80 protein-coding genes are annotated in these 81778 nt (G+C 69.3%); 34 read left to right on the top strand and 46 right to left on the bottom strand.

Annotation, left to right across the window (positions count from 1 at the left end):
• The first annotated feature begins 2 nt into the window (after nucleotides 1-2).
• Complete coding sequence (locus ABN401_RS14525) at nucleotides 3-1340, top strand: ATP-binding protein (RefSeq protein ID WP_349685586.1); 1338 nt, start codon at nucleotides 3-5, stop codon at nucleotides 1338-1340.
• 57 nt (nucleotides 1341-1397) lie between these two features.
• Complete coding sequence (locus ABN401_RS14520) at nucleotides 1398-1889, top strand: hypothetical protein (RefSeq protein ID WP_349685585.1); 492 nt, start codon at nucleotides 1398-1400, stop codon at nucleotides 1887-1889.
• On the opposite strand, the gene ABN401_RS14515 is transcribed toward ABN401_RS14520, so the two are convergent.
• The 3 genes from ABN401_RS14515 to ABN401_RS14505 form a co-directional block, all read right to left on the bottom strand.
• A complete protein-coding gene (locus ABN401_RS14515) occupies nucleotides 1866-2603 on the bottom strand; it encodes a pyrroline-5-carboxylate reductase family protein (protein ID WP_349685584.1) in 738 nt (245 codons plus the stop codon). The genes ABN401_RS14520 and ABN401_RS14515 overlap by 24 nt on opposite strands.
• Before the next feature lie 7 nt (nucleotides 2604-2610).
• On the bottom strand, nucleotides 2611-3111 hold the full coding sequence (locus ABN401_RS14510; RefSeq protein ID WP_349685583.1) for a type III secretion system chaperone family protein: 501 nt from the start codon (nucleotides 3109-3111) through the stop codon (nucleotides 2611-2613).
• Between the two features lie 79 nt (nucleotides 3112-3190).
• Complete coding sequence (locus ABN401_RS14505; protein WP_349685582.1) at nucleotides 3191-3481, bottom strand: accessory factor UbiK family protein; 291 nt, start codon at nucleotides 3479-3481, stop codon at nucleotides 3191-3193.
• Nucleotides 3482-3658: 177 nt separating this feature from the next.
• On the opposite strand from ABN401_RS14505, the gene lgt reads away from it, so the two are divergent.
• Genes lgt through pgeF form a run of 3 tightly spaced genes read left to right on the top strand, consistent with a single transcriptional unit; the run spans nucleotide 3659 to nucleotide 6425 of the window.
• On the top strand, nucleotides 3659-4534 hold the full coding sequence (gene lgt, locus ABN401_RS14500; protein ID WP_349685581.1) for a prolipoprotein diacylglyceryl transferase: 876 nt from the start codon (nucleotides 3659-3661) through the stop codon (nucleotides 4532-4534).
• 32 nt (nucleotides 4535-4566) lie between these two features.
• Nucleotides 4567-5649 carry a class I SAM-dependent methyltransferase gene (locus ABN401_RS14495; protein ID WP_349685580.1) on the top strand — a complete coding sequence of 361 codons (1083 nt, stop codon included), beginning with the start codon at nucleotides 4567-4569 and terminating at the stop codon, nucleotides 5647-5649.
• 5 nt (nucleotides 5650-5654) lie between these two features.
• On the top strand, nucleotides 5655-6425 hold the full coding sequence (gene pgeF, locus ABN401_RS14490; RefSeq protein ID WP_432763566.1) for a peptidoglycan editing factor PgeF: 771 nt from the start codon (nucleotides 5655-5657) through the stop codon (nucleotides 6423-6425).
• Nucleotides 6426-6441: 16 nt separating this feature from the next.
• Here pgeF and lpxC read toward each other — a convergent pair whose 3' ends face one another.
• Nucleotides 6442-7341, bottom strand: coding sequence for a UDP-3-O-acyl-N-acetylglucosamine deacetylase (gene lpxC / locus ABN401_RS14485; protein WP_349685578.1), 900 nt, complete (start codon nucleotides 7339-7341; stop codon nucleotides 6442-6444).
• A 289-nt stretch (nucleotides 7342-7630) separates the two neighbouring features.
• Nucleotides 7631-9157 carry a cell division protein FtsZ gene (gene ftsZ / locus ABN401_RS14480; RefSeq protein WP_349685577.1) on the bottom strand — a complete coding sequence of 509 codons (1527 nt, stop codon included), beginning with the start codon at nucleotides 9155-9157 and terminating at the stop codon, nucleotides 7631-7633.
• Nucleotides 9158-9536: 379 nt separating this feature from the next.
• Here ftsZ and ABN401_RS14475 point away from each other — a divergent pair, with 379 nt between their 5' ends.
• Nucleotides 9537-13256 (top strand): TonB-dependent receptor domain-containing protein, encoded by a 3720-nt coding sequence (locus ABN401_RS14475; RefSeq protein ID WP_349685576.1) that lies wholly within the window; start codon nucleotides 9537-9539, stop codon nucleotides 13254-13256.
• Between the two features lie 413 nt (nucleotides 13257-13669).
• Here ABN401_RS14475 and ftsA read toward each other — a convergent pair whose 3' ends face one another.
• The 9 genes from ftsA to ABN401_RS16375 all read right to left on the bottom strand — a co-directional run bounded on the left by ftsA (nucleotide 13670) and on the right by ABN401_RS16375 (nucleotide 20549).
• The gene (gene ftsA, locus ABN401_RS14470; protein WP_349685575.1) at nucleotides 13670-15010 is read right to left on the bottom strand and encodes a cell division protein FtsA; all 1341 of its coding nucleotides are present in this window, start codon (nucleotides 15008-15010) and stop codon (nucleotides 13670-13672) included.
• Between the two features lie 27 nt (nucleotides 15011-15037).
• Complete coding sequence (locus ABN401_RS14465; RefSeq protein ID WP_349685574.1) at nucleotides 15038-15925, bottom strand: cell division protein FtsQ/DivIB; 888 nt, start codon at nucleotides 15923-15925, stop codon at nucleotides 15038-15040.
• Nucleotides 15913-16851 (bottom strand): D-alanine--D-alanine ligase, encoded by a 939-nt coding sequence (locus ABN401_RS14460; RefSeq protein ID WP_349685573.1) that lies wholly within the window; start codon nucleotides 16849-16851, stop codon nucleotides 15913-15915. The genes ABN401_RS14465 and ABN401_RS14460 overlap by 13 nt, the downstream gene beginning before the upstream one ends.
• Before the next feature lie 21 nt (nucleotides 16852-16872).
• The gene (murB, locus tag ABN401_RS14455; RefSeq protein WP_349685572.1) at nucleotides 16873-17808 is read right to left on the bottom strand and encodes a UDP-N-acetylmuramate dehydrogenase; all 936 of its coding nucleotides are present in this window, start codon (nucleotides 17806-17808) and stop codon (nucleotides 16873-16875) included.
• On the bottom strand, nucleotides 17805-18200 hold the full coding sequence (locus ABN401_RS14450) for a type II toxin-antitoxin system VapC family toxin (protein ID WP_349685571.1): 396 nt from the start codon (nucleotides 18198-18200) through the stop codon (nucleotides 17805-17807). The genes murB and ABN401_RS14450 overlap by 4 nt, the downstream gene beginning before the upstream one ends.
• A gap of 6 nt (nucleotides 18201-18206) precedes the next feature.
• The gene (locus tag ABN401_RS14445; protein ID WP_349685570.1) at nucleotides 18207-18443 is read right to left on the bottom strand and encodes a type II toxin-antitoxin system VapB family antitoxin; all 237 of its coding nucleotides are present in this window, start codon (nucleotides 18441-18443) and stop codon (nucleotides 18207-18209) included.
• An 85-nt stretch (nucleotides 18444-18528) separates the two neighbouring features.
• Nucleotides 18529-19959, bottom strand: coding sequence for a UDP-N-acetylmuramate--L-alanine ligase (murC, locus tag ABN401_RS14440; protein WP_349685569.1), 1431 nt, complete (start codon nucleotides 19957-19959; stop codon nucleotides 18529-18531).
• Between the two features lie 55 nt (nucleotides 19960-20014).
• Nucleotides 20015-20290, bottom strand: coding sequence for a BrnA antitoxin family protein (locus ABN401_RS14435; protein ID WP_349685568.1), 276 nt, complete (start codon nucleotides 20288-20290; stop codon nucleotides 20015-20017).
• The gene (locus tag ABN401_RS16375; protein ID WP_432763564.1) at nucleotides 20280-20549 is read right to left on the bottom strand and encodes a BrnT family toxin; all 270 of its coding nucleotides are present in this window, start codon (nucleotides 20547-20549) and stop codon (nucleotides 20280-20282) included. Before ABN401_RS16375 ends, ABN401_RS14435 begins: the two co-directional genes overlap by 11 nt.
• A gap of 101 nt (nucleotides 20550-20650) precedes the next feature.
• On the opposite strand from ABN401_RS16375, the gene ABN401_RS14425 reads away from it, so the two are divergent.
• The 3 genes from ABN401_RS14425 (at nucleotide 20651) to ABN401_RS14415 (ending at nucleotide 25321) form a co-directional block, all read left to right on the top strand.
• Entirely contained in the window at nucleotides 20651-21730 is a 1080-nt protein-coding gene (locus ABN401_RS14425; protein WP_349685566.1) for a site-specific DNA-methyltransferase, read from the top strand.
• Nucleotides 21731-21864: 134 nt separating this feature from the next.
• Nucleotides 21865-22971: a glycosyltransferase family 4 protein gene (locus tag ABN401_RS14420; protein ID WP_349685565.1), complete on the top strand. Its 1107-nt coding sequence runs from the start codon at nucleotides 21865-21867 to the stop codon at nucleotides 22969-22971.
• Nucleotides 22972-23173: 202 nt separating this feature from the next.
• Complete coding sequence (locus ABN401_RS14415; RefSeq protein ID WP_349685564.1) at nucleotides 23174-25321, top strand: amylo-alpha-1,6-glucosidase; 2148 nt, start codon at nucleotides 23174-23176, stop codon at nucleotides 25319-25321.
• A gap of 3 nt (nucleotides 25322-25324) precedes the next feature.
• On the opposite strand, the gene ABN401_RS14410 is transcribed toward ABN401_RS14415, so the two are convergent.
• From ABN401_RS14410 to mutY, 3 genes are all read right to left on the bottom strand, one after another.
• Entirely contained in the window at nucleotides 25325-25594 is a 270-nt protein-coding gene (locus tag ABN401_RS14410; protein ID WP_349685563.1) for a BrnA antitoxin family protein, read from the bottom strand.
• The gene (locus tag ABN401_RS16370) at nucleotides 25554-25760 is read right to left on the bottom strand and encodes a BrnT family toxin (RefSeq protein WP_432763565.1); all 207 of its coding nucleotides are present in this window, start codon (nucleotides 25758-25760) and stop codon (nucleotides 25554-25556) included. Before ABN401_RS16370 ends, ABN401_RS14410 begins: the two co-directional genes overlap by 41 nt.
• Before the next feature lie 93 nt (nucleotides 25761-25853).
• Nucleotides 25854-26882 carry an A/G-specific adenine glycosylase gene (mutY, locus tag ABN401_RS14405; protein ID WP_349685562.1) on the bottom strand — a complete coding sequence of 343 codons (1029 nt, stop codon included), beginning with the start codon at nucleotides 26880-26882 and terminating at the stop codon, nucleotides 25854-25856.
• Nucleotides 26883-26956: 74 nt separating this feature from the next.
• On the opposite strand from mutY, the gene ABN401_RS14400 reads away from it, so the two are divergent.
• The 4 genes from ABN401_RS14400 (at nucleotide 26957) to smc (ending at nucleotide 32337) form a co-directional block, all read left to right on the top strand.
• Complete coding sequence (locus ABN401_RS14400) at nucleotides 26957-27514, top strand: DUF721 domain-containing protein (protein WP_349685561.1); 558 nt, start codon at nucleotides 26957-26959, stop codon at nucleotides 27512-27514.
• Nucleotides 27515-27630: 116 nt separating this feature from the next.
• The gene (locus ABN401_RS14395) at nucleotides 27631-28275 is read left to right on the top strand and encodes a thioredoxin domain-containing protein (protein ID WP_349685560.1); all 645 of its coding nucleotides are present in this window, start codon (nucleotides 27631-27633) and stop codon (nucleotides 28273-28275) included.
• 5 nt (nucleotides 28276-28280) lie between these two features.
• Entirely contained in the window at nucleotides 28281-28892 is a 612-nt protein-coding gene (locus ABN401_RS14390; RefSeq protein WP_349685559.1) for a thioredoxin domain-containing protein, read from the top strand.
• Nucleotides 28893-28899: 7 nt separating this feature from the next.
• The gene (gene smc, locus ABN401_RS14385; protein WP_349685558.1) at nucleotides 28900-32337 is read left to right on the top strand and encodes a chromosome segregation protein SMC; all 3438 of its coding nucleotides are present in this window, start codon (nucleotides 28900-28902) and stop codon (nucleotides 32335-32337) included.
• On the opposite strand, the gene ABN401_RS14380 is transcribed toward smc, so the two are convergent.
• The 11 genes from ABN401_RS14380 to ABN401_RS14330 form a co-directional block, all read right to left on the bottom strand.
• A complete protein-coding gene (locus tag ABN401_RS14380) occupies nucleotides 32297-33460 on the bottom strand; it encodes a mechanosensitive ion channel family protein (protein WP_349685557.1) in 1164 nt (387 codons plus the stop codon). The genes smc and ABN401_RS14380 overlap by 41 nt on opposite strands.
• A 22-nt stretch (nucleotides 33461-33482) precedes the next feature.
• Nucleotides 33483-34565, bottom strand: coding sequence for an undecaprenyldiphospho-muramoylpentapeptide beta-N-acetylglucosaminyltransferase (murG, locus tag ABN401_RS14375; RefSeq protein WP_349685556.1), 1083 nt, complete (start codon nucleotides 34563-34565; stop codon nucleotides 33483-33485).
• A 194-nt stretch (nucleotides 34566-34759) separates the two neighbouring features.
• Nucleotides 34760-35950, bottom strand: a complete 1191-nt coding sequence (ftsW, locus tag ABN401_RS14370) for a putative lipid II flippase FtsW (protein WP_349685555.1) — start codon at nucleotides 35948-35950, stop codon at nucleotides 34760-34762.
• A 6-nt stretch (nucleotides 35951-35956) separates the two neighbouring features.
• Nucleotides 35957-37462, bottom strand: coding sequence for a Mur ligase family protein (locus ABN401_RS14365; protein ID WP_349685554.1), 1506 nt, complete (start codon nucleotides 37460-37462; stop codon nucleotides 35957-35959).
• A gap of 190 nt (nucleotides 37463-37652) precedes the next feature.
• The gene (mraY, locus tag ABN401_RS14360) at nucleotides 37653-38762 is read right to left on the bottom strand and encodes a phospho-N-acetylmuramoyl-pentapeptide-transferase (protein WP_349685553.1); all 1110 of its coding nucleotides are present in this window, start codon (nucleotides 38760-38762) and stop codon (nucleotides 37653-37655) included.
• A 37-nt stretch (nucleotides 38763-38799) separates the two neighbouring features.
• Nucleotides 38800-40224 (bottom strand): UDP-N-acetylmuramoyl-tripeptide--D-alanyl-D-alanine ligase, encoded by a 1425-nt coding sequence (locus tag ABN401_RS14355; protein ID WP_349685552.1) that lies wholly within the window; start codon nucleotides 40222-40224, stop codon nucleotides 38800-38802.
• Entirely contained in the window at nucleotides 40217-41674 is a 1458-nt protein-coding gene (locus ABN401_RS14350; protein ID WP_349685551.1) for a UDP-N-acetylmuramoyl-L-alanyl-D-glutamate--2,6-diaminopimelate ligase, read from the bottom strand. The genes ABN401_RS14355 and ABN401_RS14350 overlap by 8 nt, the downstream gene beginning before the upstream one ends.
• Nucleotides 41671-43407, bottom strand: a complete 1737-nt coding sequence (locus ABN401_RS14345) for a peptidoglycan D,D-transpeptidase FtsI family protein (RefSeq protein ID WP_349685550.1) — start codon at nucleotides 43405-43407, stop codon at nucleotides 41671-41673. The genes ABN401_RS14350 and ABN401_RS14345 overlap by 4 nt, the downstream gene beginning before the upstream one ends.
• Nucleotides 43404-43823: a cell division protein FtsL gene (ftsL, locus tag ABN401_RS14340; protein ID WP_349685549.1), complete on the bottom strand. Its 420-nt coding sequence runs from the start codon at nucleotides 43821-43823 to the stop codon at nucleotides 43404-43406. The genes ABN401_RS14345 and ftsL overlap by 4 nt, the downstream gene beginning before the upstream one ends.
• On the bottom strand, nucleotides 43820-44770 hold the full coding sequence (gene rsmH, locus ABN401_RS14335; protein ID WP_349685548.1) for a 16S rRNA (cytosine(1402)-N(4))-methyltransferase RsmH: 951 nt from the start codon (nucleotides 44768-44770) through the stop codon (nucleotides 43820-43822). Before rsmH ends, ftsL begins: the two co-directional genes overlap by 4 nt.
• Entirely contained in the window at nucleotides 44767-45234 is a 468-nt protein-coding gene (locus ABN401_RS14330) for a division/cell wall cluster transcriptional repressor MraZ (RefSeq protein WP_349685547.1), read from the bottom strand. Before ABN401_RS14330 ends, rsmH begins: the two co-directional genes overlap by 4 nt.
• Before the next feature lie 323 nt (nucleotides 45235-45557).
• Between ABN401_RS14330 and ABN401_RS14325 the strand changes: the two genes are divergently transcribed.
• The 3 genes from ABN401_RS14325 to ABN401_RS14315 all read left to right on the top strand — a co-directional run bounded on the left by ABN401_RS14325 (nucleotide 45558) and on the right by ABN401_RS14315 (nucleotide 47904).
• Nucleotides 45558-46490 carry an NAD(P)H-dependent flavin oxidoreductase gene (locus ABN401_RS14325; protein WP_349685546.1) on the top strand — a complete coding sequence of 311 codons (933 nt, stop codon included), beginning with the start codon at nucleotides 45558-45560 and terminating at the stop codon, nucleotides 46488-46490.
• Between the two features lie 10 nt (nucleotides 46491-46500).
• On the top strand, nucleotides 46501-47217 hold the full coding sequence (locus ABN401_RS14320) for a TorF family putative porin (RefSeq protein ID WP_349685545.1): 717 nt from the start codon (nucleotides 46501-46503) through the stop codon (nucleotides 47215-47217).
• 132 nt (nucleotides 47218-47349) lie between these two features.
• On the top strand, nucleotides 47350-47904 hold the full coding sequence (locus ABN401_RS14315; RefSeq protein WP_349685544.1) for a fasciclin domain-containing protein: 555 nt from the start codon (nucleotides 47350-47352) through the stop codon (nucleotides 47902-47904).
• A gap of 44 nt (nucleotides 47905-47948) precedes the next feature.
• Here ABN401_RS14315 and ABN401_RS14310 read toward each other — a convergent pair whose 3' ends face one another.
• Genes ABN401_RS14310 through ABN401_RS14300 form a run of 4 tightly spaced genes read right to left on the bottom strand, consistent with a single transcriptional unit; the run spans nucleotide 47949 to nucleotide 51204 of the window.
• A complete protein-coding gene (locus ABN401_RS14310) occupies nucleotides 47949-49112 on the bottom strand; it encodes a trans-sulfuration enzyme family protein (RefSeq protein ID WP_349685587.1) in 1164 nt (387 codons plus the stop codon).
• On the bottom strand, nucleotides 49109-49543 hold the full coding sequence (locus ABN401_RS14305) for a DUF2442 domain-containing protein (RefSeq protein ID WP_349685543.1): 435 nt from the start codon (nucleotides 49541-49543) through the stop codon (nucleotides 49109-49111). Before ABN401_RS14305 ends, ABN401_RS14310 begins: the two co-directional genes overlap by 4 nt.
• Nucleotides 49533-49766, bottom strand: coding sequence for a DUF4160 domain-containing protein (locus ABN401_RS16365; RefSeq protein ID WP_432763563.1), 234 nt, complete (start codon nucleotides 49764-49766; stop codon nucleotides 49533-49535). Before ABN401_RS16365 ends, ABN401_RS14305 begins: the two co-directional genes overlap by 11 nt.
• 34 nt (nucleotides 49767-49800) lie before the next feature.
• Nucleotides 49801-51204 (bottom strand): pyridoxal-phosphate dependent enzyme, encoded by a 1404-nt coding sequence (locus ABN401_RS14300; RefSeq protein ID WP_349685542.1) that lies wholly within the window; start codon nucleotides 51202-51204, stop codon nucleotides 49801-49803.
• A gap of 110 nt (nucleotides 51205-51314) precedes the next feature.
• Between ABN401_RS14300 and ABN401_RS14295 the strand changes: the two genes are divergently transcribed.
• The 4 genes from ABN401_RS14295 (at nucleotide 51315) to ABN401_RS14280 (ending at nucleotide 54841) form a co-directional block, all read left to right on the top strand.
• Nucleotides 51315-51566 carry a type II toxin-antitoxin system Phd/YefM family antitoxin gene (locus ABN401_RS14295; RefSeq protein ID WP_349685541.1) on the top strand — a complete coding sequence of 84 codons (252 nt, stop codon included), beginning with the start codon at nucleotides 51315-51317 and terminating at the stop codon, nucleotides 51564-51566.
• Nucleotides 51563-52018 carry a type II toxin-antitoxin system VapC family toxin gene (locus tag ABN401_RS14290; RefSeq protein ID WP_349685540.1) on the top strand — a complete coding sequence of 152 codons (456 nt, stop codon included), beginning with the start codon at nucleotides 51563-51565 and terminating at the stop codon, nucleotides 52016-52018. Before ABN401_RS14295 ends, ABN401_RS14290 begins: the two co-directional genes overlap by 4 nt.
• Nucleotides 52019-54346: a ribonuclease R gene (gene rnr, locus ABN401_RS14285; protein WP_349685539.1), complete on the top strand. Its 2328-nt coding sequence runs from the start codon at nucleotides 52019-52021 to the stop codon at nucleotides 54344-54346.
• 66 nt (nucleotides 54347-54412) lie between these two features.
• Nucleotides 54413-54841 (top strand): hypothetical protein, encoded by a 429-nt coding sequence (locus ABN401_RS14280; RefSeq protein ID WP_349685538.1) that lies wholly within the window; start codon nucleotides 54413-54415, stop codon nucleotides 54839-54841.
• Nucleotides 54842-54888: 47 nt separating this feature from the next.
• On the opposite strand, the gene ABN401_RS14275 is transcribed toward ABN401_RS14280, so the two are convergent.
• Complete coding sequence (locus tag ABN401_RS14275; RefSeq protein ID WP_349685537.1) at nucleotides 54889-55407, bottom strand: TetR/AcrR family transcriptional regulator; 519 nt, start codon at nucleotides 55405-55407, stop codon at nucleotides 54889-54891.
• Nucleotides 55408-55569: 162 nt separating this feature from the next.
• Between ABN401_RS14275 and ABN401_RS14270 the strand changes: the two genes are divergently transcribed.
• Nucleotides 55570-56217: a hypothetical protein gene (locus ABN401_RS14270; RefSeq protein WP_349685536.1), complete on the top strand. Its 648-nt coding sequence runs from the start codon at nucleotides 55570-55572 to the stop codon at nucleotides 56215-56217.
• Nucleotides 56214-56570, top strand: coding sequence for a VOC family protein (locus tag ABN401_RS14265; RefSeq protein ID WP_349685535.1), 357 nt, complete (start codon nucleotides 56214-56216; stop codon nucleotides 56568-56570). The genes ABN401_RS14270 and ABN401_RS14265 overlap by 4 nt, the downstream gene beginning before the upstream one ends.
• Nucleotides 56571-56576: 6 nt before the next feature.
• Here the strand turns inward: ABN401_RS14265 and ABN401_RS14260 are convergent, their stop codons facing one another.
• A complete protein-coding gene (locus ABN401_RS14260; protein ID WP_349685534.1) occupies nucleotides 56577-56966 on the bottom strand; it encodes a hypothetical protein in 390 nt (129 codons plus the stop codon).
• 76 nt (nucleotides 56967-57042) lie between these two features.
• Here ABN401_RS14260 and ABN401_RS14255 point away from each other — a divergent pair, with 76 nt between their 5' ends.
• The 3 genes from ABN401_RS14255 to ABN401_RS14245 are packed head-to-tail and all read left to right on the top strand — an operon-like array spanning nucleotide 57043 to nucleotide 59052.
• Entirely contained in the window at nucleotides 57043-57756 is a 714-nt protein-coding gene (locus ABN401_RS14255; RefSeq protein ID WP_349685533.1) for an NUDIX hydrolase, read from the top strand.
• On the top strand, nucleotides 57749-58162 hold the full coding sequence (locus ABN401_RS14250; protein WP_349685532.1) for a DUF5990 family protein: 414 nt from the start codon (nucleotides 57749-57751) through the stop codon (nucleotides 58160-58162). Before ABN401_RS14255 ends, ABN401_RS14250 begins: the two co-directional genes overlap by 8 nt.
• Nucleotides 58163-58221: 59 nt before the next feature.
• The gene (locus tag ABN401_RS14245; protein ID WP_349685531.1) at nucleotides 58222-59052 is read left to right on the top strand and encodes a hypothetical protein; all 831 of its coding nucleotides are present in this window, start codon (nucleotides 58222-58224) and stop codon (nucleotides 59050-59052) included.
• Here ABN401_RS14245 and cysC read toward each other — a convergent pair whose 3' ends face one another.
• The 3 genes from cysC to gcvA all read right to left on the bottom strand — a co-directional run bounded on the left by cysC (nucleotide 59053) and on the right by gcvA (nucleotide 62926).
• Nucleotides 59053-60936 (bottom strand): adenylyl-sulfate kinase, encoded by a 1884-nt coding sequence (gene cysC / locus ABN401_RS14240; RefSeq protein WP_349685530.1) that lies wholly within the window; start codon nucleotides 60934-60936, stop codon nucleotides 59053-59055.
• A complete protein-coding gene (cysD, locus tag ABN401_RS14235) occupies nucleotides 60936-61892 on the bottom strand; it encodes a sulfate adenylyltransferase subunit CysD (protein ID WP_349685529.1) in 957 nt (318 codons plus the stop codon). The genes cysC and cysD overlap by 1 nt, the downstream gene beginning before the upstream one ends.
• Before the next feature lie 104 nt (nucleotides 61893-61996).
• Complete coding sequence (gene gcvA / locus ABN401_RS14230) at nucleotides 61997-62926, bottom strand: transcriptional regulator GcvA (RefSeq protein ID WP_349685528.1); 930 nt, start codon at nucleotides 62924-62926, stop codon at nucleotides 61997-61999.
• Between the two features lie 137 nt (nucleotides 62927-63063).
• Between gcvA and cysG the strand changes: the two genes are divergently transcribed.
• The 5 genes from cysG to ABN401_RS14205 are packed head-to-tail and all read left to right on the top strand — an operon-like array spanning nucleotide 63064 to nucleotide 68522.
• Nucleotides 63064-64449, top strand: a complete 1386-nt coding sequence (gene cysG / locus ABN401_RS14225) for a siroheme synthase CysG (RefSeq protein ID WP_349685527.1) — start codon at nucleotides 63064-63066, stop codon at nucleotides 64447-64449.
• Nucleotides 64446-64733, top strand: a complete 288-nt coding sequence (locus tag ABN401_RS14220; RefSeq protein ID WP_349685526.1) for a DUF2849 domain-containing protein — start codon at nucleotides 64446-64448, stop codon at nucleotides 64731-64733. Before cysG ends, ABN401_RS14220 begins: the two co-directional genes overlap by 4 nt.
• Nucleotides 64733-66400 carry a nitrite/sulfite reductase gene (locus ABN401_RS14215; protein ID WP_349685525.1) on the top strand — a complete coding sequence of 556 codons (1668 nt, stop codon included), beginning with the start codon at nucleotides 64733-64735 and terminating at the stop codon, nucleotides 66398-66400. Before ABN401_RS14220 ends, ABN401_RS14215 begins: the two co-directional genes overlap by 1 nt.
• Nucleotides 66387-67502 carry a phosphoadenylyl-sulfate reductase gene (locus ABN401_RS14210; RefSeq protein WP_349685524.1) on the top strand — a complete coding sequence of 372 codons (1116 nt, stop codon included), beginning with the start codon at nucleotides 66387-66389 and terminating at the stop codon, nucleotides 67500-67502. The genes ABN401_RS14215 and ABN401_RS14210 overlap by 14 nt, the downstream gene beginning before the upstream one ends.
• 21 nt (nucleotides 67503-67523) lie before the next feature.
• Nucleotides 67524-68522, top strand: a complete 999-nt coding sequence (locus tag ABN401_RS14205; RefSeq protein WP_349685523.1) for a cysteine synthase A — start codon at nucleotides 67524-67526, stop codon at nucleotides 68520-68522.
• A 63-nt stretch (nucleotides 68523-68585) separates the two neighbouring features.
• On the opposite strand, the gene guaA is transcribed toward ABN401_RS14205, so the two are convergent.
• The 4 genes from guaA to guaB all read right to left on the bottom strand — a co-directional run bounded on the left by guaA (nucleotide 68586) and on the right by guaB (nucleotide 73625).
• On the bottom strand, nucleotides 68586-70139 hold the full coding sequence (gene guaA, locus ABN401_RS14200; RefSeq protein WP_349685522.1) for a glutamine-hydrolyzing GMP synthase: 1554 nt from the start codon (nucleotides 70137-70139) through the stop codon (nucleotides 68586-68588).
• Nucleotides 70139-71557: an RsmB/NOP family class I SAM-dependent RNA methyltransferase gene (locus ABN401_RS14195; protein WP_349685521.1), complete on the bottom strand. Its 1419-nt coding sequence runs from the start codon at nucleotides 71555-71557 to the stop codon at nucleotides 70139-70141. The genes guaA and ABN401_RS14195 overlap by 1 nt, the downstream gene beginning before the upstream one ends.
• 15 nt (nucleotides 71558-71572) lie before the next feature.
• Nucleotides 71573-71989, bottom strand: a complete 417-nt coding sequence (locus tag ABN401_RS14190; RefSeq protein WP_349685520.1) for an MAPEG family protein — start codon at nucleotides 71987-71989, stop codon at nucleotides 71573-71575.
• 178 nt (nucleotides 71990-72167) lie between these two features.
• The gene (guaB, locus tag ABN401_RS14185) at nucleotides 72168-73625 is read right to left on the bottom strand and encodes an IMP dehydrogenase (protein WP_349685519.1); all 1458 of its coding nucleotides are present in this window, start codon (nucleotides 73623-73625) and stop codon (nucleotides 72168-72170) included.
• A 142-nt stretch (nucleotides 73626-73767) separates the two neighbouring features.
• Between guaB and ABN401_RS14180 the strand changes: the two genes are divergently transcribed.
• Nucleotides 73768-74307, top strand: coding sequence for a DUF2061 domain-containing protein (locus ABN401_RS14180; protein WP_349685518.1), 540 nt, complete (start codon nucleotides 73768-73770; stop codon nucleotides 74305-74307).
• Nucleotides 74308-74311: 4 nt separating this feature from the next.
• Here ABN401_RS14180 and ABN401_RS14175 read toward each other — a convergent pair whose 3' ends face one another.
• Complete coding sequence (locus ABN401_RS14175; protein ID WP_349685517.1) at nucleotides 74312-75370, bottom strand: DUF2332 domain-containing protein; 1059 nt, start codon at nucleotides 75368-75370, stop codon at nucleotides 74312-74314.
• Complete coding sequence (locus ABN401_RS14170; RefSeq protein WP_349685516.1) at nucleotides 75367-76092, bottom strand: RlmE family RNA methyltransferase; 726 nt, start codon at nucleotides 76090-76092, stop codon at nucleotides 75367-75369. Before ABN401_RS14170 ends, ABN401_RS14175 begins: the two co-directional genes overlap by 4 nt.
• A 69-nt stretch (nucleotides 76093-76161) precedes the next feature.
• On the opposite strand from ABN401_RS14170, the gene ABN401_RS14165 reads away from it, so the two are divergent.
• The gene (locus ABN401_RS14165) at nucleotides 76162-76626 is read left to right on the top strand and encodes a peptidylprolyl isomerase (protein ID WP_349685515.1); all 465 of its coding nucleotides are present in this window, start codon (nucleotides 76162-76164) and stop codon (nucleotides 76624-76626) included.
• 51 nt (nucleotides 76627-76677) lie between these two features.
• On the opposite strand, the gene ABN401_RS14160 is transcribed toward ABN401_RS14165, so the two are convergent.
• From ABN401_RS14160 to ABN401_RS14150, 3 genes are all read right to left on the bottom strand, one after another.
• Nucleotides 76678-77259, bottom strand: coding sequence for a hypothetical protein (locus ABN401_RS14160; RefSeq protein ID WP_349685514.1), 582 nt, complete (start codon nucleotides 77257-77259; stop codon nucleotides 76678-76680).
• A gap of 78 nt (nucleotides 77260-77337) precedes the next feature.
• Nucleotides 77338-77871, bottom strand: coding sequence for a hypothetical protein (locus ABN401_RS14155; protein ID WP_349685513.1), 534 nt, complete (start codon nucleotides 77869-77871; stop codon nucleotides 77338-77340).
• Nucleotides 77868-78830, bottom strand: coding sequence for a M20/M25/M40 family metallo-hydrolase (locus ABN401_RS14150; RefSeq protein WP_349685512.1), 963 nt, complete (start codon nucleotides 78828-78830; stop codon nucleotides 77868-77870). The genes ABN401_RS14155 and ABN401_RS14150 overlap by 4 nt, the downstream gene beginning before the upstream one ends.
• Nucleotides 78831-79114: 284 nt before the next feature.
• Here ABN401_RS14150 and ligA point away from each other — a divergent pair, with 284 nt between their 5' ends.
• Together ligA and ABN401_RS14140 are read left to right on the top strand one after the other, a co-directional pair.
• A complete protein-coding gene (ligA, locus tag ABN401_RS14145) occupies nucleotides 79115-81430 on the top strand; it encodes an NAD-dependent DNA ligase LigA (protein WP_349685511.1) in 2316 nt (771 codons plus the stop codon).
• Between the two features lie 150 nt (nucleotides 81431-81580).
• Nucleotides 81581-81778, top strand: a 198-nt coding sequence (locus ABN401_RS14140) for a hypothetical protein (protein WP_349685510.1), incomplete at its 3' end; no start/stop codon positions are given.

Raw genomic sequence — 81778 nt, 5'->3', positions numbered from 1 at the left:
GAATCCTCCCCTTCCCCGTCCTGGCGCGGGTGCTGAAGCGCCAGTTGCCGACGACGCTGTGGGGGCGGTCGCTGCTGATCATCGTCCTGCCCATCCTGATCATGCAGGGGGCGGTGACCTGGGCCTTCTTCGACATGCACTGGCAGACGGTGACGGCGCGCTTGTCGGAAGGCCTGGCCGGCGACGTGGCCTGGGCGGCCGAGAGCTATCGAAACGAGCCGACGGCATCGAACCTGGCCGAGATCACCGACCAGGCCCAGCGGTCCATGCAGCTGTCGGTGGCGCTGCGGCCCGGAGCGACCCTGCCCGAGGAACAGCGGCGGGGGCCGATCGGGGTGGTGGACCGGACGGTGGAGGCGGCCCTGGCCGGGCGGCTGGACCAGCCCTTCTGGTTCGATACGACCCGTTATCCCGCCTATATCGACATCCAGGTGCAGCAGAGGGACGGGGTGCTGCGGATCATCGCGCCCCGCGAGCGGGCGGTGGCGACCCAGGCGCACATCTTCGTGCTGTGGCTGACGCTGGCGACCGCCCTGCTGATGGGGGTCGCGATCCTGTTCATCCGCAATCAGGTGCGCGCCATCGAGCGACTGGCCGAGGCGGCGGAGGCGTTCGGACGCGGCGAAGTCGCCCGGCCGTTCAAGCCACATGGCGCGCGCGAGGTGCGTCAGGCGGCGACGGCCTTCCTGGCCATGCGCGACCGGATTCAGCGTCACATCGATCAGAGGACGGCCCTGCTGGCCTCGGTCAGCCACGACCTGAGGACGCCCCTGACACGGCTGAGGCTGGAACTGGCGCTGGCTCCGCCGTTCAAGCGCCAGGCGGCCATGAAGGGCGACCTGGACGAGATGGAGCACATGATCGACGAATATCTGGCCTTCGCCCGCGGCGAGGCCGGGGAGACGCCCCAGCGGCTGGACATCCCCGCGCTGCTGACGGCCGCCGGCGAGGACGTGAAGCGGGCGGGCGCGGAGGTCGAGATCGCCACGCCCACCGGCCTGACCGCCACTCTCCGACCGCTGGCGTTCAAGCGGGCCCTGACCAACCTCGCCGGCAATGCGGCGGCGCATGGCGAGCATGTGCGGCTGTCGGCGCGCGCCCTGCCCTCCGGCGGGCTCGAGATCGCGGTGGAGGACGACGGGCCCGGGATCCCGGAGGAGATGCACGAGGAGGCCTTTCGCCCCTTCAGCCGGCTGGACGAGAGCCGCAACCAGAACCGCAAGGGCGTCGGGCTGGGGCTGGCCATCGCGCGCGATGTGGCGCGCAGCCACGGCGGCGACATCACCCTGGCCCGCAGCGACCTGGGGGGCCTTCGCGCCCTGATCCGTCTGCCGGGCTAGCGAAGGCGGTCCGGAAGGCGCATCTTGGGTCCGACAGGGAAACATCGGAGGTTCATCATGCGCCGTCTCGCCTTTCTCGCCCCCCTCGCCTTCGCCGCCGGTCTGGCCGCGCCCGCCCTGGCCCAGGAGCCCCGCGTCACCGTGACCGTCGGAGGCGACCTGATCGAAGAGGTCGAGGAGTTGGGCCAACGCGACGTCGACCTTCAGCTGGAGCGGCTGCAGACCGTGGTGACCCGCGAACTGGACGCGCACGGCGTTCTGGGCGACGCCCAGGTCAATCTCGTGCTGACCGACCTAAAGCCCAACCGGCCGACCTTTCAGCAGGCGGCCGATCGTCCCGGCCTGTCGGTGATCGACAGCCTCTCTATCGGCGGCGCGACCATCGAGGGCGAGGTCGTGATGGCGGACGGACGTCGGCTGCCGGTGCACTACGCGCGCTATTCGACCTCGCTCGCCGACGTCCGGGGCTTCGGCACCTGGCAGGACGCGGACCGCGCCTTCAACCGTCTGGCCGCCAACCTGGCCTCAGGACGGCTGGTCGTCCGCTAGATCACGGGCGCGGGCGATGGCGGCCCGGACCGCCGCCTTCGCCACGCCCTCGAGATCGGCCGCGTGCAGCGCGTCAAGGCCCGCGCGGGTCGTGCCGCCGGGCGAGGCGATGCGGGCGATGAGGTCGTCCAGCGAAGCATCGGTGGCCGCGCCGGCTCCTGCGGACCGCAGGGCTCCTCGCGTCAGACGCTGGGCCGCGTCCGGCGTCAGCCCCGCCTCGACGCCTGCTCGGGCCAGCGCCTGGGCGAAGGCGTGAAAAAAGGCCGGGGCCGAGCCCGCGACCGCCGTGGCGGGGTCCAGCTGGACCTCGTCCGCCAGATCGACCGTGTCCGCCACGGGATCAAACAGGGCATGGGCCACCGCGCGCGCGCCGGGATCGGCCGACCAGATCGCCGCGACGCCCTGCGCCTGCGCAACGGCGGTGGTCGGCATGACGCGGGCGATGCGGCGATCGAGCACGGAAGCCAGATCGGCGGCGCGAACGCCGGCCATGACGGACACGATCACGGCCTCGGCCGGCAGTCTGGACAACAAGGGCGCGACCGCCGCGCGCCACGACCCCGGCTTCACCGCGATCACGAGCGCGCGGGTGTGGGACGGACAGACCGGCGGGTCGGCGCGGGTCAGAACGGTCGGTGAAGCCGCGCCGGTCAGACGCCAGCCCTCGGCCAGCGCCGAGCCGAGCCGACCGTGGCCGAGGAGGGTCACCTGCATGGGGGCCTCAGGCCGTGCCGACGGTCTCGAACAGGCAGCTGTCGATCGCGTCCTGCGGCTTCTTGTTGCCGCGGATCATGAAGTCGAAGGCGGGATAGTAGCGGTCCGCCGCCTCGACCGCCGCGTCGATCATCGACGCGGCCTGGGCCAGGGTCGGACGCTCGCCGTGCGGCAGGGCCAGGGAGTGGCGGAAGACGATCTCGCCGTCCTCGGCCCAGACCTCGAAATGGCCCATCCAGGTGCGCTGGTTGACCATGGAGACCAGCTCATAGGCGGCGCTGCGGCGGCTCTTCGTGGCCCGCAGGTCGAGCGCGCAACACAGCTGCAGGCAGTCGCCTTCGGGCCGCCAGGCGAACCACAACTCATAGTCCTTCCAGTCGCCGGCCAGGGCGAAGGCCAGGTCGCCGTCGTCGGTGCGGTCGAACGGCAGGTTCTCGGCGTTCAGCACATGCTCGACCACGTCCAGCGGATCGTAGGGGACGTCGACTTCGTGGGCGACAGCATCCATCAGGGAACTCAGGTCTCGCGGGGGGCGGGGCGCGACTCATGCGCCATGAAGAGACGGTAGGCGTGTTCGCGGATTCGGCTCAACCGGCTGCGTCCGGAAGACGAGTTCCGTCCGTGGACGTTCCCGTATTCGGCTTGTTGGCCTTGGCGGTGGCCGGCTTTTTCAGGGTGGCGATCTCGGCGCGAAGGGCGGCGATCTCGGCCTTCAGGGCATCGAACTCGTCGCGGCGGACCAGGTCCATCTCCGCCGCGATCCGGTCGGACTGGGAGCGGAAGGCCGACTTGGCCTCCTCGCCCGCCGCCTGGGCCAGGCCCATCGCGCTGGTCGACAGCTTGGCGAACTCGTCGAGAATGGGATTGCGCGTCTGCATCGGATGCTCCGGCCCGCGACTGGCGAGCGTCGTTAAGGAAGGGTCTGCGGATATGGTGAACGAAACCTTACCCGACCACCCCCTGTCTAAGGTCAATCGCGGCTTAAACGTGTCACCCTCGCGCGACGTGGCGACGCTTGCTAAGGGGCTCAGCGAACCGCTTCAGGAGCGCCAAGCGTGATATTCCCCGAGTTCGATCCGGTCCTGATCCAGCTGGGTCCGCTGCCGATCCGCTGGTATGCCCTGGCCTATGTGGCCGGCATCGTCCTGGGCTGGATCTATGCCGCGCGGATCCTGAAGGCCGATCGGGTCTGGAGCCCGGGCCGGGCCCCGATCACGCCCGTCCAGCTGGACGACCTGGTGCTGTGGATCACCCTGGGTATCATCCTGGGCGGCCGATTGGGCTACGTCCTGTTCTACAAGCCCGCGATCCTCGGTCAGCTGTTCACCGGCGACGGCTGGGGCGAGCGGCTGGAGCTGTTCCAGCTGTGGACCGGCGGCATGTCATTCCACGGCGGCTTCCTGGGCGTGGTCCTCGCCGCCGTATGGTTCGGCCGCAAACACGGCGCGAACCTGTTGAGCCTGGGTGACGCGATCGCGCCGGCGGTACCGCTGGGCCTGTTCTTCGGACGGATCGCCAACTTCACCAATGGCGAACTGTGGGGCCGGGTCACCGACGCGCCCTGGGCCATCCGCTTCTGCAACGCCCAGATCGAGCGGACCTATGGGTTCTGCCCCGCCGGCAACGAACCCCGACACCCCAGCCAGCTGTATGAGGCCGGGCTGGAGGGCATCGTCCTGTTCGTGGTGCTTTGGTTGGCGGTGTGGAAATGGAAGCTTCTGACCAAGCCCGGTTACGTCATGGGCCTGTTCCTGGTCGGCTATGGCCTGAGCCGCGCGGCGATCGAGACCGTGCGCGAGCCCGACAGCCATATGCCCGAGGCCCTGCAGGGCGTGATCACCATGGGGATGCTGCTGTCGATCCCGATGATCCTGGTCGGGGCCTGGCTGATCTGGCGCGCGCGGAGCCGTCCGCCGGTCACCGCAGCCTGACGCCATGAGCCCATGCCGATGAGCCCAGGCCGATGAGCAACGGGTCCCTGAAGGCGAGGCTGGCCCGCGAGATCGCCCTGACCGGCCCGATGACGATGGCGGACTATGTCACCCGCTGTCTGCACGATCCCTCGGGCGGCTATTACGCCACTCGGCCCGACCTCGGCGAGGCCGGCGACTTCATCACCGCGCCCCTGATCAGCCAGATGTTCGGCGAGCTGATCGGCCTGTGGGCGGTCGAGGTCTGGCACAGGCTGGGCGCGCCGGAACGGGTGCGCCTCGTGGAAATCGGGCCGGGCGACGGGACACTGATGGCCGACGCACTTCGCGCCGCGCGGCTGGCCCCCGATTTCCTGTCGGCGACCGAGCTGATCCTGATCGAGCCCAGCCGACCCCTGCGCGAGGTCCAGGCGCGGCGGCTGGGCGAAACGGATACCCCTCCCCGCTGGGTCTCGTCGCTCGAGGCCATCGACCGCGACGCGCCGGTGATCCTGATCGCCAACGAGGTTCTGGACTGCATGCCCGCGCGCCAGTTCGTGCGGACGGAAACCGGCTGGACGGAGCGACGCGTCGGCGTCTCGGACGACGGCGATCTAATGTTCGGTCTCACGGCCATCAGCGGCGGTTTCGTCCGGCCAATGTTCGAAGTCCAGCCGGGCGAGCTGATCGAGGTCTCCGAACAGCAGGCCGCCTTCGGTCGCGACCTGGCCCGGCTGGTGGCCGAGACCTCTGGCGCGGCCCTGCTGATCGACTATGGCCGCGACCGACCGGGGCCGGGCGACACGCTTCAGGCCCTGAGGCGACACGCCAGGGTCGATCCGCTGGACACCCCGGGCCTGGCCGACGTCACCCAGTGGGCCGACTTTCCCGCCGTGCTGGAGGCGGCGGTTCAGGCGGGCGCGGACGTGACCGGTTGTGTGGGCCAGGGCGAATTCCTGCGTCGATTGGGGATCGACACGCGCGCCGAACGGTTGATGTCGGCGAGGCCCGATGCCGCCCCGGCCATCCGACGCCAGCTGGATCGTCTGACGGCGGACGACCAGATGGGCGCCCTGTTCAAGGCGGCGGCGATATTCTCGCCCCGCAGCCTCGACGTTCCGGGATTCGAGCCATGAGCGACATGATCCAGCCGCCGCAACCGATCACCCACCCCCTGCTGGACGGAGTGCGACATGGCTTCTTCACGCGCCAGGGGGGGGTGTCCGCCGGGCTGTTCGAGGGACTGAACACGGGCCTGGGGTCCAGCGACGACGCCGTGGCGGTGACAGAGAACCGGCGGCGCGTCGCGGCGGCCATGGGCGGGACGCCCGACGACCTGGCGGCCTGCTACCAGATCCATTCCAGCCTGGCCCGCGTCGCCGAAGGACCCTGGCGCGGCGACCGGCCCGAGGGCGACGCCGTGGTGACCCGGACGCCCGGCGTCATCTGCGCCGTCCTGACCGCTGACTGCGCGCCGGTCCTGATGGCGGACGCCCATGCCGGCGTGGTCGCGGCGGTCCACGCCGGCTGGAAGGGCGCGTTGAACGGCGTCGTCCACAGCGCCGTGACCGCCATGGAGGCTCTGGGGGCTCGGCCGGCCCGGATCGCCGCCGTCGTGGGGCCTTGTATCGCCCAGGCGAGCTACGAAGTCGGCGCGGACTTCCAGGAACGGTTCGAGCACCACGACCCGGGTTCGGAGCGATTCTTCATGGCCGGGGCCACGACGGACAAGCGCCTGTTCGACCTGCCGGGGTTCGTCCTGTGGCGGCTGGAGCAGGCAGGGGTGGGGAATGCCGCCTGGACGGGCCACGATACCCGGGTGGACGAGGCGCGGTTCTACTCGAACCGGCGCGCGCATCTTAACCGAGAACCGGATTTCGGCCGGTTGATGTCGGCGATCACCCTGGGCTAGGGGCCGTCTTGCGGTCTCAGCCGGCTCGGGCCAGCTGGGGCTCCAGGATCACCTCGCGCCAGGCGTGGGGCGCGGCCAGAAGGGCCCGGACCAGGCGGTTGTTCACCGCGTGACCGGCCTTGAAGCCTTCATAGCGGCCCAGCAGGGGCGCGCCGAGGACGTAGAGATCGCCGATGGCGTCCAGCGCCTTGTGGCGCACGAACTCGCGCTCCATCCGCAGCCCGCCGGGGTTCAGGATCTCGTCGCCGTCGATGACGACCGCGTTCTCCAGGCTGCCACCCCGGGCCAGACCCGCCTGACGCAGGGCCTGGACCTCATGGGCGAAACCGAAGGTGCGGGCCGACATGATCTCGTCGCGGAAGGTCTGTTCGTCGACCACGAAATCCACGACCTGATTGCCGACCACGGCATTGTCGAAGTCGATCTCGAACCGCATCTCGTAGCGGTCGCACGGCAGCAGGGCCGCGTGCTTGTCGCCGTCGGTGACGTGGATCGGCTCCCGGATCTCGATGTAGCGAACCGGCGCCTCCTGGCGGCGGAAGCCGGCGCGGTCCAGCAGCTGGACGAACGGCAGGGCCGAACCATCGAGGATCGGCAATTCCGGGCCATCGACCTCGACCACCACATTGGACACGCCGAGCGCGCAGAAGGCGGCCATCAGATGCTCGATGGTCGACAGGCGCACGCCCGCGCCGTTCTCGATCATGGTGTTCAACCGGGCGTCGACCACGGCATCGCCCGAGACGACGATCCGATTGTCGCGGTCGGTGATGTCGGTGCGGACGAAGACGATCCCCGTGCCCGTCGGCGCGGGCCGGATGGCCAGACGCACGCGCTGACCGGTATGCACGCCCACGCCGGCGCAGATGGCCGGGGCGACGAGCGTCCGTTCGCGATGATCGTGGCGTGCGGCCAAGAGACAAACCCGACGTTGCGGCCCCGCGCATCTCAACAGCGCATTAACCGAAGCTGGATGCCTACCCAGCCCGGCCGCCAGGGAAAACCAAAGTCGGGTTTCGGATTGTTACGCGGGAGGAGGGCAATGCGCCTCTCCCTCCCCCTCTGGGGAGGGTGGTCGCGGAGCGACCGGGCGGGGGCGGCATAGCCATTCGGCGCAGGCCGCGCCTGTGACCAGCTTGGCCGCCCCCACCCGGTCTCCACTTCGCTGCGTCCACCCTCCCCGTGCCGGGGAGGGAGAAAGTCGGTCAGTTCGCCAGGCGACGCAGGAACGAGGGGATTTCAAGGTCGTCCTCGGCCGGGACGGCTGCCTGTGACGTCTGGCGCAGTTCCGGCTGAGGCTGAGGTTGCGGCGCGCGCGGTTCCGGTTGCTGGACCGGGGCATAGGCCGAGGGCGTGCGGGGCTTCTTGCCGAACAGACTCCAGCCCGAACGACGGTGATCCGGCTCCTGATGGGTCGGCGTCTCGGCGCGCGCGGGGGCCGGGGCGTCGAAGTACAGATCGCCCTGGTCGGTCGGGGCGGTCGCGACGCGGCCGTGATCCTGCTCGAAGGCCTCGACCCAGGGATCGACGATAGGTTCCAGAGCGCGGGTTTCCTCGGCGACGTGGATGACCGGCTCGGGTGCGCGGGCGGCCGGGGCCTCGAAGGTCGGGACGACCGGGGCGGGCTCAGGCGCACGATAGGCCGAGGCGACGGCGGCTTCGCGACGGGCGGGCTCGGTGCGGGCGACGGGAGCGACCGGCTCTGCGCGGCGCGGCTCGTGGAAGGTCGTCTGGCGCGGGGCGACGGGCTCGATCTTCTGGGTCGCGACCTCGTCCATGCCGGTGGCGACGACCGAGACGCGGATCTTGCCGTCCAGGGCCGGATCGAAGGCCGCGCCGAAGATGATGTTGGCGTCGCCGTCCACCTCGGCGGAGATGGCGTTGGCGGCTTCGTCGACCTCCAGCAGGGTCATGTCCAGGCCACCGGTGATGTTGACCAGCACGGCCTTGGCGCCCTTCAGGCTGGTCTCGTCCAGCAGGGGGTTGGCGATGGCGTTCTGGGCCGCCAGCAGGGCGCGGTCGTCGCCGGAGGCCTCGCCCGTGCCCATCATCGCCTTGCCCATCTCGGACATCACGGCGCGGACGTCGGCGAAGTCGAGGTTGATCAGGCCGGGCAGGATCATCAGGTCGGTGATCGAGCGCACGCCCGAATGCAGCACCTGGTCGGCCATACCGAAGGCGTCAGCGAAGGTGGTGCGCTCATTGGCGACGCGGAACAGGTTCTGGTTCGGGATGACGATCAGGGTGTCGACGTAGCGTTGCAGCTCGGCGATGCCGGCGTCGGCCAGACGCATGCGGTGACGGCCTTCGAAGGTGAAGGGCTTGGTCACGACGCCGACGGTCAGAATGCCGCGGTCGCGCGCGCATTTGGCGATGATCGGCGCGGCGCCCGTGCCGGTGCCGCCGCCCATGCCGGCGGTGATGAAGATCATGTGCGCGCCTTCCAGGTGCGCGTGGATCTCGTCGGCGGATTCCTCGGCGGCGTTCATGCCGACTTCGGGATGGGCGCCGGCGCCGAGACCCTGGGTGATGGTCTCGCCCAATTGAATACGGCGGTCGGTCTTGGCGAAGGACAGATGCTGGGCGTCGGTATTGGCGACGACGAACTCGACGCCTTCCAGTCCGGCGTCGATCATGTTGTTGACGGCGTTGCCGCCCGCGCCGCCGACGCCGAAGACGACGATCCGGGGCTTCAGTTCCGTGGCCTGCGGCCGCACCAGCGAGAGAGACATTCCGTTACCGACCCTTGTTTTCGACCCTGCCCCGTTAACGGCCAATGCGAAGTCCCCGCCGATTCGCATTGGTTATGAGCGCGTTAAGGAAACACCCAGCGCCGTTAAGAGAAGGTTACCGGACTAGTGTGAGTCGGCCGGAAACACAGTCCCGGCCCGACCGTCCGCGCATCTTTTCCGCGAGAGGACGTAACCAATCTCGACAGAGGCCGTCACGCGACGGTCCCAAGGCCAAAACGTGACCTAACTGCGACAATGGCGGCAGATGTTGCAGGATTGCGGCCTGAAAATGTTGCAGGCACGCTGCGATGGTGTAACCGAACCGTGGACGAAGGCTGTCCAATGCCTTCCGCATATGTTTTTCAGGGGTGATATCATCATGTCGTCGAAGAAGGCCCTTCTGGGCACCTCCATTCTGGCGGGGCTTCTTGCCCTGACCGCCCTTCCCGCCCACGCCCAGTCGACGCCTGCGGGCGCGAACCAGTCGGCCGCTCAGGACGAACAAGAAACCCAGGTCGAAGAAGTCGTCGTCACCGGTTCGCGTCTTCGCCGCGAGCGATTCGACCTGCCGACGCCCGTCCTGCAGGTTGACGAGGAAGAGTTCGAGCGCACCGCCGTCGGCAACGCCATTGACGTCATCGAAGACATCCCGCTGGTCGGCACCGGTTCCAACAGCCGGGGCGCCAACACCCAGTTCGGCGATAACTTCGCCTTCGCCGACCTGTTCAACCTCGGCACCCAGCGCACCCTGACGCTGGTCAACGGCCGCCGCTTCATCTCGGGCAACCAGGCGACGGTGTTCGTGCCGGACAACGCCACGGGCGCCCAGGTCGATATCACCACCCTGCCGCCATCGCTGATCCAGCGCGTCGAGGTGACGCCTCTGACCGGCGGTGCCATCTACGGCGCGGACGCCGTCGGCGGCGTCATCAACTTCATCCTCAAGGACGACTTCGAGGGCCTGGACGTCCTGGCCCAGTACGGCGTCACCGACTACGGCGACGGTGATCGCTACCGCGGCGCGGTCACCTGGGGCACCAACTTTTACGATAACCGCGCCAACGTGACCTTGGCCGTGGACTATTTCAAGCAGGAGCTGATCCCGATCGGGGGTGAGCGCAACTACACGATCAATCCCGGTGCCATCCTCAACCCCCGGGATGCTCGCGTGCGCAGGCCTGGCTCGTTCGGCTCGCCCACGAGCCCCGACTCTGTGTTCCTGCCCGGTGGTTCGGACTTCGAACGAAACAACATCTACGCGTCGGACCTTCGAAACGGGACGTTCTCGGCCGGCGGCCTGCTCTTCACGGGGAACACATTCCAGTCAGGCGTTTCGGGTGCCTCCTTCCTGATTCCCAACGCCCCCGTTCTCGCCACACAGGCGGGACGCGCCGCAGATCCGGAAGGCTTCGCCTTTTTCGCCCCGAGCTCTTTGCCGACGGGCGTAACAGCCGCATCGGTCATCAATCGCTTCGCCCCCGGCACCAATATCGCGGCACTGACCACTGCTCAGCAAACCAATCTGGCGGTCAACCTTCTTCAACGGAACCGACCGACTCCGTCCGAGTATTTCGCCGCCAATCCCAGCCTTAACCCCTTGCTGTTCATCGGCACCTTCTACGGAGCACAAGGCAACGCGGCCGGGTCTCCGTTGGGGTATCTGCCGACCATCATCAACACCAACCCGGCCACTGCAGCGCTGTTTCCCCGGATCGCAGTTCCGCTGCAGTTCGATGGCTCCGGTGCCCTCGTGCCCTACAGCCTAGGCGATGCTACGCTCGGCACCATCGGCACGACTGTCGGCGGGGATGGCTTCTCTAACGCGGAACGTCAGTTCGGTAACCTTCAGTCCTCGACCGAACGCCTCAGCCTGTCGGGAGTGACGCGCTTCGACGTCACCGACAGCATCACTTACCGCGGCGAGTATCTTTACAGCGATATCGAGTTCCGCTCGATCGGCGCAGCGAATTCCAATGCGCCAGGCGGGTCTACGGCGGCGGGCAATCGGAACATTCCGATCTACATCGACCAGAACCCCTTCTTCTCAGCCGCCAATCAGACAACGATCACCAACCTTGTCGGCCAGGGCCTTGTCGTTCCGACGCTGAATGGTCAACGCGTCCTCTACGCAGGTCGCGCACTCGCCGACATCTTGGGTCCTGTCGAAAGCGGCAACAACGTTGAACTGTTTCGGACGTCCCAGTCGCTTGAGGGCGAGTTCGGGCTTTGGGGTCGTCGATTCTACTGGGATGTCGCGGGCGTTTATGGTCAGAGCGACGTTCAGAACTTCGGTGTTGCGATCCTCGACCACGAGTTCGCCATCGCCACTGACGTTGTGAGGGGGGCCAACGGACAGCCGGTCTGCCGTCAACAGACTCTGGCCAGCCCGGAAAGCATCGCTATTCGCGACCCGGCCCTAGCCAACATCACGACAAACCTCGGGCTCGTTCCCAGTCGCGCCACGGTTGCGGGGTGCATTCCCTTCAACATCTTCGGCGAAGGTAACGCGCAGGTAACGCCGGAGCTGCGTGATTACCTTCTCGGCGACACCGGGTCGTTCAACGAAGGTCGCCAGCACTACATGGCGGCTTCGCTCGGCGGCGAGATCTTCCGCCTTCCCGGTGGCTGGATCAGCGCGGGGGCCCAGCTCGAGTGGCGCAACGAGTCGCTCCGGTTCACGCCGAACCCTGACTTCGCCACTGGCGCGACACGGACGGCCGTGGGTCCGTCCAGCTTCGGCGAGCTTCGCTTCCTCGAGTATGGTTACGAGGCATCGATCCCGATCTTCGGCGAGGACTTCACCCTTCCGCTTGTCGAGGCGCTGGAAATCAGCGGAGCCTTCCGGATCGTTGATCGGGACGGCAAGACCACGACGGCGGGCCTTGCCCCGTCGCCGGGGACAACCGACGAAGTCTATCAGGCAAGCATTCGTTGGCAGCTGAGCGAGGATCTGCAGTTCCGCGCCAACAAGTCGACCTCGGTGCGTTCGGCATCGATCACCGAACTGTTCGGTTCCCCGCAGTCGGCCTTCACCGGCGGATTCCTGATCCCGTGCACGCCCACGACCATCACCCAAGGGCCCAACCCTGCCAATCGTCGGGAAAACTGCATCAGCGCCGTAATCTTGACCGGTGCGGCACCCGACCGTGCTGCCGCTGAAGCCTTCCTGGCGAGCTACGTCAGCGTAGCCGGCACCCGCCCCGCCGGCGTCACAGCCAACTCGTTCCTTTCGAACGAGGAATCGGAAGCCTTCGGCTACGGGTTCACCTTCACGCCCCGCTGGATTCCGCGACTGACCATCGCCGCCGACTACTATGAGGCGGAAGTCACCGGGCAGATCGGTCTGACCGGCCCGAACACGACGACGAACCAGTGCTTCGATGAGGCGACGTTCCCCAACTCGCTGCTGAACGGAACTCCGGCATGCGATCTGTTCCAGATCGGCGTTCGCGGTGCCGACGGCAACTTCGTCAACCCGACCGTCAGTCCGCTGACGGGTCGCCCAGTCCTGCCGGTGACCAACCCCGGGGCACCGTCGGTCATCAACCAGCCCTTCCAGTCCTCATGGTTCGCCTTCTCCAACCTCAACCTTGGCGCCACCAAACTGCGGGCTCTAACGATCGAGGCTCGCTACAACTTCGCCCTTGAAGACCTGGTCGGGTCGATGGGGTCGAGCTGGGGTGACATCTTCCTGTCGGGATCGGCGTATCAACTGCAACAGTTCGATGTGTCCGGCAGCGGCACGTTCCTCGACACGAACCCGAACTCCGGTGAGCCCGGTTTCGCCGAGTGGGAGTTCCGGGCCGATATCGCGCACCGGATGGGCAAGTTCGATCATCGCATCACGCTGTTCCGCAACAGCGGCACGGTGGGCAACGTGCAGACCAACCCCTCGACCTTCGTCGAGCAGACAGACGGCTTCAAACTGGAGGGCTTCACGACGGCGAACTACACCGCCGCCTACCAGGTCACTGATGAAGTGAATGTTCGAGTGTCGATCAACAACCTGTTCAACACGCGCAACCCGCGTGAAGACTTGGGAATCGTCGGCGACACCGTCGGTCGGACCTTCCTGTTCACGGTCGCGGGCAGCTTCTAAGCCGCGAACAGAACGGACTGAGACTGGCGCCGGCGGGGTGATCCCCGCCGGCGCTTTTCTTTGTCTGATGATACGGGCTGTCAGATGAAGAGCCCGAACGACGGCTTAGTCGGGGTAAGTCTCGCAGATCTCTGACTCTTGGGTTGGGCAAAACCAGGCTTCGCCGACCCGGAGGCAACCGTAGTCGAGATAACAGGCTTCCTTGGTAGGGTAGATCGCGACCGACTGCTTGAGATCCGTCCCGTAGGGGTTGGGAGCGGCGGCCGAAAGCATGACTGCCGCTAGAGCGGCCAGAGATACCTTGAACATTGGACGTCCTTTCCTGAGCAGCGAAATGCCGCCGGATCAGACTGTGCCTGCGTGTTGGAGGCCACAATACACTTCAAGGTGATCAAACACGCGAACATAGTAAACTACAGGTTGTCTCGCAGCCAGCCCGCCGCGCGTGCCACCAGATTGCCCTGATGCACACGCGGAGCGTCAGCGGCGGTGATCTGGCGCGACATGAGCTTGCGCGCCGAGACCGCCTCACGCGGGCCATAGGCGGCGCGCAGCAGCACGCCGGCGGCGGAACAGAAGGCGGGGCCCGCCGCCGAATCCGCCAGATGCGGCGCCCGCTGAGGCCGACCCAGGCGCACGGGCCGGTCGAACACCCGGATGGCCAGTTCCCGTACGCCGTTCAGCTGGCTGGCACCGCCCGTCAGGACCAGTCCCGCGCCGGGCTCCAGCCCCGTGCCCGCCGCCTTCAACCGGTCGCGCAGCAGCTCCAGCGTCTCCTCGACCCGAGGGGCGATGACCGTCTTCAGCATGGCGCGGGGCACGATCACGGGGCCGGCGCCCGGCTCCTCGCCGCGCGGCGGGGCCTCCAGCATCTCGCGGTCCTCGTGCGCCGCCGCCATGGCCGAGCCGTGCAGGGTCTTCAGCCGCTCGGCCCCAGCCCTGGAGGTCGACAGGCCCCGGGCGATGTCGGAGGTGACATGGTCGCCGCCGACGTTCAGCGATTCGATATGCAGCAGCGAGCGCCCGCCCCAGACGGCGGCCGAGGTCGATCCCCCGCCCATGTCGATGCAGACGCAGCCCAGGTCCATCTCGTCCTCTTCCAGAGCGGCGAGGGACGAGACCACGGGCGCGGCGACCACGCCCTGCAGGTCCAGATGGGCCAGCTCCAGGCAATGGCTCAGCGATCCGAAGGCGCTCTCGGCCATCGACACGACCAGCAGGTCGAGCCCGAGCGAGCCGCCGCGCATCGACCGTGGATCGTGGACCCCCCTCGCCCCGTCCACCGACCACGCTATCGGCAACACATGGATCGGGCGGCGGTTGGGTAGACGGATCTGCGCCAGGGCCATCCCGATGGCGCGGGCCAGGTCGGCGTCGCCGACGGGGCTGGCTCCCAGCGAGACCCGGGCCTGCACCCGGTGACTGGCCATCTGGCCGATGGCGGTGGTGACGATGACGCCCGACACGGGCGCGCCCGCCGCCCGCTCGGCCCGCTCGACCGCGTGGCCGATGGCCTGGGCCGCCTCGTCCATGCTGACGATGGCCCCGCCGCGCACGCCCTTGGACTGGACATGGCTGGCCCCCGCGACGCGGATGGTGCGGTCGGCGTGGCGCACGCCATCGGGCTTCATGATGAAACAGGCGACCTTTGACTGGCCCAGGTCCAGCGCGGCCACGACGGGCGCGCGGTTCGCCGCTCCCCCTCGATCGAATTTCGTGGCCTCGATCGCCGGATCGCCCCTTTTTCCCGCCATGCCCTTGAAATCCCTACTCAGACTGTATCAGGCCGACGCGCCGGGCCGCACCGCGACCTGGCCCTCGGTGCGAAGATCGATGCGCTCGAAGCCGAGCTCCAGCAGCCGCTCTCGCTGATCCAGGGCGTCCAGCTGGATCAGCGCCGCCTCCTGATTGATGGCCGGCAGCTGGATGATGCCACCGTCCTTGAGCCGCAGGTCCCAGCGCCGCTCGTCCACCCTCACGACGGCGTCGACGCGGCTCATCAGGCGCGGGCGCTGGGCCAGCAGCGGCAGGATGGCTCCCGCCGCCCCGTCCGCCCCCTTGCCCACCACGAGCGGCAGGTTGGGGTGGCGTCCCGCGTCGGCGCCGGCGATCGTCCGGCCCTCGCCGTCGATGACGTGGGTGCGCCCGCCCGTCTGCCACACGGCCAGACGATCATGTTCCTCGACTTCGACGATCAAGGTGTCGGGCAGCAGGCGCACCACCCGCGCCTCTCGCACCCAGCCGACCTGTTCCACGCTGGCCTTCAGCGCGTCCAGATCGAGCGTCGTGATCGGCTGGCCCGCCTGGACGTCCAGGGCGCGCTGGATCGCTGGCGTGGCCTCGTCGGACGCGCCGGTGATGTGGACGCGGTTGAGCCGCAGCCCCATGCCGGTCGTGACGCCGTCCATGCCCTGGCTGAACGACTGCCCGATCCGGTCCGCTCGTGATCCGGTCGCCAGGACCAGCGCCAGAACCCCGACGCCGGCGCAGATCGACAGGACGACCGCCCGCGGCGTCAGGTCGAGCCGACCGAGCGCCGCCATCTTGCCCGGAACACCGCCCGCATTGCGAGGGGCCGGGCCGCGACGCCCCTGCCCCTTGGGACCCGTGCCACGCTTGGGGGCCGGCGCGGAACCCGCGCGTCGACCGCCGCGAACTACCGCGGGCATGAGGCGTCCTCCACCATCCACCGGACCAGGTCGTGATAACTCATGCCCAGATGCGCGGCCTGCTCGGGAACGAGGGAGGTCGGCGTCATGCCGGGCTGGGTATTGACCTCCAGAAGGACCAGCACGTCCTTAACATCGTCATAACGAAAGTCGGACCGACTGACCCCGCGACATCCGAGGGCGGCGTGCGCCCGCTCGGATTCGCGCAGCGCCGCCTCGAAGACACGGGCGGGGATATCGGCCGGAAGCCTGTGGATCGACCCGCCCGGCGCGTATTTGGCCTCATAGTCGTAGAAGCCCTTGACCGGGGTGATGTCGGTCACCGTCAGGGCGCGCGGGCCGGTCGCCTCTCCGATCACGGCGACGGCCAGTTCACGGCCGGGGATATAGGGCTCGACCATCACGAGATCGCCATAGGTCCAGGCGTCCGACCCGACCTCGGCCTGGGGCCCGTTCGCGCCCTCGGGCACCAGATAGACGCCGACGGACGACCCCTCGGCGTTGGGCTTGATGATGTAGGGCGGCGGAATGACGTGGCGACGCGCCACCTCGTGCCGGTCGAACAGGCCGCCGCCTGGCACGGCGACGCCCGCCGCCTTCAGGATCGACTTGGTCTTGTCCTTGTCCATCGTCAGGGCCGAGGCCAGGACGCCGGAGTGGGTGTAGGGAATGGCCAGGGTCTCGAGGATGCCCTGGACACAGCCGTCCTCTCCCCATTCGCCGTGCAGGGCGTTCAGGACGACGTCGGGCTTGAGCTCGGCCAGCACCTGGGCCAGGTCGCGGCCCGCATCGACGCGGCTGACCCGGGCGACCTGGCCTTCCAGCGCGTCGGCGCAGCCCTTGCCCGAGGACAGCGAGACCTCTCGCTCCGAAGAGAGCCCCCCCATCAGGACGGCGACGTGCAGCTCTGACAAGGGACGGACCATGGGGGCTGTTCTAGCTGGGGCTTATGACGGGCGGCCGATCCTCTTGATCTCCCATTCTAGGTTTACGCCGAGTTTACTTTGAACCTCGGCGCGGACGATTTCGCCCAGCCCCTCGATGTCGGCGGCGGTCGCCTCGCCCGGGTTGATCATGAAGTTGGAGTGGAGCGCGCTGAACATGGCCCCGCCGCCGGTGACGCGGTGCAGCCGTCCGCGCCAGCCGGCATCATCGACCAGCTTCCAGGACGAATGCCCAGGCGGGTTCTTGAAGGTCGAGCCGCCGGTCTTCTCGCGGATGGGCTGGGTGGTCTCGCGCCGCGCCGTGATCTCGGCGATGCGGGCGGAGACGGCCTCGGGATCGTCGGGCGTCCCGTGATAGGTCGCCTCGATCCAGATGATGTCGGCCGGGGCTTGGGAGTGGCGGTAGCTGTAGCCGAAATCGGCCCGCGCGTAGTCGACCCGCTCGCCCGACCGTGTCAGCCCCCAGGCCGAGAGGAGGACGTCCTTCGTTTCCGACCCGTAGCAGCCCGCGTTCATGACCAGCGCCCCGCCGATCGTCCCCGGAATGCCCGCGTAGAACTCCAGCCCCGCGAGGCCCGCCTTGGCCGAGGCCTTGGCCACCATGGCGTCGAGCGCTCCCGCGCCGACCGTGATCGTGTCGCCCTCGGCCGTGATCCCGGCGAAGGGTCGACCGGCCAGCCGGACCACCACGCCCTCGACGCCGCCGTCCCGAACGATGACGTTGGAGCCAACGCCGAGCACCGTGACAGGGACGCTGTCCGGGAGCGCCTTGAGGAAAGCTGCCAGGTCATCCGCATCCGCTGGGATGAACAGCACGTCCGCCGCCCCGCCAACCCGGAACCAAGTGTAGGGTGCCAGCGGCTCATCCAGCACCAATTTGCCGCGCACGGAGGGAAGGGTTTCGCGCCAGGCGGAGGCGGCTTCGGATCGTGCGGTCATGCGGGCTCGATATCGGTCTGGGCGAAGTCGTCGCCCTTGTACAACAGGGGCATCCTGGCGTTGCGCGCGCAGGCGTAGGCGAAACAGTCACCGAAGTTGAGCGCCGCCGGATGGCGCCCCTTCCCGAACCGCGCGTAAGCCTGGATGGCAAGGCGTCGAGCTTGGGGTGGAACGGCTTGAACCTCGATCATCATGAGGCTCAGAAAGTCCTCCACCTCCGCCTCGGCGGCCTCCACCGGCAAGTGGAGATACCGACTGATGACGATGACGGTTTCCCAGACCGCCATGGGCGAAGTGACGCGCACGGCATGCGCCTCCATCCGCCTCGCCAAATCGGCGGCGTCGGGTTCCTTCAATAGAATGGCGCACAGGGCTGAAGCGTCAGCGAACATCACGCCCTAGTCGTAGAGGCTGTCGATAAACGCCTTGTCGACGAAGCCGCGATCGGGACCGGCGCGTGCATGTAAATCACGGACGAAGGCCAAGGCGCGTTCCACATACTCGTTGGGTTCTCCGACCCGGTCCAGCTCGTGGCGCAATGCCTGTCTGACCACCTCGGTCTTGGTCATGCGGCGCTGCGCAGCCAGACGCTCGGCAAGCCGGTCGACCTCCGGATCCTTGATGTAGAGTGGCATGGGATATCCCTGAGCGAGAAGTATATATACGCCCCCGCGTGCTTTTCGTCCAGTTCAGCACGCCTTCAGCGGCCGGTCCGCTCGATCAGCCCAGCGCTTCCAGCTGCGCCGGCAGCGCATAGGCCCAGCTGGTGATGTCCCCGGCCCCCAGCAGCACCACGACATCGCCGGCCTTGGCCTCCTCGGCGATCACGCGCGGGAGCACCGCCGCGTTCTCCAGCGCCGAGACGCGCAGGTGGCCATAACGGCGGATGCCGTCGACCAGGGCTTGTTTATCGATGCCCTCGATCGGGGCCTCGCCCGCCGCATAGACGTCGGCGACGATCACGCTGTCGGCGTCCGAGAAGCTGGTCGAGAATTCGTCCATCAGGTCGCGCAGGCGGGTGAAGCGGTGCGGCTGGACCACGGCGATGACGCGGCCCTCGGTCACCTGGCGCGCGGCCTTGAGGACGGCGGCGATCTCGACCGGATGATGCCCGTAGTCGTCGATGATGCGCACGCCCTTGACCACGCCCGTGGTGGTGAAACGCCGCTTGACGCCGGCGAAGGCGGCCAGCCCTTCGCGGATCGCTTCGTCCGAGACATCCAGTTCGCGCGCCACGGCGATGGCAGCGAGGGCGTTGGCGACATTGTGCCAACCGGCCATGGGCAGATGCAGATCGGCGATCCGCACAGGCTCGTCCAGCGCGGCCAGGCCTCGCCCCTGGATCAACACGTCGAACCGGCAGCCGTCCGGCCCCATCTCGACCTTGTCGGCCCGGACCATGGCCTGGGGGTTCATGCCGTAGGTGACGATGCGGCGGTTATCGATCGAGGCCACCAGCCGCTGGACCTCCGGGTGGTCCAGGCAGACGGCCGCGAAGCCGTAGAAGGGGATGTTCTCGACGAAGTCACAGAACGCCTTACGCACCGCATCGAAGTCGCCGTAGTGATCCAGATGCTCGGGATCGATGTTGGTGACGATGGCGACGGTCGACTTCAGACGCAGGAAGCTGCCGTCCGACTCATCCGCCTCCACCACGATCCAGTCGCCGTCGCCGACCTTGGCGTTGGTGCCATAGGCGTTGATGATCCCTCCGTTGACCACAGTGGGATCCAGCCCCGCCGCGTCCAGCAGTGCTGCGACCATGGACGTCGTCGTGGTCTTGCCGTGGGTGCCCCCGACCGCGATCGAGAACTGCAGCCGCATCAGTTCGGCCAGCATCTCGGCCCGGCGAACCAGGGGGATGCGCCGCTCGCGCGCGACCATCATCTCGGGGTTCGTGGCCTTGACCGCCGTGGAATAGACCACGGCCGACACCCCATCGCCGACGTGCGCGGCGTCATGGCCGATGAAGATGCGCGCGCCCAGCTTCTCCAGACGCTCGGTGTTGGCGCTGGCCTTGGCGTCGGAGCCCTGCACCGAATAGCCGATCTTCAGCATGATCTCGGCGATGCCGCTCATGCCGATGCCGCCGATGCCGACGAAGTGGACGGGGCCGAGGTCGAACGGGACGGGGCGAAGGCGCGCGATCATCCCGGCGGCTTAGCAAGCGCCGCGCAGGAATGCACCCTCGCCCGGACCGCGGCGATCACGCCTCGCGCACGGCTCGTCGCAAGGCCTCATCGACACGCGTCTGCCAACCAGGACCGCCGGATCGAAAATGCTCCAAAACCTCCGGAGACAGTCGGATGGTCACGCGCTCCTTGCGACGTGCGGGCGGCAGCGGCGGCCGTCCGGGTTGGCGGACCAGTTGACGGAGGATTTCAGGGCCGTGGACGTCGCCAGCCGGCCTAGCCTTGGCGAAATCTTCTTCCGTCCATTCTGGATTCTCGTCGAACTCCGGATTGTCCCGATCAGATGCCATGACGCTTTATCTCCTTCTCGTGGGCCCGACGAAAGCTGATCAGCCGGACCCGGCCACGCCGCACGGTGTAGACGACGCAATGACCAATGCCATCGATCCGACCAAAGGCGCGGTATCGCGTCTCGCCGTAGTCCCTGCGCTCGTCCACCCGAACAACCGGATCGGCGTCGAACTTTGGAAAGGCGTCCAGCGCCAGACCATGCTTGTCTCGATTGGACCGACGCTTGTCCTGATCGAACTCGGGTTCATCCTCGCTCACGCAATTAATGTATGCACATTAATCCATGGCGTCAACGCGTTCAGCCCCCCTTAACCACAAGGATTCACCGTGCGGCCTTCAGCGTAGCCGGGGCCGCCTTCGTGACCGATCTCAAGACTGACATCCTCCTCATCGGCGACTGCATCGAGGTGCTGCGGTCCCTGCCCGACAAGTCCGTCGACATGGTCTTCGCCGACCCGCCCTATAACCTTCAGCTGGGCGGTGACCTGCTGCGGCCCGACAACTCCAAGGTCGATGCGGTCGACGACGAATGGGACAAGTTTTCCAGCTTCGCCGCCTATGACGCCTTCTGCCGCGAGTGGCTGACCGAGTGCCGCCGGGTGCTGAACGACGAGGGCTCGATCTGGGTGATCGGCAGCTATCACAACGTCTTCCGGCTGGGCGCGGCGATCCAGGACCTGGGCTACTGGGTGCTGAACGACATCATCTGGCGCAAGTCCAACCCCATGCCGAACTTCAAGGGGACGCGTTTCACCAACGCCCACGAGACGCTGATCTGGGCGGCCAAGAGCCGTGAACAGAAGCGCTATACCTTCAACTACGACGCGCTGAAGGCCTTCAACGAAGACACCCAGATGCGCTCGGACTGGACCTTCGCGCTGTGCACCGGAGAGGAGCGGATCAAGGGCGAGGACGGCAAGAAGGCCCATCCGACCCAGAAGCCCGAGGCCCTGCTGCACCGGGTTCTGCTGGCCGCGACCCGGCCCGGCGACGTGGTGCTGGACCCCTTCTTCGGCACGGGCACGACGGGGGCGGCGGCCAAGCGGTTGGGGCGGCGCTGGATCGGCATCGAGCGCGACCCCGACTACGCCAAGGTGGCCGAGAAGCGGATCAAGGCGGTGCGTCCCGCCGCGCCCGAGGACCTGATGGTCATGGGCTCCAAGAAGGCCGAGCCCAAGGTCGCCTTCGGGGCCCTGGTCGAGGCCGGCCTGCTGTCGCCCGGCGACGTGCTGTATTGCCCCAAGGGCGAGCGCGAGGCGCGGGTCCGGGCGGACGGCTCGCTGGTGTCCGGCGCGCTCAGCGGCTCGATCCACAAACTGGGGGCGTTGCTTGAGAACGCGCCCGCCTGCAACGGCTGGACCTACTGGCGTTTCCGCACCGACAACGGCCTGCGCTCGATAGACGCCCTGAGAGCCGAGGTCCGCGCCGGCATGCAATGACGACCAGCGTACATTGAAACAAGCGTAACCTACCGGAAACGTTGCGGGAAATCGTTGTTCCCTGTGGAACCACCCGCCCGCGCGGAGGTTGATGATCTCGCGCCCATCGCTGTCCGGGCGCTGGAACGTTCGCCATGAAAATCGCTCAGGTTACGCCGCTCTACGAAGCCGTGCCGCCCAAGCTGTATGGTGGAACCGAGCGTGTCGTCGCTCACCTCACGGATGCGCTCGTCGATCTGGGCCACGAGGTCACCCTGTTCGCCTCGGCCGAGGCGCGGACCAGGGCGCGGCTGGTGCCGGTCCGCGATCAGGCGATCCGCCTCGACCCCGCCCCGCTGAAGTCGGACCTGGCCGCCCACATGACCATGCTGTCGGAAGTCCTCGCGCGCGCCGACGATTTCGACGTGATCCATTTCCACACCGACATGATCCATTTTCCGTTCTTCGAGCGGCACGCCAGCAAGACCCTGACGACCCTGCACGGGCGGCTGGACATGAAGGACCTGCCCGAGGTCTATGAGCGTTGGCCGCAGTTCGGCCTGGTCTCGATTTCTGACCATCAGCGGCGGCCGCTGGCCTTCGCCAACTGGCACGCCACCGTGCATCACGGCATGCCCGCCGAGCAGTATGTGTTCTCGCCCAAGTCCGAGGGCTATCTGGCCTTCCTCGGCCGGATCTCGCCCGAGAAGCGGCCTGACCGCGCCATCGAGATTGCCACGAAGCTTGGCAAGCGGCTGAAGATAGCGGCCAAGGTCGATGCCGCCGACAAGGTCTACTACGAGACCAGGATCAAACCGTTGATCGATGGCAATCCGTTGATCGAGTTCGTCGGGGAGATCGGCGGCCATCAGAAGTCCGAATTCCTGGGCGGGGCCGACGCCCTGCTGTTCCCCATCGACTGGCCCGAGCCCTTCGGCCTGGTGATGATCGAGGCCATGGCCTGTGGCACGCCGGTGGTCGCTTTCCGCTGCGGGTCGACGACAGAGATCATCGAGGACGGGGCGACGGGCTTCCTGGTCGATACCCTGGAACAGGCGGTGGCCGCCGCGGATCGCGCGCCCATGCTGGACCGCGAGGCCGTCCGCGCCCGGTTCGAACTGCGCTTTTCGGCCACCGCAATGGCGCGTCGCTATCTGGACGTCTACGGCGACCTGCTGGCCAAGCGGCCGTTCGCCGAGCCGGTGCTGACCGATGTGGTCGTGCCCCTGCACGAGGATCGCAGCTTCGCCGCCACGGCCTGAACCAAAGATCGCCAGGGTCATTTTCCCCTAGGGCCTGATCCGGAAAAGTGTGAGCGGTTTTCCGGTCGGATCAGGCCCCAGGAAACCGCTGGACCTTGATTCACAGCATCGGCGGAATCGCGAAGCGATTCCTCCTCAGCTGATCAAGGTCTAGCATTCGACAGCTAGACCGCGCGACTGACGGTCACGACGGCGAGGCTTCATGGACGACGGCTATTCGGTTCAGACGACGGCGGCGGAAACCGGTGAAGCCGGCGGGCTGGATACGCTGCAGGCCTTGAAGGACGCCGACACCTTTCTGGTGGCCGACGACTGGGGCGACCTGAAGGGCGGGGCCGACGGCCTGTTCCACAAGGACACCCGCATCCTGTCGCGGTTCGCCATGACCGTGGGCCTCGCGCGGCCGTCGCGGCTCAGCTCGGGCGTCTCGCGCGACAACGTCTTCTTCACCGCCCATGTGACGAACCGGCCCCTGCCGCCGATGGGCGGTCGTTCCGCCCCGGCCGGGGTGATCCACATCGAACGCCGCCGCTTCCTGTGGGCCGAGCGCATGTTCGAGCGGGTGCGGATGGTCAATCACGGCATCGAGGACGTCCTCCTGCCGCTGGCCTTCGACTATGGGGCGGATTTCGCCGACATCTTCCAGGTGCGGGGAACGCTGCGCGAGAAGCGCGGCACGGTCGAGACGCCCAGCCACGACGGGCGGCGCGTGACCTTCGCCTACACGGGTCTCGACGCGGTCCGCCGCACCGGCTGCCTGGCCTTTTCCGAGCCCCCCGCCCGGTTGGGCGGGACACGGGCGGAGTTCATGTTCAGCCTGCCGATGGGCAAGGCGCTGGACCTCTATATCGAGTGTGGGCCCGAGCTGCGGGCCACGCCGGACAAGTCGCGCTGGCGCCAGAACGCCGTAGAGGCGCGGCTGGCCATGCGGCGACGGCGCCGACGCGGGGCCTCTGTGCGCGGCCCCCGCAGCCCCCGGTTCAACGCCTGGCTGGACCAGTCGCGCGCCGATGTGGCGTTGCTGACCACCGACCTGCCGACCGGCCCCTATCCCTATGCCGGGACGCCGTGGTTCTCGACCCCGTTCGGCCGGGACGGGATCATCACGGCCTGGCAGATGCTGTGGCTCGACCCCTCCCTGGCCAAGGGGGTCCTGACCTATCTGGCGGCGCGCCAGGCCACCGAGGTCAACGCCTTTCAGGACAGCCAGCCCGGCAAGATCATGCACGAGACCCGGGGCGGCGAGATGAGCGCGCTCGGGGAGGTGCCGTTCGGCCTCTACTACGGCGGGGTCGACACCACCTGCCTGTTCGTGGCCCTGGCCGGAGCCTATGCGAGGCGGACCGGCGACCTCGATCTGATCCAGACGCTTTGGCCCAATCTGGTCGCCGCGACCGAATGGATGAGGGATTATGGCGACTCGAACGGCGACGGTCTGATCGACTATCAGCGCGCCGCCGAGACGGGTCTGTCCAACCAGGGCTGGAAGGACTCAGAGGATTCGATCTTCCATTCCGATGGCCGGTTTCCGAAGGGGCCCGTCGCCCTGCTGGAGGTCCAGGGCTATGCCTTCGCCGCTTGGCGGGCCATGGCCGAACTGGGCGAGCGACTGACCGACGGTCGCGCCCGGGCCTGGGGCCGCCGCGCCGAAGAGGTTCGCCAGCTGGTCGAGGAGCGGTTCTGGATCGAGGACCAGCAGTTCTACGCCATCGCCCTGGACGGGGACGGCAACCCCTGCGAGGCCATCGGATCGAACGCGGGCCATCTGCTGTTCACCGGCCTGCCGACCCGGGCCCGGGCGGAGGCGGTGACGCGGCGGCTGCTGGGGGCCGAGTTCCGGTCGGGCTGGGGCATCCGGACCCTGGCGCGGGGGCAGCCCCGGTTCAATCCGATGAGCTATCACAACGGCTCGGTCTGGCCGCATGACACGTCGCTGGGCGTCGCGGGCATGGCGCGCTACGGCGAGCGCGACGCGGTGGCCATGATCCTGAGTGAGATCTACGCCGCCGCCAGCCATTTCCAGATGCGCCTGCCGGAGCTTTTCTGCGGCTTCGAGCGCGAGCCCGGCGAGGGGCCGATCGCCTATCCGGTCGCCTGTTTGCCCCAGGCCTGGGCGGCGGGGTCTGTGTTCCTGATGCTGAAGGCGGCCCTGGGCATCGAGATCGACGCACAAGCCAGAACCGTGACGATCGACGCCCCCACCCTACCGACCGGCATCGAGCGGCTGACCGTCAGCCGGCTCCAGGTCGGTGACGCCTCGGTCGATCTGGCGTTCGAGCGGGTGGGCGACCAGGTCGTGGCCATGCCTCGGAACCGCGTCGGCGAACTCAGGATCGTGACGACGCGGTAGCTTTCAGGCGGCCTTGCGGGCGTCCAGCCATTGCCGGAGAGCGCGGTTCATCCGCGTCTGCCAACCGGGCCCATCGGCCCGGAACGCATCGATGATGTCTGCGTCGAAGCGCACGGTCGTCGATACCTTGGTTGCACCGGCTTTCGGTCGTCCAGGGCGAATGACGGTATCGCCAACACGCAGCTCGGCCCGCTCGAACCAGGCGTCGTCGAGTTCGGGAGCATCGTCGGGATCAACCCAACCGCTCTCCGTATCGTGCTTGTTCTCTGACATTGGCCTTCCTCATGAAAATGACGTGTATCGCCTCGTCGCGCTCGGTCCAGACCACCACGACCATCCGTCCCCGCAGCCAACCCGCGCTGATCCAACGGATTTCTCCGTAATCTTTCCGAGTGTCCTGCTCGGTGTAGAACGGAGCGGCGAAAACCTCCGCCACCATTGCAAAATCCAGATCTCGCTCGGCGAGAGTGCGTTCACGCTTGGCCGGATCGAACGTGATGCACACTCGATTCTGTTACTACAAAAAATGCGCTCAAGCAATGCCGGAACGGACTAGCGCCTTCCTGAAGACCGTCGGCAGGGCCGCCAGAGCCTCGGCTTCCGGCCTCCAGAGATAATCGCCCGCTCCTTCGGCCACGCGCACCCAGAGCGTCAGCGAGAAGTGGGTGAAGACGTGTTCGACCGCGCCGGCGTCGGTCCAGCCCGCCTCGATCGGAGGCGTCTCGTCCGGCGGTCCCTCGCGCCAGTCGCCGGTCGGCAGGCCGAGCATGCCGCCCAGCAGTCCCTTGTCCGGTCGGCGGACCAGGGCCACCCGGCCCCCGGCGTCGCGCAGGACCCAGGCGATGCCCCGACGATGGGGCTTGGCCGCCTTCTTCGTCTTGACCGGATAGCGGTCCGGCTCGCCGGTCGCCCGGGCGGCGCAGAAGCCGCTGATGGGACACATGAGGCAAAGCGGCCACCGTGGCCGGCATACGGTCGAGCCCAGATCCATCAGGGCCTGGGCCCAGTCTCCGGGCCGGTCGTCGGCGACGAGGCTGCCCGCCAATCGCCTCAGTTCCGGCCTCGCGGCGGGAAGCGGCGTCTCGACGGCGAACAGGCGGGCGACGACCCGCTCGACGTTGCCGTCCACGACATTGGCGGGGCGGTCGGAGGCGATCGCGGCCACGGCGGCGGCGGTGTAGGCGCCGACCCCCGGCAGTTCCAGCAGACCCGCCTCGGTGTCCGGGAAGACACCCTGATGATCGCGCGCCACGGTCCGGGCACACGCCAGCAGATTGCGGGCGCGGGCGTAGTAGCCGAGCCCCGCCCAGGCGGCCATCAGGTCGCCGTCCTCGGCCGCCGCCAGGTCCGAGACCGTCGGCCACCGTGCCGTGAACCGCTCGAAATAGGGGGTGGCGTGAGGCACGGTCGTCTGTTGGAGCATCACCTCCGACAGCCAGACCCGGTAGGGATCGACGCGATCGGTGGAACCCGGCGGCCGGCGCCACGGCAGGGCCCGGGCGTGGGCGTCGTACCAGTCCAGCAGGGCGGACCTGAGCTTCGCGATATCGGCGGGGCGCATAGGGTCGAGCCTTAGCCTCTCCCTCCCCTTCAGGGGAGGGAGAAGTCGGCGCGGAAATCCGCTACGACAGGGCCATGGCGCGCGATCTGCCCACCGAAAGCGAGGCCCGCGAGATCCTGTCGCGGCGACGGACCCGGCCCATGCCGCGCCCCGCGCCCCCGGCCGGCCGCTCGCTGGCCCCCTTCATCAAGGAGTTGGACGCGAAGTTCGGACGCGGCGCGGGCGCGCTGGAACCGCGCTGGCGCGAGATCGTCGGCGACCAACTGGCCCGCGTCACCCGGCCGCAGAAACTGACCAAGGGCCGGGCGGGTGCGGGGGGCACCCTGGAACTGCGCGTGGCGGGCCCGGCCGCGCTTCTGGTCCAGCACCAGTCCGCCGACATCCTGGCGCGGGTGAATCTGTTCCTGGGTGAAGGCTCGGTCGACAAGCTGAGGATCGCCCAGGGCCCGGTGAAGCCTTTGCCCACCCCCGCCGTTTCGACCAAGGGCGCGCGTCGCAAGATCGACCCGCTCGACGCCGGGGCCGAAGCCGAGCTGAAGCAGTCGCTGGAGGCCGCCCCGCCGGGTCTAAAGGGCGCGCTGGAGGCACTGGGCCGGGCGGTGCTGTCGGATTCGCGAAAGGCTCGCCCCTGACGTCGACCGTCGGTCGGTTGACAAAACTTCGCCGCACCTGTTGTCGAAGGGTCTAGGCCTCGCGCGAGGTTCGGGAATCGCGCGAACATCCGCTTTCGATTTCAGAGGAAGACGCCATGCGCGCCGACGGTCGTTTCAAGTTCTCTTCCATGAGCCGCCGCGCGGCCGTCACGGGCGCCGCCCTGGCTGCCATGGCGGTGCTGGCGGGATGCTCCGGCTCGACCGCCGGCAACCCGGCCGACGGTGACATGGCCAAGGGCGCGCCCGAGGGGGCCAAGGTCACGGTCATCGAATACGCCTCGGTCACCTGCGGGGCCTGCGCCGCCTGGCAGTCGCAGGTCTGGCCCGAGTTCAAGACCAAATACGTCGACACCAACCAGGTCCGATTCGTCTTCCGCGAGTTCCCGACCCCGCCCCAGCCGGTGGCCGTCGCCGGCTTCCTGATGGCGCGCTGCGCCGGTCCGGAGAACTATTTCCCGGTGGTAGAGGAACTGCTGGCCAGCCAGGCCGAGATGTTCGGACCGGCCGGACCGCGTCCGCTATTGCTCCGGGTCGCCAACGGCGTGGGTCTGAGCGAGGAACAGTTCCAGGCCTGCGTCACCGACGAGGCCGCCATCGCCGCGATGGATGAGCGCATCAAGGCCGCCATGGACGCGGGCGTCAGTGGCACCCCGACCTTCATCGTCAACGGCCAGACCGTGCCCGACAACTCCCTGTCCGGCCTGTCGGCGGCGATCGACGCCGCCCTGGCCGAGGGCTGACCTCGATGATCCGCCTGCGCGACCTGATGCTCGCCGTCGCGATCACGGTCGCGCCGGTCGCGGTCTCGGCCCAGACGGCCCCCGTGCCGCCGGTCACGGCCGCCGACCGCGTGCTGGGCCGCGCCGACGCGCTCGTGACGGTGATCGAATACGCCTCCTTCACCTGCTCGCACTGCGGCGAGTGGCACACGGGCGTGCTGCCGGCCTTCAAGGCGCGGTTCGTCGATACGGGCCAGGTCCGGCTGGTGTTCCGCGACCTGCCGACCCAGCCGGTCCAGGTGGCGGCCCAGGCCGCGGGCATCGCGCGCTGCGCCGCGCCGGACCGCTTCTTTGACGTGGCTTCGACCCTGATGAGCGGCCAGGCGGCCCTGTTCGAGGGCGCGCCGGTGGCGGACTGGTTCACGGCCGCCATCGCCGTCAGCGGCAAGTCACAGGCCGAGATCGAGACCTGCCTGGAAGACCCCGCGACGCTCCAGAACATCCGCGCGGGCATCGCCGGGGCCCAGGCCGCCGGGGTGGACGGCACGCCCAGCTTCTTCGTCAACGGCCGCCGGGTCGCCGATACCTCTCTCGAAGGCCTGTCGGCCGCGATCCAGCCTCTGGTCGCGGGTCGCTGACGCCGGGATGCAGTTCCAGCGACTGCGTCTCGTCGGGTTCAAGTCCTTCGTCGATCCGGCCGAGGTCTTCATCGAGCCCGGCCTGACGGGGATCGTCGGCCCCAACGGCTGCGGCAAGTCAAACGTGCTGGAATCCATGCGCTGGGTCATGGGGGCGAATTCGGCCAAGGCCATGCGCGGCCAGGGGATGGACGACGTCATCTTCGCCGGAGCGTCGGACCGACCGCCGCGCAACCACGCCGAAGTCCAGCTGACCATCGACAACGCCCAGCGACGGGCCCCCCAGCCCTTCACCGACAGCGCCATCCTGGAGGTCAGCCGCCGCATCGACCGGGGCCAGGGATCGACCTATCGGATCAACGGCAAGGAGGTGCGCGCGCGCGACGTGCAACTGCTGTTCGCCGACGCCTCGACGGGGGCCAACTCCCCGGCCCTGGTCCGGCAGGGGCAGATCTCGGAGCTGATCGCCGCCAAGCCGCAGAACCGGCGGCGTATCCTGGAAGAGGCGGGCGGCGTGGCGGGGCTGCACACGCGGCGGCATGAAGCCGAGCTGCGATTGAAGGCCGCCGAGGCCAATCTTGAGCGGCTGGACGACATCGGGCGCGAGCTGGAGACGGCGCTCGGCCGGCTGAAACGCGAGGCGCGTCAGGCCGAGAAGTACAAGAAGATCTCCGCCGAGATCCGGGCTCTGCAGGCCGCCCTGCTGTATGTCCGCTGGAACGACGCGCGGCTGGCGGCGGAAGACGCTGCCGGGGAGCTGGCCGAGGCCGAACGCACCGTGGGCGAGGCGACGGCGGCGGCGGCGCGGGGGCAGACGGCGGCGCTGAAGGCCCAGGAGGCGCTGAAGCCCGCGCGCGAGGAGGACGCGGTGGCGGCGGCCCTTTTGCACCGCGCCTCGCTGGAGCGCGACCGGCTGGACATGGCCGAGCAGGCGGCGCGGGCCGAGGTCGAGCGGCTGAAGTCCGAACAGGCGCGCATCGCCGCCGACACCGAGCGCGAGGCCGCCATGGCCGAGGACGCAGGCGCGCAGCTGGAGCGGCTGACGGCCGAGATCGATGCCTTGGCCGCAGAGGTCGCCGCCGCCCCCACCCGGGGGCCGGAGCTCGAGACCGCCTTGGCGAGCGCCGAGGACGTCCGCCGCGCCGCCGACGCCGAGGTCGAACGGGTCGCGGGGACCCTGGCGGCCATCGAGGCCCGGGCCAACGCCGAGACGGCGCGGCGACGGGACGCGGAGGCGCGACTGACGCGGGCGGAGGGGGCACTGGAGGCGGCCCGGCGGGAACGCGCCGCGCTGGGGCCGCTGGAAACACCCGAAGTCATCGAGGCGCAGGCGGCTCTGGAGACGGCAGCGACGGCACTGACAGATGCCCGGGCCGAGGTCGAGGCGGCGGAGGCGCGGCGGGGCGATCTGGCGCGCGCGGAGCAGGAGGCGCGCACCGCCGCGCGAGCCGCCGAAGACCGTCTGGGACGGCTGCAGACCGAGGCGCGGGGGCTGGCGTCCCTGCTGGTCACCACCCGGCGCGACCACGCGCCGGCGCTGGACAAGGTCTCTGCCGCCAAGGGCTATGAAGCCGCGCTGGCGGCGGCGCTCGGCGACGATCTGGACGCGGCGCTCGATGCGAAGGCGGCGGCCTATTGGGGCGGGGCGGCGGTGCCCTCCCCCGCCTGGCCAGACGGGGTGGAGCCGCTCGCGAAGGTGGTGGACGCACCGGATGCGCTGGCTGCACGGCTGGCACTGTGCGGCGTAGCGGACCGGACCGCGGCAGCGAGTTTGGCAAAGGCCCTGCCGCCCGGCGCCCGGCTGGTGACGAAGGAGGGCGACCTCCATCGCTGGGACGGCTTCGTCAGCCGGGCCGAGGCGCCGCGTCCGGCCGCCGTACGGCTGGCACAACGCACGCGGCTGTCGGAGTTGGAAGCCGAGATCGACGCAGGCAAGCCCGCGCTGGAAGCGGCGCAACAGACGCTCAAGGCCGCGACCGAGGCCTTCCGCGCGGCGGAGGAGACGGTGAAGGCCGCGCGCCTCAAACCCTTCGCCGCCGACAAGGCCCTGGCCGCCGCGCGCGACCGGGTCGAGGCGCTCGGTCGCGAGCAGGCCCGGCGCGAGGCGCGGGCCCAGGCGCTGGACGAGAGCCTGACCCGCCTGACCGCCGAGCAGGAGGCCGCCGGGGCGGCGCTGGCCCAGGCGGCGACCGAAGCGGCGTCGGGCGAGACGGTCGACGCGCTGAAGGCCGAACTGGCCGGGGCCCGCGCCGCCGCCGAAACGGCACGGACGGCCTCCGCTCAAGCGCGCGCGGACCGCGACGCCGAGGCGCGCGAACGGAGCGGCCGCGAGCAGAGGCTGGCGTCCCTGACGCGCGAGCGCGACGGCTGGGCCGGTCGGGCAAAGGACAGCGCGGCGCGGATCACGACGCTGGAGAAGGACGCGGGGCGAACCGCGACCCTGCTGGCGGAGGCGGAGCGGGCCCCGGAGGTGCTGGCCGGGCAACGGTCGAAGCTGATGGACACGCTGACCGCCGCCGAGACGCGGCGAAAGGCCGCCGCCGACGCCCTGTCGGTTCTGGAAGGCGAGGCCACCGACGCCGACCGCGCCGGCCGCGCCGCCGACGCCGCGGCCGGACAGGCGCGCGAGGCCCGGGCCGGTCTGGCCGCGCGGGCCGAGAGCGCAGCCGAACGCCTGGCCGAGATGGATGCCCAGCTGCGCGAGACGGCGCAGATGTCGCCCGACCAGCTGGGCCAGAAGCTGATCGACGACGCCATCGCCCGGCCGCCCGACGCCGCCGGGGCCGAGAGCCTGCTGTATGGGCTGGAGCGCGAGCGCGAACAGCTGGGGCCGGTCAACCTGCGGGCCGAGGAAGAGGCCGAGGAATACGGCGAACGTCTGCAGACCATGCGGCTGGAACGGTCGGACCTGACCGGCGCCATCGCCCGCCTGAGGGACGGCATCGACGAGCTGAACGCCGAGGGCCGTGAGCGGCTGACCGCCGCGTTCGACGTCATCAACGACAACTTCAAGAGCCTGTTCGAGGCCCTGTTCGGCGGTGGCCAGGCGGAACTGAAACTGGTCGAGAGCGACGACCCGCTTGAGGCGGGCCTGGAGATCTACGCCTGTCCGCCGGGCAAGCGGCTGTCGGTCATGAGCCTGATGTCGGGCGGCGAGCAGGCCCTGACGGCGGCCGCCCTGATCTTCGCTGTCTTCCTGGCCAATCCGGCCCCGGTCTGCGTGCTGGACGAGGTCGATGCGCCGCTGGACGACGCCAACGTCGACCGCTTCTGCCGAATGCTGAACGAGATGCGCAACCGCACCGACACCCGCTTCATCGTAATCACCCACAACCCGGTGACCATGAGCCGGATGGATCGCCTCTACGGCGTCACCATGCCCGAGCGAGGCGTCAGCCAGCTGGTCAGCGTGGACCTGAAGCAGGCGGAGACGCTGGTGGCGTAACCGGGGCTGCGTTCGCGTCCACCGCCAGCCGGTCCCTCGGCAGGGCCTCCGGGCACTGGTCGCGCATGAAGACCAGCATCTTCTCGCGGATCTCGCAGCGCAGGTCGAAGACGACGCCGGCGTTGCGACCACTGGCCAGGCAACGGACCTGGGCCACGCGGTCGGTGATGTCGGTCACGGCCAGGTTCACGACATCGCCGTCCCACAGGGGCGAGGCCCGGCAGATGCGCTCCAGCTCGGCGCGCAGGCGGTCGATCGGGGCCTCGTAGTCGACATAAAGGATGGCCGCGCCGATCAGGCGCGACGTCTCGCGGGTCCAGTTCTGGAAGGGTTGTTCGATGAAATAGCTGAGCGGCAGGATCATCCGCCGCCAGTCCCACAGGCGGACGACGACGTAGGTGGAGGTGATCTCCTCGATCTGACCCCACTCGTTCTCGACGATGACGGCGTCGTCGATGCGGATGGGCTGGGCCGTGGCGATCTGGATGCCGGCGACCAGGTTCTTGAGCAGGGGCTGGAGCGCGAGGCCGGCGACGATGCCCACCACCCCGGCCGAGGCCAGCAGCGACACGCCCCACTGACGGACCGCGCCGATCGTCATCATGGCCAGGGCCACGGTGACGATGCCGATCAGGATGACCCCGGCCCGTTGCAGGATGCGGGTCTGGGTGACGTGCTTCCTGGCGTTGAGGTTGTCCTCTGTCTCGAGGTTGAACTTCCGCAGATAGACGACCGCCCACATGTCGACGATGCCCGTTGCGATCCAGCCGAGCACGAGGATCACCAGGAACAGGATCGCCGACCGGATGACGGCCGAGGGGTCCGGATCGAGCGGCGAGACGGTGACGGAAAACCCGACCGCGATCAGGATGATGAGGATGCGGAGCTTGCGCCGCGCGCGCTCGACCACGCCGCGCCAGAACATGTCGCGGTTTCGAACAACCCGCCGCAGGATCGAGAAGACGATGCGGTGAGCCACCCAGCCACCGCCCACGAAGACGGCGATCACGATGGCCACGACCAGCCATTCGGGCAGCCATTGGAACCGTCGCCAGAGCAGGATGATCTGGCGCGTCAGGTCGGTGATTTCGGGAGGCATTGAGGAAGACAGCGTTTGGCCCATGGCTTCTGTTCCGCAAAAAGCCTCAGCCGGCCGTCGCCTCGGTCAGGTCGGCCAGACGCTGGGCCGCGTCGGGAATGGCGACGGAACGGGCGGCGGCGCTCATGGCGGGCAGACGCGCGGGGTCGGCGAAAACCCCGGCCACGGCCCGCGTCATCGCCTCGACAGTCAGGTCGTCCTCCAGGATCATCTCGGCGGCAGAGACATCGGTCAGGAGCTTGGCGTTCAGCCGCTGGTGGTCATCGGTGGCGATCTTCAGCGGGATCAGGATCGAGGGCATGGCGGCGACGGCCAGTTCGGCGCAGGTCGAGGCTCCGGCCCGGCCGATGACCAGATGGGCGGAGGACAGGCGGCTGGCCATGTCGCGGAAGAAGGGCGCGACCTCGGCCTCGATGCCGGCGTCGAGATAGATCTGGCGCGCGGCCTCCAGCGTCTCGGGACGGGATTGCTGCTGGACCTTGAGGCGGCTGCGAATGGCGTCCGGCAAGCCCGCCATGGCGCGCGGCGTCGTCTCGGACAGGACGCGGGCTCCCTGACTGCCACCTGTGACCAGGACATGGATCGGGCCGTTGCCGGGCGCCGCATAGGCACGATCGAACAGGGCCCGGATGTCGGCGCGCACGGGGGCCCCGACGACCTCAGCCCTGGCCTTCACTGCGGGGGCGGCGCGCTCCAGAGTCGGGAAGGACGAGGCGACCGCGCGGACGTAAGGCGCCAGGGCGCGGTTGGTGCGACCCAGAACGGCGTTCTGTTCGTGGATCAGCGTCGGGCGGCGCTGGAGGATGGCGGCGACCAGGGCGGGCGCGGACGGATAGCCGCCGAAGCCGACCACGACGCGGGCGTCCAGGCGGCGAAAGGCGGCCTCGGCCTGGGCCACGCCGCGCACGATGGCCACGCCCGCCTTGGCCAGACCCAACGGACCGGAGCCGGTCGCGGCGTCGAGCGCCAGCCGCTCCTCGGCGGGGAAGGCCTGGGCGTACTGCTCGCCGCGGCGGTCGGTGGCCAGCACGACCCGCCAGCCGCGCGCGGCCATCTCGCGGGCCAGGGCCTCGGCCGGGAACATATGGCCCCCGGTGCCCCCGGCGGCGACGACGCAGACTTTGGTCATGGCAGGGGGATAGCGGAGGAGGAGCGGGGAAGGAACCTCTCCCTCCCCGGAACGGGAGGGTGGTCGGAGCGAAGCGGAGACCGGATGGGGGGGCCGGGAGAGCCGGACGCCGACATCGCCTGCGGATCCCCGGGCCGCCCCCACCCGGTCGCTGCGCGACCACCCTCCCCCAAGTGGGAGGGAGAGGTCGCGCACTACGGCATCAGCATCCGCCGCGGGCGGGCCAGGCTGGACCCCGGCTCGTAGGCCCCCGGTCGCCGCCGCGTCAGGGCCAGGGCGAACCCCATGGTCAGCCCCATGGCCAGCATGGACGAGCCGCCGTAGCTGATGAAGGGAAGGGTCATGCCCTTGGTCGGGATCAGGTTCAGGTTCACCGCGATGTTGATCGAGGCCTGCAGGCCGATCAGCATGAACAGGCCCGCCGCCGCCGTCTGCTCGAACGGATCGTTCAGCAGCCGCGCCTTTCGCATGCCGCGCACGACGATGAAGGCATAGAGGCCGATCATCACCAGGCTGAGCACCAGGCCGAACTCCTCGGCCGCGACGGAGTAGATGAAGTCGGTGTGCAGGTCGGGAACGTGACGCTTCATCACCCCCTCGCCGATGCCGCGCCCGATCAGGCCGCCGTCGCGGATGGCTTCGGACGCGCGGTCGATCTGGTGGGTGTCCTCGGCGCCGGGCGAGACGAACTTGGCCACGCGCGACTGGACGTGAGGGAACAGCAGATAGATGGCCGCCAGCCCCGCCGCCCCCAGCCCGCCCAGCACGGCGACCCAGCGCAGCGGCACGCCCGCCATGAAGAAGACGGCCGTGAAGGTAGTGGTGATCAAGAGGGTCTGGCCGATGTCGGGCTGGATCAGCAGCAGGGCGACGCACAGGGCATAGGCCCCGAAAGCGATCGAGACGCCGGGCACCCCCTGCCCCTTCTGGCCCTCGGCGAACATCCAGGCGGCGAAGACGATCAGGCTGGGCTTGGCGAATTCCGAGGGCTGGAGGCTGAACGGGCCCAGGTTCACCCACCGCGCCGCGCCCTTCACCGTGTCGCCGATGACGGGCAGCAGGGCCATGACGACGATGGCGCCGAGCAGGGCCAGCACCGCGATCCGCCGCACGCCGCGTGGCGACAAGAGGGACATCACCAGCATGGCCCCCACCCCGCCCGCGGCCCAGACCAGCATCCGCCAGGAATAGTGGAAGGGGTCGGTGAGGGATTCGTCGGCCAGGATGGCGGCGGGCGAGGAGGCGAAGCTCAGCGCCACGCCCAGGCCGATCAGCGCCAGAGCCGCGCCCAGCAGCGCGCGATCGACCGTCCAGAACCATTTGGCGATGGGACTGGGGTCGTTGCGGCTGAACGGCGGGACGTAGGAGGTGGCGGCCTCGGTCATGGTTTCTCAACCCTGAACGAAAGGCGTAGCCCCAAGGTTAAGAACGGCGGCGCGAAACGCCTCTCCGCGCGCCTCGAAATCCAGGAACTGGTCGAAGCTGGCGCAGGCGGGGCTGAGGAGGACGACCGGGTCGCCGCCGGCAGCTCGCGCGTCGGCGGCGGCGAGGGCGACGGCGGTGGCCATGTCGCCGGCGGCGACGTGGGGGGTGTCGCCCAGGGTGGCGGCGAAATCGGCGGCCGCCTCGCCGATCAGATAGGCCTTGGCGATGCGGGGGAAGAGGTCACGCAGGTCCTCGATCCCCCCGTCCTTGGCACGACCGCCGGCGATCCAGAAGCTGCTCAGATAGGACATCAGGGCCTGGCGCGCGGCGTCGGCGTTGGTGGCCTTGGAGTCGTTGACGAAGCGCACAGGGCCAAGGTGGGCGACGGTCTCCATGCGGTGGGCAAGGCCCGGGAAGGTCATCAGGCCCTGGACCGCGACGTCATGCGCGACACCCAGCGCCCGGGCGGCGGCATAGGCGAAGGCGGCGTTCTGGGCGTTGTGGCGGCCGGGCAGCGAGCGGGCGGGAGTGAGGTCAAGGACGGGCTCGCCATTCGCCCGGATCACTCGGCCCGCCGCTTCCAACTTTCCGCTCATCCCCGCGAAAGCGGGGACCCAGTTCTTTGGCCACTTCGACGACCGGTGCGAGTCCAGAAACGGGTCCAGACCATCGTGCTCAAGCGAAAGCACTGGGTCCCCGCTTTCGCGGGGATGAGCGGAAGTGGAAACAGTGCAGCCGGCGACGCCGCCGACTGCGAGCCACTCCGCGATGTCCGTCCCCTCCGCCTCATCCACCCCGACCAGCGCCACCGCCTCCGGCCCGAGCGCCTGAAACAGCCGCGTCTTGGCCGCGACGTAGCCCTCCATGCCGCCGTGACGGTCCAGGTGGTCGGGGCTGATGTTGGTCAGGATGGCGACATCGGGGGCGAAGGTGGTGGTCAGGTCCAGCTGATAGCTGGAGACCTCGATCACATAGACGGCGTCTGGCGTGAGCTCCGGCAGCGCCAGCACGCCGATGCCGATGTTGCCGCCGATGTGGACGGTCAGCCCGGCCTGTTTCAGGACCCAGCCGATCAAGGCCGTGGTGGTGGACTTGCCGTTGGTGCCCGTGATGGCGACGACCCGGGGCCTCTGGTCGTCAGGCAGGGCGGCGATCGCGCGGGCGAACAGTTCGATGTCGCCGACGACGGGGACGCTGGCGGCGCGGGCCTTGTCCACGGTCCAGTGCGGTTTGGGGTGGGTCAGGGGCGCGCCGGGCGACAGGACCAGGGCGGCGAATCCCGACCAGTCGGCGACGGTCAGGTCCTCGACGGCGAAGCCTTCCGCCTCCACCTGCATGCGGCCGGACACGCCGTCGTCCCAGAGGATCGGAACGGCGCCGCCCACCTTGAGCGCGCGGGCGGCGGTCAGTCCGGACCGGCCCAGCCCGAAGACGGCGACGCGCTGGTTCTCGAAGCCGGGGACGGGGATCATCGAACCCTCTCCCAGAGGGAGAGGGCTTGAGCGCCCGAGAGCCGAAGGCGATCGGACCCGCGCGAAAGGGTGAGGGGTTTCCGTGTGAGCCGGTGAGGGCAAAACCCCTCACCCTTTCGCCTTGCCAATCGCTCCGCTCTTGGAGGCTCAAGCCCTCTCCCTCTGGGAGAGGGGATCGAATGAAGAATCCTCACCGCAGCTTCAGCGTCGACAGCCCGATCAGGGCCAGCATCGCCGCGACGATCCAGAAGCGGATGACCACAGTCGATTCCGGCCAGCCCATCTTCTCGAAATGGTGATGGATCGGGGCCATCAGGAAGATGCGCTTCTTGGTGGCCTTGAAGTAGGCGACCTGGATCATGACCGAGGCCGCCTCGACGACGAACAGGCCGCCGACGATGCCCAGGACCAGCTCGTGCTTGGTGGCCACGGCGATCGAGCCCAGCGCACCGCCCAGGGCCAGGGAGCCGGTGTCGCCCATGAAGATCTTGGCCGGCGGGGCGTTGTACCACAAGAACCCCGTGCCCCCGCCGATGATGGCGGCGCAGAAGATGGCGAGTTCTCCGGAGCCCGGCACATGGTGGACGCCGAGGTAGTCCGAAAAGATGAAGTTGCCGACCAGATAGGCGATGATCCCGAAGGCCGCCGCCGACATCATCACTGGCACGATCGCCAGGCCGTCCAGCCCGTCGGTCAGGTTCACCGCGTTGGAGAAGCCCACGATCGTGAAGGCGGCGAAGGCGACGTAGAACCAGCCGACGTTCAGCAGCACGTCCTTGAAGAAGGGAAAGGCGATCGACGTCTCCAACCCCGGCGAGGTCGGCGACCGCGTCATCCACAGCACGACCAGCACGCCCGCGATGACCGAGACCACGACCTGGGCCGCCAGCTTCTGTTTCGAGGTCAGTCCGGCCGAGGTCTGCTTCGTCACCTTGGCGTAGTCGTCGATGAAGCCCAGGACACCGAAGGCCGCCGTCACGCCGGAGACGATCCAGATGTAGGGATTGGTCAGGTCGCCCCACAGGAAGACCGCCACGCCGATGCCGGCCAGGATCATCAGGCCGCCCATGGTGGGGGTGCCGACCTTGGACAGGTGGCTGACCGGCCCGTCGGCGCGGATCGGCTGGCCCTTGCCCTGCTTGACCCGCATCCAGGCGATGAAGCGGCTGCCCATCGCCACGGCGACGATCATGGCCGTGGCCATGGCGAGCGCGACCCGCACCGTCTGATACTGGATCAGGTTCAGCAGGGGGTAATCCTGCGCCACGTCGGCGTAGTAGAGATACAGAAGATAGAACATGCTTGTTTGCCCTTATCGGGTCGCGCGCGGCGCGCCCCTACTTGAGGGGCGGACCCCCGGTTGTGTCCCGCTCTAGCCGCAGCAGCGCCGCCGCGACAAGGGACGCCTTGGAGCCGTTCGACCCCTTCACCATGACGATGTCGTTGGCGCCCACGAGGTCCTCGGCCTGATCGGCGAGGTCGGCGGCGGTCGGGGCCCAGACGCCCCGGCGCTCGGGCGCGAGGGCGTCAAAGAGGTGGCGCATCTCGGGCCCCGCCGCATGGACCACGTCGATGGCGGCGGCGTCGATGGGGACGGACAGTCCGGCGTGCAGCGCCCGCGACTGGTCGCCCAGTTCCAGCATGTCTGTCAGGACAACGACGCGTCGTCCACCCCGCTCCACGCGCTTGGCTCCCAGGCTGAGAAACCCCGCCTTCATCGACAGGGGATTGGCGTTGTAGCTCTCGTCGATCAGGGTGAAGGCCCCGCCCGGGATATGCACCTGGCGCGTCTCTCCCCGGCCCTTCAGCGGCTCGAACTCGGCCAGCGCGGCCAGCGCCGTCTCGATCGGCACGTCCAGGGCGTCCAGCATCAGGATGACGGCAAGGCTGTTCAGGCCCCAGTGGAAGCCTGACTGGCGCAGCGGGAAGACATGGGTCCGGCCCCAGACCTCGGCGGTCACCCGCGCCCCGCCATCGTGCGGCGCGAAGTCGATCAGGCGGGCGTCGTGAAACGTCTCCGACCCGAAGGTCGCCACACGGGCTCCGACGTGCAGCGCCGCCTGGTGCAGGGTCTCGACGTGAGGGTTGTCGCCGTTGATGACGGCCAGGCCGCCGGGGCCCAGGCCCTGGAATATGGCCGCCTTCTCGCGCGCCACCCCCGCCTCGCCGTCGGCGAAGGCCTCGATATGGACCGGTCCGACCGTGGTCACGCAGGCGGCGTGCGGCTGGACCATCCGGGCCAGGGGCGCGATCTCGCCGGGAGCGTTCATGCCGATCTCGAACACCGCGCGCTCGGTCGCCTGTGGCATGCGGGCCAGGGTCAGTGGCACGCCGATATGGTTGTTGTAGCTCTTGATGGAGGCGTGGGCGGGACCGGCCAGATCGAGCCCGGCCTTGATCGCCTGGGTCACGCTGGTCTTGCCGACGCTGCCGGTGACGGCCCCGCGCCGGATGTGGGGCGCGCGGTCGCGGGCGGCGGCACCCAGGGCCTCCAGCGCGTGCAGGGTGTCGGGCACGACGACACAGGGGCCGCCGTCGACGGGACGCTCGACCAGGGCACCGGCCGCGCCGGCGGCAAAGGCGTTGCCCGCGAAGTCATGGCCGTCGCGCGCGCCCCTCAGCGCCAGGAACAGGTCGCCGGGGCCGATCTCGCGACTGTTGTAGGTCAGGCCCGAGGCGTCGAAGACGCCGCCTTCGATCCGGCCGCCGGTGGCGAGGGCGATCTCCTGCGCCGTCCACAGCGGCGGTAGCGATTCAGGCATTCAGTCTCAGAGCCTCGGCGACTTCGGTGGCGTCGTCGAAGGGGTGGGTCACGCCCGCGACGATCTGGCCCTGTTCATGCCCTTTTCCGGCGACGACGACCACATCTCCGTCGCGCATCATGCCGATGGCCTCGCGGATGGCGGCGCGGCGGTCGCCGATCTCGAGCGCGAAGGGGCAGCCGGTGCGAACCTCGGCGCGAATCGCCTCGGGGTCTTCGGAGCGGGGATTGTCGTCGGTGACGATGGCGATGTCGGCCAGACGCCCGGCGATCTCGCCCATCAGGGGTCGCTTGCCGCGATCGCGGTCGCCGCCCGCGCCGAAGACGACGATCAGACGGCCGGTCGCGTGAGGGCGGAGCGCTTTGAGCACCGTCTCCAGACCGTCGGGGGTGTGAGCGTAATCGACATAGGCCTCGCCGCCACGGGTGCCGCCCTCGATCCGCTGGAGCCGCCCGGCCGCGCCGGTGATCCGCTCCATCGCCGCCAGGACCGCGCCCGGCTCCTCGCCCGCCGCGATGCACAGGCCGGCCGCGACGAGCGCGTTCGACGCCTGGAAGGCCCCCGCCAGCGGCAGCGAGACCTCGTGCCGGGCACCGCGAACGTCCAGCACCAGCCGCTGGCCCTCGGGAACGGCGCGGCGCTCGATCAGCGACAGGTCGCGGCCCCGCTCGCCCACGGCCATGACGCCCAGACCCGACATGATCGAGGCCGAAGCGAAGGTCGAATAGGCGTCGGAATCGGCGTTCAGCACGGCGGTCCGGCCGCGCGGCAACAGGGTCTCGAACAGCCGCAGCTTGGCCTCGCGATAGGCCTCCATGTCGCCATGGTAGTCGAGGTGGTCCTGGGTCAGGTTGGTGAAGGCGGCGGCCTTCAGCGTCACCCCGTCGAGCCGACGCTGATCGATGCCGTGCGACGAGGCCTCCAGCGCCAGATGGGTTACCCCCCCTTCGGCGAGCGTCGCCATCAGCCGGGCGGCGTCGGCGGCGTCGGGGCTGGTCAGGCCGGGCTGGGTCAGGGCTTCGGTCACGGCTCCCGACTGGGCCACGACGCCCAGGGTGCCCATGCTGGCAGACTTCCTGCCCAGCGCCGCCCAGATCTGGCGGCAGAAGGCGGCGACCGAGGTCTTGCCGTTGGTGCCGGTCACGGCCACGCAGGTCGCGGGCTGGGCCCCGTAGAAACCGCGCGCGGCCAGGGCATAGGCGCGGCGTACGTCGCCCGAGCGCACCAGCAGGGGAGCCAGACCGTCCGGTGTGTCCTGCGGCGCGAGCACGGCGGCGGCCCCCTGCGTAAGGGCCTGAGGGATGAAGGCGCGCCCGTCGGCGGCCGTGCCGGGCAGGGCCACGAACAGGTGGCCGGAGCTGACCTTGCGGCTGTCGGCCGTGACGCCGGTGATCATCGGGTCGGAGTCGACATCCCGCATCAACAGGTCGGACAGGCGGACGGCGCTCATGCGGCCGGCTCCGCGACCACGGGCGGATCGATCCGGCGCTGGACGCCCAGGAAACCGGCGATCCGGTCGATGACGCGACCGACCACCGGCGCGGCCACGGCGCCGCCCAGCCGCGAGCCCTGGCTGGGCTCGTCGACCAGGACGAACACGACATAGCGGCGCGCGTCGTCGGGGCCGTCCGCCGGGAAGACCGAAGCGAAGGAGCCGACACCGTGACTGGCGTCGTAGCGGCCGTTGACCAGCTTGTTGGCCGAACCCGTCTTGCCGCCGACGCGCAGGCCCTGGGCATCGGCCGACCGGCCCGAGCCGCGCAGCACATTGGCCCGCATCAGCTGGCGGATGGCGGCAGAGGTCTCGGGCGTGACCACGCGGCGGCCCTCGGCTCCCGTCCCGCCGCGACGCAGGGTCAGGGGCCGGTGGATGCCGCCGTTGACCAGGGCCACGGTCGCGGCCGTCATCTGCAGCGGCGTGATCATGATGCCATAGCCGAACGACAGCGAGGCGCGGGTCGAGTCGTCCCACTGGCGCGGACGGCGCGGACGGGCGCTTTCCTTCAGCTCGATCGGCGCGGCGTCCAGCAGGCCCAGCCGCTGGAAATAGTCGCGCATGGTATCGGCCCCCATCTCGACCGCCAGGCGCGAGGTGCCGATGTTGGACGAGTGGATGAAGACGTCTTCCAGCGACAGGATCTTGTTCGTCGCGTGGAAGTCCTCGATCCTGCGGTTGCCGATGTAATAGGCCTCGGACGCGTCGATCAGGGTGTCCAGATCGGCTCGACCGGTGTCGAGCGCGGCGGCCACGGTGAAGGTCTTGAACACCGAGCCCATCTCGTAGTGGGCCGAGGTCACGCGGTTCAGGGTCGCGCCCTCGACGGCCGATGACCGGTCGTTGGGGTCGAACGTCGGCCAGGACGCCATGCCCAGGATCTCGCCCGTCGTGGCGTCGGCGACGACGCCGACGGCACCCTTGGCCCCGGCTTCGGCCGCAGCGAGGCCGAGCTCGTTCTCCAGCACGCCCTGGACGCGCAGATCGATGGACAGGGCGAAGTCCTGACCCTGGGCCCCGGCGGCGCGGATGACGTCGTCGAAGGCCAGTTCGGCGCCCGAGATCCCCTCCCCGCCGGTGTCGGCCGCGCCGATGACGTGGGCGGACGACGGGCCCAGAGGATAGACCCGCCGGTCCTCGGGTTCGAAGGAGACGCCGCCCAGGGCCAGGGCGTGGACGGCCTGACGTTCTGACGGGGTCAGGCCCGGCTGGACGATCAGCCGGCGGTCGCCGTCCAGCACGCGGCGCAGGCGGTCGGCGGAAATGTCCGGCAGGGCGCGACGGATCTGGCGGAACGCGGCCTCGCGATCCCAGACCTCTGTCGGGTCGATGTAGAGGCCGTAGTGGACGATATTGGTGGCCAGGAGGGCCCCGTTCCGGTCGGTCAGGTCGGCGCGCCGCAGGGCACCGGCGGCCGAGGCGAACCCGCCGCCGCCGTTCGGCGTCAGCAGGGCCGCGCGGGTCGCGCCTGCCGCCAGCAGCACGAAGACGGCGACGAAGACGGCCTGGATCACCACGATGCGGACGCGGGTGTCCTCTTCCGGCTTGGCGTCGGCGCGGGCGCGCTCGAAGGCGTGCTCGACGAACCAGACGGCCTCGGACAGCCAGCGCAGCCAGGGCGAGACGGCCGAGGACACCGGACGGGCGCCCGGCGCGGGACGAAAGGCGCGATGGTCCTGAACGCTCATCGCAGCCCCTCCTCGACGGAGGCGGCGCCCGAGGCTTCAGGCGAGGGCGTCACGACGGGCGCGACCTCGACCAGAGCCGCGACCGACTCCGGCGCGGGCTTCAGTTCGGCGAGATCCACCACCTCGGCGCGGCGATCCATCTCGACCGGGGCCAGGCCCACACCGCGCGACAGGGCCTCCAGCCGGGCCGGCTGTTCCAGCCGGGCGGCTTCGGCGCGCAGCAGGCGCACCCGCTGGCGGGTCTCGGCGATCTCGCGCTCCAGCCGGCCGATCTCGGCGCTTTCGCGGGCCGCGGCGGCCTTGGCGACATAGACCGAGAAGATCATGGCGGCGACCAGCAGGACGCCGATGATCTCGATCCAGCGGATGCCGCGGACCTTCCAGTCGAACAGGCGCTGGACCGGATTTCGGGTCATGCCGCCGCCTTCCAGGCCGGGGCCTCGGTGCGGACGGCGGCGCGCAGACGGGCGGAGCGGGCGCGGGGATTGGCGGCCAGTTCGGCCTCGCCCGCCTCGCGCGCGCCCTTGAACTGCAGAGTGAAGCTGGGCTTCCTGGTCTCGATCAGCGCCGGCGCGTGACGCGATCCGCCCGGGCTGTTGCCGCTGCGCTCGGTCAGGAAGGCCTTGACGATGCGGTCCTCCAGCGAATGGAAGGTCACGACCGCGAGGCGGCCACCGGGCGACAGGGTGGCCTCCGCCGCCTCCAGCCCCGCCGTCAGCTCGCCCAGCTCGTCGTTCACCGCGATCCGCAGAGCCTGAAAGGTCCGGGTCGCAGGATGGGTCGGCGCGCCACGACGGCCGCCGAGCGCCTTTTCGACGACCTCGGCCAGGTCGAGGGTGCGGGTGAAGGGCTGGCTGGCGCGACGGCGCAGGATGGCGGTGGCGATGCGGCCGGACTGACGCTCGTCGCCGTACTGCTTCAGGATGTGGGCCAGGGGTCCGTGGTCCCAGCCGTTGACGATGTCGGCCGCGCTCTCGCCCTCGCTCGACATCCGCATGTCCAGCGGTCCGTCGCGCATGAAGGAGAAGCCGCGCTCGCCCTGGTCCAGCTGCATGGACGACACGCCGATGTCGAAGACGGCGCCGTCCAGCCGGGGCTTGCCGGTTCCGGCGAAGGCTTCGGACAGTCCGGAGAAGGGCGTCCGCACCAGCTGGAACTTGCCGGGAAAATCGTTGGCGACGGCGTCGGCGTGCGGCCGGACCGAGGGGTCGCGGTCCAGGCCGATGACCTCCGCCCCGGTGGCCAGGATGGCGCGCGTATAGCCGCCGGCGCCGAAGGTGGCGTCGATCACGACGTCGCCCGGTTTCGGCGACAGGGCCTCGATGACCTCGGCCAGCAGGACCGGAGCATGAGGGCCGCTCACTGGTCGTTCCCCGGCAGGCGGCGACGGCCGAACTCGCCACGCTCGCGCATGGCGCGTCGGGCCAGCTGGCGGCGCTCTTCCTTGCGAGACATCCAGCGGGCACGGTCCCAGATCTGGAAGCGCGGCCCCATGCCGACGATGACGACGTCGTCCGTCAGGCCCGCGTCCTCGATCAGCCCCTCTGGCAGCGTGATGCGGCCACCGGAGTCATAGGCCAGCGGCTTCTGGCCGGCATAGACGGTCTCTTCCAGGGCGGTGCGCCAGTCGTCGCCGAACGGCAGGCTTTCGATGAGGGCGACATACTCGGCCATCAGCTTGTCGCCGCCGGCCTCGAGGCAATCGGACTCGACCGAGAAGAAGCAGAAGACGCCGTGCTCGGCGCCGTTTTCGGACGTGCGGAATTCCTGGGGGATCAAGAGACGGCGCTTGCCGTCCAGCTGCTTCTCATAGGTCGAGAGAAACACGCCCTGCCCATCGGGCCCTGCGGCCCGCCCCTGCTGAATCCCCGCGCCGAACGCCGACGCCGCTCCCCAAATCACAGGATTGGGATAGCATGGGATGAGATGGGTCTCAATGGGATTAGTTGACGAGATTTAACCACGATGCAGGTCGAAATCCGCGTCTAGACTGGCCAGTTCGGAACATACACAGAACAGGACAAGTATTAACAGACCGAGCCAGCCGACCGGCATCCTTTCGCCCCAGACCCTAAGGAGCGATGAACGCGGGATTTGCCTTCCGCACCGGCAGCCCGCTAAGCGTAGCCAAACGAAACGGAGCGAACGCCATGGCCATCCCCGCCTCCCTGACCAAGGGCCTCACCCTGCCGGTGATCGCCGCGCCCATGTTCCTGGTGTCCGGGCCCGATCTGGTGGTCGAGTGCTGCAACGCCGGGGTGATCGGCACCTTCCCGTCGCTCAACCAGCGCACGACCGAGGGCTATCGGGACTGGCTGGTCGAGATCAAATCGCGGCTGAAGCCCGATGCGGCGGCGTTCGGCGTCAACCACATCGTCCATCCGACCAACCCGCGCCTGATGGCCGACATGATGGTCTCGGTCGAGCATCAGGTGCCGCTGATCATCACCTCGCTGGGCGCGGTGCGCGACGTGGTCGACGCGGTCCACGGCTATGGCGGCGTGGTGTTCCACGACATCGCCAATGTGCGTCACGCCCGAAAGGCGGCCGAGAGCGGCGTCGACGGCCTGATCCTGGTGGCCAACGGCGCGGGCGGGCACGCCGGCATCATCAACCCCTTCGCCCTGGTCAATGAGGTGCGGTCCTTCTTCGACGGGACCATCATCCTGTCCGGCTGCCTGTCGACCGGTCAGGACGTGGCCGGGGCCCTGATGATGGGAGCCGACTTCGCCTATATGGGCACCCGCTTCATCAACACGACCGAGGCCGAGGCGCCCGCCGCCTACAAGGACATGATCATCGAGAGCGGGGCGACCGACATCGTCCACACCGCCGCCGTGTCCGGCATCCCCGCCAACTTCATGACCAAGTCGCTGCAGGCCAACGGCATCGATCCCAAGGTCCTGCCCGACCACAAGCTGGACATGGGCGACGAGGCCAAGGCGTGGAAGACCGTCTGGTCCGCCGGCCAGGGCGCGGGCGCGGTCCACGACGTGGTACCCACCGCCGAACTGGTCGACCGGCTGCGCTCGGAATACGCTCAGGCGACGGAGCAATTCGCCAAGAAGGTCGGCGTGGCCTAGACAGCGGCGGATGAACCGTCCGCTGCCCCCTGTCCTCATTCTCGCCGCCTCGATCGCCCTGCCCTGCGCCGCCTTCGCGCAGGACCGCGACAACGCCCGCTATGATCCGGATCGCGGGTCGCCCTGGACGTTCGAGCTGGGCGGGGCCACCGACAACCGCTCCAAGGGCGCGTCCAAGAGCGGCGGCGATCCCTACGTCTTCGGCGAGGTCCAGTACAACGCCGCGAGCGGATTCTACGCGGACGCCGAGTTCGAGACGATCGATTCCGCCGGATCGACGGTCGAGACCGAGATCGAGGCGGGCTGGCAGTTCTCGGGCGGCGGCTTCGACTTCGATGCCTCGGTCTCGCACAAGTGGCGGGTGAACGCCGACCCCGGCCAGGACGCCGCCGCGTTCGAGTTCCAGTTCGATGTGATCCGCGAGTTCGGGGACGTCGACGCCCGCTTCCGGGTCGAGCATTCACCGGACGGCCTCGGATCGACCGAAGCCTGGACCTGGGTCGAGACCCGTGTGCGCTTTCCTCTGGCGGACCGCCTGCAAGGCGCGGTGATGGTCGGCCGACGCGAACAGGACAATGCCCCGGACTACACCGGCTGGAGCGCCGGGGTCGCCTATGCCCTGACCGAGGTCGTCGAACTCGAGCTCGCGTGGCACGGCACCGACATCGGCGACCAGGGCGCGCAGTACGAGGACACACTGGTCGCGGCGGTTCTGTTCGCCTTCTGAAGCCCAAGACCTTGGGGGTGCGACGCGTGCGGCGGCTCGCCGCGCGGCAAGCTGCGCGGCATCCACGGCGGTGCCTTTGCCGTTTGTGGCGGTGATCGCGCATCAGGCGATCGCAAGCTCAGGAACCCTCCCATGACGCTCAAGACCCTCGCCGGGGCCGTATCGGCCGCCGCCCTGCTCGCCACCGCCCCCGCCGCCTTCGCCGACCATCACGGCGGTGGCCACAGCCAGACGCAGTCCCAGCAGACGGTCGTCGATGTCGCCGTCGGCTCACCCGCCCACACCACCCTGGTCGCCGCCGTCCAGGCCGCGGGTCTGGTCGAGACCCTGCAAGGACCGGGGCCGTTCACGGTCTTCGCCCCGACCAATGACGCCTTCGCCGCCCTGCCCGCCGGCACGGTCGACACCCTGCTGCAGCCCGCAAACCGCGCGATGCTGACCAAGGTCCTGACGGCCCACGTCGTGGCCGGCCGCGTGGCCGCCGCCGACGTCATCGCCCTGATCGAGGCCGGCAACGGCTCGGCGGAGATCACCACGGTGTCGGGCGACACCCTGGTCGCCTCGCTGCGCGACGGCTCGGTCATCCTGACCGACGAGAACGGCGGCGTCGCCACCGTGGTCACGGCCGACCTTTCCGCCTCGAACGGCGTGATCCACGTTACGGATGCGGTGTCGGTTCCGCAGTAAGTCCTATCGGCGGAGGGGGCTCGCCTCCTCCGCCGCCTACAGGATCAGGCCAGCGCCTGATCCAGGTCCGCCAGCAGGTCGTCGAGATCCTCGACCCCGACCGACAGGCGCACCAGAGTGTCTGTGACGCCGCCCGCCTCGCGCAGCGCCTTCGGCACCGAGGCGTGGGTCATGATGGCCGGGTGGTTCACCAGGCTTTCGACGCCGCCCAGCGATTCCGCGAGGGTGAAGACCTCGAACCGCTCCAGCACCTGTTTCGTGCGCGACAGGTCGCCGTCGACGAAGAAGGTCACCATGCCTCCATAGCGGCCGTTCATCTGATGCGTCGCCAGCTCATGCTGCGGGTGGCTGATGAGACCGGGATAGAGCACGCGCGACACCCCCGCCCGGTCCTCCAGCCAGCGGGCGACGGCCAGGGCGTTCTCGTTGTGCGCCTTCATTCGGATGCCCAAGGTCTTCAGGCCCCGGTTGACCAGGAAGGCGTCGAACGGCCCCATGACCCCGCCGACCGAGTTCTGGAGGAACTTCAGCTGGGCCGCGATCTCGGCTTCGCGCGCCACCAGCACGCCCCCGATGACGTCGGAGTGCCCGTTCAGATACTTGGTCGCCGAATGCATGACGATGTCGGCACCCAGGCTCAGGGGCTGCTGGCTCCAGGGCGTGGCGAAGGTGTTGTCGACCACCAGCAGCAGGCCGTGGGCCTTGGCGATCGCCGACAGGCCCGCGATGTCGGCCAGCTTCATCAAGGGGTTGGTCGGCGTCTCGGCCCAGATCATCTTCGTCTGTGGCGTGATCGCCGCTCCGACCGCCGACAGGTCGGCCATGTCGACATAGGAGAAGTCCAGTCCCGCCGAGCGCCGCCTGACCCGCTCGAACAGACGCCATGAGCCGCCGTACAGGTCGTCGCCGGTGACGATATGCGATCCGGCGTCCAGCAGTTCCAGCGCGGTGGAGGTCGCCGCCATGCCCGAGGCGAAGCCGAACGCCTGTACCCCGCCCTCCAGGTCGTTGATGCAGGCCTCGAACGCCTCGCGCGTCGGGTTCTTGCCCCGGGCGTATTCATAGCCCTGGTTCACCCCCGGGCTTTCCTGGGCATAGGTCGAGGTGGCGTAGATGGGCGTCATCACCGCGCCAGTCGTCGGGTCCGGCCGCTGGCCCGCATGAATGGCGCGGGTCGAGAAGCCCTGGCTGTTCTTGAGCATGGTCAGGCGGCTTTCAGTGCGTCCCAGCCCTTGCAGGCCAGGATGATGGAACGCGGCACCGGCCGCCCTCGCGAATAGTAGGCGATGGTTCTCCGCGACAGGCCGAGCGCCTCGGCGGCGGCGGTCAGCGACAGGCCGTTTCGTAGCCGCCATTCCAGAAACGCGCGGGTGTCCTCCCGGCCCCAGGCCGTCAAGCTGTCCAGCCAGAGAGAGTCTGCGCCGATCTCGATGTCCCCCGGCCAGACGACACTGTGACCCCAGTCGCCCAGCTCGACCTTCTCGAACACTTCCGGTCGCCCCAACGACCGGAAGGCAGCCGTCTTGACGATGGGGGTCAGGTCGATCGTCGCGTCCTCGGCGTCCTCCCACGACAGGAGAAGCCGGCAGCCGTCCATGGCTCGGACAGAACGGATCGTATGAAGACGCTCATCGCTCATGGTTCAGTTCCCGCCACTTGGCCAGCAACTCATCCTGATGCTGCGATGCCCAGCCGATCGCCGACGTCAGAGCGGGCTTCGACGCGTACCCGATGATCAACTCAAGCGTTGAGATCGCCACTGAGCACCGCCATCCTCTGCCCTCGACGTGAAAATGCGGCACACCGTGATCTCGCCCATAGACGGCGATTTTCCACGGCGGTGCGCGATACAACGTCACCATGGTGGAAGGTAGTGCATCTGGTGCACCATTCCAACTACCTGTTCAGACTCAGGTGGTTTATCAGGTCGACGCGGGCGATCAGGCCGACGAACTGCTCGCCGTCCAGTACGATGGCGACGCGGTCCCGGTCGAACAGGGGGATCAGGGCGTCCAGCGGCTCGGTCACCTGGACCGTGTCCAGGTCGCGGGTCATGGCGGACGACACCGGCTTGGCAAAACGTTCTTTTCGCGTGATCTCGTCCGTGTTCATCACATGAACCAGATCGCTCTCATCCAGGATGCCGACCAGACGGCCGTCCTGGATGACCGGCAATTGGCTGACATCGGCGGAACGCATGCGCTTGAAGGCGGTGTCGAGCGTATCTTCTGGCCCCGCCGTCACCACGTCGCCGTTCTCGTACTTGCGGCTGATCAGGTCGGACAGGTCGCCGTGGATCTCACGCGCGCCCAGGCCCTGATCCGCCAGCCAGGCGTCGTTGTAGACCTTGGACAGATACTTGGCCCCGGTGTCGCAGACGAAGGTCACGCACCGCTTGGGCTCGGTCTGCTCGCGGCACCAGCGCAGGGCCGCGGCGATCAGGGTGCCCGACGACGACCCGGCCAGGATGCCCTCCTTCAGCAGCAGTTCGCGCACGGTCGCCACGGCCTCGGCGTCCGGAATGGAATAGGCCTTGTCGATCAGGCTCATGTCGGCGGTGTCCGGCACGAAGTTCTGGCCGATGCCCTCGACGGTGTAGCTGCCCTCGGGACTCGGCACGCCGTGGTTGACGATGCCGGCGAGCACCGAGCCGACCGGATCGGCCAGGATGATCTCGGCCCTGGATCCCTCGCGCTTCAGATACTGGGCCACGCCCGTGATCGTGCCGCCGGAGCCGATGCCCGCGACATAGGCGTCGATGTCATGACCCATCTGCTCCCAGATCTCGGGCCCCGTCGTCCGCACATGCGCCTCGGAGTTGGCTCTGTTGGCGAACTGATTGACGAAGAACCCGCCCGGAATCTGCTGCGCCAGCCGCTCGGCCATGTCGGTGTAGTATTCGGGATGGCCGTGATCGACGTCTGACCGGGTCAGCCGGACATCGGCGCCCATAGCGCGCAGATGCTGGATTTTTTCCTTGGACATCTTGTCCGGGATGACCAGCAACACCTTATAGCCCTTGGCCTGACCGACCAGGGTCAGGGCCAGGCCTGTGTTCCCGGCCGTCGCCTCGACGATGGTCCCGCCGGGCTTCAGCCATCCCTCCTGCTCCGCCGCCTCGATCATCGACAGGGCGATGCGGTCCTTGATGGAGCCGCCGGGGTTCTGGGCCTCCAGCTTCAGGAACAGGCGGCAGGGGCCGGTATCGATCCGCGTGACCTCGACCATCGGCGTCTTGCCGATCAGGTCGAGCAGCGAGCCGGTTGGCGCGATCAGGGTCGGGGTGGGCGACAGGGACATGGGCGGCTCCGGATTCGAGGCCGGAAGCTAGGCGCGGCCCGGCGGGGGGACAACCCGTTGCCGGTCAGCCTAATTATGGCTATATTTATGGCCAGAACTGGAGAGCGACCATGGCCAGCTACGGCGTCGCCGAAGCCAAGAACAACTTCACCCACCTGCTGGATCGCGTGCAGGAGGGCGAAAAGATCACCATCACCCGCCACGGCAAGCCGATCGCGGAACTGAACCCGCCGCCCAAGCTGACAGTCGAGGAGCGTTGGGCGTTGATGGATGAACTGATGGAACGGGCGCGCAGCCGCCCACCGTGGGGCATATCGGCCGCTGAACTGGTCCGAAGCATGCGGGATGGCGATCCCGAGTGAGGGTCTACCTGGACGCCAGCGCGCTTGTGTCGATGATTTCGGGCGAGCCGACCGCCGGTGCAGTCCTCAGCCAGATTCGATTAGGTGACGCGCCGCCGCTCATAAGCGACTTTGCAACCGCCGAGTCATCGGCTGCGCTCGCCAAGTTGGGGCGAACGGGGGCCTTCCCAGTCGCCAGGTTGCGGGAACTCTACTCCGACTTGGATCGGTGGGCGCTCACCGCTGCGGAAGAGGTCGCGATCGTATCCTCAGACATAGCTGCGGCGAACGCGCTCGTCCGCCGTCCGGAAGTCTCCCTCCGCGCCCCCGACGCCATCCATATCGCCGCCGCCCATCGGCTGGGCGCGACCCTTCTGACGCTCGATCGCGGCATGGCGCGCGCCGCCGCCGCCCTGGGCGTTCCCTATCTCAATCCCGCCGAGGCCGATGCGCCCGGCGAACCGAAAGACTGAATGACAAAGACACCCAAACGACCCGCGGCTGGATTGCCGGACGAGGCCACGCTGCTGGCCTTCCTGCGCGACACAGGCAGCGCGGAAAAGGGCGATATCGCCCGCCACTTCGGCCTGAAGGGCGAGGATCGCCGCCGCCTGCGCGAGATGATCCGCGAACTGGAGGCCGCCGGAAAGCTCGGCAAGCGGGGCCGCAAGGGCTTCTCCGAGGCCGGCGCCCTGCCCCCCGTCGGCGTGGCCGACGTGATCGAGAAGGACATCGACGGCGACCTCTACGTCCGCCTGGTCGAAGCCTCGGCCGACGCGCCCAAGGCCCTTCTGGTGCCCGACAAGGGCAGACCCGGCCCGGCGCCGGGCCTCGGCGACCGCGTCCTGGCCAAGTTCGAGCACGGGCCGAACGGCTGGGAGGCCCGGCTGATCAAGACGCTGGATACGGCGACCAACCGCGTCCTCGGCGTCATCCGCAAGTCCAACAAGGAAACCCGCGTCGAGCCCGTCGACCGGCGCTCGAAGGACGTGCTGATCGTCCCCCAGGTCCAGGCGACCGACCTGCGCGACGGCGACCTGGTTCTGGCCACCATCGAGAAGGGCGACCAGCGGTACGGCCCCAAGCGCGGCAAGGTCCTGGAGACCATCGGCCGCGAGGACGATCCCCGCGCCGCCTCCCTGATCGCCATCCACACCCACGGCGTGCCCATGGGCTTTTCCGAGGCGGTGGAGCGTGAGGCCGAGACCCAGGACCTGCCGACGCTGAAAGGCCGCGACGACCTGAGGGACATCCCCTTCGTCACCATCGACCCCGCCGACGCCCGCGACCACGACGACGCCGTCTTTGCCCAGCGCGACGACGATCCGAAGAACGAGGGCGGCTGGGTCGTCTGGGTCGCCATCGCCGACGTCGCCGCCTACGTCCGGCCCGGCACGTCCCTGGACCGCGAGGCCCGGGCCAAGGGCAACTCCACCTACTTCCCCGACCGGGTCGAGCCCATGCTGCCCGAGCGGCTGTCGAATGGTCTGTGCAGCCTGAAGCAGGGCGAGAACCGCGCCACGCTGGCCGTCCGCATGGTGTTCGACAAGGACGGGCGAAAGCTCGGCCACAAGTTCCACCGCGGTCTGATGCGATCGCACGCCAAGCTCAGCTACGAGCAGGCCCAGTCCGCCATCGACGGCGAGACGGACGACACCACCGGTCCGATCATGGAGACCATCCTCTATCCGCTGTGGAACGCTTATCGGACCATGCTGAAGGGCCGGATGAAGCGCAGCCCCCTGGCCATCGACAGCGCCGAGCGACGCATCCGCATGAGCCCGGACGGCGGCATCGCCTCGATCGAAAAGCGGGTCAGCCTGGAGGCCCACCGGCTGATCGAGGAGATGATGGTCCAGGCCAACGTCTGCGCCGCCGAGACCCTGGAGCAGAAGAAGACGCCGCTGATCTATCGCGTCCACGACACCCCCAGCCAGGAGAAGGTGTTCAACCTCGCCGACTTCCTGTCGACCATCGGCAAACCGTGGAACAAGGGCGAGGCCCCGACGACCAAGCGGTTCAACAAGCTGCTGGACGAGACCCGCGACGGCCCCCATGCCGAGGTGGTCAACGAAGTCGTCCTGCGCAGCCAGATGCAGGCGATCTATGCGGCCGAGAACGTCGGCCACTTCGGGCTGAACCTGGACCGCTACGCCCACTTCACATCGCCGATCCGGCGCTACTCCGACCTGATCGTGCACCGGGGACTGATCCGGGCGCTGGGGCTGGGCAAGGATGGATTGACCGACCGCGAGGTCGCCGAACTGGCCGCCATCGCCGAACAGGTGACCCAGACCGAGCGCCGCTCCATGGCCGCCGAGCGCGACGCCATGGACCGCTATGTCGCCGCCTTCCTGCAGGATCGGGTCGGGGCGACCTTCACCGGGCGGATCACCGGCGTGACCCGCTTCGGGCTGTTCGTGCGGCTGGACGAGACGGGGGCGGACGGGCTGGTGCCCGTCAGTTCGCTGGGCAACGAATACTTCACCCACGACGACCGCGCCCACGCCCTGGTCGGAGAACGCTCTGGCCAGAGGTTCACCCTGGGCCGGATGGTCGAGGTCAAGCTGAAGGAAGCCACGCCCATCACCGGTGGTCTGCTGTTCGAGATGCTGTCCGACCCCGAGCCACGCGATCCGAACGCACCCGCGCCCCGGCTGGGCATGCGCGGTCGGGGCGGAGATGGCCCGCCGCAGCGCGGAGCGGGCCGTCCCGGCGGCCCCAAACCCCCCAGGGGTGGACGCAGCGGCGGCAAGCCCTCGGGCGGCCTCAAGGGCGTCCGCAAGGGCAAGCGGCGATGATCGGTCGCCCTTCTCGTCGGGGGCGCGCCGACCTATGTCGGCCTCGTCCTTGAAGGAGTGATCCCCATGCACCGTCTGGTTCCAGCCCTGTCCGCGATCGCGGCCCTGTCGGTCGCGGCCTGTGGCGAGGTCGACATGGAGAAGGCCGGTCGGAACGCGGCCCTGGCTGCGCTTGAGGCCAGCAATCCCGAGATCGTCCAGGGTATTCGCGCCGCCCAGACGCTGAGAGAAGCAGCCGCGACCTGTGGCTGGCAGGACGTCGATGCGACGCGCCTGGCCCAGGCCGCCGTGGCCGGGATCGAAACGCCCCCTCTGCGCGCCGCCGCCGAGAGCCTGGTCGAGGACCTGATCGTCGCGCCGTCGGCAGCATCGTCGCCTGCGGCCACGGCCCCGGTCAGCGACTGCTCGCCCGAGGTCCGTCAGGCGCTGGAAGCCCGTATCGCCGCGATCGCCGGCGGCGAGGGCGAAGGCGAGACCGAATCCGAAGCGGGCTGACCACGGCCCCCCGGTTCGCCCCCCGCGATCGGCCGCCCGGCCCGCCGCTAGACCCCCGTCGCCGCCAGCTGGCGCGCCAAGGTCGAGGGCTCGCAGGCCACCTCGCCGGTCAGCCACAGCCTCAGCATCGCCAGTTGCGAGGCCGCGCAGGCCGTCGCGATGAGAGCCGGCGGAACGCCATCCGGCACCGCCGTGACCAGCCGCGCCTCGATCATGCCCGCCAGCTTGCGCTGAAGCTTGGGGCCCAGCGGCGGCTCGAACATGACCCGCGCCAGGGCGCGGCGCTCCCACAGATGGTCCAGCACGAACATCAGGCGTGGCACGCTGGCCCGACCCGCGCCCGCGTCGGCGAGCGGCTCGAACACCGGATCGATCGCCCAGACCAGTACGTCGTCCTTGTTGCGAAAATGCTCGTAGAAGGTCGAGCGTCCGACCCCCGCCGCCTCGATCAGGTCCGTCGTGCGGATGGCGCTGTAGCGACGCGCGAACATCAGCCGGGTGAAGGCCTCGAAGATCGCCTTTCGCGTCCGCTGGCTACGGCGGTCGAGGTCATGGGCTTCCGACATGAACCGAGCCTAGCCGATCCCCGCGTCTGCCTGCCAGTCGAAGCCCGCGAGTCACGGCGGACAGTTCCCCCGCAATGTCCGCTAACGGTCGGATCGCCGGATCGTTCGTCGCCCCGCCGCCCCGCTCGCGCGACACATCGGCCTCGACAGGGAGAGACACCGATGACACCCACCGACCCCCACAGCGACCGTACGGACGCCGCCTTGATCGCCGGCGCGACGCTGATCGCCATGGGCCTGATGCTGCACCATCCGACGGGGCATTCAGGCAGCCCGGACGACGGGCGGCTGCTGGCGGACTGGAACAACACCGTCGTCCACGGGGCCATGATCGGCTGCCTGGTCGCCCTCTCGGTCGGGCTGGACGGGCTTCGGAGACGGCTGGACGAGCGGGCGCTGCTGACGCGGCTGGGCGCGATCCTGCTGGGGGCGGGCTTCCTGGCCCTGTGCGGCGCGGCCGTGGTCAACGGTTTCGCCTCTGAACGGCTGGTGGCCCAAACTGACGACGCCGCGATTCGCGCGGCGGGCGGCCAAACGCTGTGGGCGCTGAACCAGAGCCTGACCTCGGTGGGAAGTCTGCTGGTCGCGACGGGCGCGCTCGCCTGGTCTCCGGGGCTGTGGAGGCTCGGGGGCCTCGGTCGGGTCAGCGCAGGTCTGGGCTCCGGCCTCGCCGCTCTGGCGATCGGATGGAGCGCGACGGACGGCGGGTTCGGACTGACGGCCGCCGTCACCGGCGCGGCCGCCTTCGCCCTCTGGTCCCTGTCGGTCGCGGCCGTCATGATGACGGGCCCCAGGGAGGAACCGGCATGAGCGAACGTCATCACGCGGCGGCCATCGTCCCGGCAAGGGACATCGACGCCAGCGAGGCCTTCTACCGCAGGCTCGGCTTCGAGACGGTCGGCGACTACGGCGACTATCGTCTGATGGAGGACGGCCGGGGCTGGAACCTCCATCTTCGTGCCACCCCCGACTGGCCGCGTCGGGTCGAGGACAATCCGTTGGGGCTCTACCTCTATGTCGAGAACGTCGATGCGGTGGCGGAGACGGTGCGCGATCTGATCCTGGAACCGCAGGGGCCCCACACCCGGCCCTGGGGGACCTACGAGTTCTCGCTCAGCGACCCCAGCGGGGCGCTGATCCGGATCGGACGGGTGCTGGACTGACGCCGTTCAGGCCGCGACCCACACCAGCACGGACCCCGCCGCCAGCGAGATCACCGCGAGCACCGGAACGGTCCATACCGGAATCCGCTTCGCCCAGCCGCTGGAATAGGCGGCGTGCCAGCGACGGGGCAGGACCATCAGGATCAGGGCGCTGACAACCAGGAAGGCCCCGATCGCGCCAATGGCCGTCGGATAGCGCGTCGCGGGCCCGCCCAGGACGAAGGCCATGCCGATCGCGGCCCGCAGACTCAGTTCGCCGAAGTGAATGCGGGCGGTCGATCCGAACCGCGACAAGGCCTGCAACGCCCGGCGGGGCTGGACCGCGATCAGCACCGACAGCGCGGCCAGCGCCACACCGGTCAGGACGATCACGACGGCGAACGCCGAGGCCAGCATGGGTTTTCCGAACGCGGTGCAGGGTCGCCAAATCTAGGCCCTTGGGCGCGACGCCGAAAGCGATTAGCTCGGTCCGGTGAACACGACCGCGCAACCTTTCGACGCCGCCCAGGACCTCGCCGACGCCCCGGCGACAGCGGGCGCTCGCCAGCGGCCCAGGGACGCCGCGACCCTGATCCTGGTGAGGCGCGGACGGCGGCCCGAGGTGCTGATGGGGCGGCGCGCTCCGGGCCACGTCTTCATGGCTTCCAAGTGGGTGTTTCCCGGCGGCCGGATCGACCGGGCGGATTTCCTGGCGGCCGCGGCGACCGAACCGGACGGCCCCACCCGCGCGCGGCTGGAGGCCGAGCTGGTGCCGCGCCGGGCCCGCGCCCTGTGCCTGACCGCCGTGCGGGAGACCTTCGAGGAGACGGGGCTGATCGTCGGCCGCGCCGCGCCCGCCGCCTCCGTCGCCGGGCCGTGGCGAGAGTTCCGCGCGGCCGGCGCCCTGCCCGACCTGGCGGCCCTGACCTATGTCGCCCGCGCCATCACCCCGCCGGGGCGGACCCGCCGGTTCGACGCGCGGTTCTTTCTCGCCGACGCCGACGCCCTGCTGGCCCCCGAGCCCACTGCCGGGTCGGGTGAGCTGGACGAGATCGCCTGGCTGCCGCTGGAGGATGCCCGGGCGCTGGACCTGCCGGCCATCACCCGCTTCGTCCTGGACGAGGTGTCTGAGCGGCTTGGGAACCCCGACCGGCCCCTGCCCTTCGTCCGCATGGTCCGTGGCGCGCATCAGGTGACCCATGTCTGAGACCCTCACCCTGCGACTGACCATCGCCGACCCGGTCGCGGGTCTGCACTACAGTCTGCAGGACCAGAACAGCGCGCCAGTCGATATCCGCATCGCGAGCGACGACCCGCTCAGCTTCGACGTACCGGTGACCCTGCGTCCCGACGGGCGGCTCGCCGGCCCTTTCGTACGGCGCGAGGGCTCCGTGCGCCGCTTCGTCTATATCGCCATCGCGGGACAGGCGGGTCAGACGGATGCGGTCGGCCGGATCATCAGCCGCCGCGCCAAGATCGACGTCCACGACATCCCCGCCGACCTGCTGACGCCGGGCGCTGTGCTGGAGGTCGTTCTGCCTGGACGCGGCAAGGACGGCACCCCCGCCTGCGCCACCGTGCGGCCGCTGACGCCGTGGCGCGCCGTCGGCTGAGCCCGCCCTGATCCGGCCATGGTCCCCCGCCAGCTTGGCCGGACCGACGGGGAGGATGCGTGGCGGACGCGGCGTTCAGTATCGCGAAGATCAGCCGCCTCGCCGGACCCGCCGGACGACGGCGCGCGCTGGTGCTGGGAGCCTCGCTGGCCTTCCACGCCCTGATCCTGGCGCCCATGGCGCTGAGGCTGTTCGAGACGACGGACGTCCCGGCGTTCGACACTCGGCCGCCCCCGATCTACCTCGAACTGGAACCACGTCCCTTGCTCGCCGGCGAGGCGGCGCGACAGCCGACCTTCGCCCGCGCGCCGCTGGACGAGACCGCCCCGGCCCGATCGGCGGCGCGCGCGGCCGAGCGCGTGCCCACCCTTGAGGATGACGAGGACCTGCCGACCGCGCCCGCGCCGCGCGTGGCGGCCGCGGCTCCGGCCGGGTCCCCGCCCGCAGGCGACGCGGCCTGGCGTGTGACCGGCGAGAGCCTGGGCGCAGCGGTGGGCCGATCGCTTCGGACCGGGGCCGCCGGGTGCAGGACGATGGATGGGCGGCTGAGCCCCGGCGAACAGGCTCTGTGCGACGAGCGTTTCAACGAGGCCGCCGGGCGCGCCCCGCCCCTGGGGCCCCGCACTCTCAACGCCTCGGAGGCCCGACGAGAGGCGCAGTTCGCGCGCGACGGGGCCAGAGCCCTCGCCGGCTACGCGGCGCGCCGCAGACCTCTGTCGGGTGGCGTCGGCATCGTCGGGCCCGGCGACTGTCCGGGCTCCAACCTCGGCGCGGGCTGTGCAGGCGCGCACCTGGACCCGGCCCTGCGCCAGGGCGCGACGACCGTGGGCAATCCCGGCCTGGGCTCCAACGATCTGACGCCGATGCGGCCGGTTCCCGGATCGGAGTAGCTAGATCACGCCCGCCGCCTCGAGCCTCGCGATCACCTGGGCGGCGGAGTGCTCCACGGTGTCGGTCCCGGTCGAGAGGGTGATGTCCGGCGATGCGGGCGCCTCATAGGGCGCTCCGACGCCCGTCAGGTCCGTGATCGCGCCCTCGCCCGCCTTGGCATACAGCCCCTTGGGATCGCGGGCGCGGCACAGCGCCACCGGCGCATCGACGAAGACTTCCATGAACGGCCGCTCGTCGAACCGGGCGCGGACGGCGTCGCGCTGAGCCTGGCGCGGCGAGATGAAGGCGCACAGGGCGACGACGCCCGCGTCCACGAACAGCCGCGCGACCTCGCCCGCGCGCCGGACGTTCTCGTCGCGGTCCGCGTCCGAAAAGCCGAGATCGCGGTTCAGGCCGTGGCGCAGGTTGTCGCCGTCCAGCAGGACGGTGCGGACGCCGCGCGCGTGCAGGCGGCGCTCGACCTCGGCGGCGATGGTCGACTTGCCCGATCCCGACAGGCCGGTGAACCAGACGGCCGCGCCCCCATGGCCGTTCAGGCGCTCACGCTGGCGACGATCGACGCCGCCGGCCGCGACATGGATGTTGGCGGCCTGGTCCAGCGCATGCAGCGCGGTTCCCGCCGCGACCGTGGCATGGCTCTCGCGGTCGATCAGGATGAAGCCGCCGGTCAGGGGATCGTCGACGAAGGCGTCGAAGGCCACCGGCGACGCCAGCGTCAGGGCGCACCGGGCGATGGTATTCATCACCAGGGGCTCGGCATCAGGCGGCGCGGGCGCATCGGACGCGGAGTCCAGAACCGTCACGCGTGCCGGGACGGTCCGGGTCCCGAGGCGCAACAGATAGGATCGCGCCGGATCCAGCGGCGTCTCGTCCATCCACAGCAGCCGCCCGACGAACCGCTCCACCGAGGCCGGACGGTCGCGAGGATGGGACAGGACGTCGCCGCGGCTCACGTCGACGGCCTCGGCCAGCACCAGGGTGACGGCGTCTCCGGCGCGGGCCGAGGGCTGGTCGCCGTCCCAGGTGACGATGCGGGCGACGGTGGCGCTCTGACCCGACGGTCCGACCACGATCCGGTCGCCGGTCCGCACCCGGCCCGAGGCGACGGTGCCCGCGTATCCCCGGAAGCTCGCGTCGGGACGGTTGACGTACTGCACCGGAAAGCGGAACGGACGCTCGACCGCCAGATCGACGTCGGTCCGGGCCTGGTCCAGCGCCTCCAGCAGGGTCGGCCCCGTATACCAGGGCGTCAGCGGCGAAAGGATCGTCAGATTGTCCCCGTGCCGGGCGCTGAGCGGGATCACCGTCAGGGACTGGAAGCCCAGGTCCTCGGCGAAGGCCCGATAGGCGGTCTCGATGGCTTCGAACCTCGCCTGCGAGCCCTCGACCCGGTCCATCTTGTTCACGGCCAGCACGACCTGGCGGATGCCGAACAGCGACACGATGCGGCTGTGGCGTTCGGTCTGGTCGGTGATCCCGCGCGTCGCGTCCACCAGGATCACGGCGAGGTCCGAGGTCGAGGCCCCCGTGGCCATGTTGCGCGTGTATTGGGCATGGCCCGGCGTGTCGGCCACGATGAAGCTGCGCGCCGCCGACGAGAAATAGCGATAGGCTACATCGATGGTGATGCCCTGCTCGCGCTCGGCCTCCAGCCCGTCCAGCAGCAGGGCATAGTCCGGGGCCTCGCCCGTCGTGCCGAACCGGGCCGACTCGCGCTCCAGCGTGGTCAGATGGTCGTCGCGCACCTGGCCGGTCTCGAACAGCAGACGGCCGATCAGGGTTGATTTGCCGTCGTCGACCGAGCCGCAGGTCAGGAACCGCAGCAGCCCGCGCGAGGTCTCGGCCGGGCGCTGGGACGACAGGGGAAAGGCCGCGCCGTCCATCAGAAATAGCCCTCGCGCTTCTTCTTCTCCATCGAGGCCGTCTCGTCAGCGTCGATCAGACGCCCCTGGCGTTCGGACACCCGGCTGGCTTTCAGCTCGGCGATGACGGCGTCCAGGGTATCGGCGTCGGAGCTCACGGCGGCGCTCAGCGGATAACAGCCCAGCGACCGGAACCGCACCCGCTTCAGCTCGGCGGTCTCGCCGGGCAGCAGCGGCAGACGCTCATCGTCGCGCACGATCATCGCCCCGTCGCGATGGACGACCGGACGCGGCGCGGCGAAATACAGGGGCACGACCGGAATGGCCTGGGCGCGGGTGTATTCCCACACGTCCAGCTCGGTCCAGTTCGACAGGGGGAAGACCCGGAAGCTCTCGCCCGCGTTCAGCCGCGTGTTGTAGAGCCGCCAGGGCTCCGGCCGCTGGCGGCGCGGGTCCCAGCCGTGCTCGGCCGTGCGGAACGAGAAGACGCGTTCCTTGGCGCGGGACTTCTCCTCGTCGCGACGGGCACCCCCGAAGGCGGCGTCGAAGCCGTGCCGGTCCAGCGCCTGTTTCAGGGCCTCGGTCTTCATCACCTGGGTGTGCAGCGACGAGCCCGAGCGGACGGGATCGATCCCCCGCGCCACGCCGTCGGCGTTGACGTGAACGATCAGTCGCGCGCCATAGGTCTTCACCACCGCGTCCCGATGCCGGATCATGTCGGCGAACTTCCACGTCGTGTCGACGTGCAGCAGGGGAAACGGGATCGGTCCGGGAAAGAAGGCCTTGGCCGCCAGGTGCAGCAGCACGCCGGAATCCTTGCCGATCGAATACAGCATGACCGGATTGCGCGCGGTCGCGGCCACCTCGCGCAGGATCTCGATGGCCTCGCTCTCCAGCCGCTTCAGATGGGCGGTCAGGGGGCGCGTGTCGGCGAAGGCGGTCGGGGCCGGGCGGCGTTCGAGCAGGGCAGCGGTCATGGACGCTCCTTTCGGGAGCGTTTCAGTGCCTCAGGGCCGGACCTCGATCGAACGAGAAGATGTCGGCGACGACGTTAGATTTCCTGATGTCACCGACCTCGGGATCAGAGCTGATCCATGTTGTTGTCGTGGTCGACGGCCTGGCGCTTCAGCCAGGCGACGAAGGCTTCCGCGCTGGCGGACATCGGCCGGCCCAGCGGCAGGACGACGTGGTAGGCGAAACCGACCGCCTCTGATCCGTCCGGGAAAGGGGCGATCAGACGCCCCGCAGCCAGGTCCGCCTGGGCCAGGGCCCGCTTGGCCAGGGCGACCCCGCGTCCGGCCACGGCGGCCTGGATCAACAGACTGGTCTGGTTGAAGCGCGAGCCCCGGCGCGGGTCCGCATGCTTCACCCGCCGCGCCTTCAGCCACATCGGCCAGTCGGGGCGGCTGGGATCGGCGTCGGCCGAGACGTCGTGCAGCAGGGGGTGATGGACCAGGTCCTCGGGCGACCGGATGGGATGGGGTCCGTCCATCAGGCCGGGGGCGCAGACCGGAAGCACCGTCTCGGTCATCAGCAGCTCCGAGCGGGAACCGCTATAGCCGCCGGGCCCATAGCGGACGGCCAGATCGGCCCCGCCATCGTCCAGGTTGGCCGGCTCCATGTCGGCGGAGATCCAGATCTCGATGTCGCCGTGCCGACGGTGGAAATCGTCCATGCGCGGCATCAGCCACTGGGCGGCGAAGGACGGCGCGACGCTGACAGAGACCTGACGCTTGGACGGCGGTTCGCGCAGGGTGGCCGAGGCCTCGGTCAGACGGGCGAACCCCTCGCGCAGCTGGGGCACGGCGGCGCGACCCAGATCGGTCAACTCCAGCCCCCTGGCCTCGCGCCGGAACAGGGGCGCGCCGATGGTGTCTTCCAGCAGGCGGATCTGCTGGCTGACCGCGCCGGGCGTGACGGACAGCTCGTCGGAGGCCCGCGCGAAGCTCAGGTGCCGGGCGGCGCTCTCGAAGGCGCGCAGGGCGTTGAGGGGAAGCATCGGTCTGGCCATGGCATTAGAAATCCTAATCCGTCGCCAAAGACAATCTGGTTTGTTGCGATGCGGCACGGGGGCGATACCCGAGGCCCGCCGACGACAGGCCTCTGACGACTGGCCGGTCGCCGACGCGACCGGAGAACCTCGATCCCATGCGCGTCTTCCTCGCCTCCATCCCGCTGGACCGGGCCCGCGTCGTCGTGGTGGGCGCGGGCGAGCCGGCTCTGGCCAAGTTGCGGCTGTTCCTGACCTCGCCCGCCGATCTGGTGTGGTTCACGCCCGAGGGCGCGCCGCCCGCGATCGAACGGTCCCGGGAGGCACCCGAACCCATCGTTCGCATGCCGGACGCCGAGGATTTCAAGGGCGCGCGGCTGGTCTTCATCGGCCTGGCCGTCGAGGCTGAGGCCGCGCAGCTGGCCGACGTCGCGCGCGCGGCGGGGGCCCAGGTCAATGTGGTCGACCGCCCCTGGCTCGGCGATTTCCAGACACCGGCGATGATCGACCGGGATCAGGTGGTGGTCGGCATCGCCACGGGCGGCACGGCCCCGATCCTGGCCCGCGACGTGCGCTCGCGGATCGAGGGCGTCCTGCCCGCCGCGCTGGGCCCGCTGGCCCGGCTGGCCGGCGAGCTGCGCGACACCGTCAAGGCGACAGTGCCCGATTTTCTGGCGCGGCGGCGGTTCTGGGAGAAGGCCTTCCGGGGCCCGGCCGCCGATCTGGTCGCAGCGGGCAAGCCGGCCGAGGCACGGCGCGAGATGCTGCGGCTGCTGAACGTCGCCGCCCCGGAACAGGGGGTGGTGCATATCGTGGGCGCGGGGCCAGGCGATCCCGAACTGCTGACGCTCAAGGCCCTGCGCGTGCTTCAGGACGCCGACGTCATCATCCACGATCGGCTGGTGCCCGAGGCGGTGCTGGAGCGGGCCCGGCGTGACGCGCGACGGCTCTATGTCGGCAAGACGCGCGGCGACCATTCGGTGCCCCAGGACCAGATCGAACAACTGATGATCGACGAGGCCCGCGCCGGGCATCGGGTCGTGCGGCTGAAGGGGGGCGATCCCTTCGTCTTCGGACGCGGCGGCGAGGAACTGGCGGCCATGCATGCGGCAGGGGTCCAGGCCTTTGTCGTGCCCGGCGTGACGGCGGCCCTGGCCTGCGCCGCCTCGGCGGGCCTGCCCCTGACCCACCGCGACCATGCCCAGGCGGTCACCCTGGTGACGGCACAGCCCAAGCCCGGGGGGCAGGAGGCGGACTGGTCGGTGCTGGGCGCGGCCAACCACACGGTGGCCGTCTATATGGGCGCGGGCCTGACGGACCGGGTGGCCGAGCGGCTGCTGGCGGCGGGGCGCGCAGGATCGACGCCGGTGGCGGTGGTCGAGAACGGCACGCGGCCGGATCAGCGGGTCCTGACCGGACGGCTGGACGGGCTGGGGGTCCTGGTCCGCGAGGCGCGGATCACCGGCCCGGCCATGCTGTTCATCGGCGAGGTCGCGGCCTTCGCGGTCGCCGACGCGGTGCCGCGCCAGGAGGCGGCGGCATGAAGCTTTTGACCGCCAATCGGCTGGACGACGGCCGGGTGATCTACTGGGCCGAAGGGGGCGAGACGACCGGTGTGCTGCGTGAGGCCGCCCGGCTCGACGCCGTCATGGCCGAGACCGCCCTGGCGCGGGCCCGGTCACGGCCCGACGTGTTCGTGAACCCCTATCTGGTCGAGGCGATCGACGGAGTTCCCAGCGGCCGCGACCGCATCAAGGAGACCATCCGGGCCACCGGGCCGACGGTCGGCAACAGCCTGCCCCACCCGGCTTCGGCGGGGGCACGCTGATGTATCGCTATGACGAGTTCGACGCCGCCCTCGTGCGCGAGCGGGTCGAGGAATTCCGCGACCAGGTCGCCCGTCGCGCCTCCGGAGCCCTGACCGAGGACCAGTTCAAGCCGCTCAGGCTGATGAACGGCGTCTATCTGCAACTGCACGCCTATATGCTGCGCGTCGCGGTGCCGTACGGCACGATGGACAGCCGCCAGATGCGGAGGCTGGCCCATATCGCGCGGACCTATGACAAGGGCTACGGCCATTTCACGACACGGACGAACATCCAGTACAACTGGCCCGCCCTGACCGATCTGCCGGCCATCCTCGAGGATCTGGCCAGCGTCGAGATGCACGCCATCCAGACCAGCGGCAACTGCATCCGCAACGTCACCACCGACGTCTTCGCCGGCGCCGCCGACGACGAGATCGAGGACCCCCGGCCCTGGTGCGAGATCCTGCGCCAGTGGTCGACGATCCACCCGGAGTTCTCGTTCCTGCCGCGCAAGTTCAAGGTCGCCGTGATCGGCGGGCCGAACGACCGGGCGGCGATCCGCACCCATGACGTGGGGCTGGAGATCGTCGGCCGGGACGGTAACGACACCCTGTTCCGGGTCTTCGTGGGCGGTGGTCAGGGCCGTCTTCCGCACATCGGCAAGGAGATCGCGACCGACGTGCGCGGGACCGAACTGCTGGCCTATCTGACCGCGATCCTGCGCGCCTACAACCTGCTGGGTCGGCGCGATAACATCCACAAGGCGCGCATCAAGATCCTGGTCGAGAGCCTGGGCATCGAGGCCTTTCGCGCGGAGGTCGATCGCCAGTTCGAGACCCTGCGCGACGAGGACCTGAGGCTGCCGCAGGCCGAGGTCGAGCGCATCCGCGCCTATTTCGCCCCGCCCGCATTCGAGACCCTCGACGGCTCCAGCGGGGCGTTCGACCGCGCCGTCCTGGCCGACCCGGACTTCGCGCGCTGGAACCGCAACAACGTGCGCCGCCACCGCCAGCCGGGCTATGCCAGCGCCGTCATCTCGCTGAAGGGCCTGGGCGAGGTGCCCGGCGACATCACCGACACCCAGATGGAGGTCGTCGCCGACCTGGCCGAGCGGTATTCGTTCGACGAGGTGCGGGCCGCCTACGAGCAGAACCTGGTCCTGCCGCATGTGAAGCTGGACGACCTGCCCAGCGTCTGGCGCGCCCTTCTGGCGGCGGGGCTGGCGACGCCCAACGCCGATCTGGCGACCGACGTGATCGCCTGCCCCGGTCTGGACTATTGCAGCCTGGCCAACGCCCGCTCGATCCCCGTGGCCCAGGCCCTGTCGAAGCGACTGGCGGACCTGGACTATCAGGAGCGGGTCGGGCCGGTGCGGATCAATATGAGCGGCTGCATCAACGCCTGCGGCCACCACCACGTCGGCCATATCGGGGTGCTGGGCGTCGATCGAAAGGGCGAGGAATACTACCAGATCACCGTCGGCGGCTCGCCCGACGAACAGGCGGCGCTGGGCCAGATCGTGGGTCGCAGCCTGCCGTCCGAGGCCGTGGCCCCGGCCATCCAGCGCGCGCTGGACCGCTATCTGGAGATCCGCGAGGACGGCGAACGCTTCATCGATACGGTGCGCCGCGTCGGCCACGAACCGTTCGGCGAAGCGATCTACGAGGGTCTCGATGCGGCTGTTTGAGCACGGCGAGATCGGGCCGCAGACCCGGCGCCTGACCGCCTCCACCCCGCTCGATCAGGTAGAGGCGGCGGCCTCCGACGGCGCGCCCATCATGATCGAATTCGAGGCGTTCCGCGACGGGCGGGGTTTCTCTTTGGCGACCATCCTGCGCGAGCGCGGTTTCAGCGGGTCGCTGATCGCGACAGGCGACCTGCTGCCCGATCAGGCGCGGCACCTGATGCGGTCGGGCTTCGACGCCGTCCAGCTGCGGCCGGGCGACGATCCGGCGGCCTGGCGGCGCATGCTCGAAGCCTTCTCGGTTGTCTATCAGCCCGCATTCGATGCGGCGGTACCGGCCTGGACATCGCGGGGAAAGTCGCTCCGCCGACCCTCCAACGCCCCGCCGATCGATGAGGGGACGACGCTGGGGAGGCGCGCGGCCGAGCTGAACGCGGCGCTTCGGGACGCTGACCCCCTGACCGTGCTGCGGACAGTTCTGGACCCCCGCCAGGGCCTGCGGGTCGCGGCCCTGTCGTCGTTCGGGGCCGAGGCGGCGGTGCTGCTGGATCTGCTGGCCAGGGCCGGGCCCTCGACGCCGGTGATCTTCCTGGAGACCGGGCAGCATTTCCTGCAGACGCTCAGCTATCGCACGACGCTGAGCAAGCGGCTTGGTCTGACCGATGTGCGGATCGTCGTGCCTGACGCCGAAGAACGGGCCGACCTCGATCCGCGGGAAGACTTGTGGCGCACCGACCCGGACGCCTGCTGTGACCTGAGGAAGGTCCGGCCCCTGGCACGGGCAGCAGCGGGCTTCGACGCCCTGATCACGGGGCGCAAGCGGTATCAGTCCGGCACCCGCGCCCGCCTGCGGGTAATCGAGGCCCTGGACGGCAAGCTGAGGATCAATCCTCTCGCCAACTGGAGCGCAGACCGGATCGCGACCTACAGGGCCGAGCGCGACCTGCCGGGCCATCCTCTGGCGGACCAGGGTTATGCCTCGATCGGCTGCTGGCCCTGCACGCGCCCGATCGAGGACGGCGAAGATTCACGCGCTGGACGCTGGTCGGGCGTGGACAAGGTCGAATGCGGCATCCATCTGGGACGCCGCCGCGCCGCCGCCTGAACCCGACCGCCAGAGACCTCCATGACCGCCAGCGCCTCCATCGTCGATCACATCGGCAACACGCCCCTTATCCGGCTGAACCGCCTGTCGGACCAGACAGGCTGCGAAATCCTCGGCAAGGCCGAGTTCCTGAACCCGGGCCAGTCGATCAAGGACCGCGCCGCCCTCTACATCGTAAAGTCGGCCCTGGCGTCGGGCGCGCTGAAGCCCGGCGGCACCATCGTCGAGGGAACGGCGGGCAACACCGGCATCGGCCTGGCCCTGATCGGCGCGGCCCTGGGTCATCCGGTGGTGATCGTCATTCCCCGCACCCAGGCCGAGGAGAAGAAGGCCGCCATCCGCGCGCTGGGCGCAAAGCTGGTCGAGATCGACGCGGCGCCCTTCTCCAGCCCCAACCACTTCGTCCACTATTCCGGCCGCCTGGCGCGCGAACTGGACGCCGCCTCGCCCGAGGGGGCGCTGTGGGCCAACCAGTTCGACAACACCGCCAACCGCGACGCCCACTACCTCGGCACCGGCCCGGAGATCTGGGCCCAGACCGAGGGCAAGGTCGACGCCTTCGTCAGCGCGGTCGGGTCCGGCGGCACGATCGCGGGCGTCTCGGCCTATCTGCGCGAGAAGAACCCGGACATCCGCATCGCCCTGGCCGATCCGGCGGGGGCGTCCCTGTTCAACTGGTTCACCAGGGGCGAGATGACCGGCGAGGGCTCGTCGATCACCGAGGGCATCGGCGTGGCCCGGATCACCGGCAATCTGGAGGGGTTCAGGCCCGACCACGCCTACCGGATCGAGGACGCCGAGTTCCTGCCGATCCTGTTCGACCTGGTCCGCGACGAGGGCCTGTCGCTGGGCGGATCGGCGGGGGTCAATGTCGCCGGGGCCGTGCGGCTCGCGCGCGAAATCGGGCCGGGCAAGACCATCGTGACCCCCCTGTGCGATCCGGGCGTGCGGTACGCATCACGGCTGTTCAACGCCGACTTCCTGCGCGCCCGTCAGCTCCCGACCCCCGACTGGCTCTAGGCGGGGCACCAGGGGCGGGTCAGCCGCACACGCCGCCCTGACGAGACGCCGGTCGAGAGCGCCTCATTCCCACTCGATCGTCCCCGGCGGTTTGGACGTGACGTCATAGACAACGCGGTTCACGCCCCTGACCTCGTTGACGATGCGCGTCGCGGTCTTGCCCAGCACGTCCCAGGGAAACTCGAAGAAGTCCGCGGTCATGCCATCGGTGGACGTCACGGCGCGCAGGGCCAGCACCTTCTCATAGGTCCGCGCGTCGCCCATCACCCCGACCGTCTTGACCGGCAGCAGGACGGCGAACGCCTGCCAGATCTGGTCGTAGAGCCCGGCATTGCGGATCTCCTCCAGATAGATGGCGTCGGCCTCCTGCAACGTTGCCACGGCGTCGGGCGTGATCTCGCCGGGTATGCGGATGGCCAGTCCCGGTCCCGGGAAGGGGTGGCGGCCGACGAAGGCGTCGGTCAGGCCCAGTTCGCGGCCGAGAGCCCGCACCTCGTCCTTGAACAACTCGCGAAGCGGCTCGACCAGTTTCAGCTTCATATAGTCGGGCAGGCCGCCGACGTTGTGGTGGCTCTTGATGACGTGGGCCTTGCCCGAGGAGGACGACACGCTCTCGATCACGTCGGGATACAGCGTCCCCTGGGCCAGGAACTGGGCCCCGTCGATCTTGGCGGCCTCGCGGTCGAACACCTCGATGAACACGCGGCCGATGGTCTTGCGCTTGGTCTCCGGGTCGGACTGGCCGGCCAGGGCCCCGAGGAACTCGGCCGAGGCGTCCACATGGATCAGGGGGATGTTGTAGTGCTCGCGGAACAGGGTCGTGACCTGCTCGGCCTCGCCCTTGCGAAGCAGGCCGGTGTCGACGAAGACGCAGGTCAGCTGGTCGCCGATCGCCTCGTGGATCAGCACGGCCGCGACCGATGAGTCGACCCCGCCCGACAGGCCGCAGATCACCTTGGCCGAGCCGACCTGCTCGCGGATCTGGGCGATCTTCTCGTCGCGATAGGCGGCCATGGTCCAGTCGCCTTTCAGCCCGACGATGCCGTGGGTGAAGTTCTTCAGCATCTGGTGGCCGCGCGGCGTGTGCATCACCTCCGGGTGGAACTGCACGCCATAGAAGCGGCGGGTCTCGTCGGCGATGACGGCATAGGGCGACCCGGCCGAGGACGCGACCACGTCGAAGCCCTGGGGGATGGCGACGATCTTGTCGCCGTGGCTCATCCAGACCGTCTCGTCCGCTCCGATGGGGGCCAGGTCGGCCAGCAGCGGAGACGCCTTCTGCACCGTGATCTCGGCGCGGCCGAACTCGCGGGTGTGGCCGCCCTCGACCTTGCCGCCGAGCTGCTCGCACATCGTCATCTCGCCGTAGCAGATGCCCAGCACCGGCACGCCCGCCTCGAACACCGCCTGGGGCGCGCGCGGGCTGCCTTCCTCGTGCACGCTCTCGGGCCCGCCCGACAGGATGATGGCGCGCGGCTTCATGGCCGCCATCGCGGCCTCGGCCTTCGCATAGGGATGAATCTCGCAATAGACGCTGGCCTCGCGCAGGCGCCGCGCGATCAGCTGCGTCACCTGGCTGCCGAAATCGACGATGAGGACTTTCTGGTGGTCGGTCATCAGGCGGTCCTTTCATAGAGGGCGACGAAGAAGCCGTCGGTGTCCGTCGTCGCGGGGGACATCCGCAAGCGGTGGCCGGTCGCGAGAGCCGACAGGGTGGCGCGCCCCGCGTCGGTCACGGCTGCCTCGTTCAGGGCTTCGGCGATCGCGACCGGAGCGAACCCCGGGTGATCCTCTTCGAAGGCATCCACCGTCGCCTCGTTCTCGACCCGCAGCATGGAGCAGGTGACATAGACCAGCCGCCCGCCCGGCTTCACCAGCTTGGCGGCGCGGGTCAGGATGGCGGTCTGCAGCGAATGCATCCGGTCGACGTCTTCGGGCTTCAGCCGCCAGGCGTCCTCGGGCCGACGTCGCCAGGTGCCCGCGCCGGTGCAGGGCGCGTCGACGAAGACGACATCGGCCGTTCCGACGATGTCCTCGACCCCGCCGCCGTTGGGACCCAGGTGGATCAGCTCGGCCTCGACCCCCGCCCGCGCCAGCCGGGGGCGGATGTTGTCCAGCCGCTTCTGCACCACGTCGCAGGCGATCAGACGACCCTCGGCCCGGGCGATCGGCGCGGGCTGTTTCGTTTTCGTGCCGGCCGGAGGATCGACCCAGCCGGTCGGGGTCCAGACACGCTCGGGCGCGGCGGCTTCCTCGACCCGCGACGCGCCCGCCGCCAGTCCCTGCATGGCCAGCCCCAGGGTCTTGCCCCCGCCCCCGGCGCAATAGTCGACGACCGTCATCCCCGGCCGAACGCCCGCCAGCCAGCAGACGATCTGGCTGCCCTCGTCCTGAATTTCGATCCGACCGGCCTTGAAGGCCTCCAGCGCCTGGACGTTCGGTGGCGGCTCGGCCGACAGGCGCAGGCCCCAGGCCGACCACGGCGTCCGCTCCGGCGACAGGCCCGCCTCGCGCAGTTCGGTCTCGACCTCATCGACCGTGGCTTTCGCCGCGTTGACGCGCAGATCGATGGGCGCACGGGGCACCATCAACCCCGCCGCCTCCTCGGCCCAGCGGTCGCCGAAGGTCTCCTTGAAGTCCTCGACCACGAACTCCGGCAGGCCCGCCGCGACCCAGCCCGGCAGCTCGTCGGCGGTCGCACTGATGCGCGACCGTTCCTGTTTCGACAGCGGCTTGGGGCCGTAGCCGTCGCCGGAATGCAGCGCCTCGATCTCCTCGACAGACAGGCCGTCGATCAGGCTGAGCGCCCCGATGACCAGGGCCCGGCCGTCCTCGCGCCCCCCCATGGCCCAGACCAGACGGCCGCGCGCGCGCAGGACCTTGTAGACCTGGTCGGCGATGGCCCGGCGGTCCTTGGACCCGGCATAGCGGTTGGCGGAGCCCCAGGCCTTCAGCACCGCCTCGGCCGGCTGGCGGCCCTGGGCGATGGAATCGAGAACGGCGGCGGCGGCGGCGAGACGGGCGGCGGGGGTCAAATCAGGCTGTTCAGTTCAGGTGAGAATGGCGGCGAAAATCGCGATCAGGCCGCCCATGGCGATCAGCCAGACGACCGACCGCACGAAGGGAACGCCCAGGGCATAGAGCGGTATGTAGACCAGTCGCGCCCAGAAGAAGGCCTGCGTCCCCCAGAACGTCAGCGGCCCCTCCTCCCCGGTCACATGGGCGATCAGCACCGCCCCGATGAACAGCGGCAGCGTCTCCCACATGTTCGCCTGGGCCCGCTCCAGCCGTTCGGTGACGACGCCGGGGCGCGCGGGCACGCCGTCACGGGGCCCCGCGTTCCAGCCGATGCCGTTGGCCATGGTGCGGCCCGCGGCGGGCAGGAAGATCAGCACGAACGCCAGGATCAGCGTCGCCGTCAGCATCGTCAGTTCGGGCGTGGTCGCCAGGATCCAGGCGTCGGTCATATCTCAACTCCCCCCATCGTCATCCTCGGGCTTGACCCGAGGATCGGACCATCAGCGGCGCGGACAGAAGGCCCGTCGCACCAAACTCTCCGCAGCGATCCAGCCGCACAGACTGGCCCCGCGTCCGATCCTCGGATCAAGTCCGAGGAAGACGGTTTGTGGGGATGGGTCATCGTTCTCATCCCTGTCTGTAGTTCGGGGCCTCGCGGGTGATCATCACGTCGTGGACATGGCTCTCGCGCAACCCCGCGCCGGTGATCCGCACGAACCGCGCCTTGGCCTGAAGATCGGCGATGGTCGCCGCCCCGACATAGCCCATGGCGGCGCGCAGTCCCCCGACCATCTGGTGCAGCACCGGGGCAATGGGTCCCTTGTAGGGGGTTTGGCCCTCGATGCCCTCGGGCACCAGCTTCTGGGTGTCCTCGACCTCTTTCTGGAAATAGCGGTCGGCCGAGCCCGCCCCCATCGCGCCCACCGAGCCCATGCCGCGATAGCTCTTGTAGGACCGGCCCTGATACAGAAACACCTCGCCGGGGCTCTCGTCGGTGCCCGCGAACATCGATCCCATCATCGCGACCGAAGCGCCCGCCGCGATGGCCTTGGCCAGGTCGCCGGAATATTTGATCCCGCCGTCGGCGATGACCGGAGCGCCGCTGTCCCTGGCCGCGCGCGCCGCTTCCATGACCGCCGTCAGCTGGGGCACGCCGACCCCTGCGACGATGCGGGTGGTGCAGATGCTGCCCGGACCGATGCCGACCTTCACCGCATCCGCGCCCGCATCGATCAGGGCCCGCGCCCCGTCATAGGTCGCCACGTTGCCGGCGATGATCTGGACCCGGTTGTTCTCGCGCTTGATCCGCTCGACCGCGCGGCTGACCTGGACGGAGTGGCCATGGGCGGTGTCGATCACCACCACGTCCACGCCGGCCTCCGCCAGCGCCATCGACCGCTCGTATCCCGCGTCGCCGACGGTCGAGGCCGCCCCGACCAGCAGCCGGCCCTGGTCATCCTTGGCGGCATGCGGGTGGGCCTGGGCCTTCTCGATGTCCTTCATCGTGATCAGGCCGACGGCGCGATAGGCGTCGTCGACCACGATGACCCGCTCGATCTTGCGGGTGCGCAGCAGCTCCCTCGCCTCCTCCTTGCCCGCGCCCTCGCGGACGGTGACCAGGTCGGCGGCGGTCATCAGCTCGGCGGCCTTGCGGTTCGGATCGGTGTCGAAGCGGATGTCGCGGTTGGTCAGGATTCCGACAAGACGCCCGTCGGCGTCGACCACGGGAAATCCGCTGATCCGGCGACGCGCCACGATGTCGCGGACCTCGCCCAGGGTCGTCTCGGGCCGGATGGTCACGGGATTGATGACCATGCCGCTCTCGAACCGCTTTACCTCGCGGACCTGATCGGCCTGTTCCTGGACGGTCATGTTGCGGTGAAGCACGCCCAGACCCCCGGCCTGGGCCATGGCGATGGACAGACGGCTTTCGGTCACCGTGTCCATGGCGGACGACAGAAGCGGGATGTTCAGTCGGATGTCGCGGGTCAGCCGGGTCGAGACATCCGCCTGGGCGGGCATGATCTCGGACGCGCCGGGTTCGAGCAAAACATCGTCGAAGGTGAGCCCTTCGCGAATCTCCATGGGAGTCTCCGTTTTGCGGGCCGCCTATCCGCTTTCGCGGCTGCGAAGTCAACCGAGGGCCTGCATCCGACCGCCGCCGATCCCCGTATGTTTTTTCAGCGAAGGTTGAACTTTTCAGCCGAAGCTAACATTTAGGTCCCCGATGGTCATCGCCCTCGCCCGATCGGTTCGGAGCCTCGCGCTCAAGATCGCCTCCTACGGCGTGATGCACCTGATCGTGGCCATGCTGGTGGCCTTCGCCATCACGCGCGACTGGCGCTTGGCCCTGGCCATCGGCGTGGTCGAGCCCTTCTTCCAGACCATCGCCTATTCCTTCCACGACCGAATCTGGCACCGGATCGAGCAGCGTCGCCGGCGCGGACGGCTGGAAGAGACGGCCGAAGCCTTCACCGCCCGCCTCGACGTCATGAACGCCGAGGAACAGGCCCGCGCCCACGGCCACCATGGCCACAGCCACGCCCTGCCCTCGCTCAAGAACATCGCGGTCAAGACCGTGACCTACGGCGTCATGCATTTCGTGGTCGCGGTTCTGGTCGCCTTCGCCATCACGCGCGACCTCCAGGCCGCCCTGACCATCGGCATCATCGAGCCCCTGGTCCAGATGATCTTCTTCGCCCTGCACGACCGCCTCTGGACGGCGCGCGAGGCCAGGCGGGCGCGGGCGGCGACGCAGACGGCCTGAGACCCTAGGCCATCCACTCGAACCAGGCACCGTGCGGATGCCCGCGCGCCAGCCGGACGTCGCCGTCGCCCGGCCAGGCCCGAAGCCGCAGCGACGGCTGACGCTCGAACCCCGACTGCTCCGCCTCGAAGCTCAGCCAGGCCACAGGCGCATCCTGGGACGCCCGGACAGCCACCGCCTCGATCCTGTCGCGCACCCGCGCCTGGGCCTCGGGCGGGAAATACTGGAAGGCGATGGTGTGCATCACCACGCGGCACACGCCCGGTTCCGGCTCGATCGCGAGGCGCCGCTCCAGCCAGTCCGCCGCATCGGCCCGCTCCACATCGACCGGCATCGCGACCGCGATATCCAGCGCCGCCTCCAGCCGCGCCAGCCGCTCGCGCTGCTCCGCCCAGACATAGGCCGCCAGCCGTTCGCGCGTGGCCGGATCGGTCGGATCCAGCGGGTTGACATCCACCCCCTCGCGCCGGAGCACCTTCACCTCGGCGGCGGGTGGCGACGCGCCGCGCCACTCCGGCGCGATCCGCACCGGGGAGGTCGGATCGCCCGCCTCGGTCTCGCCCAGTCGAAAGCCATACCGATCCAGCCGCGTGTTCAGTCCCGCGCTCGCGCCCAGCTCATACAGGGCGAACGGCAGGCCGAACCGGTCGGCGAGCATCAGCAGGCCCGCCATCAGTCCCGCCGACCGCCCGACCTCGTTCGTCTGCGGCGGTCCACCCAGCCAACGGTCGAAGTGAGCGACGTTGGACACCAGCGAACCCGCCAGGATTTCCCACAACCGCGCATCCTCGGACGGCGGTTCATGGGGCGGATAGACGGCCGTCAGCGCCGGATCATCCCCGGCCCTCGCCAGGGCATGCAGCCCGCCCGCGAGCCTCAAGGGCAAGGCGTCGCCCTCGTGCGAGGGATTGCCAGGCCAGTCCAGCACCCGCCGCCCGATCTGACCGGATCGATCCAGCCGCTCGCCGATCAGCCCGCACACCCGCCCCGTGAACGGGGCACCCGACGCCGCGCAGATCGCCGCCTGCTTGGCGAAGGCCGCACGGACGTCGGTTTCGGTCACCGCTTGTTCAACGCCACCAGATAGACCTCCGACGAGCCCTTCCGGCTGGCGGCGGGCTTGACGTATTTGACGTCCTCGAAGGCGGCGCGCAGGTCGCTCAAAACGTCCCCGGCGGCCCCGCCCTGGAAGTTCTTGGTCACGAAATGGCCGCCGGGCTTCAGCGTCCGGATGGCGAACTCCGAGGCGATCTCGATCAGGGCGATGATCTTCAGGTGATCGGTCTGCCGATGTCCGACCGTGTTGTGCGCCATGTCGGACAGGACCAGATCGGGGGCCCCGCCCAGGGCCTCGATCAGTTGCGCGTCCACGCCGGCTTCGGTGAAGTCGGCCTGGATCAGGGTCGAACCCGGGATGGGCTCGATCGGCAGCAGATCCACCCCCACCACCGCCGCCGCGCCCCGGTTGACGCAGACCTGGACCCAGCCGCCGGGCGCGGCGCCCAGGTCGATGACGCGAGAGCCGCGCTTGACCAGATGGAACCGGTCGTCGATCTCGGCGAACTTGAAGGCCGCGCGCGACCGCCAGCCCTCGGCCCGGGCCTTTTCCGACCACGGATCGGCCAGCTGGCGCTTGATCCACTGGATCGAGGACATCGACTTCTTGTCGGCCGTCTTGATCTGGCTGCCCATGCCACGACCGGCCGCGGTGCCGCCCGTGGGGGGGCGGACCATGCGGCGACGCGCGGGCGTCTCAGGTTGGGGCGGCTTTTCGTCTTCGCTCATCGCCCCCACATAGCGCCCGTGGCCCGATGCGGCTATGACCCCGCCAAATCATCCCAGACGGAGCGCCCGATGGCCGACCAGACCCTGACCCCCCAGACCCTGACCTTGGCCCTCGACACCGGAGACGTCGTCATCAAGCTGCGGCCCGACCTCGCGCCCGGACATGTGGCGCGCATCACCGAGCTGGCCTCGGAGGGCTTCTACGATGGCGTGGTCTTTCACCGGGTGATCTCGGGCTTCATGGCCCAGGGCGGCGATCCGACCGGCACCGGCACCTCCGGCTCCAAGAAGCCGAACCTCAAGGCCGAGTTCTCGAGCGAACCCCACGTTCGCGGCGTCTGCTCCATGGCCCGCACCTCGGCCCCCGACAGCGCCAACAGCCAGTTCTTTATCTGCCTGGACGATGCGACCTTCCTGGACCGCCAGTACACGGTGTGGGGCGAGGTGATCGAGGGCATGGATCACGTCGACGCCCTGCCCAAGGGCGAGCCGCCCCGCAGCCCCGGCAAGATCGTCAAGGCGACGGTCAACTGATCCGGCGACGGGCGGTCCGAACGGGCCGCCCGTTTTCATTTGGGCGCGTCGTCAGTCGCCCGGCGAGTAGAGGAACCGCACGTTCGGCCAGGTCCGCTCGGCGATCGTGATCGAGCCCACCAGCACCGGGGCTTCGGAATCGCCGAGATTGCTCCGGGAATCCGTCATCGCCGGGCCCTCGAAGCGGGCATCCAGCGTCACCCGACCATACTCGGGGTGGGTTCCCGTCATGCGCACGGTCCGGTCGGTCACGGCATAGCTCTCGGGCAGAACCCGCTCGGAGACCTCGCCGGGCAGCAGGAACTCCATCATCACGGGGCCATAGGTCGACATGCGCTCGCCGGCCTCCCACGCCTGGAACTCCGTCGCGCCCGCGATGTGCAGATAGATCAGGCTGAAACCGTCGGCTCCGACCTCCCCGTCGGGCATGTAGTAGCCGAACAGGTCCTGTGTCTGGCTGTGGCTGAATCCGCTCGCAACCTGAGCGGCAGTCTCCGCGGCGGGCGCGGCCGCCGTCCCGGTCGAAACGGCCTCGACCGCGGGCTCAGCCTTGGCCGCGGCCTCGCCGTCGGGTGCCGCCCCGCAGGCCGCCAGGCAAAGCCCGGCCACCGCCGCCATAACGATCTGTCTCATCGGATTTCCCTCGCTTTGTCGGGGGAACAGGATCACGCCGGCACCGGGCCGTAAAGCCACGCTTCCTGACGCGCCGCCTCAGCCCCCGCCCAGCGACCAGGAGAATTTGACCCCGCTGAAGCTGCGGCCGCCGACGGTGACCGTGCCCTCCATCGCGGGCTCGCTGTCCGGACCCAGGTTGCGTTTGGCCAGCGCCAGCGAACCCGCGTCCAGCCGCGCCTCCAGCGTCACCCGCCCCAGGTCCTCGCTGGTCCCGGAGAACCGCACCCGGTCGTCGCTGACCTCATATCGATCCGGCAGCACCCGCTCCCCGCCCGCGAACTCCAGCATCACCGGCGCGAACCCGCCGCCGCGCTCGCCCTTTGCCCAGGCCTCGAACTCGGCGGTCTGGCCGATGAAGACCAGCAGCAGCCGGCCGTCCCCCTCGCCCACTTCTCCCGCCGGGAAATAGAACCCCGACAGGTCCTCGCTCTGGCTGTGCCGGAAGTTGGCATCCAGCGCCGGCGCACGCGCGGTCTCGACGAGCGCAGAATCACCGGCGGGCGGGCTCAAAAGATCGCAACCCGCCAGCGCGACGGCCCCCAGCGCGATCGCGGCGATCGCCCGGATCAACGATCCAGACCTCGATCCAGCGCCAGGAACGACTGCCAAGACAGTTCCGTCGCCGCCGCGAACAGCGCCGGGTCCACCTTGTCGAAATCATCGGTCGGCCGGTGATAGTCCGGGTGATAGTCGACCCCCAGATACAGGAACGGCAGGCCGGCCCGATAGAAGGCGGCGTGGTCGGACGCCTCGACCCAGTTGTTGGCCCCGGTGTCCTCAGGTGTGTCCTTGCCGAAGGCCAACGCCACGCCGCTCTCGGCCGCGACCGGCTCCAGGATCGGGCGCAGCGTCGGGTTCTGATAGGTGCCGGTGACCCACAGCTTCATGTCGGTCTCGGCCCGCGCCGTCATGTCGAAGTTCAGGTTCAGCGCGATGGAGCTCAGCGGCACCGGCGGCGCCTCGACGAAGTGGCGCGCGCCCAGCAGCCCCCGCTCCTCCCCGTCCAGGAAGGCGAAGATCACGCTGTGCTCCGGCGGGGCCGCCTTCAGCCGCGTCGCGATCTCCAGCGCCGTGGCCACGCCCGAGGCGTTGTCGTCGGCGCCGTTGTGGATCTGCCCGTCGGCGATCCCGACGTGGTCATAGTGGGCGGTGATGACGATGTAGCGATCGGTCACCCGCGTGCCCGGAATGACCGCCAGCACGTTCACGCCGTTATAGGTCCGGGGCCCCTCGCGGTTGCGGCCCTGCATCTCCCACGGCTGCAGTCGACCCATGGGCGGGGCGGCGATGCCCAGCGCCTCCAGACGCCCGACGATATAGGCCCGCGCCCGCTCCCCGCCCGGCGCGCCGGTGTCGCGGCCCTCCATGTCGTCGGCCGACAGGGTGCGCAGGTCGGCGATCAGCTGGCTGTAGTCCGCGCTGGCGGCCGGCGCCGCCTCGGGCGCGGGGCCCGTCGCCTCCATTCCGGCGCAGGACGCGAGGACGATCAGGGCGCTGCCGGCGAGCAGGGCGCGGAGAGTGCGGGACATGGGGCCTCCTTGGCGTTCCACGTCCGAATAGCGCGAGCATGGCCGGGTCGTCCGCTAAATTCGCCGTCATGCGCGGCTGGCGGCGGGCGAGCCGGATGCTAAACCCCGTCGTATGACTTCCCCCTCCGTGCACCCCGGCGAAGGCCGGGGTCCAGATCACAGACTCCGCCGGACCGCTGGACGCACGGGGAGGTCGATCGGGATCACCGCATCCGTCTCTGGACCCCGGCCTTCGCCGGGGTGCACGGAGGGAGCGGGGCAAGATGCACAGGACGCCGCCATCCATGAGCCCTGACACCGTCGACACCCTGACCGAGACCGAGGCCCGCGCTGAACTGGCCCGCCTCGCCGCCGAGATGGAGCGCCACGACGCCCTCTATGCCGAGGCCACCCCTGAGATCACCGACGCCGACTATGACGCACTGCGGGCCCGGAACGCCGCCGTCGAGGCCCGCTTCCCAGACCTCGTCCGCCCCGACTCACCCTCGCTCAAGGTCGGCGCTCCCGTCTCCAGCCAGTTCGCAGAGGTCCGCCACGGCGTGCCCATGCTGTCGCTGGACAACGCCTTCGACGAGGCCGACGTCGCCGACTTCGCCGCGCGCATCCGCCGCTTCCTGAAACTGTCCGCCGACGAACCCCTGGCCTTCGTCGCCGAGCCCAAGATCGACGGCCTGTCCGCCAATATCCGCTACGAGGACGGCGTCCTGGTCCAGGGCGCCACCCGCGGCGACGGCCGGGCGGGCGAGGACATCACCGCGAACCTGAAAACCATCGCAGACATCCCCCACCGCCTGTCTGGTTCGAGCTGGCCCCGCCGCATCGAGATCCGCGGCGAGGTCTATGCCCCGAACGACGCCTTCGCCGCCTTCAACGCCGAGGCCGAGGCGGCCGGCCGCCGCACCTATGCCAATCCTCGCAACTTCGCCGCCGGGTCGCTTCGCCAGATCGACCCGGCCGTGACGGCGGGACGGCCCCTTCGCTTCTTCGCCTACGCCTCGGGCGAGACCTCCGAGACCTTCGCCACGACGCAAGCCGAGGCCCTCGCCGCCTTTGAATCCTGGGGCTTCCCCGTCAATCCGCGCTCGAAACGGGTCGAGGACGCGGCCGGCCTGATCGCCGTCTATCGCGCGCTGGAGACCGAGCGGGCCTCGCTCGGCTATGACATCGACGGCGTGGTCTACAAGGTCGACCGTCTGGACTGGCAGTCGCGCCTGGGCTTCGTCTCGCGCAGTCCCCGCTGGGCCATCGCCCACAAATTCCCGGCCCAGCAGGCGACGACGGTGCTGGAGGGCATCGACATCCAGGTCGGCCGCACCGGCTCCCTGACCCCCGTCGCCCGCCTCGCCCCCGTCACCGTCGGCGGCGTGGTGGTCCGAAACGCCACCCTGCACAACGAGGACGAGATCGCGCGCAAGGACGTCCGCATCGGCGACACCGTCGTCCTGCAGCGCGCCGGCGACGTCATCCCCCAGATCGTCTCTGTGGTCGCCGAAAAGCGCCCCGCCGACGCGGCTCCTTACGTCTTTCCCACCCACTGCCCCGTCTGCGGTTCCGAGGCCGTTCGCCCCGACGGCGAGGTCCGCCGCCGCTGCACCGGCGGCCTGGTCTGCGGGGCCCAGCTGGTCGAGCGGCTGAAGCATTTCGTCGGTCGCCGTGCCTTCGACATCGAGGGCCTGGGCGAGAAACAGCTGATCGCCTTCTCCGAGCGCGGCTGGATCAAGGAACCCGCCGACATCTTCCGCCTGGCTCGGGACGAGGCCAAACTGGCCGTGCTCCGCGCCGAGGACGGTTACGGCGACACCAGCGTCGCCAATCTGATCGCGGGCATCGACGCTCGCCGGACGATCACGCTGGAGCGCCTGATCTTCGGCCTCGGCATCCGCGAGATCGGGGAGCAGACCTCGCTTCTCCTCGCCCGCCACTTCGGCAGCTGGAGCGCCTTTCACGTCGCCGGTCTGGCCGCCGCCGAGGGCATCCCCTCGCCCGAATGGACGCGCCTCGCGGAGGGCCACGGCGTCTCGCCACGCACCCTGTCCGTCCTCGCATCGGCCACCCTCGATCCCGCCGATCCCTGGCCGGAGGCACCGATCGATCAGAAGCTGGCCCTCGCCTTCCCCGGTGTCGCCGCCCCCGCCCGCCGGGCCCTCGCACCGCTGGCCGCCGACTGGCCCGTCATCATCGAACTGTCCCGCATCGCTCGCGAGGACGGCCCGTCCGAAACCCTCGGCGAAATCGCCGGCATCTCGGGCGTCGGACCCGTCGCCGCCCGCGCCGTCGCCGAGTTCTTCCATGAGCCGCACAACCGCGCCGTCGTCGACGCCCTGATCGCCGAACTGGACCGCGTCGAGGACGCCGAACGCCCCAAGACCGACACGGCCGTGGCCGGTAAGACGGTCGTCTTCACCGGCAGCCTGGAACGCTTCACCCGCGACGAGGCCAGGGCCCGCGCCGAGAGCCTGGGCGCCAAGGTCTCGGGCTCCGTGTCGAAGAAGACCGACTACCTCGTCGCCGGCCCCGGCGCGGGCTCCAAACTCGCCGACGCCCAAAAACACGGCGTCACCGTCCTGACCGAGGACGAGTGGCTGGGGATGATCCAGTAGCTACCCTCTCCCGAAGGGAGAGGGCTTGAGGTTCGGAGAGCGCAGCGATCCGCAAACCGAAAGGGTGAGGGGTTTCCCTCTCGCCGGCTCGGCCTGTGTTCCTTCTCCCCTTGCGGGAGAAGGTGGCAGCCGAAGGCTGACGGATGAGGGGTGAAACTCGGTCAGAGAAATGTGCGGGGCGATCGATGGCTCACCCGCATCGTCGCCTGTCACCCCTCATCCGACCTCGCTTCGCTCGGCCACCTTCTCCCGCAGGGGGAGAAGGATCATCGCGCGCTGTTTTTCTCAATCATCCAACGACGGCCGAAATTAGCGAGCAAAGACAACGCCCTTTCTATCCGAAGCCCG

The organism is Brevundimonas aurifodinae, assembly GCF_040195595.1.
GTDB classification, from domain to species: Bacteria; Pseudomonadota; Alphaproteobacteria; order Caulobacterales; family Caulobacteraceae; genus Brevundimonas; species Brevundimonas aurifodinae.
This window is presented reverse-complemented; position numbering and strand designations above follow the sequence as displayed.

What these genes read in the sequence shown, in the direction of transcription:
- ABN401_RS14250 (WP_349685532.1), top strand. Translation starts at nt 57,749, where the DNA reads ATGTCTGAGACCCTCACCCTGCGACTGACCATCGCCGACCCGGTCGCG.
- ABN401_RS14270 (WP_349685536.1), top strand. Translation starts at nt 55,570, where the DNA reads ATGACACCCACCGACCCCCACAGCGACCGTACGGACGCCGCCTTGATC.
- ftsA (WP_349685575.1), bottom strand. Translation starts at nt 15,010, where the DNA reads ATGGCGGGAAAAAGGGGCGATCCGGCGATCGAGGCCACGAAATTCGAT.
- ABN401_RS14450 (WP_349685571.1), bottom strand. Translation starts at nt 18,200, where the DNA reads ATGTTCGCTGACGCTTCAGCCCTGTGCGCCATTCTATTGAAGGAACCC.
- ABN401_RS14315 (WP_349685544.1), top strand. Translation starts at nt 47,350, where the DNA reads ATGACGCTCAAGACCCTCGCCGGGGCCGTATCGGCCGCCGCCCTGCTC.
- ftsZ (WP_349685577.1), bottom strand. Translation starts at nt 9,157, where the DNA reads ATGTCTCTCTCGCTGGTGCGGCCGCAGGCCACGGAACTGAAGCCCCGG.
- ABN401_RS14395 (WP_349685560.1), top strand. Translation starts at nt 27,631, where the DNA reads ATGCGCGCCGACGGTCGTTTCAAGTTCTCTTCCATGAGCCGCCGCGCG.
- ABN401_RS14510 (WP_349685583.1), bottom strand. Translation starts at nt 3,111, where the DNA reads ATGGATGCTGTCGCCCACGAAGTCGACGTCCCCTACGATCCGCTGGAC.
- ABN401_RS14400 (WP_349685561.1), top strand. Translation starts at nt 26,957, where the DNA reads ATGGCGCGCGATCTGCCCACCGAAAGCGAGGCCCGCGAGATCCTGTCG.
- ABN401_RS14190 (WP_349685520.1), bottom strand. Translation starts at nt 71,989, where the DNA reads ATGACCGACGCCTGGATCCTGGCGACCACGCCCGAACTGACGATGCTG.
- ABN401_RS14210 (WP_349685524.1), top strand. Translation starts at nt 66,387, where the DNA reads ATGCGGCTGTTTGAGCACGGCGAGATCGGGCCGCAGACCCGGCGCCTG.
- guaA (WP_349685522.1), bottom strand. Translation starts at nt 70,139, where the DNA reads ATGACCGACCACCAGAAAGTCCTCATCGTCGATTTCGGCAGCCAGGTG.
- ABN401_RS14390 (WP_349685559.1), top strand. Translation starts at nt 28,281, where the DNA reads ATGATCCGCCTGCGCGACCTGATGCTCGCCGTCGCGATCACGGTCGCG.
- ftsW (WP_349685555.1), bottom strand. Translation starts at nt 35,950, where the DNA reads ATGACCGAGGCCGCCACCTCCTACGTCCCGCCGTTCAGCCGCAACGAC.
- ABN401_RS14205 (WP_349685523.1), top strand. Translation starts at nt 67,524, where the DNA reads ATGACCGCCAGCGCCTCCATCGTCGATCACATCGGCAACACGCCCCTT.
- cysD (WP_349685529.1), bottom strand. Translation starts at nt 61,892, where the DNA reads ATGACCGCTGCCCTGCTCGAACGCCGCCCGGCCCCGACCGCCTTCGCC.
- ABN401_RS14460 (WP_349685573.1), bottom strand. Translation starts at nt 16,851, where the DNA reads ATGGTCCGTCCCTTGTCAGAGCTGCACGTCGCCGTCCTGATGGGGGGG.
- ABN401_RS14220 (WP_349685526.1), top strand. Translation starts at nt 64,446, where the DNA reads ATGAAGCTTTTGACCGCCAATCGGCTGGACGACGGCCGGGTGATCTAC.
- ABN401_RS14295 (WP_349685541.1), top strand. Translation starts at nt 51,315, where the DNA reads ATGGCCAGCTACGGCGTCGCCGAAGCCAAGAACAACTTCACCCACCTG.
- pgeF (WP_432763566.1), top strand. Translation starts at nt 5,655, where the DNA reads ATGATCCAGCCGCCGCAACCGATCACCCACCCCCTGCTGGACGGAGTG.
- cysG (WP_349685527.1), top strand. Translation starts at nt 63,064, where the DNA reads ATGCGCGTCTTCCTCGCCTCCATCCCGCTGGACCGGGCCCGCGTCGTC.
- ABN401_RS16365 (WP_432763563.1), bottom strand. Translation starts at nt 49,766, where the DNA reads ATGGTGACGTTGTATCGCGCACCGCCGTGGAAAATCGCCGTCTATGGG.
- ABN401_RS14435 (WP_349685568.1), bottom strand. Translation starts at nt 20,290, where the DNA reads ATGGCATCTGATCGGGACAATCCGGAGTTCGACGAGAATCCAGAATGG.
- ABN401_RS14180 (WP_349685518.1), top strand. Translation starts at nt 73,768, where the DNA reads ATGGTCATCGCCCTCGCCCGATCGGTTCGGAGCCTCGCGCTCAAGATC.
- ABN401_RS14495 (WP_349685580.1), top strand. Translation starts at nt 4,567, where the DNA reads ATGAGCAACGGGTCCCTGAAGGCGAGGCTGGCCCGCGAGATCGCCCTG.
- gcvA (WP_349685528.1), bottom strand. Translation starts at nt 62,926, where the DNA reads ATGGCCAGACCGATGCTTCCCCTCAACGCCCTGCGCGCCTTCGAGAGC.
- ABN401_RS14265 (WP_349685535.1), top strand. Translation starts at nt 56,214, where the DNA reads ATGAGCGAACGTCATCACGCGGCGGCCATCGTCCCGGCAAGGGACATC.
- ABN401_RS16370 (WP_432763565.1), bottom strand. Translation starts at nt 25,760, where the DNA reads ATGGTGGCGGAGGTTTTCGCCGCTCCGTTCTACACCGAGCAGGACACT.
- smc (WP_349685558.1), top strand. Translation starts at nt 28,900, where the DNA reads ATGCAGTTCCAGCGACTGCGTCTCGTCGGGTTCAAGTCCTTCGTCGAT.
- ABN401_RS14280 (WP_349685538.1), top strand. Translation starts at nt 54,413, where the DNA reads ATGCACCGTCTGGTTCCAGCCCTGTCCGCGATCGCGGCCCTGTCGGTC.
- murG (WP_349685556.1), bottom strand. Translation starts at nt 34,565, where the DNA reads ATGACCAAAGTCTGCGTCGTCGCCGCCGGGGGCACCGGGGGCCATATG.
- ABN401_RS14445 (WP_349685570.1), bottom strand. Translation starts at nt 18,443, where the DNA reads ATGCCACTCTACATCAAGGATCCGGAGGTCGACCGGCTTGCCGAGCGT.
- ABN401_RS14420 (WP_349685565.1), top strand. Translation starts at nt 21,865, where the DNA reads ATGAAAATCGCTCAGGTTACGCCGCTCTACGAAGCCGTGCCGCCCAAG.
- ABN401_RS14515 (WP_349685584.1), bottom strand. Translation starts at nt 2,603, where the DNA reads ATGCAGGTGACCCTCCTCGGCCACGGTCGGCTCGGCTCGGCGCTGGCC.
- ABN401_RS14350 (WP_349685551.1), bottom strand. Translation starts at nt 41,674, where the DNA reads ATGAGCGCCGTCCGCCTGTCCGACCTGTTGATGCGGGATGTCGACTCC.
- ftsL (WP_349685549.1), bottom strand. Translation starts at nt 43,823, where the DNA reads ATGACCCGAAATCCGGTCCAGCGCCTGTTCGACTGGAAGGTCCGCGGC.
- ABN401_RS14520 (WP_349685585.1), top strand. Translation starts at nt 1,398, where the DNA reads ATGCGCCGTCTCGCCTTTCTCGCCCCCCTCGCCTTCGCCGCCGGTCTG.
- ABN401_RS14365 (WP_349685554.1), bottom strand. Translation starts at nt 37,462, where the DNA reads ATGATCCCCGTCCCCGGCTTCGAGAACCAGCGCGTCGCCGTCTTCGGG.
- rnr (WP_349685539.1), top strand. Translation starts at nt 52,019, where the DNA reads ATGACAAAGACACCCAAACGACCCGCGGCTGGATTGCCGGACGAGGCC.
- murB (WP_349685572.1), bottom strand. Translation starts at nt 17,808, where the DNA reads ATGACCGCACGATCCGAAGCCGCCTCCGCCTGGCGCGAAACCCTTCCC.
- ABN401_RS14325 (WP_349685546.1), top strand. Translation starts at nt 45,558, where the DNA reads ATGGCCATCCCCGCCTCCCTGACCAAGGGCCTCACCCTGCCGGTGATC.
- ABN401_RS14345 (WP_349685550.1), bottom strand. Translation starts at nt 43,407, where the DNA reads ATGAGCGTTCAGGACCATCGCGCCTTTCGTCCCGCGCCGGGCGCCCGT.
- cysC (WP_349685530.1), bottom strand. Translation starts at nt 60,936, where the DNA reads ATGGACGGCGCGGCCTTTCCCCTGTCGTCCCAGCGCCCGGCCGAGACC.
- ABN401_RS14475 (WP_349685576.1), top strand. Translation starts at nt 9,537, where the DNA reads ATGTCGTCGAAGAAGGCCCTTCTGGGCACCTCCATTCTGGCGGGGCTT.
- ABN401_RS14275 (WP_349685537.1), bottom strand. Translation starts at nt 55,407, where the DNA reads ATGTCGGAAGCCCATGACCTCGACCGCCGTAGCCAGCGGACGCGAAAG.
- ABN401_RS14380 (WP_349685557.1), bottom strand. Translation starts at nt 33,460, where the DNA reads ATGGGCCAAACGCTGTCTTCCTCAATGCCTCCCGAAATCACCGACCTG.
- ABN401_RS14165 (WP_349685515.1), top strand. Translation starts at nt 76,162, where the DNA reads ATGGCCGACCAGACCCTGACCCCCCAGACCCTGACCTTGGCCCTCGAC.
- ABN401_RS14160 (WP_349685514.1), bottom strand. Translation starts at nt 77,259, where the DNA reads ATGAGACAGATCGTTATGGCGGCGGTGGCCGGGCTTTGCCTGGCGGCC.
- ABN401_RS14215 (WP_349685525.1), top strand. Translation starts at nt 64,733, where the DNA reads ATGTATCGCTATGACGAGTTCGACGCCGCCCTCGTGCGCGAGCGGGTC.
- mutY (WP_349685562.1), bottom strand. Translation starts at nt 26,882, where the DNA reads ATGCGCCCCGCCGATATCGCGAAGCTCAGGTCCGCCCTGCTGGACTGG.
- ABN401_RS14465 (WP_349685574.1), bottom strand. Translation starts at nt 15,925, where the DNA reads ATGCCCGCGGTAGTTCGCGGCGGTCGACGCGCGGGTTCCGCGCCGGCC.
- ABN401_RS14355 (WP_349685552.1), bottom strand. Translation starts at nt 40,224, where the DNA reads ATGCCTGAATCGCTACCGCCGCTGTGGACGGCGCAGGAGATCGCCCTC.
- ABN401_RS14305 (WP_349685543.1), bottom strand. Translation starts at nt 49,543, where the DNA reads ATGAGCGATGAGCGTCTTCATACGATCCGTTCTGTCCGAGCCATGGAC.
- ABN401_RS14415 (WP_349685564.1), top strand. Translation starts at nt 23,174, where the DNA reads ATGGACGACGGCTATTCGGTTCAGACGACGGCGGCGGAAACCGGTGAA.
- murC (WP_349685569.1), bottom strand. Translation starts at nt 19,959, where the DNA reads ATGATCGCGCGCCTTCGCCCCGTCCCGTTCGACCTCGGCCCCGTCCAC.
- ABN401_RS14505 (WP_349685582.1), bottom strand. Translation starts at nt 3,481, where the DNA reads ATGCAGACGCGCAATCCCATTCTCGACGAGTTCGCCAAGCTGTCGACC.
- ABN401_RS14410 (WP_349685563.1), bottom strand. Translation starts at nt 25,594, where the DNA reads ATGTCAGAGAACAAGCACGATACGGAGAGCGGTTGGGTTGATCCCGAC.
- ABN401_RS14320 (WP_349685545.1), top strand. Translation starts at nt 46,501, where the DNA reads ATGAACCGTCCGCTGCCCCCTGTCCTCATTCTCGCCGCCTCGATCGCC.
- mraY (WP_349685553.1), bottom strand. Translation starts at nt 38,762, where the DNA reads ATGTTCTATCTTCTGTATCTCTACTACGCCGACGTGGCGCAGGATTAC.
- ABN401_RS14170 (WP_349685516.1), bottom strand. Translation starts at nt 76,092, where the DNA reads ATGAGCGAAGACGAAAAGCCGCCCCAACCTGAGACGCCCGCGCGTCGC.
- ABN401_RS14260 (WP_349685534.1), bottom strand. Translation starts at nt 56,966, where the DNA reads ATGCTGGCCTCGGCGTTCGCCGTCGTGATCGTCCTGACCGGTGTGGCG.
- ABN401_RS14300 (WP_349685542.1), bottom strand. Translation starts at nt 51,204, where the DNA reads ATGTCCCTGTCGCCCACCCCGACCCTGATCGCGCCAACCGGCTCGCTG.
- ligA (WP_349685511.1), top strand. Translation starts at nt 79,115, where the DNA reads ATGAGCCCTGACACCGTCGACACCCTGACCGAGACCGAGGCCCGCGCT.
- ABN401_RS14150 (WP_349685512.1), bottom strand. Translation starts at nt 78,830, where the DNA reads ATGTCCCGCACTCTCCGCGCCCTGCTCGCCGGCAGCGCCCTGATCGTC.
- guaB (WP_349685519.1), bottom strand. Translation starts at nt 73,625, where the DNA reads ATGGAGATTCGCGAAGGGCTCACCTTCGACGATGTTTTGCTCGAACCC.